Origin of the sequence: Burkholderia catarinensis (genome assembly GCF_001883705.2) — a bacterium.
Taxonomy (GTDB): domain Bacteria; phylum Pseudomonadota; class Gammaproteobacteria; order Burkholderiales; family Burkholderiaceae; genus Burkholderia; species Burkholderia catarinensis.
In genome coordinates, this window is sequence record NZ_MDEQ02000001.1 from 57,672 (window position 1) to 169,756 (window position 112,085).

At 68.2% G+C, this 112,085-nt stretch carries 105 protein-coding genes, 1 tRNA gene and 2 pseudogenes (2 of these 108 cut by a window edge); 48 read left to right on the top strand and 60 right to left on the bottom strand.

The features are described from left to right. Positions 1-632 carry the final stretch of an MFS transporter gene (locus tag BFF94_RS00250; RefSeq protein ID WP_219138810.1) on the top strand. It extends 643 nt beyond the left edge of the window, so 632 of the gene's 1,275 nt are visible here — the last part of the coding sequence; its start codon lies beyond the left edge, outside the window; the stop codon is at positions 630-632. A gap of 42 nt (positions 633-674) precedes the next feature. Here the strand turns inward: BFF94_RS00250 and BFF94_RS00255 are convergent, their stop codons facing one another. Beyond that, a complete protein-coding gene (locus BFF94_RS00255; protein ID WP_128848513.1) occupies positions 675-2,096 on the bottom strand; it encodes a sensor histidine kinase in 1,422 nt (473 codons plus the stop codon). Next, positions 2,083-2,748, bottom strand: a complete 666-nt coding sequence (locus BFF94_RS00260) for a response regulator transcription factor (protein WP_128848510.1) — start codon at positions 2,746-2,748, stop codon at positions 2,083-2,085. The genes BFF94_RS00255 and BFF94_RS00260 overlap by 14 nt, the downstream gene beginning before the upstream one ends. A gap of 238 nt (positions 2,749-2,986) precedes the next feature. On the opposite strand from BFF94_RS00260, the gene BFF94_RS00265 reads away from it, so the two are divergent. Both BFF94_RS00265 and BFF94_RS00270 read left to right on the top strand, forming a co-directional pair. After that, entirely contained in the window at positions 2,987-4,003 is a 1,017-nt protein-coding gene (locus BFF94_RS00265; RefSeq protein ID WP_219138811.1) for an ABC transporter substrate-binding protein, read from the top strand. Between the two features lie 102 nt (positions 4,004-4,105). Further along, a complete protein-coding gene (locus tag BFF94_RS00270) occupies positions 4,106-5,416 on the top strand; it encodes an MFS transporter (protein WP_128844460.1) in 1,311 nt (436 codons plus the stop codon). Positions 5,417-5,428: 12 nt separating this feature from the next. Here the strand turns inward: BFF94_RS00270 and BFF94_RS00275 are convergent, their stop codons facing one another. Then, the gene (locus tag BFF94_RS00275; protein WP_128844462.1) at positions 5,429-6,109 is read right to left on the bottom strand and encodes a hypothetical protein; all 681 of its coding nucleotides are present in this window, start codon (positions 6,107-6,109) and stop codon (positions 5,429-5,431) included. 229 nt (positions 6,110-6,338) lie between these two features. On the opposite strand from BFF94_RS00275, the gene BFF94_RS00280 reads away from it, so the two are divergent. Further along, on the top strand, positions 6,339-6,530 hold the full coding sequence (locus tag BFF94_RS00280) for a hypothetical protein (protein ID WP_281426080.1): 192 nt from the start codon (positions 6,339-6,341) through the stop codon (positions 6,528-6,530). 38 nt (positions 6,531-6,568) lie between these two features. Here BFF94_RS00280 and BFF94_RS00285 read toward each other — a convergent pair whose 3' ends face one another. Next, positions 6,569-8,356 carry a sensor histidine kinase gene (locus BFF94_RS00285; RefSeq protein ID WP_128844465.1) on the bottom strand — a complete coding sequence of 596 codons (1,788 nt, stop codon included), beginning with the start codon at positions 8,354-8,356 and terminating at the stop codon, positions 6,569-6,571. Next, entirely contained in the window at positions 8,353-9,009 is a 657-nt protein-coding gene (locus tag BFF94_RS00290) for a response regulator (RefSeq protein WP_128844467.1), read from the bottom strand. The genes BFF94_RS00285 and BFF94_RS00290 overlap by 4 nt, the downstream gene beginning before the upstream one ends. Positions 9,010-9,327: 318 nt before the next feature. Here BFF94_RS00290 and BFF94_RS00295 point away from each other — a divergent pair, with 318 nt between their 5' ends. Then, on the top strand, positions 9,328-9,780 hold the full coding sequence (locus BFF94_RS00295) for a hypothetical protein (RefSeq protein ID WP_219138812.1): 453 nt from the start codon (positions 9,328-9,330) through the stop codon (positions 9,778-9,780). Between the two features lie 102 nt (positions 9,781-9,882). Next, positions 9,883-11,901 carry a VTT domain-containing protein gene (locus tag BFF94_RS00300; protein ID WP_219138814.1) on the top strand — a complete coding sequence of 673 codons (2,019 nt, stop codon included), beginning with the start codon at positions 9,883-9,885 and terminating at the stop codon, positions 11,899-11,901. A 16-nt stretch (positions 11,902-11,917) separates the two neighbouring features. Here BFF94_RS00300 and BFF94_RS00305 read toward each other — a convergent pair whose 3' ends face one another. The 5 genes from BFF94_RS00305 to BFF94_RS00325 all read right to left on the bottom strand — a co-directional run bounded on the left by BFF94_RS00305 (position 11,918) and on the right by BFF94_RS00325 (position 17,751). Further along, complete coding sequence (locus BFF94_RS00305) at positions 11,918-12,247, bottom strand: helix-turn-helix domain-containing transcriptional regulator (protein WP_047901651.1); 330 nt, start codon at positions 12,245-12,247, stop codon at positions 11,918-11,920. After that, the gene (locus BFF94_RS00310) at positions 12,244-12,576 is read right to left on the bottom strand and encodes a type II toxin-antitoxin system RelE/ParE family toxin (protein WP_128841807.1); all 333 of its coding nucleotides are present in this window, start codon (positions 12,574-12,576) and stop codon (positions 12,244-12,246) included. Before BFF94_RS00310 ends, BFF94_RS00305 begins: the two co-directional genes overlap by 4 nt. Before the next feature lie 306 nt (positions 12,577-12,882). Beyond that, the gene (locus tag BFF94_RS00315; protein ID WP_128841808.1) at positions 12,883-13,437 is read right to left on the bottom strand and encodes an arsenate reductase/protein-tyrosine-phosphatase family protein; all 555 of its coding nucleotides are present in this window, start codon (positions 13,435-13,437) and stop codon (positions 12,883-12,885) included. A 161-nt stretch (positions 13,438-13,598) separates the two neighbouring features. Further along, complete coding sequence (locus BFF94_RS00320) at positions 13,599-16,049, bottom strand: flavin-containing monooxygenase (protein WP_219138815.1); 2,451 nt, start codon at positions 16,047-16,049, stop codon at positions 13,599-13,601. Further along, entirely contained in the window at positions 16,036-17,751 is a 1,716-nt protein-coding gene (locus tag BFF94_RS00325) for a GMC family oxidoreductase (RefSeq protein WP_128841809.1), read from the bottom strand. The genes BFF94_RS00320 and BFF94_RS00325 overlap by 14 nt, the downstream gene beginning before the upstream one ends. 268 nt (positions 17,752-18,019) lie before the next feature. Here BFF94_RS00325 and BFF94_RS00330 point away from each other — a divergent pair, with 268 nt between their 5' ends. After that, complete coding sequence (locus tag BFF94_RS00330) at positions 18,020-19,051, top strand: AraC family transcriptional regulator (protein WP_128841810.1); 1,032 nt, start codon at positions 18,020-18,022, stop codon at positions 19,049-19,051. 55 nt (positions 19,052-19,106) lie between these two features. Then, on the top strand, positions 19,107-19,616 hold the full coding sequence (locus BFF94_RS00335) for a GNAT family N-acetyltransferase (RefSeq protein WP_128841811.1): 510 nt from the start codon (positions 19,107-19,109) through the stop codon (positions 19,614-19,616). 16 nt (positions 19,617-19,632) lie between these two features. On the opposite strand, the gene BFF94_RS00340 is transcribed toward BFF94_RS00335, so the two are convergent. The 3 genes from BFF94_RS00340 to BFF94_RS00345 form a co-directional block, all read right to left on the bottom strand. Beyond that, positions 19,633-20,586: a M29 family metallopeptidase gene (locus BFF94_RS00340; RefSeq protein ID WP_128841812.1), complete on the bottom strand. Its 954-nt coding sequence runs from the start codon at positions 20,584-20,586 to the stop codon at positions 19,633-19,635. A 58-nt stretch (positions 20,587-20,644) separates the two neighbouring features. Further along, positions 20,645-20,767, bottom strand: a complete 123-nt coding sequence (locus BFF94_RS38160; RefSeq protein ID WP_258283087.1) for a hypothetical protein — start codon at positions 20,765-20,767, stop codon at positions 20,645-20,647. 363 nt (positions 20,768-21,130) lie between these two features. Beyond that, complete coding sequence (locus BFF94_RS00345) at positions 21,131-21,586, bottom strand: Lrp/AsnC family transcriptional regulator (protein ID WP_128841813.1); 456 nt, start codon at positions 21,584-21,586, stop codon at positions 21,131-21,133. Between the two features lie 118 nt (positions 21,587-21,704). On the opposite strand from BFF94_RS00345, the gene BFF94_RS00350 reads away from it, so the two are divergent. Then, positions 21,705-22,250 carry an RBBP9/YdeN family alpha/beta hydrolase gene (locus tag BFF94_RS00350; protein ID WP_128841814.1) on the top strand — a complete coding sequence of 182 codons (546 nt, stop codon included), beginning with the start codon at positions 21,705-21,707 and terminating at the stop codon, positions 22,248-22,250. A 237-nt stretch (positions 22,251-22,487) separates the two neighbouring features. Beyond that, entirely contained in the window at positions 22,488-23,744 is a 1,257-nt protein-coding gene (locus BFF94_RS00355; protein ID WP_219138816.1) for a YbfB/YjiJ family MFS transporter, read from the top strand. 11 nt (positions 23,745-23,755) lie between these two features. Here BFF94_RS00355 and hpaC read toward each other — a convergent pair whose 3' ends face one another. Next, positions 23,756-24,301 carry a 4-hydroxyphenylacetate 3-monooxygenase, reductase component gene (gene hpaC / locus BFF94_RS00360; RefSeq protein WP_128841830.1) on the bottom strand — a complete coding sequence of 182 codons (546 nt, stop codon included), beginning with the start codon at positions 24,299-24,301 and terminating at the stop codon, positions 23,756-23,758. 359 nt (positions 24,302-24,660) lie between these two features. Between hpaC and BFF94_RS00365 the strand changes: the two genes are divergently transcribed. Beyond that, on the top strand, positions 24,661-25,293 hold the full coding sequence (locus BFF94_RS00365; RefSeq protein ID WP_128841831.1) for a response regulator transcription factor: 633 nt from the start codon (positions 24,661-24,663) through the stop codon (positions 25,291-25,293). Between the two features lie 12 nt (positions 25,294-25,305). On the opposite strand, the gene BFF94_RS00370 is transcribed toward BFF94_RS00365, so the two are convergent. The 5 genes from BFF94_RS00370 to BFF94_RS00390 form a co-directional block, all read right to left on the bottom strand. Further along, entirely contained in the window at positions 25,306-26,049 is a 744-nt protein-coding gene (locus tag BFF94_RS00370; protein ID WP_128841832.1) for an SDR family NAD(P)-dependent oxidoreductase, read from the bottom strand. Positions 26,050-26,108: 59 nt separating this feature from the next. After that, the gene (locus BFF94_RS00375; RefSeq protein ID WP_219138818.1) at positions 26,109-27,233 is read right to left on the bottom strand and encodes an amidase; all 1,125 of its coding nucleotides are present in this window, start codon (positions 27,231-27,233) and stop codon (positions 26,109-26,111) included. A gap of 31 nt (positions 27,234-27,264) precedes the next feature. Next, positions 27,265-27,786, bottom strand: a complete 522-nt coding sequence (locus BFF94_RS00380) for a nuclear transport factor 2 family protein (protein WP_219138819.1) — start codon at positions 27,784-27,786, stop codon at positions 27,265-27,267. An 8-nt stretch (positions 27,787-27,794) separates the two neighbouring features. Continuing rightward, entirely contained in the window at positions 27,795-28,172 is a 378-nt protein-coding gene (locus BFF94_RS00385; protein ID WP_021161073.1) for a hypothetical protein, read from the bottom strand. 110 nt (positions 28,173-28,282) lie between these two features. Continuing rightward, a complete protein-coding gene (locus tag BFF94_RS00390; RefSeq protein WP_128841834.1) occupies positions 28,283-29,476 on the bottom strand; it encodes an acyl-CoA dehydrogenase family protein in 1,194 nt (397 codons plus the stop codon). Positions 29,477-29,620: 144 nt separating this feature from the next. On the opposite strand from BFF94_RS00390, the gene BFF94_RS00395 reads away from it, so the two are divergent. Then, positions 29,621-31,174, top strand: a complete 1,554-nt coding sequence (locus tag BFF94_RS00395) for a sensor histidine kinase (RefSeq protein WP_128841835.1) — start codon at positions 29,621-29,623, stop codon at positions 31,172-31,174. 32 nt (positions 31,175-31,206) lie between these two features. Here the strand turns inward: BFF94_RS00395 and BFF94_RS00400 are convergent, their stop codons facing one another. The 3 genes from BFF94_RS00400 to BFF94_RS00410 form a co-directional block, all read right to left on the bottom strand. Then, positions 31,207-31,593 (bottom strand): tautomerase family protein, encoded by a 387-nt coding sequence (locus BFF94_RS00400; protein ID WP_128841836.1) that lies wholly within the window; start codon positions 31,591-31,593, stop codon positions 31,207-31,209. 65 nt (positions 31,594-31,658) lie between these two features. Next, positions 31,659-32,162 carry an aromatic-ring-hydroxylating dioxygenase subunit beta gene (locus tag BFF94_RS00405; RefSeq protein ID WP_128841837.1) on the bottom strand — a complete coding sequence of 168 codons (504 nt, stop codon included), beginning with the start codon at positions 32,160-32,162 and terminating at the stop codon, positions 31,659-31,661. Continuing rightward, positions 32,159-33,442, bottom strand: coding sequence for an aromatic ring-hydroxylating oxygenase subunit alpha (locus BFF94_RS00410; RefSeq protein WP_128841838.1), 1,284 nt, complete (start codon positions 33,440-33,442; stop codon positions 32,159-32,161). The genes BFF94_RS00405 and BFF94_RS00410 overlap by 4 nt, the downstream gene beginning before the upstream one ends. Before the next feature lie 139 nt (positions 33,443-33,581). Between BFF94_RS00410 and BFF94_RS00415 the strand changes: the two genes are divergently transcribed. Next, positions 33,582-34,502: a LysR family transcriptional regulator gene (locus tag BFF94_RS00415; RefSeq protein ID WP_128841839.1), complete on the top strand. Its 921-nt coding sequence runs from the start codon at positions 33,582-33,584 to the stop codon at positions 34,500-34,502. 32 nt (positions 34,503-34,534) lie between these two features. Here BFF94_RS00415 and BFF94_RS00420 read toward each other — a convergent pair whose 3' ends face one another. Both BFF94_RS00420 and BFF94_RS00425 read right to left on the bottom strand, forming a co-directional pair. Further along, a complete protein-coding gene (locus tag BFF94_RS00420) occupies positions 34,535-35,521 on the bottom strand; it encodes a PDR/VanB family oxidoreductase (RefSeq protein ID WP_128841840.1) in 987 nt (328 codons plus the stop codon). Positions 35,522-35,670: 149 nt separating this feature from the next. Then, the gene (locus BFF94_RS00425; protein WP_128841841.1) at positions 35,671-37,068 is read right to left on the bottom strand and encodes a spinster family MFS transporter; all 1,398 of its coding nucleotides are present in this window, start codon (positions 37,066-37,068) and stop codon (positions 35,671-35,673) included. A 410-nt stretch (positions 37,069-37,478) separates the two neighbouring features. Between BFF94_RS00425 and BFF94_RS00430 the strand changes: the two genes are divergently transcribed. Beyond that, positions 37,479-38,609 (top strand): porin, encoded by a 1,131-nt coding sequence (locus tag BFF94_RS00430; protein ID WP_219138820.1) that lies wholly within the window; start codon positions 37,479-37,481, stop codon positions 38,607-38,609. Between the two features lie 28 nt (positions 38,610-38,637). On the opposite strand, the gene BFF94_RS00435 is transcribed toward BFF94_RS00430, so the two are convergent. Together BFF94_RS00435 and BFF94_RS00440 are read right to left on the bottom strand one after the other, a co-directional pair. Beyond that, entirely contained in the window at positions 38,638-39,675 is a 1,038-nt protein-coding gene (locus tag BFF94_RS00435; protein WP_128841842.1) for a LysR family transcriptional regulator, read from the bottom strand. Then, positions 39,672-40,652 (bottom strand): AraC family transcriptional regulator, encoded by a 981-nt coding sequence (locus BFF94_RS00440; protein ID WP_219138821.1) that lies wholly within the window; start codon positions 40,650-40,652, stop codon positions 39,672-39,674. The genes BFF94_RS00435 and BFF94_RS00440 overlap by 4 nt, the downstream gene beginning before the upstream one ends. A 149-nt stretch (positions 40,653-40,801) precedes the next feature. On the opposite strand from BFF94_RS00440, the gene BFF94_RS00445 reads away from it, so the two are divergent. Together BFF94_RS00445 and BFF94_RS00450 are read left to right on the top strand one after the other, a co-directional pair. Then, positions 40,802-41,908: an NAD/NADP-dependent octopine/nopaline dehydrogenase family protein gene (locus tag BFF94_RS00445; RefSeq protein WP_219138822.1), complete on the top strand. Its 1,107-nt coding sequence runs from the start codon at positions 40,802-40,804 to the stop codon at positions 41,906-41,908. After that, on the top strand, positions 41,905-42,915 hold the full coding sequence (locus tag BFF94_RS00450) for a 3-hydroxybutyryl-CoA dehydrogenase (protein WP_128845912.1): 1,011 nt from the start codon (positions 41,905-41,907) through the stop codon (positions 42,913-42,915). Before BFF94_RS00445 ends, BFF94_RS00450 begins: the two co-directional genes overlap by 4 nt. Positions 42,916-43,040: 125 nt before the next feature. Here the strand turns inward: BFF94_RS00450 and BFF94_RS00455 are convergent, their stop codons facing one another. The 8 genes from BFF94_RS00455 to BFF94_RS00490 all read right to left on the bottom strand — a co-directional run bounded on the left by BFF94_RS00455 (position 43,041) and on the right by BFF94_RS00490 (position 51,356). Beyond that, entirely contained in the window at positions 43,041-44,363 is a 1,323-nt protein-coding gene (locus tag BFF94_RS00455; protein WP_128845909.1) for an MFS transporter, read from the bottom strand. A gap of 165 nt (positions 44,364-44,528) precedes the next feature. Then, positions 44,529-45,575, bottom strand: a complete 1,047-nt coding sequence (locus BFF94_RS00460; RefSeq protein ID WP_128845906.1) for an ABC transporter substrate-binding protein — start codon at positions 45,573-45,575, stop codon at positions 44,529-44,531. Continuing rightward, entirely contained in the window at positions 45,572-46,723 is a 1,152-nt protein-coding gene (locus BFF94_RS00465) for an NAD(P)/FAD-dependent oxidoreductase (protein WP_219138823.1), read from the bottom strand. Before BFF94_RS00465 ends, BFF94_RS00460 begins: the two co-directional genes overlap by 4 nt. Then, entirely contained in the window at positions 46,716-48,155 is a 1,440-nt protein-coding gene (locus BFF94_RS00470; RefSeq protein WP_219138824.1) for an FAD/NAD(P)-dependent oxidoreductase, read from the bottom strand. The genes BFF94_RS00465 and BFF94_RS00470 overlap by 8 nt, the downstream gene beginning before the upstream one ends. Beyond that, positions 48,152-48,496, bottom strand: a complete 345-nt coding sequence (locus BFF94_RS00475; RefSeq protein ID WP_128847200.1) for a (2Fe-2S)-binding protein — start codon at positions 48,494-48,496, stop codon at positions 48,152-48,154. The genes BFF94_RS00470 and BFF94_RS00475 overlap by 4 nt, the downstream gene beginning before the upstream one ends. A gap of 2 nt (positions 48,497-48,498) precedes the next feature. Next, positions 48,499-49,293 (bottom strand): ABC transporter permease, encoded by a 795-nt coding sequence (locus tag BFF94_RS00480; protein ID WP_219138825.1) that lies wholly within the window; start codon positions 49,291-49,293, stop codon positions 48,499-48,501. Continuing rightward, a complete protein-coding gene (locus BFF94_RS00485) occupies positions 49,290-50,273 on the bottom strand; it encodes an ABC transporter permease (protein ID WP_128847198.1) in 984 nt (327 codons plus the stop codon). Before BFF94_RS00485 ends, BFF94_RS00480 begins: the two co-directional genes overlap by 4 nt. Beyond that, positions 50,274-51,356, bottom strand: a complete 1,083-nt coding sequence (locus BFF94_RS00490) for an ABC transporter ATP-binding protein (protein WP_219138826.1) — start codon at positions 51,354-51,356, stop codon at positions 50,274-50,276. It abuts the gene before it with no gap. Between the two features lie 294 nt (positions 51,357-51,650). Between BFF94_RS00490 and BFF94_RS00495 the strand changes: the two genes are divergently transcribed. The 4 genes from BFF94_RS00495 (at position 51,651) to BFF94_RS00510 (ending at position 55,483) form a co-directional block, all read left to right on the top strand. Beyond that, entirely contained in the window at positions 51,651-52,538 is an 888-nt protein-coding gene (locus BFF94_RS00495) for an IclR family transcriptional regulator (protein WP_219138827.1), read from the top strand. A 584-nt stretch (positions 52,539-53,122) separates the two neighbouring features. After that, positions 53,123-53,869 (top strand): SDR family oxidoreductase, encoded by a 747-nt coding sequence (locus BFF94_RS00500; protein WP_128845043.1) that lies wholly within the window; start codon positions 53,123-53,125, stop codon positions 53,867-53,869. Between the two features lie 152 nt (positions 53,870-54,021). Beyond that, complete coding sequence (locus BFF94_RS00505) at positions 54,022-54,876, top strand: DJ-1/PfpI family protein (protein WP_128845041.1); 855 nt, start codon at positions 54,022-54,024, stop codon at positions 54,874-54,876. A 124-nt stretch (positions 54,877-55,000) separates the two neighbouring features. After that, positions 55,001-55,483, top strand: coding sequence for a YybH family protein (locus BFF94_RS00510; RefSeq protein WP_128845039.1), 483 nt, complete (start codon positions 55,001-55,003; stop codon positions 55,481-55,483). Positions 55,484-55,575: 92 nt separating this feature from the next. Here BFF94_RS00510 and BFF94_RS00515 read toward each other — a convergent pair whose 3' ends face one another. Next, positions 55,576-56,523: a GlxA family transcriptional regulator gene (locus BFF94_RS00515; RefSeq protein ID WP_128845037.1), complete on the bottom strand. Its 948-nt coding sequence runs from the start codon at positions 56,521-56,523 to the stop codon at positions 55,576-55,578. Positions 56,524-57,187: 664 nt separating this feature from the next. Here BFF94_RS00515 and BFF94_RS00520 point away from each other — a divergent pair. Beyond that, a complete protein-coding gene (locus BFF94_RS00520; RefSeq protein WP_128845035.1) occupies positions 57,188-57,571 on the top strand; it encodes a hypothetical protein in 384 nt (127 codons plus the stop codon). Positions 57,572-57,618: 47 nt separating this feature from the next. Here BFF94_RS00520 and BFF94_RS00525 read toward each other — a convergent pair. Then, positions 57,619-57,985 (bottom strand): annotated as a pseudogene (locus tag BFF94_RS00525) (transporter substrate-binding domain-containing protein); the annotation flags it as partial. Between the two features lie 30 nt (positions 57,986-58,015). Next, entirely contained in the window at positions 58,016-58,873 is an 858-nt protein-coding gene (locus BFF94_RS00530; RefSeq protein ID WP_219138828.1) for a helix-turn-helix transcriptional regulator, read from the bottom strand. A 95-nt stretch (positions 58,874-58,968) separates the two neighbouring features. On the opposite strand from BFF94_RS00530, the gene BFF94_RS00535 reads away from it, so the two are divergent. Further along, a complete protein-coding gene (locus BFF94_RS00535; protein ID WP_219138829.1) occupies positions 58,969-59,862 on the top strand; it encodes an SDR family oxidoreductase in 894 nt (297 codons plus the stop codon). A gap of 31 nt (positions 59,863-59,893) precedes the next feature. Here the strand turns inward: BFF94_RS00535 and BFF94_RS00540 are convergent, their stop codons facing one another. The 3 genes from BFF94_RS00540 to BFF94_RS00550 all read right to left on the bottom strand — a co-directional run bounded on the left by BFF94_RS00540 (position 59,894) and on the right by BFF94_RS00550 (position 62,222). Continuing rightward, positions 59,894-61,273 (bottom strand): FAD-containing oxidoreductase, encoded by a 1,380-nt coding sequence (locus BFF94_RS00540; RefSeq protein WP_128846925.1) that lies wholly within the window; start codon positions 61,271-61,273, stop codon positions 59,894-59,896. 163 nt (positions 61,274-61,436) lie between these two features. Then, positions 61,437-62,015 (bottom strand): hypothetical protein, encoded by a 579-nt coding sequence (locus BFF94_RS00545; RefSeq protein WP_128846928.1) that lies wholly within the window; start codon positions 62,013-62,015, stop codon positions 61,437-61,439. 48 nt (positions 62,016-62,063) lie between these two features. Continuing rightward, positions 62,064-62,222, bottom strand: coding sequence for a hypothetical protein (locus BFF94_RS00550; protein ID WP_219138830.1), 159 nt, complete (start codon positions 62,220-62,222; stop codon positions 62,064-62,066). An 88-nt stretch (positions 62,223-62,310) separates the two neighbouring features. Here BFF94_RS00550 and BFF94_RS00555 point away from each other — a divergent pair, with 88 nt between their 5' ends. The 5 genes from BFF94_RS00555 (at position 62,311) to BFF94_RS00575 (ending at position 68,375) form a co-directional block, all read left to right on the top strand. After that, entirely contained in the window at positions 62,311-62,949 is a 639-nt protein-coding gene (locus tag BFF94_RS00555) for a LysE family translocator (protein ID WP_128846931.1), read from the top strand. Positions 62,950-63,293: 344 nt separating this feature from the next. Then, complete coding sequence (locus BFF94_RS00560; protein WP_219138831.1) at positions 63,294-64,055, top strand: DUF3348 domain-containing protein; 762 nt, start codon at positions 63,294-63,296, stop codon at positions 64,053-64,055. 10 nt (positions 64,056-64,065) lie between these two features. Further along, positions 64,066-67,113 (top strand): DUF802 domain-containing protein, encoded by a 3,048-nt coding sequence (locus BFF94_RS00565; RefSeq protein ID WP_219138832.1) that lies wholly within the window; start codon positions 64,066-64,068, stop codon positions 67,111-67,113. A gap of 3 nt (positions 67,114-67,116) precedes the next feature. Further along, positions 67,117-67,761 carry an OmpA family protein gene (locus BFF94_RS00570; RefSeq protein WP_128843763.1) on the top strand — a complete coding sequence of 215 codons (645 nt, stop codon included), beginning with the start codon at positions 67,117-67,119 and terminating at the stop codon, positions 67,759-67,761. Further along, positions 67,758-68,375 (top strand): DUF2894 domain-containing protein, encoded by a 618-nt coding sequence (locus BFF94_RS00575; protein ID WP_128843762.1) that lies wholly within the window; start codon positions 67,758-67,760, stop codon positions 68,373-68,375. Before BFF94_RS00570 ends, BFF94_RS00575 begins: the two co-directional genes overlap by 4 nt. Positions 68,376-68,408: 33 nt before the next feature. Here the strand turns inward: BFF94_RS00575 and BFF94_RS00580 are convergent, their stop codons facing one another. Further along, complete coding sequence (locus BFF94_RS00580; RefSeq protein WP_128843761.1) at positions 68,409-68,912, bottom strand: DM13 domain-containing protein; 504 nt, start codon at positions 68,910-68,912, stop codon at positions 68,409-68,411. Positions 68,913-69,152: 240 nt separating this feature from the next. On the opposite strand from BFF94_RS00580, the gene BFF94_RS00585 reads away from it, so the two are divergent. Then, positions 69,153-69,458 carry a DUF4148 domain-containing protein gene (locus tag BFF94_RS00585; RefSeq protein ID WP_158061981.1) on the top strand — a complete coding sequence of 102 codons (306 nt, stop codon included), beginning with the start codon at positions 69,153-69,155 and terminating at the stop codon, positions 69,456-69,458. 79 nt (positions 69,459-69,537) lie between these two features. On the opposite strand, the gene BFF94_RS00590 is transcribed toward BFF94_RS00585, so the two are convergent. The 4 genes from BFF94_RS00590 to BFF94_RS00605 all read right to left on the bottom strand — a co-directional run bounded on the left by BFF94_RS00590 (position 69,538) and on the right by BFF94_RS00605 (position 74,778). After that, positions 69,538-70,110: an NADPH-dependent FMN reductase gene (locus tag BFF94_RS00590; RefSeq protein WP_128843759.1), complete on the bottom strand. Its 573-nt coding sequence runs from the start codon at positions 70,108-70,110 to the stop codon at positions 69,538-69,540. 54 nt (positions 70,111-70,164) lie between these two features. Continuing rightward, positions 70,165-70,755 carry a histone acetyltransferase gene (locus BFF94_RS00595; protein ID WP_128843758.1) on the bottom strand — a complete coding sequence of 197 codons (591 nt, stop codon included), beginning with the start codon at positions 70,753-70,755 and terminating at the stop codon, positions 70,165-70,167. 579 nt (positions 70,756-71,334) lie between these two features. Then, positions 71,335-72,618, bottom strand: a complete 1,284-nt coding sequence (locus BFF94_RS00600; RefSeq protein ID WP_128843756.1) for an isoprenylcysteine carboxylmethyltransferase family protein — start codon at positions 72,616-72,618, stop codon at positions 71,335-71,337. Between the two features lie 120 nt (positions 72,619-72,738). Then, positions 72,739-74,778: a collagen-like triple helix repeat-containing protein gene (locus tag BFF94_RS00605; RefSeq protein WP_219138834.1), complete on the bottom strand. Its 2,040-nt coding sequence runs from the start codon at positions 74,776-74,778 to the stop codon at positions 72,739-72,741. 360 nt (positions 74,779-75,138) lie between these two features. Between BFF94_RS00605 and BFF94_RS00610 the strand changes: the two genes are divergently transcribed. Beyond that, positions 75,139-75,537, top strand: coding sequence for a carboxymuconolactone decarboxylase family protein (locus BFF94_RS00610; protein WP_128846411.1), 399 nt, complete (start codon positions 75,139-75,141; stop codon positions 75,535-75,537). A 57-nt stretch (positions 75,538-75,594) separates the two neighbouring features. Here BFF94_RS00610 and BFF94_RS00615 read toward each other — a convergent pair whose 3' ends face one another. From BFF94_RS00615 to BFF94_RS00625, 3 genes are read right to left on the bottom strand one after another with little or no spacing between them, the layout of a single operon-like run. Beyond that, positions 75,595-76,578, bottom strand: a complete 984-nt coding sequence (locus BFF94_RS00615; RefSeq protein ID WP_128846413.1) for an alpha/beta fold hydrolase — start codon at positions 76,576-76,578, stop codon at positions 75,595-75,597. Positions 76,579-76,585: 7 nt separating this feature from the next. Beyond that, a complete protein-coding gene (locus tag BFF94_RS00620) occupies positions 76,586-78,151 on the bottom strand; it encodes a flavin-containing monooxygenase (protein ID WP_128846416.1) in 1,566 nt (521 codons plus the stop codon). Further along, positions 78,148-79,050, bottom strand: a complete 903-nt coding sequence (locus tag BFF94_RS00625; protein ID WP_219138835.1) for an SDR family NAD(P)-dependent oxidoreductase — start codon at positions 79,048-79,050, stop codon at positions 78,148-78,150. Before BFF94_RS00625 ends, BFF94_RS00620 begins: the two co-directional genes overlap by 4 nt. Positions 79,051-79,153: 103 nt before the next feature. Between BFF94_RS00625 and BFF94_RS00630 the strand changes: the two genes are divergently transcribed. After that, positions 79,154-79,795 (top strand): TetR/AcrR family transcriptional regulator, encoded by a 642-nt coding sequence (locus tag BFF94_RS00630; RefSeq protein ID WP_246637195.1) that lies wholly within the window; start codon positions 79,154-79,156, stop codon positions 79,793-79,795. A 317-nt stretch (positions 79,796-80,112) separates the two neighbouring features. On the opposite strand, the gene BFF94_RS00635 is transcribed toward BFF94_RS00630, so the two are convergent. Together BFF94_RS00635 and BFF94_RS00640 are read right to left on the bottom strand one after the other, a co-directional pair. Continuing rightward, positions 80,113-80,376, bottom strand: a complete 264-nt coding sequence (locus BFF94_RS00635) for a fucose-binding lectin (protein WP_128847801.1) — start codon at positions 80,374-80,376, stop codon at positions 80,113-80,115. A 224-nt stretch (positions 80,377-80,600) separates the two neighbouring features. Then, positions 80,601-81,554 carry a LysR family transcriptional regulator gene (locus BFF94_RS00640; protein ID WP_128847799.1) on the bottom strand — a complete coding sequence of 318 codons (954 nt, stop codon included), beginning with the start codon at positions 81,552-81,554 and terminating at the stop codon, positions 80,601-80,603. A gap of 127 nt (positions 81,555-81,681) precedes the next feature. Here BFF94_RS00640 and BFF94_RS00645 point away from each other — a divergent pair, with 127 nt between their 5' ends. From BFF94_RS00645 to BFF94_RS00680, 8 genes are all read left to right on the top strand, one after another. Beyond that, the gene (locus tag BFF94_RS00645; protein WP_219138836.1) at positions 81,682-82,356 is read left to right on the top strand and encodes a glutathione S-transferase family protein; all 675 of its coding nucleotides are present in this window, start codon (positions 81,682-81,684) and stop codon (positions 82,354-82,356) included. 36 nt (positions 82,357-82,392) lie between these two features. Beyond that, positions 82,393-84,435 (top strand): pyridoxamine 5'-phosphate oxidase family protein, encoded by a 2,043-nt coding sequence (locus BFF94_RS00650; protein WP_219138837.1) that lies wholly within the window; start codon positions 82,393-82,395, stop codon positions 84,433-84,435. A gap of 121 nt (positions 84,436-84,556) precedes the next feature. Continuing rightward, the gene (locus BFF94_RS00655) at positions 84,557-84,760 is read left to right on the top strand and encodes a DUF2970 domain-containing protein (RefSeq protein ID WP_128847055.1); all 204 of its coding nucleotides are present in this window, start codon (positions 84,557-84,559) and stop codon (positions 84,758-84,760) included. A 721-nt stretch (positions 84,761-85,481) separates the two neighbouring features. Further along, entirely contained in the window at positions 85,482-87,713 is a 2,232-nt protein-coding gene (locus BFF94_RS00660; protein ID WP_219138838.1) for a TonB-dependent siderophore receptor, read from the top strand. Between the two features lie 59 nt (positions 87,714-87,772). Continuing rightward, entirely contained in the window at positions 87,773-88,405 is a 633-nt protein-coding gene (pnuC, locus tag BFF94_RS00665) for a nicotinamide riboside transporter PnuC (RefSeq protein WP_219138839.1), read from the top strand. A 36-nt stretch (positions 88,406-88,441) separates the two neighbouring features. Further along, complete coding sequence (locus BFF94_RS00670; RefSeq protein WP_128843471.1) at positions 88,442-89,632, top strand: phosphotransferase enzyme family protein; 1,191 nt, start codon at positions 88,442-88,444, stop codon at positions 89,630-89,632. A gap of 262 nt (positions 89,633-89,894) precedes the next feature. Beyond that, the gene (locus BFF94_RS00675; protein WP_128843470.1) at positions 89,895-90,284 is read left to right on the top strand and encodes a hypothetical protein; all 390 of its coding nucleotides are present in this window, start codon (positions 89,895-89,897) and stop codon (positions 90,282-90,284) included. A 66-nt stretch (positions 90,285-90,350) separates the two neighbouring features. Further along, the gene (locus BFF94_RS00680; RefSeq protein WP_128843469.1) at positions 90,351-91,256 is read left to right on the top strand and encodes a S66 peptidase family protein; all 906 of its coding nucleotides are present in this window, start codon (positions 90,351-90,353) and stop codon (positions 91,254-91,256) included. Here BFF94_RS00680 and BFF94_RS00685 read toward each other — a convergent pair. The 3 genes and pseudogenes from BFF94_RS00685 to BFF94_RS00695 form a co-directional block, all read right to left on the bottom strand. Further along, positions 91,257-91,526, bottom strand: a pseudogene (locus BFF94_RS00685) (integrase core domain-containing protein); the annotation flags it as partial. A gap of 5 nt (positions 91,527-91,531) precedes the next feature. Next, complete coding sequence (locus BFF94_RS00690; RefSeq protein ID WP_128843468.1) at positions 91,532-91,981, bottom strand: OmpA family protein; 450 nt, start codon at positions 91,979-91,981, stop codon at positions 91,532-91,534. Between the two features lie 15 nt (positions 91,982-91,996). After that, positions 91,997-92,713: a M35 family metalloendopeptidase gene (locus tag BFF94_RS00695; protein ID WP_128843467.1), complete on the bottom strand. Its 717-nt coding sequence runs from the start codon at positions 92,711-92,713 to the stop codon at positions 91,997-91,999. 583 nt (positions 92,714-93,296) lie between these two features. On the opposite strand from BFF94_RS00695, the gene BFF94_RS00700 reads away from it, so the two are divergent. From BFF94_RS00700 to BFF94_RS00720, 5 genes are all read left to right on the top strand, one after another. Further along, positions 93,297-94,610 (top strand): TolC family protein, encoded by a 1,314-nt coding sequence (locus tag BFF94_RS00700; protein ID WP_219138841.1) that lies wholly within the window; start codon positions 93,297-93,299, stop codon positions 94,608-94,610. Between the two features lie 26 nt (positions 94,611-94,636). Beyond that, on the top strand, positions 94,637-96,106 hold the full coding sequence (locus BFF94_RS00705) for an efflux RND transporter periplasmic adaptor subunit (RefSeq protein WP_219138842.1): 1,470 nt from the start codon (positions 94,637-94,639) through the stop codon (positions 96,104-96,106). Between the two features lie 137 nt (positions 96,107-96,243). After that, complete coding sequence (locus tag BFF94_RS00710) at positions 96,244-99,456, top strand: efflux RND transporter permease subunit (protein ID WP_219138843.1); 3,213 nt, start codon at positions 96,244-96,246, stop codon at positions 99,454-99,456. Then, the gene (gene irlR / locus BFF94_RS00715; protein WP_128843637.1) at positions 99,456-100,139 is read left to right on the top strand and encodes a heavy metal response regulator transcription factor IrlR; all 684 of its coding nucleotides are present in this window, start codon (positions 99,456-99,458) and stop codon (positions 100,137-100,139) included. Before BFF94_RS00710 ends, irlR begins: the two co-directional genes overlap by 1 nt. Then, a complete protein-coding gene (locus BFF94_RS00720; protein ID WP_128843636.1) occupies positions 100,136-101,560 on the top strand; it encodes a heavy metal sensor histidine kinase in 1,425 nt (474 codons plus the stop codon). Before irlR ends, BFF94_RS00720 begins: the two co-directional genes overlap by 4 nt. Before the next feature lie 82 nt (positions 101,561-101,642). Here the strand turns inward: BFF94_RS00720 and BFF94_RS00725 are convergent, their stop codons facing one another. Beyond that, positions 101,643-101,927 carry a DUF4148 domain-containing protein gene (locus BFF94_RS00725; RefSeq protein WP_128843635.1) on the bottom strand — a complete coding sequence of 95 codons (285 nt, stop codon included), beginning with the start codon at positions 101,925-101,927 and terminating at the stop codon, positions 101,643-101,645. Positions 101,928-102,220: 293 nt separating this feature from the next. Here BFF94_RS00725 and BFF94_RS00730 point away from each other — a divergent pair, with 293 nt between their 5' ends. Both BFF94_RS00730 and BFF94_RS00735 read left to right on the top strand, forming a co-directional pair. Next, positions 102,221-102,460, top strand: coding sequence for a hypothetical protein (locus tag BFF94_RS00730; RefSeq protein ID WP_246637196.1), 240 nt, complete (start codon positions 102,221-102,223; stop codon positions 102,458-102,460). 241 nt (positions 102,461-102,701) lie between these two features. Beyond that, on the top strand, positions 102,702-103,205 hold the full coding sequence (locus BFF94_RS00735) for a hypothetical protein (protein WP_128843633.1): 504 nt from the start codon (positions 102,702-102,704) through the stop codon (positions 103,203-103,205). Between the two features lie 20 nt (positions 103,206-103,225). Here the strand turns inward: BFF94_RS00735 and BFF94_RS00740 are convergent, their stop codons facing one another. Then, positions 103,226-104,521 carry an O-acetylhomoserine aminocarboxypropyltransferase/cysteine synthase family protein gene (locus tag BFF94_RS00740; RefSeq protein ID WP_128843632.1) on the bottom strand — a complete coding sequence of 432 codons (1,296 nt, stop codon included), beginning with the start codon at positions 104,519-104,521 and terminating at the stop codon, positions 103,226-103,228. 133 nt (positions 104,522-104,654) lie between these two features. Here BFF94_RS00740 and BFF94_RS00745 point away from each other — a divergent pair, with 133 nt between their 5' ends. Then, a complete protein-coding gene (locus BFF94_RS00745; protein ID WP_128843631.1) occupies positions 104,655-105,323 on the top strand; it encodes an O-methyltransferase in 669 nt (222 codons plus the stop codon). A 9-nt stretch (positions 105,324-105,332) separates the two neighbouring features. Here the strand turns inward: BFF94_RS00745 and BFF94_RS00750 are convergent, their stop codons facing one another. From BFF94_RS00750 to BFF94_RS00770, 5 genes are all read right to left on the bottom strand, one after another. Beyond that, entirely contained in the window at positions 105,333-106,484 is a 1,152-nt protein-coding gene (locus BFF94_RS00750) for a DUF1176 domain-containing protein (protein ID WP_219138845.1), read from the bottom strand. A gap of 216 nt (positions 106,485-106,700) precedes the next feature. Continuing rightward, the gene (locus BFF94_RS00755; protein ID WP_128843629.1) at positions 106,701-107,516 is read right to left on the bottom strand and encodes a nucleotidyltransferase domain-containing protein; all 816 of its coding nucleotides are present in this window, start codon (positions 107,514-107,516) and stop codon (positions 106,701-106,703) included. Between the two features lie 52 nt (positions 107,517-107,568). After that, positions 107,569-108,792, bottom strand: coding sequence for an RtcB family protein (locus tag BFF94_RS00760; RefSeq protein WP_281426081.1), 1,224 nt, complete (start codon positions 108,790-108,792; stop codon positions 107,569-107,571). A gap of 60 nt (positions 108,793-108,852) precedes the next feature. Continuing rightward, on the bottom strand, positions 108,853-109,992 hold the full coding sequence (locus BFF94_RS00765; RefSeq protein WP_128850065.1) for a slipin family protein: 1,140 nt from the start codon (positions 109,990-109,992) through the stop codon (positions 108,853-108,855). A 257-nt stretch (positions 109,993-110,249) separates the two neighbouring features. Then, positions 110,250-110,322 (bottom strand) — tRNA-Phe (locus BFF94_RS00770). A 33-nt stretch (positions 110,323-110,355) separates the two neighbouring features. Here BFF94_RS00770 and BFF94_RS00775 point away from each other — a divergent pair. Then, complete coding sequence (locus tag BFF94_RS00775; protein WP_128850063.1) at positions 110,356-110,616, top strand: hypothetical protein; 261 nt, start codon at positions 110,356-110,358, stop codon at positions 110,614-110,616. A 43-nt stretch (positions 110,617-110,659) separates the two neighbouring features. Further along, positions 110,660-112,085, top strand: the 5' portion of a protein-coding gene (gene rtcR, locus BFF94_RS00780) for an RNA repair transcriptional activator RtcR (RefSeq protein WP_128850060.1). It continues 194 nt past the right edge of the window; 1,426 of the gene's 1,620 nt are visible here — the first part of the coding sequence; it begins with the start codon at positions 110,660-110,662; its stop codon lies off the right edge, out of view.

Genomic DNA, 112,085 nt, shown 5'->3' on the forward strand with positions numbered 1-112,085 from the left:
CGAACCGGTCGCTGCCGGGGTGGCGCGATGCACTGCGCGACGCGCCGATGCGCGCGCGGCTGCTCGCGACGATCGCGCTGACCGTGATGCTGATGCTGCTGTTCAACTTCAACCGGTTGTTGCTGGTCGATCTCGGCATGCCGCTGCAACGGATCGGTGCGCTGCTCGGCACACTCGTACCAGCCGCGAACCTCGCGGCGGCGGTCGCGGCCGGCTGGGCCGCGCGCCGCTGGCGGCCGGCGGCGATCTGCGCGACTGGGGCCGCGGCGTGCACCGCGAGCGTCGCCGTGCTTGCGGTTGCCGCGGCGCGCGGCGATGCGGCGCTGGCCACGACGGGCGCGGTGCTGGTCGGCGCGGCCAGCGCATGGACCTCCATCAGCATGGGCGGCGCGATCCTCGGCTGGGCCGCCGGGCGCCAGCCTGCGACTGTGTATGCGCTGTTCTATAGCAGCGGGCGGCTCGTCGGCACGTTCGGTCTGCTCGGCATACCGAGGCTGATCGCGACAGTAGGCTGGCCCGCGTTTTATGCGGGCGCCGGTGTCGTGTTCGTGCTGGCAGCGGGGGTGTTTGTCGCGTTGCTGCCGCGCGGCAGTGCGGTGCCGGCGGAGCCGGGGCGGTGCGGCACGGTCTGAAGGCCGGCGCAGGCGGGTGCGGCGCGGCTTGCCGAACTGGCCTTATGTTTCGTCTGCGACGATCCCCGCCGCCCGCGGAAACGTCAGCACCACCGCAAACCCGCCCGCATCGGGAAACGCGAACCCGACGCGCCCGCCGTGCGCCTTCATCACTTCCTGCACGATCGCGAGCCCGAGGCCCGACCCGGTGCGCCGCTCGCTGCCGTCCGGCGCGATCCGCACGAACGGCTGCAGTGCCGCGTCCCAATGTTCGCGCGGAATGCCGCGGCCGTTGTCGGTGACGGTCAGCGTGACTGCGCCGTCGGCGGTGCCTGTGCTTGCGACCGAGACGACGATGTCGTCCGCATGGCCGTGCAGCAGCGCGTTGTGCAGCACGTTCGACAGCGCTTCCTGCAGGCTGATCGCATCGCCGTCGATCCAGGCGTGCGGCGCGTCGCTCGCGAACGCGACGGCGACATCGCGCTCGCCGGCGAGCGGAATCGTGCGGCCGAGCACGTTCTTCGCGAGCGCGACGAGTTCGACGGGTTGCAGCGGCACGGCCTCGGTGCGATGGATCACCATCGCGTGATTGAGCAGCTGGCCGGTCAGCCGGCCGACGTCCGAGCAGGTTGCGCGCAGCGCGTCGAGCCGCGCCGCGTGACGCGCGGGATCGGACTCGCCGTCGAGCAGCTCGATCTGCGCGTCGAGTCGCGCGAGCGGCGTGCGCATCTGGTGCGCGGCGTCGGCGATGAAGCGCTGCATTGCGTTGATCCGCTCGGCGAGGCGGTGTATCAGCCCGTTGATCGACCCGATGATCGCGTCGATCTCGCTCGGCGTGTCGACGGCCACCGGCCGCAGGTCGGCCGGGTCGCGCGCGGCGATGATCGTGCCGATCAGTGCGAGCGGACGCAGCCCGCGCCGGATCGCGAGGCCGCTCGCGCCGATCGCGAGCACGCTCATCAGCAGGATCAGCGTCCACACCTTGAGGCTCATGTCGTTCGTGAGCTGCTGGCGCGCGTTGGTGGTTTGCGCGACGGTCACGAGTGCCCAGCCCGGCGTGCTTTCCTCGGGCATGTAGCGCGCGATGGTCGCGGTGCGGATCCGGTGCCCCTGGTAGACGGCGTTCGCGAACGCGGGGCCCTGTTTCGCGGCGGCGAGCGTCGCGGGGCTCGCGAGATCGCTGTAGCCGGCCACCACGACGCCGCGCGAATCGACGACCTTGTAGTAGACGAGGTCGTAGCGCGACAGCGTCGACAGCGCGGCCACCGGCGGATTCAGCGCGAGCACGCCGCCCTGCACGTACAGGTTCTCCGCGACCTGGATCGATGCGCCGGCAAGCAACTGGTCGTATGCGCGTTCAGCCGCGACGCCCGCGTAGTAGCGCGCGATCGCCGCGAGCGCGAGCGCGCCGGTCGCGACGACGAGCGCGATGAAGAGGAGCGTGCGCCCGAACAGCGTCTTCGGGAACCAGTCAGTGCGCGGCAATCTGATACCCCATCCCGCGCGCGGTGCGGATCTCGACCGAGCTGCCCTGAAGCTTCTTGCGCACGCGCGTCACATACTGCTCGACCGCGTTCGCGGTCGGCTCGTTGCCGAAGCTGAACAACTGGTTCAGCAGTTCTTCCTTCGAGAAGATGCGCTGCGGGCGGCTTGCGAGAATCTCGAGCAGCGCGAATTCCTGGCGCGACAGCGACAGCGGCTGGCCGTCGAGTTCCGCGAGGCGGCTGCTGCGGTCGATCGCGAGGCCGCCGAGCGTCAGCACGTCGTTCGCGTGGCCGCTGTTGCGGCGCAGGAGCGCCTGCACGCGCGCATCGAGCTCGCGGTAGTCGAACGGCTTCACGAGATAGTCGTCGGCGCCGAGGCCGAGGCCGCTCACGCGGTCGTCGATCGCCGAGCGCGCGGTGACGAGCAGCACGGGCGTCGTGCTGCCCGACGCGCGCAGGTGGCGCAGCACCGTGAAGCCGTCCATGCCCGGCAGGTTCGCGTCGAGCACGACGAGGTCGAAGCGCTCGACGCGCAGCAGCCCGTTCGCGGTCGCGCCGTCGGTCTCGAGATCGACGGCATGGCCGAGCCGCGCCAGGCGGCTGCGGATCGCCGCGCCGATTTCGGCATCGTCCTCCACGACGAGAATACGCATGGTGCCGTTTTGCAGGTGGGTGGTTTAGGGGTTTTCCCGGGGCAGGGATGTCAGCATTTTCTCAGACTCGGTCGATAACCTGTGTCGAGCCGCAAGAAGGGTGCAAGGACGGCATTAATACCAGAAATATTCAAGGAGACGGCAACATGCAGCATGTCACGGGCACGACGAACGCGCGACGCGGCGCGACGCGGGCCTTCGCGTCGCCGTTTGCCGTCCGCCGCCCGGCGGCGCGCGCATGACGACGTCGCCGCGCCGCCGCGCGCTGATCGCTGCCGGCCTTGGCGTGCTCGCCGCGCCGTCGCTCGTGCGCGCGAAGCCGCGCACGGTCCGGATCTCGAAAGGCTATGGCGTGCTGTACCTGCCGCTGCTCGTGATGGAGAAGCAGCGGCTGTTCGAGCAGCACGCGGCGCGCCACGGCGTGCGCGACGTCGCGGTCGACTGGGTGCTGCTCGACGGCGGCAATTCCGTCAACGACGCGATGATGGCCGGCACGCTCGATTTCGCGGGCGCCGGCGCGCCGGGCTTCATCGAGCTGTGGGCGCGGGCGCGCGGTATTCCGAATGTCGAGGTGATCGGCATCAGCGGGCTGTCGACCACGTCGCTGTCGCTGAACGCGAACCGTCCGGGCCTCATGTCGCTGCGCGACTTCACGCCGTCCGACCGGATCGCGGTGCCCGGCATCCGCACGTCGCTGTCGGCGGTCGTGCTGCAGATGGTCGCAAGCCGCCAGCTCGGCCCCGCGCATTTCGCGCAGCTCGATTCGATCACCGTGAACCTGCCGCATCCGCAGGCGATGCAGGCGTTGATCCGCCGCGAGAACGGCGTCACCGCGCATTTCACGTCGCCGCCGTTCTCGACGCTCGAGTTGCGGCAGCCGGGCATCCATCGCGTCGTGAGTTCGGTCGACGTGCTCGGCCCGCTGACGCTCGACGTCGTGTTCGCGCCGAAGCGGCTCGTCGATGCGGAGCCCGCGCTGGCCGTGGCGTTTCTCGGCGCGCTCGACGAAGCGAACCGCCTGATCGCGCAGGACCCGCGCGCGGCGGCCACGCTCTATGCGGCCGGGTCGGGCATCGGCGTGTCGCACGACGACGTGATGCGGATGCTCGCCGCGCCCGACACGCGCTTCTCGGTGCTGCCGAACCAACTGATGGACTACGTCGAATTCCTGTACCTGGCCGGCACGATCAAGGCGAAGCCGCGCGCGTGGCACGAGATGTTCGCGCCGATGCTCGACGCTTACCGGTCGGGCTGAGCGCCGCCGGCCCCCGTTCATCGACCCACCCCGCGCCCGCGCCTTCGTTGCGCGCGGCGCCGATTCAACCGACACGCAACCGATTCACGCAAGGAGCCTGAAGTGAACGCTACCGAAACCCTGGACCCCGCGTCCGCCGAAGAACAGCGCATCATGTCGAAGATGGCGCGGCGCCTGCTGCCCATCCTCGTCGTGATGTTCCTGATCGCGTTCATTGACCGGCAGAACGTCGGCTTCGCGAAACTGCAGATGGTGCACAGCCTCGGGATGACGGAAGCCGCGTTCGGGCTCGCGTCGTCGCTGTTCTTCATCGGCTACCTGCTGTTCGAAGTGCCGAGCACGCTCGCGCTGCATCGCTACGGCGCGCGCGTGTGGCTCGCGCGGATCATGCTGACGTGGGGGCTCATCACGGTGCTGATGGGCTTCACGACGTCGATGCCTGCGTTCTGCTCGCTGCGCTTCCTGCTCGGCATCGCCGAGGCGGGCTTCTATCCCGGCGTGATCTATTACCTGACGCTGTGGTTTCCGCAGAGCTATCGCGCAAAGGTGCTCGGCATCTTCACGCTCGGCAGCGCGCTTGCGAACATGCTCGGCTCGCTGGTCGGCGGCGTGCTGCTGAGCCTGAACGGCGTGTGGGGCCTCGCGGGCTGGCAGTGGGTGTTCATTGCAACGGGCATTCCGGCGGTGATCGTCGCGATCGTCGTGTTTCGCGTGCTGCCCGCGTCGGTGCGCGACGCGCGTTTCCTCGACGAGCGCGAGAAGCAGATCGTCGAGGCCGCACTGGAACGCGAGAAGCCCGTGCAGGCCGAGCACGGGCAGCCGTGGAAGGCGCTGCTCGATCCGCGCGTGATGCTGTTCGCGGCGACCTACATGCTGATGTCGACGTCGCTGTACGGCGTCACGTACTGGCTGCCGACGCTCGTTAAATCGTTCGGCGTGTCGAGCAGCACGAACGGCTTCCTGAGCATGCTGCCGTGGGCGCTCGCGGTGCTGCTGCTGGTGTGGCTGCCGGGGAAGCTGCGCCGGGCGAAGAGCATCCTGCGCACGATCGCGATCGTCGCGGCGCTCGGTGCGTTCGGCTTCCTGCTGAGCCTTGTGTTGCCGTCGACGCCGCTGCGCTTCATCGCGCTCGTGCTCGGCGGCGCATGCATCCCGCTGCTGTATCCGTGCTTCTGGTCGATGCCGCCGCGCTACTTCACCGGCGCGCGGGCGGCGGCGAGCGTCGCGGCGATCAACTCGATCGGCAATCTCGGCGGCTTCTTCAGCCAGAACCTGATGCCGTTCGCGGGTAAGGTGACGGGCACCGCGTTCGGGCCGATGATCGTGCCGATCGTGTGTCTCGCGCTGCTCGGGATCGGCGCGCTGGTCGCGTGGACGCGGTCGGAGCGGGGGATGGTGGCGGCGCGGGCGTGACGGCGCGGGGCGTTACCGCATCATCACCTGGTTCCCGACGACCGTGAAGTTGGTCGATGCGTGCGCGTTCGACAGCAGGTACTTGAGCGCGCGGATGTCCGGCGCGGTCGTCGAAAAGCGGTTCCCGCCGTCGAACCTGAAGTCCCACGTGATGATGCCGCGGCGGTATTCGGGCATGTCCACGTGGATCTCCTTCAACGATGCGAGCGGATACGCGCGCTCGTGCCAGTCGAACAGGTGCCGTACGTAGAGGTGATCCTGCGTCACGATTTCGTAGCGCCGCAGGAACGGCGTCGCGACGACGAGGAGCACGGCGGTGAAGATCAGCAACGAGCGGGCCCCGCGCCACAGGACGGCCCGCGACGACGGGCGGCCGCGCACCGGGACGCGGTATCGCGCGTAGGCAGACTGCACGATGAGCGCCGTGCCGAACCACCAGAGCACCGCAACGAATCCGAGCGGCACGTTCATGAACGGCACCGAACAGGCGCCGACGAAGCTCGTCGGAAAATCCATGAGGCGCGCGGTCGACACGAACCCGAGCCCGATGTAGCTGCCGGCCGGATGCGGGATGAACACGGTCGTCGTCAGTGCCTGCAGCACGAGCAGGACGGGCCAGCACAGCAGCGATACCGCAACCCAGCCGGCCGCGACGGCACAGAAGCCGAGTACGTAAGTGAGGATGGTTTTCATCGTGTCGAAGGGGCGAGATCCGGTCGGCCGGCGCATTGGCGCGAGAGATACGCGGGGCGGTGACGAATTGTAACGGTGTACCGAGGCGGCCCGTGCGGTCAATGTCGCCGGGGGCGGCTGGCGGGTGTGCAGGGCCGGGCAGCAGATGCATCGCGGTCAGCAGGCCGACCCTTTGCGCATCGTGCCGATGCGCTACCATGCGTTGCATATGCGACGTATGGAGCGTGCAATGAAAATGACGACGATGAATCGGTTGTGCGATGGCATTTCGCGTCGACGCGTGCAGCGCGAGTTTGTTGCGCGTGGCCTGGCATCGCGCGACGACGCGCGGCGGACCGGCGAATACGTCGATGCTGCAAACGTCCAGGCAGAACTCCAGCGCATGCTGAAAGCGGCACGCGCGACGAAGGCGGCCGATTAAGTCTTCGACACCCGCCCGCACCACCGCAATCTCCCAAACTACCCCCGCGAAACCCCGTCCTCGCCATGCGCGACCGCGACAGGCGTGCGCGACAGCGGAATCTCGACCTCGACCGTCGTGCCCTCGCCGAGCGTCGTCGTGATCTGCAGCGTGCCGCCGACGAGATACGCGCGCTCGCGCAAACCGACCAGCCCGAACGATCCCGACTTGCGCGGCATGCCGGGATCGAATCCCGCGCCGTCGTCGCGAATCGTCAGCGCGATCGCATCGTCCCCGCACACGAGGTCCACGTCCGCATGCGACGCGGCCGCGTGCCGCGCGACGTTCGCGAGCGCTTCCTGAGCGATCCGGAACACGGCCGTCGCGTACGGCTCGTCGAGCTGCAGCTCGGTCGGGTCGACGTGCAGCTCGCACGCGATGCCGTGACGGTGCCGGAAATCCTCCACGAGCCATTGCATCGCCGCGGCGAAGCCGAGATCGTCGAGCATCAGCGGGCGCAGGTCCGACGCGATGCGGCGCGTCGCGGCCACCGCGCCGCGCGCCTGCATGTGCATCGCCGCGATCTTGCGCGCCAGCAGCGCGTCGTCCTGCGGCACGCGATCGATCAGCCATTCGAGATCGTTCTTCAGCGTCGCGAGCGTCTGCGCGAGTTCGTCGTGCAGCTCGCGCGCGATGCGGCGTTGCTCGGCTTCGCGTGCGCTTGCACTGATCGCGGCGATCTCGCGCAGGTCCTCGCGCGACGCCTGCAGCGCACGCTCCGCGCGCACGCGGTCCTCGACTTCGCGCCGCAGGTCGCGGTTCGACGCGCTCAGTTGCGCGGTGCGCGCGGCGACGCGCTGTTCGAGCCGTTCGTTCGCATCGTTCAACTGTGCGCTCTTTTGCGCGACGAGCAGGTGCTGGTAGCGCGTGCCGGCCAGCGCGCGCACCGTCTGCGCATGCAGCCGGCCATTCTCGAACAGCATCGCGAACAGCACGACGCCGGACGCGACGAGGCCGTACGCGCGCCCCGCATAGAAGCCGAGATCGAAGCGCCCGTGATTCAGCATCGACGACAGCGCAATATCGAACAGCCACGCGACGAGCACGGTCATCACCCACAGGTCGAGCACGGAGTGGCGGCGACGCTGCCGCCACATCAGCATCAGCGCGACGAGGTTCAGCCCCCAGACGACCGTGATCGCGTTCGTCATCGGCGCGGCCATCCGGTTGCCGTTCATGATGCGCGGCAGCAGGTCGTGGCCGGCGGTCGCGAGCAGCGCGAGCGCGACCGTCGCGCCGATCGCAGCCGTGATGCAGAGCACCACCGGAATCGCCGCACGGCGCTGCGGGGCCGGGATCGGGCGCGCGCGCGACGCCGCGCGCAGCAGCGCATAGGCGGCAACCGCCAGCGGAAAGCCGCCGTGCCAGAACAGGTAGAGCCACGCGGTGGTCTGTTCGCCGGCGCCGAGCAGGCCGGTCGGCGCGAACAGCCCCGGGAAGGTCAGCATGTGCGTGCCGGCCATGAAGCCCGTGAACAGGTAGCCGCCCGCGAGCACGAGCAGCGATTTCTCGCGCAGGATCGCGTACTGGCCGAGCAACAGGCCGGCCGTCACCATGTCGTTGACGACGATCGCCGACTGGTACACGGGGATGAACGCCCAGCCCGGCGCGAGCGGCATGCCCGCGAACGGCGCGAGCGCGGCGAAGATCACGGCCGACACGAGCACGGTCGCGAGCGCGAGCCGCCGCTCGCGCCGGCCCGGCGGCAGCGACGACATGAACAGGCGCGACGCGTCCGGAGCGTCGTCGTCCGGCGGCGCGGGCGGGAAGCGGGAGGCGGCCGTCATGCGTCGCCGCCGCCGTCGACGCCAGGGTCGAGATCGTGGCGCACCGCGTAGCGGACCAGCGCGGCTTCGTGCGGTAGCTCCATCTTCTCGAGGATCCGTGTCTTGTAGGTGCTGACCGTCTTCGCGCTCAGCGCGAGTTCGGATGCGATCTGCGTGACGATCTGGCCCGCGACGATGCGGCGCATCACGTCGAGTTCGCGCGTGGACAGCCGTTCGTGCGGCAGCGTTGCGGCCGGCGTGTGCAGCGTGCGCGCGAGGCTTTCGGCCGCCGACGAGCTCACGTAGATGCCGCCCGCCGCGACCTTGCCGACGGCCTCGACGAGCTCGGCGGTCGCGCTGTCCTTCGTCAGGTAGCCGGTTGCGCCGGCCTTGAACGCGCGCGCCGCGTACTGCGCCTCCGCGTGCATCGTCAGCACGAGCGTGCGCAGCGACGGCGCGTGGCTCTTGACCAGCCGGATCAGCTCGATGCCGGTCGGCGCGGGCATCGACAGGTCGAGCAGCAGCACGTCGGCGGCGCCGCGCTCGGCCAGCGCGAGCGTGGCCGAGCCGTCGCTCGCCTCGCCGACGATTTCGAAACCGCCGGCCATCTCCAGGATGTGACGCAGTCCGTCCCGCATGACGGCGTGATCGTCAGCCAGAATTACCCTGATCATCTAGCGATCCTCTTCGGGATGAGGCCGCGATGCTGTCCGGTTGTCGCCGCGGCGGTTCTTCTGATCAATATATTCCGTCGAATCCGAAAACGGTACACATTCGGGAAATTTTCGAGATAGCCGATCGCGGAATGTGTACTGAAATGAAATAATTCATGAAAAAGGGTGTGATGCGAAGCGCGGGTAAATCAGGGTATTCCCTGGTGATTGCCGAGCCCGGGGCGGGCCGGCATGGCGTGACGCGAGCCGCCCGCGAACCGTGCCGATTCGGGACTAAACTGGTGCCCGATGCCACTGCGTCACCCAAGGAGTCCTGCGATGATCGATCTTGCCGATATCCTGCCGTCCGCCCTGCCTGCCGCCGTCGCATGGGCCGAAGCGGAGGCGGCGCGCGGGATCGCGCAGGGCGCGCCGCTGACGCCGGCGCAAGCCGACGACGCGCGCGCGGTGGGCGTCGCGCAGCCGGAGCGGATTCGCGTGGCGATCGTCGACCGCATGCCGTTCCCCGACACGCCCTCGCTTGCCGCGATCGCCCGCGACACGGGGCTGCTGTCGCCGGGGACGATCGGGCTCACGCTCGGCCATGCGGTGTATGTGCTGCGCGGGCAAGACACGCGCCGTCTGCTGACCCATGAATTCCGTCACGTGCATCAGTACGAGGCCGCCGGATCGATCGGCGTGTTTCTCGCACGCTATCTGCGGGAGATCGCGACGGTCGGCTACCACGACGCGCCGCTCGAGGCCGATGCGCGGCAGCACGAGTTCGATTGACCACTTACGCCGGCGCGACCGCGCACACCTCGCGATGAACGTTCCCCACGCCCCTGCCGGCCCGGTGTTCGCACGTCGGGCTGATTCGCCGTGGAGCGCGCGATGAGCGACACGATCCACGCGTGGATCGGCGCGATCGGCGCGCATCCGCTGCTCGTGCTGGCGATCGTGTTCGTGACCGCCTGCGCCGAGGCGATCGCGCTGGTCGGCACGGTCATACCGGCCGGCGCCGTGATGTTCGCGGCCGGCGCGCTGATCGGCGCTGGCGCGCTCGACGGATGGACGACGATCGGCGTCGCCACTGTCGGCGCCGTGGTCGGCGACGGGATCAGCTACGAACTCGGGCGGCGCTACGGCGGGATGATCCGCAACGCGTGGACGCGCTTCGGCTATGCGGCCGCCTATGCGCGCGGCGAGGAGTTCGTACTGCGTCACGGCATGAAGAGCATCGTGCTCGCGCGCTTCCTTGCGCCGGTGCGTGCGGTCGTACCGGTCATCGTCGGCTGCGCGCGGCTGCCGCGCCGGTCGTTCTATCCGGTCAACGTCATCTCGGCACTCGTATGGGCGCCCGTGCACGTCGCGCCGGGCATCCTGTTCGGCGCGTCGGCCGCGCTGGCCGCGGCGATCAGCGTGCGGGTCGCCGTGATCCTGCTGGTCGTCGCCGCGCTGGTCGTGCTCGTGTGGATCGGCGTGCGTGTCGCGCTGCGGCGCGGCTGGCCGCTGCTGGGTCGCGCGATCGCCGAAGTCGTGCACGCATGCGCGCGCCGCTGGCCGCGGTTCGGTGCGCGACTGCATGACGCGATCGCATACGTGCGCCGCCTGCCGGGAGCGGTGCCCGTGCTTGCGCTGCTGTTCGTCGGCTGCGTGTGGCTGTTCGCGGGCCTCGTGCAGGATGTCGTCGCGAACGATCCGCTGATGCACGCGGACATCGCGCTGTATGCGTTCCTCCAGAACCTGCGCACGCCGCCGGTGGACGCCGCGATGGGCGCGCTCGCCGTGCTGCACGGGCACGATACGGGGCTGATCGTCGCGGCCGCGTTTCTCGTCTGGCTGATGATCCATCGCTGCTGGCTGACGGCCGCGTGGTGGCTCGTGACGGTGGGCGTCGCAGTTGTGCTCGTGCCGGTGTTCGGCGCGGGCGTGCCCGGCGCGACGCCCGCGAGCCTGCCGCCTGGCGCGCTGCACGCGCCGCTGCCCGATGCCGAAGCCGCGTTCGCGATCCTCGCGAGCAGCGGCCTCGGCTGGGTGCTGACGCGCGACCGGCCCGCGCTGTGGCGTATCCCGGTCGTGACGGCGGTCGTGCTGTGGATCGTACTCGGTGGCTTCGCGCGGCTGTATGTAGGCGACACGTGGCTGTCGGGGCTGCTCGGCGGCTGGAGCCTCGGGCTGGCCTGGTTCGCGCTGCTCGCCGGCGCCTATGCGTACTGGCGCGTGAGCGAGCACGTGCAGCCGAGGGGTGCGCTTGTCGCGGTACTCGTCGTGCTTGCGACGGCCGGCGTATGGACGGTTCCCGCGCAATGGCAGCTCGATCGCGCGTCGCGCCCGCATGTCGGCGACGTGGTCGCGATGACCGTCGACCAGTGGCTGCGCGGCGGGTGGCAGCGCGTGCCGACGCGGCGCACCGAGATCGGCGGCGATCGCGAGGAATACCTGCCGCTGCAATGGAGCGGGACATCGGACGCGCTCGATCGCCATCTCGCGCAGGCCGGCTGGCAGCGCGCGACGCCATGGTCGCCGGCCACCGCGCTGCGCTGGCTGTTGCCACAGGCGCCAGCCGACGCGCTGCCCGTGCTGCCGCGCTACACGCACGGCGAAAGCACGCGCCGCGTATTCGTCCGCGTCGATCCGGGCCGCCCGGACAGCCGCCTCGTGCTGCGGCTATGGCGTTATCCGTACGTGTTGCAGGACGCGCTCGGCACGCGGCCGCTGTGGTACGGCGCGCTGTATCGCGAGACGCTGCACCGGCCGGCGCGGCTGATGACGATCGTGCATACGACGCCGATCGACGATGCGGTGGCGATCGCGCAGGCGCTGGCGGTCGAGCCGACGATCGAGCGTCCGCCGGCGGGGATGGCTGCCGCGCCGGCCGAGATACTGCTCGTGTGGATGGTCAGGCCGTGAGCGGGCCGCGCGCCGTTTATGCGTGCGCCGGCTGCGCGGGGACGACGGACAGGCGCAGGCCAACGGTCTTGAGCACCGCGAGCAGGGTTTTCAGCGTCGGGTTGCCGTTCGGGGACAGCGTGCGATACAGCGATTCGCGGCTGATGCCGGCTTCGGCCGCGACGGCGCCGAGCCCGCCGTATGCTTCCGCGACCGTGCGCAGCGCGAGCAGGCCGGCCGCACGGTTGTCGGGATCGTCGAGCGATTCCATCGCGACGCGCAGATAGGCCACCGCAAGTTCGCGATCGGCGCCGAGTTCGGCGACTTCCGCGTCGTGGTGCGATACCGCGCCTTTGAGCTTGTTCATGTTTGCCTCCGTTTCCAGTTCGACCAATGTTCCTTTGCACGCGTGATGTCGTCGGGCTGGCTGCCTTTGTCGCCGCCGGACAGCAGCAACACCAGGGCACTGCCGTGCCGGCCGAAGTACACGCGATAGCCGGCGCCGATGTGGACGCGCAGTTCGATCACGCCTTCGCCGACAGGCGCGCAATCGCCGAAGTTGCCGGTCTGCACGCGGCGCAGGCGTTCGCGAATCCGTGCCTGGGCGAGCTTGTCGCGCACGGCGTTCAGCCATTCGGTGAAAGGCTCGCGACCGTCGTCGCGCTGATAGCGAAGCAGTTCGAACTTGGATAGCATTGTAACTTATAAGCTACAAAAAGGGGAGGTTGGAACGAGGCGGTCCGGATCGCAATGGCGCTGCGGCCGCAGCGCATGCGGTGTCGTCACGGTTCGGGGTGTCAGGCAGCGAAGCCGGCTTTCCGGACGAAGATCATTCTTTCATCCGGTACGTAGCGTGGCGATTCGGCCGAATGGCCGGTGTCGATGGCGCGATGACGGGCACGCGCGCTGGGAGGGGAATCGAGCGGGAATGACGGGATGGCAAACCTGTCGGCGCCGGCGCCGGCGCATGGCGCGTGCTACGGGCCGACAGGTCTCCCCGCGTTACTGCTTCGCGGGCGCGGCCGTCGCGACCTTGTCGAGCGCGGCCGGGATGTACGTGTCGAGCTGTGCGGTCACCGATTCGTAGAAGTCGATCGGCTTGCCCCATGCGTCGGGCACGTCGAGGTGCTTCCCGGTCGCATACTCGGCGAGCGTGAACACCTTGCCGGCGGCCGACGGGTAGAGCGCCAGCACCTTCTCCTTGTGCTTGTCGGTCATCGTCAGGAGCACGTCGGAATGCTTGACGTCGTTCGCGTTCAACTGCACCGAGCGATGCGCGGACGTGTCGATGCCGCGCCGCTTCATCAGGATCACGCCGTTTTCCTCGGGCTTTTCGTCATACGGATCCTCGTCGACCGCGCGCGAGATCACCGCGACATGCGCGTGGCGCTGCGCGATCAGCTGGCCGGCGATCGCTTCGGCCATCACGCTGCGCCCGGTGTTGCCCGTGTCGACGAACGCGACCTTCTTCGGTTCGTCGGCGAACGCCGACGTCGCGCACTGGATGCCGACGCAACAGAGCAGCGCAAGCGCGTTGAGGGTGTGCCTTCTTTTCATGGTGTCTCCGCGAGGTTGGGGGGATCGCCCCGGCGGCGTGCCGGGGCTTGCGGGAGATCATGACGGCCGTGTGCGCCGGAAAAAAATAAACGACCGGTTTTCGCAAGACGGTGTCGCTCCGTTGCAAGCGGGCGGGGCGCTCGCGCGTCGCCGGTTCATCGTCACGCCGTCGCGGCGACGCGTTCCGACGCAAACCCCGCCAGCGTCCGCAGCGCATCCCGCGCCGACCGCAGGTAAAACGCCTGCAGATGAAACACATGCCAGCGTGCCGCATGAATCTCCAGCCGGCACGGCACGCCGCACGCCTGCGCATGACTGGCCAGCCGCTGCGCATCCGACAGCAGCACCTCCTGGTCGCCGGCCTGGACCAGCATCGGCGGCAGGCCGCGCAGGTCGGTGTCGAGCGGGCCGCGCGCGGCGGCCGAACCGGCGCCGTGATACCAGCGCAACCCCTGTTCGAGCCAGCCGCGCCGGATCATCGGATCGTCGCGGCGGCGCGATGCCAGCGTCGCGCCGCCGAGCGCCGGGTCGGTCACGGGAGAGATCAGCAGCAGCGCGGCGGCGGCCGGCTCGCCGCGCTGGCGCAGCGCGATGGCGAGCGCGAGTGCCAGCGCGCCGCCGGCCGAATCGCCCGCGATGACGATCCGGTGCGGCGCATGACCTTGCGCGCGGATCGCGTCGTACACGACCAGCGCATCGTCGAGTGCGGCCGGGCCCGGATGCTCGGGGGCCAGCCGGTAATCGGGCACCCACACCGGCAGGCCGGCATCGTTCGCGAGCCGCGTCGTCACGCCGCGATGCGTATGCGGGCCGCCGAGACAGAATGCGCCGCCGTGCAGATACAGGATCGCGCCGCCCGTGTCGCCGCGTTTCGGCGCGACCACTTCGACCGGCACGCGATGCGCGGACGTGCCGTAGCGCAGCGTGCCGCCCGCGCCCGGCATCAGCGGCGACAGCAGCGCGACGACGCGGCGCTGCATGCGCGCGCCGAACGGCGGCCCGATCAGCGGCCGGAACGCCACGCGCAGGAAGCCGCGCAGCGACGCGGCGGCGAGCGCCTCGAGCCCGCCGGCGGGCGGCGCGACCACCACGCCGTGCGTCGGTGCGGCGCACTCGGGCAGCGGATGCGTGAAGCGGTACGCGGACAGCCCGGTGAAGCGCGTGATCCACCGGTAGGTCAGCGTGAAGCCCGGCCAGTTCGTGCTGTTGTGCCCCGATGCATCGACGTACCAGCTCTTGCAACTGCTCCATACCGACCCTTCGAGCCGCTGCTGCACATGTGCGTTGAAGCGCCGGTAGCGGCGCGCGTCGACGTCGATCTCGCGTGCGCCGTCGCGACGCATCGTCTGCACGCAGCGCATCACGTGCGCGATCTGGCTTTCGAGCATGTAGACGATCGAGTTGTGGCCGAGGTTGGTGTTCGGGCCGTACAGCATGAAGAAGTTCGGGAAGCCGGGCACGGTGAGCCCGAGATACGCCTGCGCGCCGCGTCGCCATGCGTCGTTCAGGTCGAGCCCGTCGCGGCCCGTGATGCGCATCGGCGACAGGAACTCGGTCGCCGCGAACCCGGTGCCGTAGACGATCGCGTCGACCGGATGATGCACGCCGTCGACGGTCTCGATGCCGTCCTCGGTCACGCGCCGGATCCGCTGCGTGACGAGTTCGACATTGTCGCGGCTCATCGCGGCGAGGTAGTCGCTCGACAGCAGGATGCGCTTGCAGCCGATCGGGTAGTCGGGCGTGAGCCGGGCTCGTAGCGCGGCGTCCGGCACGTCGCGCGCGAGCAGCTTGCGGAACGGCCGGCCGACCGCGACGTTCATCAACCCGTGCAGGCGCGTGAACGCGATCGCACGCGCTTCGTAGCGCAGGTAGATCGATGCTCGGTGCAGCTTCATCGCCCACGGCAACCGGCGGAACAACGCCTTCTCCCACGGGCGGTACGCGCGGTCGGGGCGCGGCATCACGTAGGCGGGCGACCGCTGGAACACGGCGAGATGCCGCACGTCGCCGGCGATTGCCGGGACGAACTGGATCGCCGACGCGCCGGTGCCGACCACGGCCACGCGCTTGCCGGCGAGCGGATAGTCGTGATCCCAGTGCGCGGAGTGGAACGCGCGGCCGCGAAACGCGTCGATGCCGGGCAGGTCGGGCATCGCCGGGCGGCTCAACTGGCCGGTGCCGCTGACGAGCACGGCGGCGTTGAGCGTCGTGCCGTCGGCGAGCGTGACGCGCCACAGCGCAGCGGCTTCGTCGTAGCGGGCGAGCTCGACTTCGGCGCCGAAGCGCAGATGGCGCGCGAGGCTGTACTTGCGCGCGCAATGCTGCAGGTACGCATGGATTTCGGGCTGCGGCGCGAAGACGCGCGACCATGCCGGATTGGGTTCGAACGAGAACGAGTACAGGTGCGAGGGCACGTCGCACGCGGCGCCCGGGTAGCGGTTGTCGCGCCACACGCCGCCGACGTCATGCGAGCGTTCGACGATCACGAAATCGTGAATGCCGGCACGTTGCAGCGCGACCGCCATCCCGATGCCGGCAAAGCCCGCACCGATGATGATCGCTGCAAGCGGTGCGGCGGAGCCGGCGGGACGGGAAGTGTCAGGCGACGACATGGCGGGTTTCCTCCGGCTGGACGGCATCGTGCGCGGCGCACGACGCAAGAGCGGTGTCGCGATCCATCGGCGTACTGACGGTCTCGGCATGCGGCCGCGCGGGCGCGCGGCGTACGCCGCGGATCAGGTCGACGGCCTTCTCGGCGATCATGATCGTCGGCGCGTTGGTGTTGCCGCCGATGAGCGTCGGCATCACGGACGCATCGACGATGCGCAGCCCCTGCAGGCCGTGCACGCGCAGTTGCGGGTCGACGACGGCGAGCGCGTCGTGGCCCATCCGGCACGTGCCGACCGGGTGATACACGGTGTCGGCGCGGCGCCGCAGCACGTCGCGGATCTCGTCGTCGGTCGTGACGTTCGCGGTGAACAGGTCGCGCGTGATCCAGCCGGCGAGCGCCGGTGCCTCCATCAGCCGGCGCGTGAGCCGGAAGCCCGCGACCATGTCGTCGAGGTCGCGCGGATCGTCGAAGAACGCGGGGTCGATGCGCGGCGCCGCGAGCGGATCGGTGCTGTTCAGCGTGACCGAGCCGCGGCTGCGCGGCCGCAGCAGGCACACATGGCACGACAGCCCGTGGCCGGCATGCAGCTTGCGCGCATGATCGTCGACAAGCGCGACGACGAAGTGCAGCTGGATGTCCGGCGCGTCGAGGCCGGCGCGCGTCTTCAGGAAGCCGCCGCCTTCCGCGAAGTTCGACGTCAGCATCCCGCGCCGTTCGCGGCGAAAGCGCGCGAGCTCGCGCAGCATTCGCAGGCCGCCGCGTGCGGACACGCCCATCGTGTCGACGCTGCGCGAGCGGTAGCCGAGAATGAAATCCGGATGATCCTGCAGGTTGCGGCCGACGCCGGGCAGGTCGGCATGCACGGCGATGCCGCGCTGCTGGAGCTCGCGGCCCGGGCCGACGCCCGACAGCATCAGCAACTGCGGCGTCTGCAGCGCGCCGGCCGCGAGCACGATTTCGCGCCGCGCGCGCAGCGTGCGGACTTCGCCGTGCTGCCGCACTTCGACGCCGACGGCGCGCGTGCCGTCGAACAGGATGCGCAGCACCTGTGCGTGCGTCTCGACCGTCAGGTTGTCGCGGCGGCCGACGTGCGGCAGCAGGTACGCGCGCGCCGCGCTCCATCGTTCGCCGTGCTTCTGCGTGACCTGGTAGAGGCCGATACCTTCCTGCTGCGCGCCGTTGAAATCGTCGGTGAGCGGCAGGCCGGCCTGTTGCGCGGCTTCCAGATAGCGTGCATGGAACGGGTTGCCGGTGCGCAGGTCGCTGACCCACAGCGGGCCGTCGCGACCGTGCCACGCATCGTCGAAGCGCTCGTTGTGTTCGCTCAGGCGGAAGTACGGCAGCACGTCGTCGAAGGCCCAGCCTTCGTTGCCGAGCGCGGCCCAGCCGTCGTAGTCGACGCGATGGCCGCGGATATAGACCATCGCGTTGATGGCCGACGACCCGCCGAGCGCCTTGCCGCGCGGCTGGTAGCCGATGCGCCCGCCGAGCCCCGGCTGCGGCACCGTGTCGAAGGCCCAGTTGTTCACGCGGGTCGGCAGCATCGCGACCACGCCGGTCGGCACGTTGACGAGCGTGCCGTCGCCGCGGCCGCCGGCCTCGAGCACGCACACGGTCACGGCCGGGTCCTCGGTCAGCCGCCCCGCGACGACGCAGCCGCCCGAACCGCCGCCGACGACGATGTAATCGAAAGTCTTGCTCATGGACTCGTCTCCTTCTTCGATAGTCGATGGATCAGGCGATACGCGTCGGCGCGCGGTCGCGGGCGAAGGCCGCGCGCCGGCATGCGAAGCGGGCGGCGGGATCGGTCGGGCGACTCGGTCGCATGGTGTCTCCTCCTGGGGCGATGGCGTCGTTCGGGCGACGACCGGATGACGCCGATGGTGCTGGCCGCATGGGAAAACACCAATGCTGCTTCGGGACAATTGTTTTAGTATTTGGGCCAAATCGGCGCTTCGAGGGTTTCTCCGCATGAGCTTCTGGGACTTCACCCGGAGTCCGGCCAGCGCCCGGCTGCTGGTCGATTTCGGCGACGAACGCGGCGTGCCGCACACGACGCTGCTGGCCGGCACGGGGCTCGCGGATGCGCAGCTCGACGATCCGAAAGTCGAGGTGACGGCCGCGCAGGAACTGCGGTTGACCGGCAACCTGCTGCGCGCGCTCGGGCGTGCGCCGGGCCTCGGGTTCGAGGTCGGCCTGCGCTATCACTTCTCCGCGTATGGCGTGTGGGGTTACGGACTGATCGCCAGCGCGACCGCGCGCGACGCGCTCGCGCTGGCGATGCGCTTCCTGCCGCTCACGTATGCGTTCACCGTCATCACGTACCGCGAGGAAGCCGGGACGGGCGTGCTCAATTTCGGCGCGCCGGAGCTCGATGGCGCATTGAGCCGGTTCCTCGTCGAACGCGACATGACGGCCGCGGCCGTGCTGCTGCAGGAAATCGGCGGCGACGCTTTCGCGTTGTCGCGCTTCACGGTGCAGGCTGCGCGTGCGCCGTCGCTGTCCGTGCCGCACATTGCGGGCATCGAGCCGTCGTTCTCGGCGCGTGCGAACAGCCTTGCATTCGATCGCGCGTATCTCGACCGGCCGCTGCCGCACGCGAATCCGCTGACGGTGTCGATGTGCGAGCAGATGTGCGGCCAACTGGTCGACGCGCGCCGCGCGCGCGTGGGCACGTCCGGGATGGTGCGCCAGTACCTGAGCGCGACGCCCGGCGCCGCGCCGTTCTCACTCGAGGACATGGCGCGGCTGATGAACACGAGCCCGCGCACGCTCAAGCGCCGGCTGCAGGAGGAGGGCACGACGTTTCGCGCGCTGCTCGCGCAGGCCCGCGGCGCGATGGCCGAGACCCTGCTCGGCGATGCGCGCCTGTCGCTCGCGGAAGTGGCCGAGCGGCTCGGCTTCAGCGACCTGTCGAGTTTCTCGCAGGCGTTCAAGCGCTGGTACGGCGTGCCGCCGGGCGCGTATCGCAGCGCGGCGCAACGGGACGGCGACCAGCCGTGAATCACGGTACGATCGCTTGCTTGCCCGCCGACATTCCACTCACGAGAGAACCCGCATGATCACGATTCGCCCGATGACCGGGGACGATTTTCCGCGCTTCTGGCCGACCTACCGCGCCATCGTCGCTGCTCAGGAAACCTATGCATTCGATCCGGCGCCGACACCCGAAGCGGCGCGCGCGCTGTGGCTCGACGCGCCGCTCAGCACGTGGATCGCCGAAGACGACGGCGTGGTGCTGGGCTCGTACTACCTGAAGGCGAACGCGGCGGGCCCCGGCAATCACGTGTGCAACTGCGGTTACATGGTGAGCGAGGCCGCGCGCGGCCGCGGCGTCGCGCGCCTGATGTGCGAGCACTCGCAGCAGGTTGCGCGCGAGCGCGGTTTCCTCGCGATGCAGTTCAATTCGGTGGTCGCGACGAACGAGGTCGCGGTCGCGCTGTGGCAGAAGCTGGGATTTGAAATCGTCGGCCGGCTGCCGCGCGCATACCGTCACGCGCGGCTCGGGTTCGTCGACTGCCTCGTGATGTTCAAGTGGCTCGGCGACGCGGCGGCCGCCGAAGCCTGAGCACGCAGCCGCTGCGTCAGACGGCGAACGCGCCGTCGAACACGATCCGCTCGTCGAGCGCGAGCGTGCCGCGCGCGAAGATCAGGTCGAGATGGTGGCTGCCGTTTTCGCCGCCGCCGAGCCCGAGGTGCAGGCCCGGATGGCGTTCCTCGAACCCTGCGTTGCGGCCATACAGGCCGCGGATCCCGAGGTTCGTGCCGATGCCGAATTCCTCGATCCGCCGGTGATTCGCGTGCCGGTCGAGATAGGTCGAGAAATCGCGCCGGAAGCCGGCGTCGTCGCTGTCGAAATCGACGATCGTGCTGTTCTCGACCTGCAGCGTCGCGAGCCGCTCGGCCACCTTGTACTTGATCGCGAACGGCACGGTGCCGAGAAACGTGCCGCTGAACACGACCGAACCGTTGAGGTCGGTGACGTGCGTCGCGATCTCGCCGGGCACGACGTCGAGATTGCCCATCCCGTCCACGCTCGTCCATTTCTGGTCGGGCGCGAGCGAGCCTGTCAGCGTGTTGCCGGCTTCGTCGATGAAGCGGATCTGCGACGCGCGCGCGGCCGCGTCGATCAGCCGGCCGTTGCGTGCCGCGATGTCGTCGAGCGATTCGGCGAATGCCTCGTCGAGGTGCGGGCCGTAATCCTTGAATAAAACCGACTTGCTCCAGTGCTCGACGATCGCGGGGCGGATCGCGGCGAGAAACGGCGGCCCGCTCGGCGACGGCGTCGGCAGGCACGACGAGTCGTACAGCAGCACGAACAGGTCGGCGCGATCGAGCGCGGCGGCGATGTCGGCGGGCGCGGTGCTTTCGAGGCAGAGGGTCGTGGCGTCGAACGAATCGGGCAGGGCGGAAAACGCGCGCAACGCGATGTCGCGGTTGCGGGTGTCATAGCCAACCAGCAGTTTTCCCGTGTCGCCGCGCGCAAGCTTGTCGCGCAGCGCGGGGTGAAAGCCGAGCGCGCGGTGCAGGTTCAGCATGCGTATCTCCGGAAACGGCGGAAGGGCCGAGGCCCTTCCGCGAGAACGGGCTGGCCGCTCAGACCGGCCAGAGCGCGGTGCCGAACGGCACCACGGCATCCTCGACCATCATGCCGACGGCCTCGGGGTGCGTGTCTTCCTGCATCCAGTCAAGCAATTCGATCTGCTGGGTTTCCTGCATGTCAATTCTCCTGTGGTGAACATGAGTGATTCAACATGAAAGCGCGGCAAAAAATATTGCCGGTCCTTGTTCAACATTTTGTGAATGCCGGACAAGTGGCGTCGATATTAGTCTGACGAATTTTTAAATGCAATGCGTTGCAAGGTTTTTAGCCGGAACGTGCTAAACACTGGGGATTTTTTAGATTCACGCATCGAAGGGGACGGATAAAACGAATAGCGAATTCGATGGCATTTTTCAACGGACGGGATCGGGATCGATGAAATGCACTCGGCAATTTTTAATTGTGAATCCGATTGTGTCGATCACTGCAATTTGCTTCGTTCACGGAAAACCGCATGCGCCATCGGGTTACAGCCTGCGTCAACCCAGCAGCGCTTTCCCGAGCGGCTTGACCGGCTCGGACCGAAGCACCAGCGAAGTCGTGACCGCACCGAAGCGGGCGATCGCGTCGATGATGGTTTCCAGTTGCCCGGGTGTCGGGACCAGTACCTTCAGCAGGAAGCAATCCTCTCCGGTCATACGGTGGACCTCGATGACATGCGGCATCTCGGCGAACGCGAGCAGGGCAGGCTTGATGTGTTCGTGAGTCGTTTTCAGCCGGATGATGGCCATCATTCCCAACCCCAGTGCTGCGGGGTCAATCCGTGCGGCGTAGCCCGCGATGATGCCGCGTTCTTCCAGGCGCTTGACTCGCTCCGAGGTGGCAGGCTGGGACAGCCCGATGCGCCGCCCCACTTCGGACAGCGGCATCCGCGCGTTTTCCTGCAGGGCTTCGAGGATTGAAAGATCCAGGCGATCGAGCGCTCCGTCCGACATGTCAGCCTTCCAGCTCCGTTAATTCATCGGCATTCTGTCTCAATATCCGATGATTTGCCATTCCGAGACATCGTCCGGCAGGACAGACTGCGGGCTTCGACATGTTCAGGAGGTGGGGATGGAGCAAACGATCGTAATCGTGCCGGGTATCGGCGATTCGGGAGCGGATCATTGGCAGAGCCACTGGGAGGCTGCGCTTCCCGGCGCCACGCGCATTACGCCGGCTTCGTGGGATACGCCCGACTTGCTCGACTGGGTTGCGGCGCTGGATGAAGTCGTCGCGCAAGCCGCGGTGCCTCCGGTGGTGATCTGTCATTCGCTGGGTTGCCTGCTGTTCGCTCACTGGCATGCTGCGTCGACGCGCGTCGTGCGCGGCGCATTTCTCGTTGCGGTGCCCGATCCGGGCGGCCCGCGTTTTCCGGTCGCCGCAAAGGCGTTCGCGAATGTGCCGGGCGGCGATTTCGGTGATTTGCCGGTGCTTGCGATCGCCAGTTCGGATGACGGGTATGACCCGTCGGGGCAGGGAATTGCATGGGCGAGCGCGCGTGGCGCGACGCCACTACGGCTCGGCGCGCGCGGGCATCTGAATGCGGAGGCCGGGTTGGCGGGATGGAGCGAGGGGCGCGCGTTGCTCACGGCTTTTACCGCCGGACTGGGCGGTTAGCGTAGGCGAGCAGCTGCCGTTTTTCGGGGGGGTACCGCGGTCACCGCCGTTGCGTGAAGGAACGGGAAGGGGGCGGCAGCCGTCGGGTTCCTGTCGCCTGAGCACGCCGGCCTGTCATGGCTCAAGTATGATCGGTCGACGGTTTCGGCAGCCTCGACAGTCGAGGTTGACGCATGCCGGCGATCGATTCCGCCTCGACGACGCGTCCTGGCTTTAAACAACGACGGAGACACCCCGATGCGCGCAGCGCCGCAACCGGAACCGGAACCTGCCGCCCCGTCGCGGCCGGACGCCGGCGCAACCGAACCCGATCGCATGGCCGCGTGGCGGCTCGCGATCTGCCTGTCGCTTGGCAGCGCGATCGCGCTGGGCCTCGCGCGCTTTTCGTATGCGCTGCTGCTGCCGCCAATGAAGGCCGATCTCGGCTGGACGTTCGCGCAGGCCGGCGCGCTGAACACGGCGAACGCGGCCGGCTACCTGATCGGCGCGCTCGCGTTTCCGTTCCTGTCGCGACGCTGGCATACGGGCACGTTGCTGGCGGCCGGCTGCGCGCTGACCGCGGTGCTGATGGCCGCGTGCGGGCTCACGTCCGGCATGCACGCGCTGCTCGTCCAGCGGCTCGCGACGGGCGTCGGCAGCGCACTGATCTTCATCAGCGGCGGCGTGCTGGCCGCACGGCTCGCGTCGGCGTCGCCGCGCGATGCGGGGCTGCTGCTCGGGCTCTATTACGGCGGCACGGGGTGGGGCATCGTCGCGTCGTCGCTGCTCGTGCCGACCACGCTCGCGCAGGGCCCGCACGGCTGGCAACCCGCGTGGTTCGCGCTTGCGCTCGCGTGCGTGCTGTTCTCGGCGGTGGCCGTGTCGGCCGCGCATCGTATCGAGCGCGCGCATGCGGCGCCGGCCGGACCGCGCGACGGCGCGGCATCGGCCGCTACCGCGAGCCCGGCCCGCTTCGCGCTCGCGCTGGCCGGTTACGGCCTGTTCGGCGTCGGCTATATCGGCTACATGACGTTCATCGTCGCGCTGCTGCGCGGCGCGAGGATGAGCGGCACGGTGGTCGCCGCGTTCTACGTGATGCTCGGCGTCGCGACCGTCGTGTCGGCGCGGCTGTGGTCGGGGCTGCTCGACCGGATGCGCGGCGGCCAGGCGCTCGCCGTGCTCAACGCGCTGCTCGGTATCGCGACGCTGATGCCCGCGATGTTCGTGCATCCGGCCGCCGCGTTCGCGTCGGGCGTGCTGTTCGGCGCGACGTTCCTGTCGGCGGTCGCGTCGACCACCGCCTTCGTGCGGCACAATTTGCCGCCCGACGGCTGGGCGAAGGGGATCAGCGCGTTCACGACGGTCTTCGCATTCGGGCAGATCGCCGGGCCGGTCGCGATCGGCTGGGTGTCGGACAGTTCAGGGCTCGCGCGCGGGCTCGTGTATTCGGCGCTGACGCTGTTCGCGGGCGCCGCATTGGCGGCCGGGCAGCGCGCGCTGCGAGCCGCCGTGTAGTCGGGCGAAGGTCACCGCAAGCATGCCGTGCGCGACACGCGATGAAACGCGCGGCTGAAATAGATCAGGCTGTCGCCGTCGTCGCGCACGCGGATCGACGTCGCCTCGATGAACATCACCGAATGCGAGCCGACTTCCTTCATCTCGGCGATCGTGCCCTGCAGGCTCGCGAGCGCGTCGCGCAGCACGGGCACGTCCTGCTCGCCGCGATCCCACACGGGCAGGTCGAAGCGCCGCTCCATCGGCAGGTCGGTGAGCCCCGCGAAATGCCGCGCGAGCAGTTCGTGCTCGGCCGGCAGCACGTTGATGCAGACGTGGCGGTTGCGCTCGAACGTCGCATGCATCGCGCTCGACCGGTTCAGGCAAACGAGCAGTGTCGGCGGCGCGTCGGTGACGGAGCAGACGGCGCTCGCGGTGATTCCGCAGCGGCCGTGCGGCCCGGCGGTGGTGATCACGTTGACGGCCGCGCCGAGGTGGGCCATCGCTTGCCGGAAGGCCTTCTGCGCGTCGGTCGGTTCGACGCGCGCCGGTCGCTGGATATCGGTCGTGGAAGACATGGGCGCTCCTGGGTGAACGAAGGCGGCGATCGTGCAGCGCTGCCGGTGCGGCGCGGGATCGTCGACGATGACCCAAGCGTACGTCGCGAAAATGCGGCCGACCATTCGCACGATTGGCGATGGAGATGGCGTTCTCGCCAACGCGTCTAAAGGTTCTACCTAGATGCGCGGCGCACCGCGCGAAAAAACCCGGGATTGCGCGTTCGAGTGGTACATGAAGGGGTTTCCAGCGGGTTTTCGGCTCGTTATGATGTGCCGCACACCCCCAGCGAACGACGCTCGCGACGAGCCGGCAACCGGCCCCGTGCGCGGCGCGTGCGATACCGATACCGATACCGATATTCAGCGAGACACCCGCGATGACGTCACCCGCACCGATCGTATACATCGTCGACGACGACAGCGGCATGCGCACGTCGCTCGCATGGTTGCTCGAATCGGTCGGCATCGCGTCCGAAGGATTCGCGAACGCCGCCGATTTTCTCGCGCGCTTCGACGTGAACCTGCCCGCGTGCCTGGTGCTCGACGTGCGGATGCCGGAGAAGAGCGGCTTCGACGTGCAGGCGGAACTGAATGCGCGCGGCGCGACGCTGCCGGTGATCTTCGTCAGCGGGCACGGCGACATCCCGATGTCGGTGCGCGCGCTGCAGAACGGCGCGATCGATTTCGTCGAGAAGCCGTACAACTCGCAGCAGATGCTCGAACGCGTGCAGCGCGCGCTGCGGCTCGCGCAGCAGCGGCATGCGGTAAGCCAGCGCCACCGCGAGCTGCGCCGGCGGCTCGATGCGCTGACCGCGCGCGAGAAGGAAGTGCTGCGCGGCGTGGTGGACGGCAAGGGCAGCAAGCAGATCGCGTCGGACCTGTCGATCAGCGTGAAGACCGTCGACGTGCATCGCGCGAGCATCAAGGAAAAACTCGGCGCGACGTCGATCGCCGCGCTCGTGCGCGACGTGATGGTCGTATGGGGCGACGACGGGGAAGCGTCGCGCTAGAGCCCGGCGCGTTCAGCGCATGTACAGCCCGCCGTTGATGTCCCAGCATGCGCCGTTCGCGAAATGCGCGTCGCCCGATGCGAGCAGCACGGCCGCGTCCGCGACGAAACCGGCCGAGCCGAGCTTGCCGCCCGGCAGGCTCGCGAGCACCTGACGCAGCTTTTCCGGCGCGACGCTTTCATGCACGATCGGCAAATCGAGCGGCCCCGGCGAGATCGCGTTGACGGTCACGCCTTGCGCCGCGAGATCGCGCGCGAACACCTTGGTCAGCGTCAACGTGCCGCCTTTCGCGGCCGCGTAGTGCGCGCCCGTCGCCGAGCCGCCGTTCTGCCCGGCGAGCGATGCGATGTTGACGATGCGGCCCGCGCCGCGCGCCGCGAAGTACTGGCCGAACACCTGGCAGCCGAACAGCACGCTGCGCAGGTTCACGTCGATCACCCGGTCGAACTGCTCGGCCGTGATCTCCATCGCGGGCACGACCTTCGACGCGCCCGCGTTGTTGACGAGCACGTCGATCGTGCCCCAGCGTTCGACGAGCGCATCGCGCGCGGCTTCGAAATCGCGTTTCGACGTGACGTCGAGCGGCAGCGCGATCGCGCGTGCGCCGCTCGGGTCGAGTTCGCGCGCATGCGCGTGAATGGCGTCGACGGCGATATCGGCCAGCGCGACGCGGTAGCCGGCCGCATGAAAACGCGCGGCGATGACGGCGCCGAGCCCGCGTGCGGCGCCGGTAACGAGGACGACTCGATCTGACATGGTGCGTGATTCCGTGGTTCGCGAGCACGCGCGTGGTGAAGCGGCGCCCGCATCGTGGTTCATGCGGCGAGCGCCGCTTCGAAGTGTGCCGCGATCGCGCAGACCTGTTCGTCCGCACCCTTGCGCCCGACGATCTGCAAGCCGGCCTTCAGCGGCGAACCGGCCAGCGGCAGCGGCAGGCTGAGCGCCGGATGGCCGCTCAGGTTGAACGGCCGGATCAGCGACGACATCGCGATCACCGATACGCCGTTGCGTGCCTGCTCCAGCGTGATCGGCAGCGCGGGCAGCGTCGGCAGCACGAGCACGTCCGCCTGTTCGAGCGCGGCGTCGACCTGCGCGGTGAAGCGCGCGCGGGCGGCTTCGGCTTCGGCGAGTGCGGCCGGCGTCGTCGTCGCGGCCGTGCGCAATCGCGCATCGAGATCGGCGCCGAGCCGGCCGGTCGCGACCAGATGACCGAACGCGCGCGACGTTTCAGCGTTGATCACGGCGAGCCCTGCGGCGAACGCGGCCGGCATCTCGTCGAGCACGACCGCGTGCGAGCGCAGGCCCGACGCGCGTACGGCCGCATCGAGCGCGACGGCGATCGCCGGATCGGCGTCGACGGTGAGTTGCGCGACCGTGCAGCTTGCCGCAGAGGCCGCCGCTTGCGCGCGATCGAAGCCCGGCGCGATCGCGGCCATTACTGCGACCAGCGTACGGATATCGCGCGCGAACGGCCCGACGCAATCGAGCGTGGTGTCGACGGGCGCGACGCCGCGCCGCGATACGCGGCCGAACGTCGGCTTCAGCCCGGCCACGCCGCAGCACGCGGCCGGCCCGCGAATCGAGCCGCCGGTATCGGTGCCGAGTGCCGCGTCGACGGAGCCGAGCCCGACGAGCGACGCGGAGCCGCTCGACGAGCCGCCCGGAATGCGCGTGGCGTCCTGCGGATTGACGGGCGTGCCCGTGTAGTCGTTGATGCCGGTCATGCCGAACGCGAGTTCGTGCATGTTCGCCTTGCCGGCGATCTGCCAGCCCGCGTCGAGCAGCAGGCGGACCACGTCCGCATGTTGTGCGGCCGGCGGCGCATCGGCAAGCGCGCGGCTCGCCGCGCGGGTCGGATGCCCCGCGATGTCGATCGTGTCCTTGATCGCGATCGTGGGGCCGGGGCCGCCGAGCGTGAAGGTGTCGATGAAGCCTGTCATGGTCGGTATCGTGCGAAAGCGGTGGAGGGCATCAGGACCGTTGTGCGGCGTCGAGCGGCCACGGGCCGTCGAGCACGCGCTCGGTGCGGAAATGGCGGATCAGCCAGGCCGGGCCGTCGCTGGCCGGCGCGAAATCGACGGTCAGCCGCGCGGCGATCAGCTCGGCCGAGCCGTCCGCGTAGCGCGACGCCTGCAGCATGATCCAGCGGCCGCGCGCGCTCGCGTGGCCGGCGCCGATCTCGATCGACTCCGACGTCAGGAAATGCAGGTTCGCCGAGAAATGCGGATCGGGCGGCAGATAGCGGCCCAGCATCGCGACGATCGCGGCCGTGCCTTCGAGGCGGCCGAACTTGCGCGCATACTGCGGGCCGATGCCTTCCCACACGGCGTCGGCCGTGAACAGCTCGGCGAGCGACGAGCCGTCGCCGGCATCCTCGGGCACGTCGCACAGCGCCATGTAGCGCGTGATCGTCGCGCGCACCGCGCGCTCGGCGTCGAGCGTCGCCACGCGCTGCGCGAGCGCGGCGATCGGATCCGGTGACAGGTCGGACATCGCGCGCCTCACGACGCGGGCTTCGCGGCCGGCGGCACGGTCAGCGCGCGGCCGACCCGCGCTTCGATCTTGCCGTAACGCCACAGGTTGTATTCGCCGACGGGCGTCGTGCGATACAGGTTGCACACGGCGACCGTCGTGTCGAAATCGGCGACGTCGGCCATGATGTAGAAGGTCCACGGCGCGCCGTCGGCCTGGCCGACCACGAGGCGGTCGTCGTCCATCACGCCGAGCACGCGTACGCCGGGCATCGCTTCGACGGCGGCGAGCATCGCGCCGTACGCCTGCCACACTTCGCCGATCTTCTCGCGCGGCAGGTCGAAGAAGTTTTGCGACACGCCGCAGCAGAACAGGACGCGCAGCGGCAGCGGATTCGAATCGGACATGTTAGGTTCTCCAGAGGAATCGGTTGAGTCGAGCGCATGAGCCGGCCGGCGACGACGCTTCGGCATCGGCTCCATGCAGGGTCAAACAAGCAGCGCCGATCGCGCGCAGGTTACAGATAGCCGGGAAACGGCGTGACGCCGGTGAACACCGCACCGGCGCCGTCGAAGTTGCCTTCGGCGAGAAACGCGTGCTGCGTGACGACCATCGCATCGCGCAGCAGCCGCTGCAGCGGATGCGACCGGTAGATCGCCGCCGTGCCGCCGAGGCGATACGCGCGTTCGACGACGCTCGCGCCTTCGCGTGCGATCTGCGTGGCCGCGAGCCGCAGCAGGCTGACCTGGTCGGGCGTCACCGGGTTGCCCGCGAGGATCGATTGCCACACGGTGTCGGTCGCATCGTAGAAGAACGCGCGCGCCGAGCGCAGTTGCGCCTCGGCCTTCGCGAGCTCGATGCGGAAATATGCGCGATCGGCGAGACGCGGCGCACCGGTCGTCGTCTGGCGGCCGCCCGACATCCGGTTCGCGACGTCGAGCGCCGCGCGCGCAAGGCCGAGGTTGACGACGGCCAGCACCTGCGCCGCATACGCGACGGTCGGATAGCGGTACAGCGGCTCGTCGACGGTCGGCTCGCCGCCGCGCACGAAGGTCCATGCTTCGGGCACGAAGCGGTCGTCGACGCGCAGGTCGTGGCTGCCGGTGCCCTGCATGCCGACCACGCTCCAGTTCTCGACGATCTCGACGTCGGCCGCGCGGAACACGGCCGTGCGCGGCTTGTTCGGCGCGGCGTCCTGCGCGCCCGGCACGGCGATGCCGACGCCGAGCCAGTCGGCGCCCTTGCAGCCGCTCGCGAACTTCCACGTGCCGTTCACGCGCCAGCCGCCCGGCGCGGGCTGCGCCGGCTGCACCGGGAACAGGCCGCCCGCGAACACCTGGTCGGGGCCGCCTGCATACAGCTCGGCCTGCGTAGCGAGCGGCAGCGCGGCGAGATAGACGTTCGCGGAGCCGAAGCTTGCGACCCACGCGGCCGAGCCGTCGGCGGTCGCGATGCGTTCGATCATGTCGAGGAACGCGGTGGGCGCGAGCGCATCGCCGCCGAAGCGGCGCGGCGTGCCCGCGCGATAGATGCCGGCCTGCTTGAACAGCGCGATCACGTCGCGCGGCACGTGCGACAGGCGGTCGAATTCTTCGCGGCGCGCGGCGACGGTCTCGATCACGGCGTCGAGCGGCGACAGCCGGGCGGCCGGTTCGCCGGCCGCGTGGGGTGCGCTCGGCGCGGTGTCGAGGGCGAGGGCGGCGTTGGGCATGGCTGTCTCCTGGGGCGGATTGGGGTTCGAGTGCGGGGTGTGCAAGACGATGCAATCAGTCTAGAAACGCCGAAAACACGCAGCAATTGGTGCGTAGGGCCGCGCGACTGGTGATGTTCCGTGCCGGCCTAAAGAAATCTTCAGATGCGATCGGCGCGCGCCGGTGCTATGTTGGGTTTCCGGCCGCGCGACGCCGCGCGCCCTCATCCGAAGCCGATCATGAGTTTCCCCGACGAAGACGATTTCCACCGGCTGCTCGATGCGCTGACGACCTGCGTGCTGCTGCACGACGCGCACACCAGGGCGATCGTGTGGGCGAACCGCGCCGCGTGCATCGCGCTCGGCTTCTCCGTCGAGGAGCTGCTGCCGCTGAAAGCGCCGGACATGACGCGCCCCGAACCGAAATACCGGCGCGAGATCGCCGTGAATGCGTGGGATCGCGCGCTCGTCGACGGGCCGCAGGTGTACGAGTGGTGCTACCGGTCGCGCACGGGCGTCGACATGCTGTCCGAGGCGACCGCCACTTACGTGCCGCTGCGCGGGCGCGACGTCGTGATGGTGCAGTTCCGCGACATCAGCGCGGAAGAGGCGGTCCGCCAGCAACTGCGCCGCTACGAGGCGCGGCTGCGCGAATTCATGCAGGATCTCGACGAAGGGATCGCGGTCGTGACGCCGCACGGCGGCGTGCAGTTCATCAGCGAGTCGGGCCGCCGCGTGCTCGGGCTCGCGCCCGACGAAGCGCCCGGCGAGGTGCTCGACTATTGCAGCGCGGCCGATCGCGACCGGCTTGTCGCGCAGTTGCGCGATGCGCCGTCCGCGTGCCCGTCCGAGCCGCAGCGTTACCGGATCGCGCGGCGCGACGGTTCGACATGCTGGCTGCGCATCCTGTGCCGGCAGGTCGAGATCGAAGGCGATCTCGACGGGCTGCTCGTGCAGTTTCGCGACGTGAGCGACGAAGTCGCGATCGAGGACGCACGGCGCGCGGAAGCGCGGATGCTCGAACACGCGGGCCGCTACAACGCGATGGGCGAGATGGCGACGGTCATCGCGCACGAACTGAGCCAGCCGCTCGCGGCCGTGCGCAATTTCATCGAAGGCGCGGTGCGGCGGCTGAACGGGCGCGGCGCCGTCGACGATGCGATCTGGGGGCTGCGCAGCGCGGACCGGCAGGCCGAGCATGCGGCGCTGATCATCAAGAGCGTGCGTGAGTTCATCGTGAAGCGCGAGCCGGTCGTCGCGCTCGCCGACCTGCGCGACATCCTCGCCGACGTCGCGTATTTCATCGAGCTGCGCGCGAAGGAGGCCGGCGTGACGGTCGCGATCGTGCAGGCCGATGCGCCGCTGCCGATCCGCTGCGAGCGCGTGCTGATCGGGCAGGTGATCCTGAATCTCGCGTTCAATGCGATCGAGGCGTTCGCCGGTTGCGAGCGCGTGCCGCGCACGCTGACGCTCGGCACCGCGAACGTGGCCGGGCATGCCGAGCTGCGCGCGATCGACAACGGTCCGGGCATCGCGGCAGGCGAGCACGACCGGCTGTTCGACGGCTTCTCGTCGTCGAAGGCCGGCGGCAACGGGATCGGGCTGTCGCTGTGCAAGAGCATCGTGACGCGCCACGGTGGCGGGATCGTCGCGAGCCCGGCCGCGGGCGGCGGGCTCGACTGCCGCGTGACGCTGCCGCTCGCCGGCGCGCACGCATAGCGACGCACGACGTAGCGACGCCCGGCACATCATCAGCGCCCCAGCGCCCGCGCGGTCTGGCCGCCGATGCCGAAGTCGGTGTTCGGAATGTCCTTGAGGATCACGCGCGTCGCCTGCAGCGGCGCGTCGAGCACGTTCGCGCCGGCATCGGACAGCGCAGCGATCAGCGCGCGTTTCTGTTCGTCGGTGCGGCCGGCGATCAGGATCGCGACGATCACGGGCAGCGACGGCGGCGCGCCGTCCGCGGCACTGCGGCCGCCGAGGCCGATATGCGTCGCGGGCAATTCGGTGAGCAGCACGCGCACCGATTCGACTGGCGCGCCGATCGCGTCGACGGTCGCGCCGGTCAGCCGCGAGATCAGTTCGGCCTTGCGGGCATCGTCGTGGCCGGCCGGCAGGAAAACTTCGAGTGTGGGCATGGTCGTCCGGAAAGGTGAAGGTTGCCGGTTCACCGTCGCGCAGGCGGCAGCGAACCGGCCGCGGCCTACAGCAAAAAGCCGATCGCGCTGAGCGCTTCGGTCGAGTCGATCAGGCGCACGACCTTTTCAGCGATGCGCATCTCGCCTTCGGCATCGACGTGCAGCTTGTGCGTGACGTCGGCCGCGAACAGCGTCGCGACGCCGCGCTTGTACGCGACGACGACCTGCGCCGATTTCAGCTCGACGATGTCGGCGCTGCCGCTCTCCAGCGTGAAGCGCGACACGGTGCGCACCGTGCGCGCCGCATCGGTCGCCGACGCCGAATAGCCGGACACCATCCGCTGCACGCGCTTCTCGCGCATGTCCTGGTCGTCGAACACGTAATTCAGCGTCGCGGCAAAGTCGGTCGCGTCGGGATCGATCGGCACCACGTAGTGGCCTGCCGGATCCCACAGGTCGAGCCACGCGCGATAGTCGCGACGGTCGAGCATCTCGGCTTCGCGCCATACGAATTCGACCGCGCGGGCGAAAGTCTGCTGCGAGAAAAGGGCGTTGCGGTCGTCCATCATTGTTGCTCCATCATCGTGCGCCATTGCTGGTAGGCCTCGCGCATGCCGGTCTCGTCGGTCGCATGCGCGGTCTTTTCGCCGTTCGCGGCGGTCGTCTCGCGGTTCAGCCCGCGATTCACGAGGATCGGCACGTCGGGGCCCGCGTGCGCGCCGCGCTGCACGCGCTCCCAGGCTTCCGCATCGTCGGGGCTGCCGAAGCCGAACGGGCCCTGGAAGTGCTCGTGGATGCGAAGCCGCTCGCGGTTCGCTTCGTCGGGGCCGCCGTCCATCGCGAGCGCGACGTGGCGGATCTCGGTTTCGTTCGCGGAGATCGGCCGCAGCACGCGGAAGAACGCCATCGACAGCGCGAGGTTCGGGAACAGGTTCAGGTTGAAGCCGACGCCCATCAGCGAGCGCACGATACGGCGCACTTCGTCCGGCGCGTGGCGCTCAGAGAGCTTCGCCGCGAGCGGCGCGAAACGCTCGGGCAGCGGCGCGCCGTCGTCCTGGTCGAGATCGATCAGTTCGGGCATCAGCACCGCGAGGCTGTGACCGTTGCCGAGCCCGCGGCAGAACGCGTCCTCGCTCGTCATGAAGCTCGTGATCGCGGCGGCCGTCTCGTCGTCGATCGACTTCATCCACGACTTGTGCACGACCGGGAAGTGATAGAGGTCGGTCGTGTTCTCGAGCTGGATCTTCCAGTTGCCCTTGAACTTGAACTTGTGCTCGCCGTTCGCCTTGATCGGGTAGCCGGCGCCCTGTTTCATGAACAGGTCGATCCACGGCTTCGCGCCGCCGAGGAAATCCTCGAGCGGTTCGATGTCGTCGTTGAAGCTCGCGAAGATCAGCCCCTGGTACACGCCGACGCGCAGCTTCACGAGCGGCAGGTCGCCTTTCTCGCACACGCCTTCGTAGCCGTCGCCGTACGGCAGCGCGCGCAGCGTGCCGTCGAGCGCGTACGACCAGCTGTGATACGGGCACGTGAAGCCCTTCGCGTTGCCCTTGTGCGATTCGCACACGGTCGCGCCGCGATGGCGGCAGCGGTTCTGCAGCACGTTGATCTCGCCGGTCTTGTCGCGCACGACGATCACCGGCTGGCGGCCGATCGTCGTCGTGATGAAGTCGCCCGGGTTCGGCAGCTCGCTTTCGTGCGCGACCCAGATCCAGGTGCGGTAGAAAATGCGGTCGAGCTCGGCTTCGAACAGCGCGGGATCGTGATACATCGCGGGCGCGATGCGGTCGGGCTGCGCGAGACCATGCAGCGCGCGGGTATCGATCGTCTGGTAGGGAATGTCGCTCATCGTCGTCGTGGGGAAAGAGTCGCGAAAACGGGCTGCGCTGTGCGCAGCGTCCGGGGACCAGTCTCGGCTTCTACTGCATATCCGTCAAATTGATCTAAAATTGATCATCAAATAAATACGGCAAATGAAGGAGGCGGTCATGACGTCGGTCGATCATCTCGATCTGAACCTGTTGCGCGTATTCCAGGCGATCGTCGAGGAACGCAGCCTGACGAAGGCCGGCGAGCGGCTCGCGCTGTCGCAGCCGGCCGTCAGCTATTCGCTCGGCCGGCTGCGCACGCTGTTCGACGATCCGCTGTTCGTGCGCACGCGTTCGGGCATGCAGCCGACGCCGGTCGCGCTCGAACTCGCGGGCATCGTCGGCAAGGCGCTCGACATGGTGCGCGCGGCGCTGCGCTACGCGGAGCGCTTCGATCCGGCGACCAGCACGCGCACGTTCCGCCTGTCGCTGTCGGACGCGGGTGAGATGGCGTACCTGCCGGCGATCTGCCAGGCGCTGCGCGAGCGCGCGCCGCGCGTGACGCTGAGCGTGCAGCCGCTGCCGGTGGAGGAGATCGAGGAAGCGCTGCGCGCGAGCCGGCTGGATTTCGCGATCGGCAACCTGCCGGAACTGATGCCGCGCACGCGCCACCAGGTGCTGTTCGAGGAAACCTATGTGTGCATGACGGGCCGCCGGCGCGGGTTGCCGAGCGGCGCCGCGCTGAGTCTCGAGCAATTCGTGCGCGCCGCGCACGTCAACGTGAAATCGGTCGAGCACAGCCACCACGCGCTCGACGACGCGTTGCGCGCGCAGGGCGTGGGTCGCAACATCGCGCTCGAGGTGCCGCATTTCGTCGCGCTGCCGAGCGTGCTGTCGGTGACCGATCTCTATGCGACGCTGCCGAAGCGGCTCGCGCAGATCCTGAACCGCGACAACGCGTTCCGCCTGTATGACCTGCCCGTCACGCTGCCGCCCGCGCCGGTGACGATGCACTGGCACGAGCACTTCCACGAGGATGAAGGCAACGCGTGGATGCGCGCGTTGCTGGTCGAGATCGTCGAGCGTTTCGACGACGCGTGACGAGCGGGCGCGCGCTGCTTGCGCCGTGCGCGTCAGAGATCGAGGACGAGCACCGCCGAGCGCGCGCGCGACACGCAGCAGCAGATCACCGTGTTGCTCGCGCGTTCGGCCTTGCTGAGGCAGTGATCGCGATGATCGGGCTCGCCGTCGATGACGGGCACCATGCAGGTGCCGCACACGCCTTCGCCGCACGACGTATCGACTTCGATGCCGATCCGCGCGAGCGCGTCGACGATCGACGTGTCGGGCGCGACGCGCACCGATTGCCCGCTGCGCTGCAGCCGCACTTCGAAGCCGTCGGCCGGGCCGGTGCCGGCCTCGGCGTTCGCGTCGGCGGCGGCCGGTTCCGCCGCGAAGCGCTCGAGATGGATCGAATCGTCGGGAATGCGCGTCGCGGCCGCCGCGACGACCGCGTCCATGAACGGCCCCGGGCCGCACGTATAGACGTGTGCGTGCGCATCGATCGATTCGACGCAGCGGCCCAGCTCGGCCGCGAGCGTGTCGGGCTCGACGCCGTAGTGGAACGTCACGTGCGACGCGAACGGTTCGGCCGACAGTTCGTCGACGAAGGCCGCGTGCTCGCGGCTGCGCGCGAAGTAGTGCAGCCGGTAGCGCGCGCCGCGCTGGTGCAGTGCATACGCCATCGACAGCAGCGGCGTGATGCCGATGCCGGCCGCGATCAGCACGTGCTCGCGCGCGTCATCCGTCAGACGAAACAGGTTGCGCGGCGCGCCGATCGACAATTCGGCGCCGACGCACACGTCGTCGTGCAGCGAACGCGAGCCGCCGCGCGACTGCGCTTCCTTCTTCACCGCGAACAGGTAGCTGCCGCGCTCGTCGGGGTTGCCGCACAGCGAGTATTGCCGCGTGATGCCGGATGGCGCGGTGACATCGATATGGGCGCCCGGTTCGTACGCGTCGAACGGCAGGCCGTCGACGCGCGAAACCCGGAAACAGCGGATGTCCTGCGCCGCGTCGATCAGCGCGTCGATCCGGACTTGGTGGCGGTTCGCTTGCATGGGTCAATCCGTGGGGTAGGAAGAACACGGCGCGGCAGAGTCCGCGCCGTCATGCGATCGAGAATAGGGATGGGCATCGCATAAATCAAATCGATTAAAAAGCGATGCCGGAATCAGTGGGATGGATGATGGTCGTCGGCCGGCGGCGCTCAGCGCGTGGCGATCGCGTTGCCCGCATCTGCCGCTTGCGGCGCCGCTGCCGGTACATGGCCGCGTTCGCGATCGAGGCTGCGTCGATAGTGGCGGCATCCGGCGGCGAGCAGCAGCGCGGCGAGCATGCCCGACGCGACGTTGACGATCGACATCGAATGGCCGACCGCCGCCGGCGCGCCGAACACGCGATCGGTGAACAGCGCGACGACGGTCGTGCCGATCCCGAGCGCGATCAGGTTCGACACGAGCAGGAACAGCGCGGAGATCTGCGCGCGCATCTGGTTCGGCGCGAGCGTCTGCATCGCGGCGGTCGACGTCGGCATCGGGAACGACGCGAAGAACATCGCGACGACGAGCGTCGCGAGCGATGCGGGCAGGGAGTCGAGCTGCGTAAACAGCGTTGCGGGGATCACCATGCATGCGGCGCCGATCGCGCCGGCGCGCATCGGCGCATCGCCGCGGCCGCGCCGCAGCAGCCAGTCGTTGAGCCAGCCGCCGCAGAACACGCCGGCCGTATTCGCGACCAGCAGCACGATGCCGAGCGTGTAGCCGGCTTCGACGGCGGTCATCCCGAAGCGGCGGATATAGAACGCGGGCGTCCAGCTCAGCAGGCAGTACAGCGTCATCGCGTAGAACGAGAAGCCGAGGTAGTGGCACGTGAAGGTCGCGCGATGCGTGCCGACGAAGCGCAGCGAATCGCGCATCGACACGCGCCGCACGGCGCCCGAGCGGTCCTGCGCGAGCCCCTTGCGCTGCGGGTCGCGCACGGTCGCGGCGAACAGCAGCGCGACCAGCAGCCCCGGCAGCCCGACGATCAGGAACGTGACCTGCCACGCATGCACCTGCCCGACCACCGGCAGCGTGAACGCGCTCGCATGCTTGAGCAGCGCGATCACGTAGCCGCCGATCAGGAACGCGACACCGCCGCCGATGAACGAGCCGAGCGAGTACACGGCGATCGCGCGCCCGAGCTTCTCCTTCGGGAAGTAGTCGGCGAGCATCGAATACGCACCGGGCGACAGCGCGGCCTCGCCGACGCCGACGCCCATGCGCGCGATGAACATCTGCACGAAATGCTGGCTGAGCCCGCACGCGGCGGTCGCGACGCTCCACAGCGCGATGCCGATCGAGATGATCCGCGGGCGCGCGTAGCGGTCGGCGAGGTACGCGACGGGCAGCCCCATCACCGCGTAGAACAGCGAGAACGCGAAGCCGTTCAGCAGGCTGAACTGCGTATCGGACAGGTGCAGGTCGCGCTTGATCGGTTCGATCATCAGCACGAGGACCTGGCGGTCGACGAACGAAAAGACGTACGCGAGCATGCAGATGACGACGACATACCATTCGTACGTATAGCGCTTGCCGTCGGCAGCGCGGGCCGTGGGTGCGGACATGCGGGTTCTCCAGGAGCGGGCGGTGGGGAAGCGCGGCGCGGGCCTTGCGGGCCGGGCGCCGTCGCGGCGCGAAAGCGTGCGGGTGACACGATCGGAAACGCAGCGTAGTCGGCCAAATTCGGCCGCCATAGCCGGAGTGACAGCCGCGCCACACGGGCCTTTACCGACCCGGATAAAGAAAACACCGAGGCCGTGTGCGCGGGCCGCCGCGCAGCGCGCGTGCGGCGGGGCACGCGCGCATCATGCGGCGCATCTATAAGCGTTATAGAGCCCATTGCGTCGACGTCCGAAATTGTCGTTCCTAGACTCGGCCCGTTTTTGATCGGCAGCGTTCGCCCGCGAAGGCGAACGCGCTTCACATCAAGCGGCGCGATGCCGACAGGCGCCGGCACTTCCACGGGACGACGAACATGAACCATCCGAACAGGCGGGCCGACCGGCTTGCCGTACCGCTTGCCACACTGCTTGCCGCGCTCCTCGCCTGCGCGGCGCTGCCGGCCGCCGCGCAATCGAGCGTGACGCTCTACGGCCGCGTCGATACCGCGATCGAATACACGAACGCCGGGCCGAACCACGTGACGCGCATGGGCAGCGGCAACCTGTTCGCATCGCAGTGGGGGCTGAAGGGCGCCGAGGATCTCGGCGGCGGCTACGCGACGATCTTCAAGCTCGAGGACGGCTTCAACGCGGGGAGCGGTGCGCTGTCGAACGGCACCGCGCTGTTCGGCCGCGAAGCGTGGGTCGGCATCACGGGGCCGTTCGGCGGCGTGCAGTTCGGCGAGCTCTACACGATCCTGCATACGACGCTCGTCACGTACAGCCTGCCGGGCCTCGGCGCGGGGCTCGCATGGGGCAACGCGACGAACAACTTCGTCGGGCCCGCGTTCCTGCGCGTGCGCAACTCGATGCGCTACACGTCGCCGCGCTACGCGGGCTTGATGCTGCGCGCGATGGCCGCGCGCGGCACCAACGGCGCGGCTGGGCAGCCGGCGACGCTGGGCGATACGTATGGCGCGGGCCTCAACTACGCGCGCGGTGGCCTGTCGGTCGACGTCGACTATATGCAACAGAAGTTCAGCCCGGTTGCCGCGTCCGCACTCGGCGACACGAGCCCGGCCGCGAACGGCAACTACACGCTCGGCGCGATTTCGTACGATTTCAACGTCGTAAAGGTGGCCGCGCTGTATATGCGGCATCGCGGCGGCCCCGACGTCGCGACCGCGATCGACAGCCAGAGCGCGTATCCGCACAGCGACATCATGGAGCTCAGCGCGACGGTGCCGATCGGGCGCGCGTCGCTGCTGCTGAGCGTCGGCCATTACCGGAAGGTGGCCGACAGCGAAGGCAACGCCGATTCGTACGGCATCCGCTTCGACTATCCGCTGTCGAAGCGCACGGTGCTGTACACGGGCGCCGCGATGGTGCGCAACGGCGCGCATGCGCGCTTCGTCGTCAACGGCGCGGCGGGCGGCGGTGTCGCGGTCGCGAAGCCGGGCGCGACCGCCAGCTCGATCGTCGCGGGCATCCTCACGTCGTTCTGATCGTGCCGCGCCCGTGGCTGCTTGCACGCTATGCGCACGCCGGCGGCTGCGGCGCGAGCCATGCGTCGAACGGCGCCTGCTGGCCGATATTGAACAATTCGAGCAGCAGCGCACGCAGCCAGCGATGGCCGGGGTCCGCGTCGAAGCGCCGGTGCCAGTACGCGTTGACGGCCCATTCGCCGGCGCCTGCGATCTCGTACAGCACGCAAGGCTGCCGCGCCGCGAACGTGATCGCGACCGTCTCCGGCAGGATCAGCGCGTAGTCGCCGTCCTGCAGCAGCGCGGGCACCACCATGAAATCGGGCAGCGCCGCGCGCACGCGCGGCATCAGCCCGTGCCGTTCGAGCAATTGCATCGACTGCGGATGCGACGTGACCGCGACGAAGCGCAGCGCATCGGGCGCGGTTCCGTCGAGCACGAAATCGTCGGGCAATGCGACGCGCTGCGCGGTGCGGCGCGGCATCAGCAGCACGCAGCGCTCGTGCAGGAGCGCTGCGCGCTGGAAGTGGCTCGACGCGTCGGCGAAATGCCCGAGTGCGAAGTCGATGCGCCCCGATTCGAGCGCGACGTTGAGCTGGCATTCGTCCACGTGCAGCGTCTCGATCACGGCGCCCGGCGCGCGTCGGTCGAATGCCGCGAGCAGCGTCGGCAGGAACGCGCTCGCCGCGAAATCGCTCATGTGCAGGCGGAACACGCGCTGCGTGCTGTCGGGCGTGAAGCGCGAACCTTCGTCGAGCACGTCCTGCAGGATCGCGAGCGCCTTGTCGACCGATAGCGCGAGCCGTTGCGCGCGCGGCGTCGGCTCGACACCCGTGCCGGTGCGCACGAACAGCGCGTCGCGGAACATCAGCCGCAGCCGGCCGAGCGCGTAGCTGACGGACGGCTGCGTGACGCCGAGCCGCAGCGCCGCCCGGCCGACGTGCCGCTCCTCGTAGACCGCGCGAAACGTCTTCAGCAAGTTGAGATCGAGATCCTGCACGCGCAGGCCGTCGGGCGAGTCGCCGTCGTGCGGTGCAGGTTCGGCGCGGGCCGGGGCCGCCGGGCGGCCGGTTGCGGAGTGCGTCATCGGGGTTGCCTCGCGGTGACGGAAGGCGCGTGGCCGTAACGCCGCGCATAGGCCTTCGCGAAATGGCCGAAGCCGTGGATGCCGTGCGCGATCAGCACGTCGGTCACGCTGCGCACGTCGCCGCGTTGCAGCGCCGCGTGTACGGCGGCGAGCCGGCGTTCGCGCACGTAGGCGGCCGGCGTGGTGTGCAGGAACGCCCGGAACGCGTGTTGCAGCGTGCGCGGCGCGACACCCGCGACGGCCGCCAGCGCGGCGAGCGCGAGCGGTTCGCCGAGGTGCGCGTCGACGTGATCGCACGCGCGGCGCACGTGCGCCGGCAGCGGCGGCGTGCCGCGCGCCAGCGCGTCGCTGTACGAATGCGGCAGGTGCGTGAGCAGCAGCGACATCAGCCACGCGGTGAGGTCGGCGCCGAACGCCGTTGCCGTCGCGGCCGAGCCGATGCCCGGCTGCGCGCCGAGCCGGCACAGGTATTCGAAGGTCGGCAGCACGAGCGCGGCGCCCGTGCCGGTGCCGCCGGCCGCGAGTTCGAACTGCAGCGGCCGCGTGAGCGTCGCCTGCAGCATGTCCTGCAGCTTGCGTTCGAGCGCGCCGCGTTCCAGCCGCAACACGAGGTTGCGGCAATCGGGGCTGGTGCTCAGGCGGCTGGCGAGCGCGGGCGACGACACGGTCAGCTCGCCGGGGCCGGCGCGTGCGACGACGGCCCCGGCCTGCAGCTCGCATGCACCGGCGAGCGTCAGCCTGAACAGGAAGTGACCGGCGTCGCCGCCGAAGTCGATGCGCGTTTCGCGGCCGTAGCAGAGTTCGAGTAGCGCGCCGTGATGCAGCGGCACTTCGTACAGCTCCGCGCGAAACGGATCGCGGCCGTGCGCGGCCATCCGGTGCGGGCCTAGCCGGTGCGCGACCGCGCGTTCGACCTCGTCGGGCGCGTGCAGCGTGCCGAGCCGGTTCGGCGCGTGGCGGGAAAGGGCGATATCCATTCGTGAGCCTCGTATCGGATGCGTTGGCGCGGGTTCATGCGCGTCGCCGCGATTGCGTTGCGCGAACGGGCGCGCCGTTGCGCGTTTTGAAGCGACGCGGCGGGGGCGGCCGCGTAGTCTCGGAAACACTCAATCACCGGGAGAAAACGATGAAGGCATGTGTTCTGGGCGGCGGCCACGGCTGCCATGCGGCGGCGATCGACCTGCTCGAGAAAGGGCATGACGTAACGTGGTGGCGGCGCGATCGCGAGCCGCACGCGCGGCTGCGCGAGCTCGGCGTGCTGAACGTGACCGACTATCGCGGCAAGCGGACGGTGCCGCTCGGCGACGCACCTGGCGCGATCCGCCTGACCGACGACCTCGCGGCCGCGCTGCGCGGCGCGCGGCTCGTCGTGGTGCCGCTGCCGGCCACCTCGCACGACGCGCTCGCCGCGCAGGTCGCGCCGCTGCTCGAGGACGGCCAGGTCGTGTTCCTGCCGCCCGGCACGTTCGGCAGTTTCGTGTTCGCGCGCGCGGCGGCCGACGCCGGCAACGGTTCGCGCGTCGCGTTCGCCGAAACGGGCACGCTGCCGTACCTGGTGCGCAAGCATGGCGACAACGAGGTCGTGATCAGCGCATACGCGACGCGTTTGCCGACCGGCGTGTTTCCTGCGAACGCAGCCGGCTGGGCGTTCGATGTGCTGCGCGCGGGCTATCCGTCGATCGAGCCGGTCGAGGACGCGTTGTCCGGCGCATTGATGAACGCGGGGCCCGTGATCCATCCGCCGCTGATCCTGATGAACGCCGGGCCGCTCGAACACTTCGATGCGTGGGACATCCACAACGAAGGCACGCAGCCGGCGATCCGCCGCGTGACGAACGCGCTCGACGCCGAGCGCATCGCGGTGCGCGAAGCGCTCGGCTATCGCGCGCCGCATTTCCCGCTCGCGGATCACTACGTTGCCGAAGGCGACGAATGGATGTACGGGCGCGGCGCGCACGGCAAGCTGACCGATAGCGGCGACTGGCGCGAGAAGATCGATCTGCGCACGCATCGCTACATGCTCGAGGACACCCGGCTCGGGCTGTCGCTCATCGTGTCGTGCGGGCGCTGGGCCGGCGTGCCGACTCCGGTTGCGCAGGGGCTGCTGAGCATCGCGAGTGCGGTCTCAGAGCGCGATCTATACGCGCAAGGGCGCACGCTGGAGCGGCTCGGGCTGGCGGCGCTGTCACGCGACGCGATGCGCGTGCTGCTCGACGCAGGGGGTGCAGCATGAGCGCGGCCGCCGATGTGACGCGCGTGCATGTGCTCGGCGCGGGACGCATGGGGCAGGGCATCGCGCTCGTGTTCGCGTTCGCGGGGCTCGACGTGACGCTGATCGACTTCAAGCCGCGCGATGCGGCCGGCTGGCGCGCCTTCGACGAGCGCACGCGCGACGAGATCGCGTGGCCGCTGCACGCACAGGTCGCGCTCGGTCGTATCGATGCCGCGCAGGCCGACGCTGTCGTCGCGCGCATCGCGCTGGTCGCGCGGGACGGCGCGGCGGATGCGGTGCGGCGTGCCGGCATCGTGTTCGAGGCGCTGCCCGAAGTGCTCGATGCGAAGGCCGACGCGTTGCGCTGGCTCGGCGAGCATGTCGATGCGCGCGCAACGATCGCGTCGACGACGTCGACGTTCGTCGTCACCGAATTGCAGTGCCATGTCGCGCACCCGGAGCGGATGCTGAACGCACACTGGCTGAATCCCGCGCTGCTGATGCCGCTCGTCGAGATCAGCCGCAGCGACGCGACGGATCAGCCGGTGGTCGATGCGCTCGCCGCGTTGCTCGCGCGCGTCGGCAAGAAGCCGGTGATCTGCGGGCCGGCGCCCGGCTATATCGTGCCGCGCATCCAGGCGCTCGCGATGAACGAGGCCGCGCGGATGGTCGAGGAAGGTGTCGCGAGTGCCGAGGATATCGACACGGCGATCCGCACCGGCTTCGGCCCGCGCTTCGCGGTGCTCGGGCTGCTCGAATTCATCGACTGGGGCGGCTGCGACATCCTGTACTACGCGTCGAAGTACCTGGCCGGCGAGATCGGCCCGCGCTTCGCACCGGCCGCGAGTGTCGTGCGCAACATGGAGACCGGGCGTGACGGCGTGCGTACGGGCGCCGGCTTCCACGACTATGCGGAGGTCGACGTGCCTGCATACATGCGGCAGCGGCTCGGCGAATTCGCGCGCTTGCTCGAGCACCTCGGGCTTGCGCCGGTGTTCGACGGCGCGCGGCGGACGGCCGGCGGGTAGAGGTTGCGTCGAGGCATCGTGCGCACGCGTTGCTGTGAACGCGAACGCGAACGGGCCGCGCGGCGCGCCGCACCTCGAGTCGCCGGCCGTTCCGGGCCGCGCGGGAGCATGCCGCGGGGGCACTGTCATGTCGCGTCGCCGTGCGCAACACGCGTCTCGCGCATCACGCACAGCGTCGCGACGGTGACGAGGCCGAGCGCGACGAGGAACAGCGACACGGGCCACGACGCGTGATAGTGCGCGAGCAGCGCGGTCGCGATCAGCGGCGACATCCCGCCCGCGAAGATCGACGCGACCTCATGGCCGAGCGCGACGCCCGAATAGCGCACCTCGGTGCTGAACAGTTCGCCGACCAGCGCGGGCAGCGTGCCGATCATCGCACCGTGGCTCACCGCCGTGCCGACCGTGAGCGCGAGCCACACGAGCGGCGTCGCGCGCGTGTCGAGCAGCCAGAAGAACGGGAACGCGCAGGCGACGAGGCTCAGCGCGCCGATCAGGTACACGGGCTTGCGGCCGATCCGGTCGGACAGCCGGCCCCACGCGAGCATCGCGCCCATCTCGACGATCATCGCGATCATCACGCCGGTCAGCATCACGCCGTTCGGGATGCCGACATACTTGCCGTAGACGAGCGAGAACGCGAGGAAGATGTACGCACCGCCGTTCTCGGCCACGCGCAGCCCCATCGCGAGCAGGATTTCCTTCGGGTGGCGGCGGATGCATTCGACGATCGGCAAATGCGTGTGTGCGCCGCGATTGCCGGCCTGCTGGAAGTCGCGGCTTTCCGGCAGATGGCGGCGGATATAGATGCCGATCGCGAAGATGGCGATGCTCGCGAGGAACGGCAGCCGCCAGCCCCACGTGCGGAATGCGTCGTCCGGCAGCGCCTGCACGGCGAGAAACGCGGCCGACGACAGCACGAAGCCGCCGCCCACGCCGAGCTGGCTCCACGCCGCGTAATAGCCGCGCTGTTCCGGCGGCGCGTTCTCGCTGATCATCAGCACGCCGCCGCCCCACTCGCCGCCGGACGCGACTCCTTGCAGCAGGCGCAGCACGACGAGCGCGGCCGGCGCCCACAGGCCGACCTGCGCATAGGTCGGCAGCAGGCCGATCGCGAAGGTCGACGCGCCCATGATCAGCAGCGTCCACACGAGCGACGCCTTGCGCCCGTAACGATCGCCGACATGGCCGAACACGATCCCGCCGAGCGGGCGCGCGACGAAGCCGAGCGCGAACGCCGCGAACGCCGCGAGGCTGCCCGCGAGCGGCGATGCGCCGGGCGGGAAGAACACGTGGCCGAACACGAGCGCAGCGGCCGTGCCGTACACGAAAAAGTCATACCATTCCATCGCATTGCCGGCGACGGAGGCGATGACGATCCGGCGCAGCTGCCGGTCGGCGAGCGGCCGGGCGGCGCTCGGGGATTGCACGGTGTCGGTCGGGTACATGGCGGACTCTGAAGGGGAGGCGGGCGCGTGCCGTCTTTGCAGCACTGCGGGTCAGTGTTGTCGGCACCGTGCCCCCGGTCAAATCCGCAGAAAAAGGGGAGTGTCATCACTCCCGCTGATGATGGTCGTGCAGCGCGCGGCCGTGCCCGCGCGCCCCGCGCGCCGTTACCGCTCGATCTGCCGGTTCCAGCGCGTATCCCACTGCGCGCGGCGCGCGTTGATCGCGGTCCAGTCGACCACGGTCACCTTGTGCACCAGATCATCGATATTGCCGAGGCTCTGCTGCATCGCGGCAGGCATTTTCGCGAGACGGTTGGTCGGAATCTGCTTGCCGGCCTCGGCCGCCTTCGTTTGCGCCGGCGCGGACAGCAGGAATTGCGCGAGCTTCTGCGCCAGCTGTGGGTCGGGATTGTTCGCGACCACGCACAGGTCGACGAGCAGCAGCACCGGGCCTTCCTTCGGGTTCGCATACGCGACCGGAATGCCCTTGTCCTGCAGGTCGCCGACGCCGGTCGGCGTGAGCGGGAACAGGCCGGCCTCGCCGGTCTGTACCATCTCGGAGATCTTCGCCGAGTTCGGAATGTACTCGACGACGTTCGGCCCGACCGTGCTCGCCCACTTGCTGAAGCCGGGCTCGACGTTCTGCTCGCTGCCGCCGAGCAGCCGGTTGATCGCGAGGAAGCCGTGCAGCCCGAACGTGCTGCTCGACGCGGACTGGAACACGACCTTGCCCTTGTATTTCGGATCGGCGAAATCCATCCACGACGTCGGCGGCGCCCAGCCCTTCTCGGTGAACAGCTTCTTGTTGTACGCGATGCCGGTCATCCCGAGCTGCACGCCCGCGCCGGCGTCGTCCTTCATCCGCGCGAACGGGTACAGCTCTTTCAGCACCGGCGAATCGTCGAGCTTCTGGCACACGCCGAGGCTGACCGCACGCGCCATCACGCCGTCGTCGAGGAACGCGACGTGGATCTGCGGCTTGTTACGGTTCGCGAGCAGCTTCGCGAGCACGTCCGACGACGTGCCGGGCACGACGACCACCTTCACGTTGTTCGCTTTCTCGAAGTCGGGCAGCACTTGGCTCGTATAGGCCTTTTCCATCGGCCCGCCGTTCATGCCGACGTAGATCGTCTTCGTTTGCGCGAACGCGGGCAGGCCGGCGCCTGCGATGCTGAGGGCGGCGGCTGCCGCGATCGTTCCGAGCAGTTTCACTTGTGGGTCTCCTCTTGACGGAAAGGGGCGGTCGGCGCGATTTGCGGTGCGAATCGGCCGATCGAGAATGCATCGAGTGGCGTGGCGGTTTCGCCGGTCGTGACGAGATCGGCGAGCACGTCGCCGACGCCCGGCGCGAGCAGGAAGCCGCCGCCGGAAAAACCGAACGCATGCAGCAGGTTCGGCGTCGTGCGGCTCGCGCCGATGATCGGGTTGTGGTCGGGCGTGCAGCCTTCGACGCCGCTCCACGTGCGGATCAGCAGCGCGTCGCGCAATGCGGGCAGTAGCGCGCACGCGTCGCGCATCACCGCGCGTGTCGTATCGACCGACGGCTGGCCGAATTCGCCGTCGCCACGGCCACGCCCGCCGCCGATCACGCAGTTGCCGCGCGCGACCTGCCGCGCATAGACGCCGCCGCCGTACACGCCGAGGTTGTGCGTAATGAATGGCGGCAGCGGTTCGGTCACCCACATGTTCGGGTAGATCGGCTCCATCGGCACGGCTTCGCCGAAGCGTTCGGCGATCGTATTGGCCCATGCGCCGGCCGAATTGATCAGCCACGTCGCGGTGTGCGCATGGCCGCCCGCCTGGAAGTGGAAGCGCGCGCCGTCGTGGCGAACGTCGTCGACGGGCGTGTGCTCGAACACGTCCGCGCCCGCCGTGCGGGCCGCGCGCGCGAACGCGGGCGACACGACGCGCGGGTTCGCATGGCCGTCGGTCTCGCACAGCGAGCCGCCGAGCGCCGCGCGGCCGAGCCACGGATAGCGGCGGCGGAACGCATCGCCGCGCATCACCCGCAGCGGCAGGCCGTGCTCGCCGGCGAGCGCGGCGTACGCGTCGAGCGCGTCGAGATCGGCGTCGCTGCGCGCGAGCCGCAAGTGGCCCGACATGACGAATTCGCCGTCGATGCCGATCAGCTCGGGCAAGCGATCCCAGATGCGCCGCGCGCGCAGCGCGAGCGGCAATTGCTCGGCCGGGCGGCCCTGGCAGCGCACGCCGCCGTAGTTCACACCGCTCGCCTGCGCGCCGCAGTCGCGCCGCTCGAACAGCCCGACGCGCAGGCCGCGACGCGTCAGCGCGAGCGCGGCCGAAGAGCCGACGAGCCCGCCGCCGACGATCGCGACGTCGTAGTGCCGGATTTCACTCATCGCGCGCCTCGTCGGGAATGGCCGCGACGTCGTCGCCCGCGAGCGCGGCCGAGATCGGGAACGGCTTCACCGGCGGTTGCGCGCGCAACCGGCCGACATCGGCGAGCGGGCGGCCGGTTTCGGCGGCCAGCACGAGCGCGGCCGCGTCGCCGCACATGCGGCCCTGGCAGCGGCCCATCCCGACGCGCGTCAACGCCTTCAGCCGGTTCAGTTCGGTCGCCGCGCCGCCGCGGATGCAGCGCCGCAGCGTGCCCGCGTCGATCTCTTCGCAGCGGCATACGACCGTGTCGTCGGGGCAGCGCGCGGCCTGCTCGACCGGCGGCGCGAACGCCGCTTCGAGGCCCGCGCGGAATGCGCCGATGCGCGCGAGCGTGCGTTCCAGCGCGGCCGCATCGGGTTTGCCGGCCGGCGACGGGGAGGGCGACACGACCCCCGCGTCGTCGAGCAACGCGAGCGCCGCGCGCCGGCCCGCCGCTTCGGCCGCGTCCGCGCCCGCGATGCCCGCGCCGTCGCCCGCGACGTAAAGGCCGCGCACCGACGTGCGGCCGGCCGCGTCGCGCTCGGGCAGCCACGCGCGATTGACCGGATCGAACCCGAACCGGCAGCCGGCGAGATCGGCGAGCTGCGTTTCCGAACGCAGGCCGAAGCCGAGGCCGAGCGCATCGCAGTCGAGCAGGCGCGGCGGCGTATCGCCGCCGGCCGCGCGCCAGGCGAGCCCCGTCACATGCCGGTCGCCGAGCACGCGTTCGAGCGTGACGCCCGTTTCGATCGTCACGCCATGCGCGCGCAGCCAGCCGATGTAATAGAGCCCTTTCGCGAAGGTCGACGGCATGTGCAGCAGCGCGGGCGCGGCGGCGGCCTGGCGGCGCAGCGGGCTCGTGTCGAGCACGGCCGCGACCTGCGCGCCGGCCTTTGCGTACTGGTACGCGACGAGATAAAGCAGCGGGCCCGTGCCCGCGAACACGATGCGCCGGCCGATCGCGCAGCCCTGCGCCTTCAGCGCGACCTGCGCGCCGCCGAGCGTATAGACGCCCGCGAGCGTCCAGCCCGGTACCGGCAGCATGCGGTCGGTCGCGCCGCTCGCGACGATCAGGTGCGAGTACGGCACGGTGATTTCGCGGCCGTCCTGCAGCGTATCGACGCGGCCCGCGCCGCACGCCCATGCGAGCGTGTCCGGGCGGTAGTCGACGTGCGGCAGCAGCGCGGCCATGGTCCGGTGCACGGCGTCGGCTTTCGCGGCGTCGAAGCCGTACAGCGTGCGCTTGCCGCGCGCGAACGTGCCGCCGGCCGGTGGTTGCCGGTAGATCTGCCCGCCCCAGCGCGCGTTCTCGTCGATCACGACGGGGCGCAGCCCCGCGTCGACCAGCGCCTCGGCCGCCCGCACGCCGGCCGGCCCCGCGCCGACGATCACCGGTTGCAGTGCGGCGTTCACGATGCGTCTCCGGTCGCGGCCGGCCGGGCGGCCGTGAGAATCCGCATGCCTTCGGAGATCGGCGTCGAACATGCGCGCACGCGCGCGCCGGCTTCGGTGCGCACCCAGCAGTCCTGGCACGCGCCGATCAGGCAAAAGCCCGCGCGCGGCTGGCCGCTGAATTCGCTGACGCGCACGCGGCGCTGCGCGACGAGGATCGCGGTGAGCACGGTGTCGCCGGCGAGCGCATGCGCGGGGCGGCCGTCGAGCGTGAACGCGACGGCGGCGCGCTCGCATTCGGCGATACGCACGAATTGTGCGCCGTCGTCGGCGATGTCGGTGGAACGGGAAACGGAAGTCATCGTCAGTGTTGGCCGATCAGGATGCGGTTCAGGCCGTACACGCGATCGAGCAGCAGCATCGCGCCGGCGGTGATGAAGATGACGAGTGCCGACACCGACGCCATCATTGGGTCGATCGATTCGGTCGCGTACATGTACATGCGCACGGGCAGCGTGACCGTCTGCGGCGACGTGACGAAGATCGACATCGTCAGCTCGTCGAAGCTGTTGATGAACGCGAGCAGCCAGCCGCCGGTGATGCCGGGCACGATCATCGGCAGCGTGATGCGGCGGAAGGTCGTCCACGGGTCCGCGCCGAGCGAGCACGCGGCCTGCTCGATGCTGCGATCGAGACCCGTGACGGACGCGAGCACGAGCCGCATCACGAACGGCGTGATGACGATCATGTGCGCGAGCACGAGCCACGCGAACGAGCCGGTCGCGCCGATCAGCGCGAAGAAACGCAGCAGCGCGATGCCGAGCACGAGGCCGGGGATCACGAGCGGCGACAGCAGCAGGCCGTTCAGGAACGCGCGGCCGGGAAACGCCGCGCGGCCGATGGCCAGGCCCGCCGGCAGCGCGATCGCGAGCGACAGTGTCGCCGACGCGAACGCGAGCTTCACGCTGTTGAAGAACGCGGTGACGAAGTCGGGATAGTCGAGGATTGCGCGGAACCAGCGCAGCGACAGCCCGTGGGCCGGCAGCGTCAGCGTTTCGTCGGGCGTGAACGCGACGAGCACGACGATCGCGAGCGGTGCGAGCACGAACAGGATCACGAGCGTATGGAACGCGAGGGCGAAGGGGCCGTTCTTTCTCATCGGGATGCGCCTCCGAGGCTGCGCGCGTAGCGGCGTTCGAGCACGCGGTAGTAGGTGAGCATCACGACGAGGTTCGCGACCAGCAGCAGCACCGCGATCGTCGCGCCGAGCGGCCAGTTCAGCGACCCGAGGAATTCGTCGTAGACGGCCGTGGCCGCGACCTTCAGCCGGCGTCCGCCGAGCAGGCCGGGAATCGCGAACGCGCTCGCCGACAACCCGAACACCATCAGGCTGCCCGACAGCACGCCCGGCATCAGTTGCGGCAGCACGATGCGGCGCAGCGTCGTGAACGGCGACGCGCCGAGCGACAGTGCCGCGTATTCGGTCTGGGGATCGAGCCGTTGCAGCGCGGTCCACACGGGAATCACCATGAACGGCAGCATCACGTGCACCAGCGCGATCACGATCGCGAAGGTCGTGTATTCGAGCTTGTACGGCCCGAGGCCGACGAGCCCGAGCGCCTGGTTCACGAGCCCGCTCGTGTTCAGCAGCATGCTCCAGCCGAACGCGCGCACGACGACCGACACGAGCAGCGGCGCGAGGATCGCGAGCAGGAACAGCGAGCGCCACGGGTCGCGCATTTTCGACAGCACGTATGCTTCCGGCGTGCCGATCGCGACGCAGATCGCGGTCGTCAGCGCGGCGATCCCGAACGTGCGGATGAAGATCGTGTGAAAGTACGACGACCCGAGCACTTCCGCGTAGTTGCCGAACTGGAACGCGGCGATCGGGCCGGTGGCCGGGTCGAAGCGGTAGAACGTCAGCATCAGCGTCATCGCGAGCGGCACGAGCACGAGCGCGGCGAACAACGCGAACGCGGGTGCGCACATCAGCCACAGCGGTGCATGGGCGCGCCATGACGCGCGCGTCGTGTGCCCGGCGGCGGCGCGGGGTGGTATGGCATCGGCGGGGGGTGCGGCCGCTTGCGTGAGCCCGGCCGGCACGCCGTCGGTCGAGAGCGGACGGGTAGGCTGTCCCATTCAAGCCTCCCGGCGCATCACGCGCACCGCGTCGCTGTGCCAGTCGACGCCGACCGGCGCGCCTTCCTCGAGCGGCTCCGTGCCTTCGTTCTGGCAGCACACGAGCACGTCGCCGAGCGCGCTGTCGACGCGGTACAGCCACTGGCTGCCGAGAAAGAAGCGGCTCGTGACGGTTGCGGCGAAGCGGCCCGCATCGGGCGCGCACAGCCGCAGCTTCTCGGGACGGATGCAGACCGACACCGCATCGCCGACGCGCACGTCGCGCTCGCGCGGCGGCAGGTGCGCGGTGCGGCCCGTCTCGGCGAGGTCGTGCCCGAGGTCGATGCGGATCGCGTCGCCGTCGTGCGCGACGATCGTGCCGGGCAGCAGGTTCGCCTTGCCGATGAATTGCGACACGAAGCGGTTCTCCGGGCGCTCGTATGCGCGGTACGGGGTATCGGTCTGCGTGATGCGGCCGGCTTCCATCACGACCACGCGGTCGCTGATCGACAGCGCTTCCGATTGATCGTGCGTGACCATGATCGTCGTCGTGCCGATCTTGCGCTGGATCGCGCGCAACTCGAACTGCATGTCCTCGCGCAGCTTCGCGTCGAGATTCGACATCGGTTCGTCGAGCAGCAGCACCGGCGGCTCGATCACGACCGCACGCGCGATCGCGACGCGCTGCCGCTGGCCGCCCGACAGCTCGCGCGGGAAGCGGTGCGCGAGCGCATCGAGGCGCACGAGCGCGAGCGCCGCGCGGATCCGCTCGGCGCGCTCGGCCTTGTCGACGCCGCGCATGTCGAGGCCGAAGCCGACGTTCTCCGCGACGCTCATGTGCGGAAACAGCGCATAGCTCTGGAACACGATGCCGAGCCCGCGGCGGTTCGGCTTCAGGTGCGTGATGTCCTGCCCGTCGAGCGCGATGCGGCCGCGCGTGACGTCGACGAAGCCGGCGATCATCTGCAGCGTCGTGGTCTTGCCGCAGCCCGACGGCCCGAGCAGCGACACGAATTCGCCTTGTTCGACCGACAGGTTGACGTCGGCGACGGCGGTGAGCTCGCCGAAGGTTTTCGTCAGATCCGTAAGCGTGAGAAACGACATGGGGAGCTCCGGGTTCGCACACCGCGTAGCCGGTGCACCAATGACGCGGACTCTAGCCAGCCATATTTCGGAGCGTCAATTTCGAATTCTGCTGAACGGGATGAATTTCGGAAAAATTCCGGTGACCGGAATGGATCGTCGAATCACATGGGAATCGTTCCGGTGGATGAACGGCGGCCGGGCCGCGAAACGCGCGCGTCAATCCCGTGTACACCCGGATGCCCGAGGAATTTCGGCCGGACGACAATGGCGGCTCTCGTATTCCGTTCAATGAAATCATCGAGGAGAGCCGGCATGCAGGAACCCCATTCGACCGGAACGTCGCCGGCCGCACGCGCGCCTGGCCCGACCGAGGACGCCGCCGATCCGGCCGGCGCGCCGGGCGCCGGCATGCTGCAGCGCGCGTTCGCGATCCTGCGCGCGCTGGCCGGCATGCAGCAGGACGGCGTGCGCGTCACGCATCTCGCGAAGGCCGTGGGCCTCACGCAGGGCACCGCGCACCGGATCCTGCAATCGCTGATCGCCGAAGGGATGGTCGAACAGGACGAGCAGTCGAAGCTGTACCGGCTGAGCGTCGACTTCTTCGCGCTCGCCGCGCAGGCCGGCAACCCGAGCAGCATGCGCACGCTGTGCCGCCCCGCGCTGCTGCGGCTGTGCGCAAGCCTCGGCGAGACCATCTTCCTGCTCGTGAAGAGCGGCTTCGATGCGGTGTGTCTCGATCTGTGCGAAGGGCCGTTTCCGATCCGCTCGTTTACCGGCGACATCGGCGGGCGCATCGCGCTCGGCGTCGGGCAGGGCAGCCTCGCGATCCTCGCGTTCCTGCCCGAAGCCGAACGCGAGGAAGTGATCCGCTTCAACGTGCCGCGCATTCGCGGCTACGGCGTGCTCGACGAGGTGTACCTGCGCACCGAGATCGAGCGCGTGCGGCAGCTCGGCTACGCGGGCCGCAACAGCGGCGTGCTCGACGGGATGGCCGGCGTCGCGGTGCCGATCCTCGATCGCACCGGTTATCCGGTCGGCGCGCTGAGTGTCGGTACGCTCGCGTCGCGGCTCGGCGACGACCGGATGCCGATGGTCGTCGAGCTGCTGCGGCGCCAGGCCGACGCGATCGGGCCGCGCACCAACCCGTTCGACGCCGCGCTGCGGCGGCCGATGCACGGGCTGTCAGGGAAAACCGCATAGGCGTATCGCGCGTCGCCGTTTCGTCAGCTTGGCTTGCGCGAGCCATTCACATCGGATCAAAGCGCGCGTTGTCCAGCGGACCTGCGCGATTTCGTCTTGCTTGCAGGGGCACACCGGCTCCGCTCATTTCCCCGCCATTCGATTTGCAACTGGCGGGGCTCGTCATTCGCCGACGCTCGATGTCGGAACAACGATCTCATGGCAACGCCTGTCATCGAAGGTGACCGTTGCTTTACTTCCTTCGCGACCGATAGAGCGTGGGCCAGTCACCCGGTTCAACACCCGGATCCGCGATCGCGAAAAGAGTATTGAGCACGGCGCTCGCCTTGATGGCACGAGTTCTCATGGCCTTCTACGGAGTTGAGGATGAAGTGCATCGTAACGCAAGTGGCATACCGGAAATGAAGGTATCCCGGTGCGGCGCCCGTTTGGATCGAGTGGCGTTTTTTGAGGGTTATAAGACCTTTGCGCCATCCACCTCGCGTTCCATACTTCCGTGGACGATCAAGCCGGACAAAGCGCACCAACGCGATTGCGTTTTGAACTCTCGGCCTGATCCCTCACGACATGAAAAGGAACGGAAGATGAGGCTCAAGAACAAGTCAGCGTTGATCACGGGCGGAACCAGCGGCATCGGTCTTGCAACCGCGAAGCTGTTCATTGCAGAAGGCGCCCGGGTAGCGGTTACCGGCCGCGATGATGCCGTGTTTGAGCGGGTGAAGGCCGAGCTTGGCGAGAATGCCGTCGTTCTCAAGGGCGACGTACGTTCGATCAAGGATATGCGAGCGATTGCCGCCGAGGTAAAGGAGAAGTTCGGCGGCCTGGATGTCGTGTTCGCCAACGCTGGCTGGGCTTTCCCGTCCGCAGTCAACGACATCGACGACGAACTCTATAACGAGATCATGGACGTCAACGTCAAGGGCGTGGTGTTCACGCTTCAAGCGGTGCTGCCGGACTTGCGAGAGGGTTCGTCAGTCATTCTCAATACTTCGTTCGTCGCGCAGACCGGCAAGCATGGCATCTCGTTGACTGCAGCGGCGAAGGCCGCCGTGCGATCGCTTTCCCGCAGTTGGTCCTACGAGTTTCTCGACCGGAAAATCCGCTTTAACGCGATCGCTCCCGGTGCGATGAACACGCCACTGATCACCAAGTGGGGCATGCCCGACGAATGGGTTCGAGACCGCAAGGCCGAGTTCGCCGAAGCGATTCCGGTGGGCTACATGGGCAGGGCCGAGGACGTTGCCTACGCGGCACTCTATCTCGCCAGCGACGAATCTTCCTACGTCGTCGGCACCGAACTGGTCGTCGATGGCGGCGCCTCGCAGCTTTAAGCCTGCGGCTCGCGATTCCGGAGCCCGGCCCGTCGTCCCGGCTTATCCACATCCTGATCTCACGTCCGCCACGCTCTTCGTCATGGCGGTTATTCAACCCGGCCCAACGTGGTTGCGCTCGCATAGGGGCCGAAGTGCGAGGATAAATCATCTTGAAAGACAGTAATGCTAACAATGCTTCCGCGAAGCAACTCAGCGGAGCAGGTCGTTCGCGCCGCGATATTCTCAAGCTTGGAAGCGCCGCCACCCTCGGCGCCGTCCTGGGTGGTGGCGCATTGCTTGGGCATGCCGCTCCTGTCCTTGCACAGGCGGGCAGCGAGGGTATTCTTGCCCCGAATGACCCCCTCGATATTTTGATCGTCAATTACGATGGCGGTACGCTTCTCGACTTCGCAGGCCCCAGCGAGATTTTCCACCGGCTACCCAATACGAACGTTCGCTACGCGAGCCTCAATGGAGGCAACGTGACGCTCGAATTTGGCGTCGTGTATGGCAAGACCGAGCGACTGGCCGATATCGAGAAGACGGACGTGATCCTTGTTCCCGGCGGGTCCGATTTGACCGCGCCGATGCGACCGGCGTATCAGGCGCAGATCCGGCGTCTGGCAGAAAGCGCCAAACACGTGACGTCGGTTTGCAACGGATCGCTCGTGCTTGCCGCAACGGGCATTCTCAAGGGCAAGCGCAGCGCCTGTCATTGGGCCTTCATCAACAAGCTGTCCGAATACGGCGCCATTCCCGTTCCCGATCGCTTCGTCGAAGACGACAACAGCCGCTTCATGAGCGGCGGCGGCGTGACGGCGGGCATCGACTTCGCACTTCGCGTGGCAGCGAAACTGCGCGGTCGACAGGCCGCCGAATTCACGCAACTCGCGATCGAATATGATCCCGCTCCGCCGTTCCGCTCCGGTCATCCCAGGGACGCACGGCCGGAAGTGATCGCGATGGTCGACAAGGAACTACCCGGCGCATCCAGGGGGCTCGCACGAATCCCTGGCGTTCGCTGAAACGCCTGCCGGCAATGTGTGCATGGCCGCCGATTGGCTCGATGATGGCCGCGGCCGACATTGCCTGCTCCGCCCGCCCATTTGGCGCCGCCCTTTCAATTCAATCCCGTTCGGAAATTACTTGATGCAACAGATCCGTCTTTGTACTGCTGCTCTCGCAGCCTGCGTGTCCTTTTTCGCATTCACGGCACCGGCTACTGCCGGTGGTTCGCAACGTCCGCCCGAAGCGGCCATCAAGGCCGAAAACGCGCGATGGGCGGATGCTTTTGCGCGAGGGGACTATGAGGCGATAGGTCGCCTCTATACCGACGACGGCGCACTCTTGCCGCCCGGAGGCGACAAAGTCACGGGGAGCCGTGCGATCGCCGAGTACTTCACCAAAGGGTATGCCGGATCGAAACCTGGCACCGTATCATTCAGCAATGACGAGTTTTACGGTAATGACCGGATCGTGACGGAGGTTTCGGATGCGGAGGTCCGTGACCACGACGGAAAGCTCCAAATCCGCGCCAAGCAGATTCTCGTCTTTCTGAAGCAGGCCGGCACCTGGAAGCTGCATCGCGACATGTGGAGCGATTACGCTCCCGTCAAGACTGACGGCCATTGAGCGTCCGGCGAAATGGCGCGTCACGTACCGACGCGCCAATAGCGCGCAAGAGGGACGTTGATCACGCAGCGCGCTGATCGGCCGGCGGCCAATCAGCGCGCTCCGTTCGATCTGCTCTCGCGCCGAATCGCTTGCGGTGGGTGCCCATGCAGTTTGATGAAGGCCCTTCGCATCCGTTCCGGATCGGTGAATCCCACCGCCAGGGCAATCTGTTCGATCGGTTCGCTACCACCCTGCAGGCGCAGCCTCGCGGCTTCGACTCGCAAGCGCTCGACCGCCTTGGCAGGCGTTTCGCCGGTTTCCCGGCGAAATGCTCGTCCGAACTGTCGCAAACTCAATCTTGCGGCATCGGCGAGCCGTTCGACAGGTAATTCTTCAGCCAAATGTTCCCTGGCAAAATTCAGGGCGATGCGGATGCGATCCGATTCCGGCTCCATCTGCGACATGGCGGAGAATTGGGACTGGCCGCCTGGTCGACGATACGGAACAACCAAAAGCCTGGAGACAGCGCGCGCAATCTCCGCGCCCATATCTCGTTCAATCATGCCGAGCGCCAGGTCGATTCCGGAGGCAATGCCCGCCGACGTCCAGATGCGGCCATCCACGATATAGATACTGTCGCCGTCGACCCGGATGCGAGGGAAGCGCGACTGCAATAGAGCAGCGTATCGCCAGTGCGTCGCTGCTCTCAAACCGTCCAGCGAGCCGGTTTCCGCAAGCAGAAACGCTCCCGTACACACGCTTGCCACCCGCGAAGCCCTGGCGGCCAATTTTCTGGCGGCGGCGACATTTTCTGATGTCTGCATCGGATCTATATCGCCGCCCACGAAAACGATGGTGTCAAACTTGCGCTTTCCGATTGGCTTTGTCTCGATCGAAAGGCCCGTATTGCCGGGAATCGGGCCTCCGGATTGCGAGATCACATGAAGATCATAGGGCGTATGGCCGGCAGCCGTGGCCACCTGATTAAAAGCCGATAGTGGCCCGCCGAGATCAAGCGCATCGAAGCCACGGCAAACGAAGAATCCAATTCTATGCATGACGAAGCAGTTAATTGAAAGCGCCAGAAAGGCGCATTTTACCGGAAACCCTCGAATAATGTCATTTCGCCTGAAATGAGGGAAATACGTCGTTTACGCCCTCAGCGATTACGCGTACGGCAGATAGTCGGAACAGCGCCGGCAAGTCACCCGCAATGAAGCGGTGGACGTCCATTCCGACCGTCATCGTAGCTACCACGCGCATATTTGCGGCAAACATCTGCAAACTGCCATGCGACAACTGTATCTAAGTGTCGTTTTATGGCAGAACGCGGACAAATGTATTGCGCCCCCCGTCGTCGCTTGCCATGCGAAGGTGTTATCCGGCCGAAACCCTGGCGATTCGTCATCGGCAGTGCGGCTGCGATGCCATACAGCACGCCTTTGATGTTTGACATCGACCATGCGATCCCACTCGTCGACTTTCAGCGACGCCGTCGGCGAGAGCGGCATGACGTTCGGTGCAGCGCGCGCCGAGCATGAGACGGGCGCCGCGGGCAGCAAGGCGGGCCGCGATCGGGCGCGACGGTGCAAAGCGAAAGGCGTTGGCGTTCGCGTTCGCCTGACGATCGCGGCGAGCCGTAGCGCCGGCGCGGCAACAATGCCGATGGTTGAGCGCCGGCGGACATGCTAGGATTTCCGTCAAACAACTTCGGAGACTGCCATGCCGTTCATCTGCGAAAACGTTGAATGTCGTGCCGTGCTGGCTCGCGGGCAAGTCAGGCCCAGTCAGGAGGATGCGGGGTGGTGCTTCTACTGCCCGGACTGCAAAGCTAGAAACGAGTTGATGGATATCGGCATGGCCGGCGGCCCTGCCGAACTGGTTCAGCCGGAGCGAGCCAGCCCGCCGCACAAGGTCGTCGCGACGGCTCGACCATTGGAGGACGGCAGATATGCGGCGCAGTTGTGCGTTCAGCGCGCGCTCGCGGTGAGGGGAACGTACGCGGCCGAAGAGCACTGGGATCAGCTCGGCGTATTCGGCGATGCGCAAGAAGCCGTCGCGCATGCGAAGTCTTTCGCAACGGACCTGCTGCAACGAGCAGCATAGTCGGCACTTTTCAATAAACGAAGAAGGGACGTCGCGCATTCATGCGCGACGCCGACGCTCTTGCCCTGCAGCGTTCGGGCGTCGGCTGCAGGTTCGAGCCGCGCCGCGCGACGAGACGCGGCGGCACGTTGTTGACTTGTCCGTGAACGCGATCTGCGCGGGGCGCTTCTCGGTCACGCTCATCGACGACAGCACGCCGTCGAACTTGCGCGCCTTCAGCGCGGGGATCGTCCCGTCGAACGCGTTCTCGACCCACACGGAGCACACCTTCATCCGTTCGCCGATCGCATTGCCGAGATCGATGTCGAAGCCGACGAGCGTGCCGTCGGGCGTGAGCGATTCGAACGGCGCGTAGCCGGGATTGACGCCGGGGCGCAGGACCGCCGGGTCTTTCGCGGCCGGCAGGGCGCCCAGGGCGGGCGGCTCTGCGGATGCCGCCCGCTGTTACGCAGCCGGCGCCTGTTGCGCGCCGGCCTGTTCGCGGGCCGCGACGAGCGCCCGGATCCGCGCACGGTCGGCCGCCGTCGCGGGCGTGAAGATCACGAGGCTCAGGTCGGCGCGGCCGGTCACCGAGAACGCCGAATATTCGAGCGCGATCCGGCCTGCTTGCGGATGGCGGATCTCCTTCGAGCCTTCGTCATGCACATGGATATCGTGGTCGCGCCACATCGCGTCGAATTCGGCGCTCGTCGCGCGCATCTCGTCGACGAATGCCTGCACGGCCTGCGTCGCGCCGCCGCGTGCGACGTCCGCGCGAAACGCACCCACCGCGAAACGCGCGACGCGTTCCCAGTTCGGCTGCGCGTCGCGCACGCCCGCGTCGACGAAGATCAGTCGCAGGATGTTGCGCGCGGCCGGCGGCAGCGTCGCATAGTCGGTCAGCGTCGCGGCCGCCGCGTCGTTCCACGCGACGACGTCCCACGTCGCCGTGCGCACGATCGCGGGGCTCGCGTCGAGCGAATCGAGCACATGCTGCAGGCGCGGCGTCACGTTGGCCGGTGCGTGATAGCGCACCTCGGGTGGATGGCCGACGCCGATCAGGAACAGGTGCTCGCGTTCGGCTTCGTTCAGCATCAGCGCACGCGCGAGCCGGTCGAGCACGTCGGCCGACGGTGCGCCGCCGCGCCCCTGTTCGAGCCACGTGTACCACGCGGCGCTCACGTGCGCGCGCTGCGCGACTTCCTCGCGCCGCAGGCCCGGCGTGCGGCGGCGCGTGGCCGGCAGCCCGAGCGCGGCCGGATCGAGTTTCTCGCGGCGGTCCCGCAGGTACGCGCCGAGCAGGTTGTCGGGGGCGTCAGCCATATCCTGTTGGTTCGTTTACCGGTAAACCGTCACGACTTCACCGCGAGCGGCCATCGGCAGATAGTAAGCCTCCATTCCATCCGGAGGTGCTGAACATGCGTGTCTTTGTTACGGGAGCGTCGGGATTCGTCGGCTCGGCCGTGGTTGCCGAACTCGTTAATGCCGGGCACTCGGTGCTAGGTCTTGCGCGTTCCGATGCAGCCGCCGCATCGGTTGCCGCTGCAGGCGCCGATGTCCATCGCGGGTCGCTGGAGGATCTCGACAGCCTGACGCGCGGCGCCGAAGCCGCCGATGCGGTGATCCATACGGGATTCAATCACGACTTCTCGCGCTTCGCGCAGAACTGCGAGCTCGACCGTCGCGCGATCGAGACGATCGGCGCGGTGCTCGCGGGCTCGGCGCGGCCGCTGGTCGTCACGTCGGGCCTCGCGCTCGTCGCGCCCGGCCGCGCGGCGACGGAAGACGATCCGCACGTGCCGGTGTCGCCGGCCTATCCGCGTGCGTCCGAAGCGACTGCGGTCGCGCTGGAAGCCCGCGGCGTGCATGCGTCGGTCGTGCGCCTGCCGCCGTCCGTGCACGGCGACGGCGATCACGGTTTCGTGCCGCGCCTGATTGCGTTCGCGAGGGAGAAGGGCGCATCGGCGTTTGTCGGCGATGGCGCCAACCGCTGGCCGGCCGTGCACCGGCTCGATGCGGCGCGCGTGTACCGGCTCGCGATCGAACGCGGCGCGGCCGGCGCGTGCTATCACGCGGTCGACGATACGGGCGTGCCGTTCCGCGAGATCGCGGAGGTGATCGGCCGCCGGCTGAACGTGCCGGTCGTCGCGAAATCGGTGGCGGAAGCCGGCGAGCACTTCGGCTGGTTCGCGATGTTTGCCGGGATGGATGCGCCGGCAACCAGCGAGCGCACGCGTGCATCGCTCGACTGGGCGCCGACGCAGCCGCGGCTGCTGGCCGATATCGACCGGCCGCGGTATTTCGAAATCTGACGAGCGGGCGCGGCGCGCCGAGCGCCGCGCATCATTCGACCGGATGCAGATCCTGCAGCAGCGTCGGCACGAGCTCCGACACCGTCGGGTGGATGTGCATCGCGCGGCTGATCGTCGTGTACGGCGCACCGGCGGCCATCACGTCGAGCATCTCGTGCACGACCTCGTCGCCGGTCACGCCAAGGATTGACGCGCCGAGGATCGCGTGGCTGTCCGCGTCGACGATCACCTTCATGAAACCCTGGCTCTCGCCTTTTTCCACCGCGCGGCCGACGCGTGTCATCGGGCGCGTGCCGACGAGCAGCCGGCGGCACGTCTGCTTCGCTTCCGCGAGCGTCATGCCGACGCGGCCGAGCGGCGGGTCGATATACATCGCGTACGCGGTGATGCGGTCGGACACCTTGCGCGGATCGTCGTCGAGCAGGTTGGCCGCGACGATCTCGTAGTCGTTGTACGCGGTGTGCGTGAACGCGCCGCGCCCGTTGCAGTCGCCGAGCGCCCAGATGCCGGGCACGTTGGTGCGCAACTGCTCGTCGACGCCGATATAGCCGCGCGCGTCGGTTTCGACGCCCGCGCGGTCGAGCCCGAGATCGTCGGTGTTCGGCACGCGCCCGACCGCGAGCAGCAGGTGCGAGCCCGCGACTTCGCGGCCGCCGCCCGCGCAGTCGAGACCGACCACGACGCCGTCGCCGTCACGCCGCGCGTTCAGGCAGTTCGCGTCGAGCTGCACGTCGATCCCTTCGTTTTCGAGGATGTCGCGCACGGCTTGCGACACGTCGTCGTCCTCGCGGCGGATCAGGCGCGAGCCCTTCTCGACGATCGTGACCTTCGACCCGAAGCGGCGATACATCTGGCCGAATTCGAGCCCGACATAGCTGCCGCCGACGATCACGAGATGGTCGGGCAGGAAGTCGACGTCCATCATCGTCGAGTTGGTCAGGTACGGCACCGAGTCGAGGCCCGGCATCGGCGGCACCTGCGCGCGTCCGCCGACGTTGATGAAGATGCGTTCGGCTTCGAGCAGTTCATCGCCCACGCGCACCGCGCCGGCGCGCTCGAATCGGGCGTGACCCTGAAACACGGTCGTGTTCGCGAGCCCGCGCACCCATTGCTCGACGCCGTGGTTCGAGCGGCCGGAGATCTGGTCCTTGCGCGCCTTCACCGCTTTCATGTCGACGGTGACGGGGCCGCCGACCGACACGCCGTATTCGCCGGCGCGCCGCGCGAGTTGCGCGGCGTACGCGCTGGCGATCAGCGTCTTGGTCGGGATGCAGCCGGTGTTCACGCAGGTGCCGCCGAAGCGGCCGCGCTCGATGATCGCGACTTTCATGCCGGCGGCGGACAGCCGCGCGGCGAGTGGCGGCCCGGCTTGGCCCGTGCCGATGACGATCGCGTCGAAGTGTTGCGTCATGACGTCCTCCTGTGCGGGTGCAACGAGGGAAGGCGTGCGGGCGAGCCGCGTGCGATGCCGGCGCACGGTCGCGCGACGGCGAGCGCCTATGGTAGTCCTGTTGGCGTGCGCTCGCGAGCGCCGGAAAGGCGCGGCGGGCTCATGCCGGTGCGTGCCGGCCGCGTCAGTCCTTGCGCTTCCATTGATCGAACGACACCGGCCGGTGCGCATCGGCGCGCGTGACGGTGACGTGGTCGGGTTGGTCGTCGAGCGGAAACGATTCGGTGACGATCCGGTTCGAAAAGACCCAGCCGTGTGCACGCGGGTCGTAGCGGAACGTCACGTAGTCGCTCCAGTGCTGCCCGCACGCGACGAAGTTCTGCACGGTGAAATAGCGGCCTTTCACCGAGAGGCCGCTGTCGGCGGCGTCTTCGGGATCGAACGGATCGCACTGGCCGCCTTCGTTCGCGCGCAGGACGACCTGGTCGTTGCGCGCGGCGAGCCGGAACGTGTGGTCGGGCTGTTCCTCGTAGATGAGGAGCGGGCGCGGCGACGGCTGCTCGCGCGTATCGGCCTCGCGATGCACGACGACGAGAAAGCTGTGCCGCCCGTTGCCGAGGTCCGGCCCCTCCTGCGCGACGAACGGCTGGTAGCCGGCCGGCAGTTGCGCGGCGATCGACTTCGGCAGGCGGTCGGCGCGGGCGTTGAACGAGAGCGCGGCGAGCAGCGGGAGCAGCAGGATGGGCAGGTGGAAAACGCGCATGGCGGGGTGTCTGGTCGAAAGCAGGAAAGGTGTACCGATCGCGCGAGATTACAGGTCGCGCCCGAGAAATTCGGTGCCCGGCACGGGATTGAACGCGACGACGCGGGCGTCGTCGGGATAACGGGCGGCGCGGATCTCGATCATGGGCGGCGGCGCGGGTGACGGCAAAGAGGGCCAGCATAGCAGCGCAATGCTGCTTTCGGCCATGCGCGAAGCGTGCCAGAATCAGCCGCTCGACCGTCGGAAACGACACGCCGGCGCCGGCGAATCGGCGTCGCTCGACAAGGAGACTTCGATGACTGCATCGGCTGCCGTACTCGCCATCCTGGCCGCACTGTTTCTCGGCGCGATGATTCCGGGCCCGAGCTTCGTGCTGGTTGCCCGCAATTCGATCGGGCTGTCGCGCCGCGACGGGCTGGCCACCGCGCTCGGCATGGGCATCGGCGGCATCGTGTTCGGCGGCGTCGCGCTGGCGGGGCTCTATACGCTGCTGCAGGCGGTCGAATGGCTGTATGTGGGCCTGAAGGTGGCGGGCGGCGCGTACCTGATCTACATGGCGTCGAAGATCTGGCGCGGCGCCGACCGGCCGATCGCGATGGACGATCCGCAGGCGATGGCCGCCGGCAGCGCGCGCAAGTCGTTCTGGACGGGCCTCACGACCCAGCTCAGCAACCCGAAGACGGCGATCTGGTACGGCAGCATCTTCGCGGCGTTGCTCCCGCAGCATCCGCCGCTGTGGTGCTATCTGGCGCTGCCGCCGCTCGTGTTCGCCGTCGAGTTCGGCTGGTACACGATCGTCGCGCTGTGCTTTTCCACGCGCCGGCCGCGAGAACTCTACCTGCGCGCGAAGAAGTGGGTCGACCGGATTGCCGCCGGCGCGATCACGCTACTCGGGCTGCGGTTGATCCTGAACGCGCCGAAAGCGGGGATCTGACCGTTTTCATTCCTGATCGGCATCGCACGGCGGCCGGCCATTCCCGTGGTCGGTCGCCGAAGCAAACCGCCCGAGCCGCGCAACACGCTTCCGGAAACCGCAGGTCGTCCGGAAACGCGTTCACTTCCCCCGGACCCACCGGGCGAGGCTGCTGGCGCGTCGATCCCGGCAGTTCGCCGCGCCGCCGCCTGCCGTGTTCCCGGCCACCCGCCACCGCCCGCCGAGCCTTGCACGGCGGGCGTTCGCGTGTGTCAGGCCGCGGGCCGAACGGCGCCGCTTCCCCGATTCTGGCGGTCGACCTCCCGGCGACGTGTAAACTGCTGCCTTTTTTAACGGTTTGCAGCATGGTGCAAGCTCCTCCGCGCCCGGCATTGAGCGGCCCGACGCTCGTCCGGCTGCTCGCGCGCCTGGCCGATGCCGACGTCGCGGAATCCCGGCAGACGCTGTCCGACCGGCTGAGCCAGTGGCTCGGCTGGACCGACGCGATCACGCTGTCGTCCGCGCTGAACGCGAGCCCGCCCGGCGTCGCGGCCGGCGTGCGCGGCTACGACGCGGAGCGCGACTGCGCGCGCGTGCGCCACGACCTCGCGCAGGCGATCACGGCCACCAACCGGCCGCGTGCGCGGCGCCGGCCCGGCGACCTGCCGCCGCCGGCCGCCGACACGGCCGATTTCGCGGACTTCCGCCAGCGCTATCTGTCCCTGCAGCAGGACATGGAAACGGCGATCGGCCAGTTGCGCGGCCGCCTGCGGGTCGCGCTCGCCGCGCGCTCGTCCGGCATGGCGCGGCTCGCGACGCTCGACACGATCATGGAGCGCGTGCTCGGCGCGCGCGAGCGCAGCCTGCTGTCGGCCGTGCCCGCGCTGCTCGGCACCCGTTTCGGGCGGCTGCGCGACGCGGAACGGCAGGCGCTGGCCGCTGCCGCTGGCGATCCGGCCGGCATGGCTGACGACGGCGCGGTGGCCGACGTCACGGCCGTCGCGGCGATCGTGCCCGGCACATGGCTCGACACGTTTCGCGACGAGATGCAAAGCATCCTGCTTGCCGAACTCGAAGTCCGGTTTCAAACGGTAGACGGGCTGCTCGCGGCCCTTCGCACCTGCTAATCAACACGCTATGTCCAGAATTCGCATTGATCTCGTTGTCTTCGTCGCCGGTCTGCTCGCAGTGGGCTGGATCGGTGTCGGCTATATCGCGTCGAACCCGCTCGCGTCGGCCGTCACGCTGCTGATCGGCGCGTGCTACGTCGCCGGCGCATGGGAGCTGCTGCGCTACCGGCAGGCGACCGCCACGCTGTCGCGCGCGGTTGCCGGCCTGGCCGAGCCGCCCGCGAAGCTCGACACGTGGCTCGACACGCTGCACCCGGGCCTGCGCGGCGCGGTGCGTGCGCGGGTCGAAGGCGCGCGCGTCGCGCTGCCGGGCCCGGCGCTCACGCCTTACCTCGTCGGCCTGCTGGTGCTGCTCGGCATGCTCGGCACGCTGCTCGGGATGGTCGTCACGCTGAAGGGTACGGGCGCCGCGCTCGAAAGCGCGACCGATCTCGATGCGATCCGCGCATCGCTGATCGCGCCGGTGAAGGGCCTCGGGTTCGCGTTCGGCACGTCGATCGCCGGTGTCGCGACGTCCGCGATGCTCGGGTTGCTGTCCGCGCTCGTGCGCCGCGAGCGGATCGACGCAGCCCAGCAGCTCGACGCGAAGATCGCGACGACGTTGCGCGTGCATTCGTCCGCGCACCAGCGCGACGAGTCGTTCCGGCTGCTGCAGTGCCAGGCCGACGTGATGCCGGCGCTGGTCGACCGGCTGCAGACGATGATGACGACGCTCGAGGCGCGCAGCGTCGCGCTGCACGATCGCCAGATTGAAAGCCAGCAGGCGTTTTTCGACCGGACCGAGCGCGCGTATGCGGGCCTCGCGTCGAACGTCGGCGATGCGCTGAAGGAAAGCGCCGCCGAAAGCGCGCAGGTGGCCGGCGCCGCATTGCAGCCGGTCGTCGCGGCGACGATGACGGGGCTTGCGCAGGAAATGGCCGCGCTGCGCGACACCGTGACGGGCGCGGTGCAGCGTCAGCTCGACGGGTTGACGGACGGCTTCGAGAAGACCACCGGCAACGTGACGGCGGTCTGGAACCGCGCGCTCGACGAACAGCGCCGCGCGGGCGACGCCGTCGCGCAGCAGCTGCAGACGACGCTCGGCCAGTTCACCGACACGTTCGCGCAGCGTTCGACGGATCTGCTCGACGGCGTCGCGACGCGCCTCGAATCGACCGAAGGCCGCTTGTCCGACGCGTGGCACGCTGCGCTGTCGCGCCAGGAGCAGGTCGGCGAGGCGCTCGCGGGCCAGCATGCGCGCGCGCTGGGCGAAGCCGCCGCGACGTTCGAACGTCATTCGGGCGCGACGCTCGCCGCGATGCGCGAGTCGCACGCGGGGCTGCAGACCGAACTGGCCGCGCGCGACGAAGAACGCCTGTCGGCGTGGAACGATTCTCTCGCCGCGATGGCCGCGAAGCTCGGCGACGAATGGCAGCGTGCGGGCGCGCACAGCGCGGGACGTCAGCAGGAAATCTGCGATGCGCTCGCGCAAACGACGCGCGATCTGGCCGCACAGGCCTCGACGTTCGAGCAACGTTCGAACGACCTGCTGACGACGATCCGCGATTCGCATACGGGCTTGCAGACGCAACTCGCCGCACGTGATGAAGAACGCCTGTCGGCGTGGAACGATTCGCTGGCCGCGATGGCCACGAAGCTCGGCGACGAATGGCAACGCGCGGGCGTGCACAGCGCGGGCCGTCAGCAGGAAATCTGCGACGCGCTCGCCCAAACGACGCGCGACCTCACCACGCAGGCCGCGACCTTCGAACAACGCTCGAACAACCTGCTGACGACGATCCGCGATTCACACACGGGCCTGCAGACGCAACTCGCCGCGCGTGATGAAGAACGCCTGTCGGCGTGGAACGATTCGCTGGCCGCGATGGCCACGAAGCTCGGCGACGAATGGCAACGCGCGGGCGTGCAAAGCGCGGGCCGTCAGCAGGAAATCTGCGACGCGCTCGCGCAAACGACGCGCGACCTCACCACGCAGGCGTCGACGTTCGAACAACGTTCGAACGACCTGCTGACGACGATCCGCGATTCGCATACGGGCTTGCAGACGCAACTGGCCGCGCGCGACGAAGAACGCCTGTCGGCGTGGAACGATTCGCTGGCCGCGATGGCCACGAAGCTCGGCGACGAATGGCAGCGCGCGGGCGTGCACAGCGCGGGCCGTCAGCAAGAAATCTGCGACGCACTCGCCCAAACGACGCGCGATCTGGCCACGCAGGCGTCGACCTTCGAACAACGCTCGAACGACCTGCTGACGACGATCCGCGATTCGCACGCTGGCCTGCAGACGCAACTGGCCGCACGCGACGAACAGCGCCTGTCCGCGTGGAACGATTCGCTGGCCGCGATGGCCGCCGCGCTGCGCGACGAATGGGCGCAGACGAGCGCGCAGGCCGCGACGCGCCAGCAGGATATCTGCGACACGCTGGCCCGCACCGCGAACGACATCACCGCGCAGGCGCAGGTTCACGCGAGCGACACGATCAACGAGATCGCGCGCCTCGTGCAGGCCGCGTCGGAGGCGCCGAAGGCCGCGGCCGACGTCGTCGCCGAACTGCGCCAGCGCCTGTCCGACAGCATGGTGCGTGATACCGCGACGCTCGAGGAACGCAGCCGCCTGCTCGCGACGCTCGAAACGCTGCTCGGCGCGGTCAACCACGCGTCGACCGAACAGCGCACGGCAATCGACGCGCTCGTCAGCACGTCGGCCGACCTGCTCGACCGCGTCGGCGCGCGCTTCAACGACACCGTCGATGCCGAAACGCGCAAGCTCGATTCGGTGGCCGCGCAGGTCACCGCGGGCGCCGTCGAGGTCGCGAGTCTCGGCGATGCATTCGGGATGGCCGTGCAGGTGTTCGGCGAATCGAACGACAAGCTGCTGACCCATCTGCAGCGCATCGAGGCCGCGCTCGAGAAATCGCTCGCGCGCAGCGACGAGCAACTCGAGTACTACGTCGCGCAGGCGCGCGAGGTGATCGACCTGAGCATGATGTCGCAGAAGCAGATCGTCGAAGATCTCCAGCAGCTCGCCGGCCGGCGCGCGCCCGTCGGAGCGTAACGCATGCACGACGAAATCGACGGCGGCGCGTCGTCCGCGCCGGTGTGGCCCGCGTTCGCCGACCTGATGTCGGTGCTGCTCGGCGCGTTCGTGCTGATCCTCGTCGGCGTGATCGGCATGCAGCTTCAGCTCACGTCGAAGCTCGAGGAAGCCGTGCGCGCGCGCCAGCAGGAAGCGCAGCAGCGCAAGTCGCTCGAACAGGCGCTCGCCGGGCCGCTCGCGGCCGGCCGCGTGACGCTCGTGAACGGCCGCATCGGCATCAGCGGCAACGTGCTGTTCGCATTGAACTCCGACCAGTTGCAGCCCGCGGGCCGCGATCTGCTGAAGACGCTGGCCGGCCCGCTGGCCGCGTACCTGAAGACGCGCGACGAGATCCTGATGATCAGCGGCTTCGCCGACGATCAGCAGGTGCATGCCGGCAACCGCCAGTTCGCGGACAACTGGGAGCTGTCGGCCAAGCGCGCGTTGACGGTCACGCGTGCGCTGATCGACGCCGGCGTGCCGGCGCCGTCGGTGTTCGCGGCCGCGTTCGGCTCCGAACAGCCGGTCAGCTCGAATGCGGACGATGAAGGCCGCGCGAAGAACCGCCGCGTGGAGATCGCGCCGGTGCCGCGCAAGTCGGCATCGAACGGAGGGAAGGCGAAGTGACGGGCGACGCGACGCACGCCCGCGCGACGCTCGACGCATGGCGCGAGCAGGGCGCCGACCGGCTCGATCCCGTACGCTTTCACCGGATCGACGCGCTCGAACGGCGCGCGGCCATGCTCGATGGCGACGCGCGCGCGTTGCTCGACGCGCGGCTGGCGACGCTGATCGAAGGCTTCGCGGAGGTGGTTGCGCGGGCCGGTGAAGCGGTGGCCGCGAGCGTGGCGGTCGATTCCACGGCAGGTGCGCCCCGGAGTGGCGCGCTTGCGGTACTCGTCGAGCGGCTCGCGCGCGATGCGCAGGCCGACCGGCGCGGGCTCGATCCCGAGCTGGTCGACTACTTCCGCACGATGTGGTCGAAAGTCCGCACGGAACAGCAGTACCGCCAGTCGCTCGACCAGGTGCCGCGCAATGCGGGGCCGCTCAATTCGAACAGTCTCGTGCACCGGTCGCTCGCGACGATGCGCGAGCTGTCGCCGGAATACCTGCAGCAGTTCCTGTCTTACGTCGACGCGCTCGCATGGCTCGAGGATCTCGCCGGCGGCGGCGCGCAGCCCGAGAAGGAAGCGCCGCGCGCGAAGGCGGTGAAGCGGGGCGCGCGGAGCAAGAGCCGCTAGCGCGCGACCCCATGCCGTTGCTGCCGGGGCCGGTTACATCGACATCCGGCCCGACATCGCGGCGTTCCGATACCGTGCCGCGCTGATGAATTTCGAAAAGCGCTCGCACCAGATCACGACCGACGTGTATTGCGCGGGATTCACGTCGGCGGGCAGCGACACGACGAAATTGCCGAATGTCTTCAGGTCGCCCACGCGCGCGGCACGCGCCTTGATCGCGAGGAACGATGCTTGGGTGTCGACGAATTCGGGAACGAGATAGATCTTGTAGTCGGGCCCCGGCGCGATGTTGCCCTCGAAGGCGATCGACGAATCGGTGATCGTCAGCTTGCCGTCCGCCCAGTGCAGCAGATCGCTCCCCGGCAGATCGCGTTCGAAGCGACCGGTATGCCGTGTGTTTTCGGCGGCCACTTGCAGTTCGATGGCGCTGGCGCCTTCCGATGCCGTCAGGATCGGAAGCACGTAGATGCCTGCGGCGAAGGCCACGAACGCTGTTGCGAGATGCGACGCGATCGGTATCCAGATTGCGGTTTTCATGTCGGACCCCATGAGCGAGAACAGAGGGCGGCGCGTGGCCGCCACCCTGTAGTCGCGCGAGCCGGCGAAATATGACAGTCGGTCGACATCGACATGCGCATGCTGTTCACATCGGGCGCGACGCCCGGCAGCCGCACGGCGGCACGACATCGAATATTTTCCGTCGGCGTGTGTCATCTTTGCGCTCGCGGATCGACTCACTCTCCGTCGACAACGTCGTCGATGCTCAGGAGAGATCAGATGAACAAGCTTGCCCTGTATGTTCTCGCGACGGTTGCCGCGACCGCTTCCGTTTCCGCATGGGCCGCGCCTCAGTCCGCCGTGACGCGCGCGGATGTCACGGCCGAACTGGCTGCAGTGCGCGCGGCCGGCTACCGCCAGACTGGCGAAGACCCGCACTATCCGGCGCGCCTGGCGGAAGCGCTGACGAAGATCGGCTCGACCGGCCCGTCGACGGCCGATACGAGCGGATACGGGACGATGTCGCCGGCCGCGAGCGAATCGGGTCCGATTGCCCGCGACGTGCCGATCTATCGCGGACGATGATCCGGGCCGGACATGGCGCCCGTCGATGGGCGTCATGTCCGATTCTTCCGGACTGCGACGTATTTTTGGATGCGCAGTGTCAGCGCGGCGGCGCGTCTTCCGCAATCGCCGCGCCGAGCGCCCGCAATGCACCGGCCAGCGCCGACGCGAACGGAGGATGCGCGGCGATGCCCGCCGCGTCGAGCTGGCTCCCGAGGATCGGCAGCGCGATCGACGCGTGCTCGACGATGCGTGCCGACATCACCGACAGCGTTTCCCGCAGCGCCGCGTCCGCATGCGTCGCGCGCGGCGACGCATTCAGCACCGCGACCGGCTTGTACACGACAGCCTCGCACCCCACGACCCAGTCCAGCGCGTTCTTCATCACGCCGGTCACGCCGTGCGCGTATTCCGGGCTCGCGATCAGCACGCCGTCGGCTGTGTTCAGGCGATCGATCAGGTCGCGCACGGCGGCGGGCGACGGATATTCGGCATCGGGATTGAACAGCGGGAATTCGCCGAGACGATCGAAGCGCGCGATGCGCATGCCGTGCGGCGCGACGAGCGCGGCCGCATCGAGCAGCGCGGCGTTGTACGACTGCGACCGGAGGCTGCCGCACAGCGCGACGATGTTGACGATGCGGTCGGAGTCGGGTCGGGGATCGGTGGTCATCGATGTGTGTTTCGGTTGGCGCGTTGCGCAGCCGCGTCGCGCGGATCGAACGGATTATCGCATCGCCGTTCGGGCCGCGTCGGCCATCCCGGCCACGCGTGCGAATTCGCCGATGTCCCATCCATTGCCGAGCAACAGCCGCCGCGTATGCAGCGCGCCGTGCACGTCGTCGGCAACGGTATCGCCGAGATAGCGCAGCGCGCGGCCTTCGATATCGACGAAGCCATGCCGGTAATCCTGCGCGAGCGCCGTCCACAACTGCGCTGCGCCGACCGATTGGCGCGCGCCGCTGATCAGGCACAGGCCCGCGTCGAGCCCCCAGCAGTACAGCGTCGTCGCGAGGCCCTGGCGTTGCGCCGAACCGCGCAGCCGCGTATGCGGCGCGCGCAGGTAGCGGTCGGCACGGCGCGGGATTTCGGGAAGGCGGTTGAACACCGTATAGCCGGCGAGCCGGCGCGCGGCCGGATCCTCGACATACAGGAAGAATTCGCCGTCCGCCTCGCGGTGGCGGACGATCAGGCCGGAGCGGCCGAGCGCGACGGCCGGCAGGCCGTGCAGGCGATGGCCGGGCTGGTGGAGGCGCTCATAGAGGGTGTCGAGTTCGTCGTCGATGTCGTGCTGGGAATGCTGTACGTCGATACGCATGGCAAGGGTCGCCCGTCCCGGGCGTATTGGGAAAGAGGTTCATCGCAAATGGGGAAAGGAATGGGTGCGGCCCCCGGGCTCGGCGAAGCGAGCCGGGGCCGCGAATCAGCTGGGGATGTGCTGGAAACCGGCGGCGATCGCGGCGAGGCCCGCGATGCAGAGTGCAAACAGGATCAGGACTTTGTGGATCACGCCTCTTTCCTCATGAATGCGCGGCGCCGGCGGGCGGCATCGCGGAGACGGTGAGCGGCGGGCACGGCCCGCACGGCCGTCGTGCGGGACGACGGTCGGGTGTCCGGCGACGGATCGTGCGCGGACGGCCAGCACCATACGCGAGGGGCCGGGGGCGGGCAATCGGGCTGGCGGAGAAAAGCGACGAAACGCGGTGAATCGTGGTGTTTCGCGACAATTGGTCGCAAGGGGGCGTGTCGCGGTGCCGAATGATGTGTGCGGGCACGCAGCGTTCGGCAGCTGGAAGTGCGCGGCGAGCGCCTTTGTATGCCCGGAGCCGGCGAAACGTCGACGTCCATGCGTGGGCCGGAACGGCATGCCTCGCCGCCCCGGCCTTCGGGGGCTCCGTCACGCCGCCTGCCGCACCCCGAACGCCTGCCTGATCCTCGCGAGCAACCCGTGCTGCGCGATCCATTCGGCATACGCGCGATAGTCGGGATCGCGCATCAGGTGGCGCTCTTCCGTTTTCGCGCGCAGGTAATAGATCAGGTTGACCGCGACGAGCGCGGCGCAGTGCGTGAGCCCGACCTGCCAGCCGAGTGGTTCGACGAACGGCACCGACACCATCCAGTACGACAGGTTCTTCGTGATGTACGCCGGATGCTTCGTGAAGCGGTACGGGCCCGACGTGATGATCCCGCGGTTGGTGAGGTTCGAGAAGCGCAGCCCGAACGAGATCGTCGACAGCGCGTAGGTCAGCAGCAGCAGGATGATCGCCGCGCCCCAGATCGCGCGCAGCGTCGGCGCGGACAGCAGCCAGTTGTCCCAGAACAGCGAGCCTTCGTAGCGGATGTAGTGGCCCGAGATCAGCGACCAGAACGGCTGGTAGCAGATCAGCGCGGCGCCCCAGCCGAGCGCCGTCGGCTCGACCGTGCGCACGTGGCTGTCGAGGATGCGGAACGTGCACAGATAGCCGACGGTGCCGAACATCAGGTCCATCGTGAACGACAGGTCGTACATGAACGTGAACGTCGCGAGCGACATCGGCGCGCTCATCGCGTGCGCGAGCGAGGCGGTCAGATGGTCGGCATCCTTCGACAGGTAGACGGTCATCAGCGGCAGGAAGAACGTCTTCACGCCCCAGCCGGCGAGCATCTCGCGCACCGGCTGCCAGTTCGCGGGCTTCTCGCGGCGGAACAGGAAGCGGCCCCACAGCAGGTACGCGTCATCGGTTTCGCGCTGATGGCGGTCCATCCACATGAAATAGAACGGCGCGGCGACGATCACGTACGGGGCGAGCGCGCGCAGCAGCGACCAGAAAGGCAGGTAGAAATCGCCGTGGTATTCGGGCAGCAGCCAGTACAGCACCCCGATGCCCGCGTAGATCGACGTGAGCGCGCCGAGCCGCGTCGCGACGCGGGCCAGGCCGAGCGGTCGCACGGCCTGGCGCGACAAGCCCGCGCTCGGGCGCAGGTAGACGCGCGAGATGAGGATTTCGTGCAGCGCGATGGTGCCGATGATCGCGAGGCTCGCGATGATCGCGCGCGTCGCGGCGTCGAGGGCCGGCTGGTCGCGCGTGAACCACAGCGCGAGGAGCCCGGCCGTGATGCCGAGCAGGCCGGCGCGAAAGGGCGTGGCGGAACGGGGCGGGCGGTCCTGGACCGCGGCGATGCCGTCGAGCGTGGAATTCATGATCGGATCCTCGTCGGGATGACGGCCGGCGCCCCCGCTTGGCGGGTGACGCCGGCCGTCGGCCGGGCTTTGTATTGACGCGCGCCCGGCCATTGGCCTGTGGTTCTGATAGGTAAAGCGTTACTTCTTGGTGCCGCCGCCCAGCAGACCGCCGAGGAGGTTGGTCACCGGTGACAGCAGGTTGCCTGCACCGCCCGCGGCGGCGCCGTTCGAGCTGCCGGTCAGGCCGGTCACCACGGTGCCGCTGCCGGCCGGCGTCGTCGCCGTGCCGGCTGCACCGCTCGGGCTGCCCGTCGCGATGGCGCCCGCGGCGCCGGCCGGCGTCGTCAGCGCACCCGTCAGCGTGCCGACCGGGCCGCTCGTCAGCAGGCCGCCGAGGTTGCCCGTCACGTTGCCTCCCGGCGTCGTGACCGTGCCGGTGAGGCTCGCGCCGAGCGGCGTCAGCGAGTTGACGAGATTGGTGACCGGCGCCAACAGGCCGCCGACGCCCGCGCCACCGGTACCGCTGGTGCCGCCGGTACCGCTCGTCCCGCCCGTGCCGAGGCCGCCGAGCGCACCCGTCACCGTGCCGAGCAGGCCCGTGACCGGTCCGAGCGGGCCGCCGCTGGTGCCGCTGGTCCCACTCGTACCGCCCGAACCGCTCGAGCTGCCGCCGCCGAGTCCGCCTGTCAGCGTGCCGAGCAGGCCGGTGATCGGGGCGAGCGGGTTGGTGCCGCTCGTGCCGCTGCTGGAACTGCCGCCTTGCACGAGGCCGCCGGCAGATGTCACCGTGTTGCCGAGTTGGGTCACGCTGCCGCCGAGACTCTGACCGGCCGGATTGCCGGTCGCGCCGCCGACCTGCGAGCCGGTGAGGCCGAGACCGCTGCCGAGCGTGCTCAGCACGGTATTGAGCGGCCCGCCGAGCAGGGTTGCACCGCCGAGCGTCTGCGTGACGCCCGGCGTCGTGACACCGCCCGTCAGCGTGTTCGTGATCGGATTGATCACACTGCCGAGCTGTGTTTCGAGCTGCTGGACCGGCGCGCTGTTCAGTGTGGTGTTCAAGCCCGACGCGGTCGCGTTGACGGCGCCGCCGACGGTGTTGACGAGTCCGCCGACGAGGGTCGTCACCGGTGCGAGCGGCGACAGCGAGCCCGAGCCGAGGCTCGTTACCGCGTTGCCGAGGTTGTTGACTGCGCCGCCGGCACCCGTGAGCAGGCCGGTGGTCGACGTCAGCGTCGGGCCAAGCGGGTTCGGCGACACGCCGATCGAGCCGAGGCCGGCTGCGACGCCGTTGCCGAGCGACTGCACGCCGTTGCCGAGGCTCGTGACCGCGTTGCCGACGCTGGTGGCCGTCGTCGGGTTCGTGCCGGGGAGCTGCACGCCGCCGATCTGCGCGCCGCCGTTCGCGACCGTCGTGCCGAGTGCCGTGACGAGCGTGCCGGTTTGCTGGAGGACGTTGCCAAGCGGGGTGACGCTGGTGCCGGAAGTGCCTGAGGTGCCGGAAGTACCCGACGTGCCGGAAGTACCCGACGTGCCGGAAGTACCCGACGTGCCGGAGGTGCCCGACGTGCCGGAAGTACCCGACGTGCCGGAAGTGCCCGACGTACCGGAGGTGCCCGACGTACCGGAGGTGCCCGACGTACCGGAGGTACCCGACGTGCCGGAAGTACCTGAGGTACCGGAAGTACCCGAGGTACCGGAAGTGCCGGAGGTGCCGGAGGTGCCGGAGGTGCCCGAAGTGCCGGAAGTACCCGACGTGCCGGAAGTGCCCGAGGTGCCGGAGGTACCCGACGTGCCGGAAGTGCCCGACGTACCAGAGGTGCCCGAAGTGCCGGAAGTGCCCGACGTGCCGGAAGTGCCGGAAGTGCCCGACGTACCGGAGGTACCCGACGTACCGGAAGTGCCCGACGTGCCGGAAGTACCCGACGTGCCGGAAGTACCCGAGGTGCCGGAGGTACCCGAGGTACCGGAAGTCCCCGAACTACCGCCGCCCGAAGTCCCCGACGAACCGCCGCCCGACGTCCCGGATGTCCCGGAAGTCCCCGAACTGCCGCCCGTCCCTGACGTGCTCGGCTTGATCGTCGGCGGGGTCGTCGGTCCATCGACCGATCCGCAACCATACAGGGCGAGCAGTGACGAGACGGCCATCGTTACCGTCGTCTTCTTGAAGAATTTGTGCATGTTGGCCTCGACATTGGAAGTGTGTCCAAGCCTCAACTGCAAATTCCGCGCCATGGCAGGTTGTACAAAACGATATCGCGTTTTGTTGCGGAAATCGGGAATATCAACGCGATTTAAACGGAGGAATAGCGGTTTCGCGCGACGAGCACGCACGGTGCGCCGGTGCGGCGGGTGCGATGTTCCCGTGAGCCGCCGTAACGTGCGGCGCGATGTTACGTAGCGTTCGGCATCGCGTGACGCGGGCGGCCTCGAACCGAGGGCCGCGTCTTTGACGAAACGCGCAGGCCGCTTGAACATGGCGCTACATCTCCCGGCCGCAGATGACGCCGAAGCGGCCACGACTCCAACCAGGACACGGACATGAGCGAACAGGACAGGGAATACGGCAAGGCGCGGCGGATCGAGGTGATGGGCGATGCGTTCGTCGAGCGCGCGATGAGCGATCTCGACGGTTTTTCGCGCCCGTTGCAGAACTGGCTGAACGAACATGCGTGGGGCAGCACGTGGCAGCGCGGCGGGATCGACCTGAAGACGCGCAGCCTGTGCACGTGCGCGATGCTGGCGGCGCTTGGCCGCAGCACGGAACTGAAGGGGCACATTCGCGGCGCGCTCAACAACGGCGCGAGCCTCGTCGAGATCCGCGAAGTGCTGCTGCACAGCGCGCTGTACGCGGGCGCGCCGGCCGCGGTCGAGGCATTCCGCAGCGCGCGCGAGGTCATCTCGGAGCTCGGTCTGCCGGTGCCCGACGACAAAGCCTGATCGCACCGCAGCGTCGGCTGCCCGGCACGGAATCAGGCTCCGCTTCGCTGCGGCGGCTTACGCGATGCGTGTTGCCGGCGCGGCAACCTCGGCCGGCGCGGCGGCGACTTCGAGCAGCCAGTCGGCGGTTGCATCCGGGATCGTGACCGGCAGCATGTGCCCGCCCTCGACGACCTTCAGCCGCACGCGCGACGATTTCTTCGCGAGCGCGTCGCCGTGCTCGCGCCAGTTCAGGATCGGATCGGCGTGGCCGTACAGCACGTCGACCGGCAGCGCGAGGTCCGCATAGCGGCGCTCCATCGCCGGCAGGTCGACGGGCGCCGACAGCAGGTCGGTCGCGGTCGCATAGAACGTGCGCGGCCGCAGCCCGAGCAGGCCGCCGCCCTTGACCGGAAAGTCGCGCGGCACGTCTTCCGGCGCGAACACCTGGCGCACGGCCTTGCGGCCGGTCAGGATCGTCAACGGAATCGCGAAGGTCCACGACACGAAACGGCGCACGAGCGGCGACGGCAGCATCAGCGGCCGGAACGGCGCGGGCGGCTCGGGCTGCTGGTGCGACAGCGGCGCGATCAGCGCAAGCCGGCTCACGCGGTCCGCGTGGTTCAGGCCGACCGCGAGCGCGATCGCGCCGCCGAGCGAGTGGCCGACCAGCACGGGCTTGTCGAGCCGCAGCGCGTCGATGAACGCGGCGACCGTGCGGGCCTGCGCGAACACGTTCGCCTGCGAGCCCGCGCCGCGGATCGAGCGGCCTGCGCCCGGCCGATCGATCAGGATCACGCGATGCTGCTGCGCGAGCCGCGCGAGCGGCAGGTAGGCGAAATTGCGCAACTGCCCCGCGAGCCCGTGGACGAACACGATCGGCGGGCCGCTGCCGTATTCGACGTAGTGGATGCGGTCGCCGCCGATATCGACGAAGCGGCCTTCGGGCGGAAATGCGCGCGTCACGCGGCTGGCGACGTAGCCGGAAAACAGCGCGAGCGCGGCGAGCACCGCGACGACGCCGAGCAGCACGTTCTGGATCAGATGGAGCGTAGGGGTCATGTCGGCCTCAGCGGGTTTCGAGTGCGGGTTCGGCAACCGGCGCCGTGGCGGCCGGGCCGGCTGTCGCGCGGCGTTCGAAATGCATCGCCGAATCGGCGAGCGCGCCGAACTTCAGCGATGCGAGATCGAGCACGTAGTTCTGGTGGAATTTCCACGGCTTGCGGTGGCCCTGCTTCGGCAGGATGCCGGCCGCGCGCTGGATGTAGCCCGAGCTCAGGTTGACCGCCGGCACGTCGCCGAGATCGCCGGCACCGAGCCGCGGCACGCACGTGTCGTAGCCGTTCGCGCGCATGTGGTTGAGCAGCCGGCACACGTAGCGCGCGATCAGTTCGGCCTTCAGCGTCCACGACGCATTCGTGTAGCCGAACGACGACGCGAGGTTCGGCACGTCGCTGTACATCATCCCCTTGTACGACACGGTTTCCGGCAGGTCGACCGCGCGGCCGTCGACCGTGACGCGCGCGCCGCCGAGCATCTTCACCTTCAGCCCGGTCGCGGTGACGATCACGTCCGCGTCGAGCTGCTGGCCGCTCTTCAGCTTCAGGCCGGTCGGCGTGAAGCGCTCGATCTCGTCGGTGACGATCGACGCGCGGCCCGCGCGGATCGACTTGAACAGGTCGCCGTTCGGCACGAGGCACACGCGCTGGTCCCACGGCATGTAGCGCGGCGTCAGGTGCTTCGCGACGTCGAAGCCGGGACCGACCTGCTTGCCGGCGGCGCGGATGATGAACTGCTTCGTCCGGTCGGGCTTGCGGCGCGACACGTTGTACAGGTACATCGTCAGCAGGACGTTCTTCACGCGCACGAGCCGGTGCGCGAGCCGCGACGGCAGCACGCGGCGCAACGCGTTCGCGATCCTGTCGCGCGCGGGCAGCGACACGATGTAGGTCGGCGAGCGCTGCAGCATCGTCACGTGCCGCGCGTCGGCCGCCATCGACGGCACGAGCGTGACGGCCGTCGCGCCGCTGCCGATCACGACGACGTGCCGGTTCGCGTAGGACAGATCCTTCGGCCAGTGCTGCGGATGCACGAGCGTGCCCTCGAACGTGTCCATGCCGGGCCAGTCCGGCAGGTAGCCGGCGTCGTAGTCGTAGTAGCCGCTGCACATGAACAGGAAGCGGCAGGTGTACGCGAGCGTGTCGGTCGCGCCGTCGCGCGTGCGCTCGATGCGTACCGTCCAGCGCGCGCGGTGCGAGTCCCAGTCGGCCGCGACGACCTTCTGGCCGTAGCGGATCGTCTTGTCGATGCCGCAGGTGCGCGCGGTGTCGCGGATGTAGTCGAGGATCGTCTGGCCGTCCGAGATCGCCTTGTCGCTGTGCCACGGGCGGAAGCTGTAGCCGAGCGTGAACATGTCGGAATCCGAACGGACACCCGGATAGCGGAACAGGTCCCAGGTGCCGCCGATCGCGTCGCGCGCCTCGACGATCGCGACGCTCGCATGCGGGCAGCGCTGCTTCAGGTGATACGCGGCGCCGATGCCGGACAGGCCGGCGCCGACGATCAGCACGTCGAGGTCGCGGCTGTCGCCGGGGGCGGGCGGCGCGTCGCGCCGGTCGGTCGTCGTCGAGGTCATGCGGGGTCCTTGGTCGGCGTGGTCGGGAGCGCGGCCGGGGCGTGGGCGCGGTCAAGGTTGCGTGCACGAGCACGGCGCACATGGCGCAGCATCAGCCACTGGTAGCCGGCGCCGAGCAGGCGCGCGATCCGGTCGAGACGGCGCGCGTCGGCGCCGACGAGCACGCGGCGCGCATTGCGCTCGACGCCCGCGAGGATCTGCCGCGCGGCTTCGTCGGCCGTCGTCGCGTTGATCAGGCGGTTCGCCTGCCGGCGATGGGTCGCTTCGTCCTGGCCCGTGAGCGCGTGGATGCTGGTATCGACGCGGCCCGCGTCGACGATGTTCGTCGCGACGCCGCCCGGATGCACGCAGGTCGCGCTCACCGGCGCGCCGTCGAGTTCGAGTTCCATCCGCAGCGCCTCGGTGAAGCCGCGCACCGCGAATTTGGTCGCGTTGTACGCGCTTTGCGTCGGCATCGCGACGAGGCCGAACAGGCTCGACGTGTTGACGACGTGGCCATCGCCCGACGCGCGCAGGTGCGGCAGGAACGCCTGCGTGCCGTGCACGACGCCCCAGAAGTTGATGCCGACGATCCATTCGAGATCGGCGATGCGCGCGGTTTCGGCGCTGGCGGCCAGCGACACGCCCGCGTTGTTGAAGATCAGGTTGACCTTGCCGTGTTCGGCATGGACGAAGTCGGCCCACGCGAACACCGCGTCGCGGTCGGCGACGTCGAGCCGCCGCGTGCTCACGCGCAGGCCATGCTGCGTGCAGGCGGCCGCCGTGCCGGCGAGCCCGGTCTCGTTGACGTCGGCGAGCGCGACCTCGCAGCCGCGCCGCGCGAGCTCGACCGCGAGGCTGCGGCCCATGCCCGAACCGGCGCCCGTGATCGCGGCGACCTTGCCGGAAAAAACGTTCATCCGTTGCTCCTCCCGTTCCGCTTGCGCTGCGCCTGCGGCGTGTTTAATGTGGTGTTGTTCGTCACCACTTTAGTTTTCGGGTGTCCTGATGTCAAATAGCGGAATGGAGAAAGCACTCGAAACGGAAAAGCGGGGCCGGTCGTATGGCGGCGTGGCGCCCGAGGTACGGGCCGCCGAACGGCGCGACGCATTGATCCGTGCGGCGACGCGCGTGTTCGGCACGGTCGGGTTCCGCAAGGCGACCGTCCGGTCGATCTGCCGGGAAGCGAAGCTGAACGATCGCTATTTCTATGCGGCATTCGACAGCACCGAGGATCTGCTGCGCGGCACCTACCTGCATCACGCGCAGCAACTGCATGACGCTGTCGCGCACGCGGTCGCCGAGCGCGGCGGCGATCTGCGCGAAAGCGTCGACGCGGGGCTCGTCGCGTTCTTCGCGTTTCTGCGCGACCCGTGCGCGGCACGCGTGCTGCTGCTCGAGGTGATGGGCGTGAGCGCGGATACCGACATGACGTACCAGCGCATGCTGATCGACTTCGGCAAGCTGATCATGGCGATCGGCGCGCCGCGCGAGGCCGTGACGCCCGCCGAGCGTACCGAGCAGCGGCTGATCGGGCTCGCGCTCGTCGGCGCGATGACGAACGTCGGCGCGGCGTGGCTGCTCACCGACTATCGCGATCCGGAGGCGCAGATGATCGCCAGTTGCAGGCGGGTGCTGCTGGGGACGTTGCGGGAGATCGGGTAATCGCAAGGCATCGCGCGTTCGCGTCACCACCCGGCATTGCCGATTGAAAATGACAAGAAAGCGGCAACCGCACGGCGCGCCGGGCGTCGTGTCGTTTGCTTGCTCGATTTAATCGCCTTTTACATAAATTTAAAGCGGACGATTGGGTGGGTGAAAAATCAATTTTAGTAAATCGCCATTGTTTTTAATTCCGATTCCGTGCTGTGAAGAATTGATGAAAACAATATGGAGCTAATTAAAAAGCGGCGCAACGCAAAAATTCAGTCCGCATTGCGCCGATCGTGGCGCGAAAACCTATGCGCCCCAGGCACGATCAATCACAAACCCGTATAGCCGCCCCGGGTCCAGCCGTCGCCGTCCCAGCACCACTCGGTCGTCGAGCCCCCGCTGGTCGCATACACGCGGATATGGATGGCGCTCCCGACCAGCCAGCACGTCGCGGACACGTTGTCGCCCGCCTGGCTGAACGCGCCCGTGTACCAGTTCTGGCCGTCGTAGCAGCGCTCGGTGATCTTGTTGCCGTTGGCCGTGTAGACGCGGATCGACGGGGTGCTTCCCCATGAAATTGCGGCGGTTTGCATTTCCAGACTCCTTGATTGAACAAAGCGGAGAATTGAAGCGTTTCGGTAAACGCAAATCAGCGTATTACCGGGAATAAGGTTAGTGGAGAAAATGGAAAAGAAATGCCCGATTTTTATGGATAATAAAAGGGCGTATTCGTTCCAGGCGAGAAAGCCCGGCGAAAGGAGTTTGGAGGCAGGGTAAAACGTGCGGATTGCCGGAGGCCATGTCCGGCGATCCGGATTCAGCCGCTCGTGCGCTTCGCTCGCGTCGTGCGCACCGGTGCTGGCGGCGGCGTGTCCTCGATCCTCCCCTTCATCGCATCGATAAACGCCCGCACCTTCGTCGACGGCAGCCGCGTCGACGGATACACCGCATGAATCCCCGCCGGCGCCGAGCGCCATCCGGGCAGCAGCCGCACGAGGCGGCCGGCCGCGACGTCGTCGGCGGTCGAGAAATCCGTCAGCAGCCCGAAGCCGCCGCCCGCGAGCACGATCGCGCGGCATGCCGTTGCCGTGTTCGACACGACCGGCGCGACGCAGCGCACCGACGCAGTGCCGCCGCGCGCGTCTTCGAGTTCGAGCGTATGCGGGCGCGGCAGTGACGACAGCATCACGAACGGCAGCGCGGCGAGCGCATCCGTATCGCGCGGCAGCCCGTGTCGCGCGACGAATGCGGGGCTCGCGACCAGCCATTTCTCGTACGTGCCGAGCTGCACCGCGCGGTAGTTCGAATCGGCGAGGCGGCCGATGCGGATCGCGACGTCGAGGTTGTCCGCGACGAGATCGACCACGCGGTCGTTCGCGACGAGTTCGACGTCGAGCCCCGGATGCAAGTCGCGCAATGCGACGACGGCAGGCGCGACGACCAGCGCGCCGTAGTCGATCGGCACGCTCACGCGCAGCGTGCCGCGCAGCGGCCCCGCGTCGGACGACACCGCGTCGAGCGCGGTTTCGGCGGCGCGCACGATGTCGCGGCACGCGTCGTAGAACGCGCGCCCCGCGTCGGTCACGCTCAGCCGCCGCGTCGTGCGTACCAGCAGGTTCGCGCCGACCTCGGATTCGAGGCGCTGCATGTGCGTGCTGACAACCGTCTTCGCGAGGCCGAGCCGCTCGGCCGCGGCCGTCAGCGATCCGGCGTCGACCACCGCGACGAAGATCGCCAGCCGGTTCAGGTTCACGTCGCGCAGGTCGGCCATCGTTGATTGTCCTATGAAAGAGGATAATGTTTCCGCGATTATCCGTCTTCTGGCCGCGAACGGCGAGCGTTACGCTGGAGCCGTTCGTCGCCGATTCCCGGCGGCGCGAGATTCCGGAGTGTTTTCCATGTCCGCCGCCAGCCAGCCCGTCGCCGGTAAGCCCGTCGCCGGTAAGCCCGTTGCCCCGATCCGCGTCTATTCGTTCCTGCTGTCCGGGCACGCGCATCGCGTCCGGTTGTTCCTGTCGCTGCTCGGCCTGCCGTCCGAGACCGTCGAAGTCGATCTCGCGGCCGGCGCGCAGCGCGAACCGGCGTTTCTCGCGCTCAATCCGCTCGGGCAGGTGCCGGTGATCGACGACGGCGGCACCGTGATCACCGATTCGAACGCGATCCTCGTCTACCTCGCGAAGCGCTACGGCGACGCGCACTGGCTGCCCGACGACCCGGCCGGCGCGGCGCTCGTGCAGCGCTGGTTGTCGTACGCGGCCGGCCCGATCGCATCGGGGCCGGCCGCCGCGCGGCTCGTGACCGTGTTCGGCGCGCCGCTCGATCAGGACGCGGCCAAGCGCACGGCCGCCAAGCTGCTCGACGTGATCAATCGCGAACTGGCCGGCAAGCCGTTCGCGGCCGGCGCGCAGCCGACGATCGCGGACATCGCCGCGTACACGTACATCGCGCACGCGCCGGAAGGCGGCGTGTCGCTCGAACCGTATCCGCACGTGCGCGCATGGCTGGCGCGTGTCGAGGCGCTGCCGGGCTTCGTCGGCATGCCGACGACGCGCGCGGGCCTGCTCGCCGCTTAACGTCCACCGAAACCGCGCCTGTTCAGGGAGAACGCGATGAACGCCCCGACCGCCGTCGTACCGGGCTGGGAACTCGATGCCGCGCCGTTTCACGCGGGCGAGCTTGCCGTGCAGCAGCGCGCGGGCGTGACGGAGGCCGCCGGGTCGGCCGGCCGGCGCGGGATCCGGCGCTTCATGCCGGACCAGCACCGGACGTTTTTCGCGCAACTGCCGTTCTTCGTGCTCGGCGGCGTCGATACGCACGGCCAGCCGTGGGCGACGCTGCGGGCCGGCGCGCCCGGCTTCGTGACGTCGCCGGATGCGCGCACGCTGCGCATCGAGGCGCGCGCGCTGCCGGGCGATCCGCTGGCCGGCGCATGGCGGCCGGGCGCGCCGCTCGGCGGGCTCGGGATCGAATTCGATACGCGGCGGCGCAATCGCGTCAACGGCGTCGTGCGCGCGGTCGACGGCGATGCGCTGACGATCGCGGTCGAGCAGAGCTTCGGCAATTGCGCGAAGTACATCCAGGGCCGCAAGCCGAGCTTCGTGGCACGCGAGGTCGATGCATCCGTCGAGCCCGACGTGTCGGACGCGTTGAACGATGCGGATCGCGCGCTGCTCGCGCAGGCCGATACGTTCTTCGTCGCGAGCGCGAACACGTCGGCGGATGCGGGCGCCGCGCGCGGCGCGGACGTGTCGCATCGCGGCGGGATGCCGGGCTTCGTGCGCGTCGACGATGCACGCACGCTGACGACGCCGGATTTCAGCGGCAACCGCTTTTTCAACACGCTCGGCAACCTGCAGCAGGATCCGCGCGCCGGGCTGCTGTTCGTCGATTTCGACAGCGGCGACCTGCTTTATCTCGCCGCGCGTGCGGAGATCGTGTGGGATGGACCACTCGTCGCGTCGTTCGACGGCGCGCAGCGCGTCGTGCGGTTCCATGTGCGGGAAGTGCGGCGCATGCGCGCGGTGCTGCCGTTCCGGTGGTCGGCGGTCGAGCGCGCGCCGCAGTTCGCGGCGATGGCGGCGAGCGGCGCGGCGGCGGCCGCGCCGGTGCCGTCCGCATCGGCAAGCGCATGGCGGCCGCTGCGCATCGCGAGGATCGTCGACGAAGCGCGCGCGATCCGCTCATTCCATTTCGAACCGGCGGACGGCGGCGTGTTGCCCGCCTACGAAGCCGGGCAGCATCTGACGCTGCGCGTCGCGCTGCCGGGCGGCGACGCGCCGTCGGTGCGCAGCTACACGCTGTCCGATGCGCCGGGCGACGCGCATTACCGGATCACCGTGAAGCGCGAAGGGCGCGTATCGGCGTGGCTGCACGATCACGCGCAGGCGGGCATGACGCTCGACGCGCAGATGCCGCGCGGCCGTTTCACGCTCGATCTCGCGAGCCCGCGCCCGGCCGTGCTCGTGTCGGCCGGTATCGGCATCACGCCGATGGTCGCGATGCTGCGCCGCGCGCTGGCCGACGATCGACCGTCGCGCCGCGTGGTGTTCGTGCACGGTGCGCGTGAAGCGGCCGACCGGCCGTTCGCGGCGGAGCTGGCGCGCATCGCGGCCGCCGATGCGCGGTTGTCGCTCCACCGGTTCGACAGTCATCCTCACGAAGGCGCGGCGGCGCCGGCCGGCCGGATCGACATCGCGCAACTGAAGCGGATCCTGCCGTTCGACGACTACGACTTCTACCTGTGCGGGCCGTCGGCGTTCATGCGCGACCTGTATGACGGGCTGCGCGCGCTGAACGTGCCGGACGAACGCATCCGTTTCGAGGCGTTCGGGCCGTCGAGCGTCGCGCGTACCGCGACCCGCGCAGCCGGAACGCCGGCGGCGGCGAGCGTGCCCGTCGTGTTCCGGCGCACGGCCCGCGAAGCCGCATGGACGCCCGCCGACGGCACGTTGCTCGAATTCGCGGAAGGGCAGCGCGTGGCCGTGCCGTCCGAATGCCGCTCCGGTTCGTGCGGCACGTGCGCGACGCGCGTGCTGTCCGGCGCGGTCGACTACGAGCAGGCGCCCGATGCGCCGGTCGAACCCGGCTGCGCGCTGCTGTGCGTCGCGCGGCCGGCGCAAGGGGCGACGGAGCCGCTCGTGCTCGACCGCTGACGCGCCTGCGACATGCCGCCGCAGATGGCGTGCTGCGCGAAAATCGTGCGCAACTGCTTCTTTTTTCGGATGCCGGTCGGATCGACGATAGCGTCAACCGATAGATGAAAGGAGCGCAATCATGAAACTGCTCGGCATGATCCGACTGGTCCTGTGGAGTTTCTTCGGCGTACGCAACAGCAAGGCGCACGCAGCCGATCTCGCGAACGTCAACTTCACGCTGCTGCCGTTCGTGGCGATCATCCTCGCGGTGCTCGTCGGTGCGGTCATTTACGGCGTCGTGCACCTGGTCGTGGATCCGACCGTGACGATGCAGGGGTTCTGAACGTCGCGCGTGCCGGCATACCCTCCGCGGTTTCCGGCCGCGTGACATCGGGCGGCGAAGCGGGGCGCAAGAGGGCGCGCCGCTTCTGCCGCGACGCGTCCGTACCGACCGGCGCGTGGCGCCGCCGCCCTCGTAGCTTGCGGATTGCGGCGGCGATGGCCGACACCGGTTGCCGCTTCTCCGCTGTCGCGGTGTCGCCCGAACAGCATCCCCCATTCCCGCTTCCCTTCGCCCCCACCGACCGTTCCACCCGATTCCACGGCCTTCGGCCCCGCCCGGGGTAAAATGCGCGCCACGCCGCGATGTCGCGCGCGACGGGCATGCCGCCGTTCCGACGAACGGCCGGCGCAGGTGCCCGGCGCCCGCACCGCGGCGCTCGAAGCGTCCCCCGCATGACAAGACCGCGCGATGCGGCCGGCCGCCCGACAGGCACCCGGCGAACCCGTCGGCGGCTGCGTCGGTCCCCGGTGCGTCACCTGAATCCGATGTCCCATCCTGCGTCTTCCCGACCGAGCGGCCCGCATGTGCGCCGCATCGTCCGGTTCGTCTGACGAATGTCGTGCCGATGCACGCGTCCGGCGATCGGCCGGACGGATGCGGCGGCCGGTAGCGGATGCGTTCGCGGGCGCGCGCTTCGCAGCTTCGTAATGTGTGTCGACAGCGTGTGGGTCGACAGCGTGTGTTTCGACAGGGTCGAGTGGCGAGTTTTCCATCCAGAACAATGACGGTGAATAGAACAACAGCGTCGCCCGCACGGCGGCGGCGCGCGAAGGTCGGGCTTGGCGTCGGCATCGGCATCACGCTTTTCGCGGCGCAGGCCGCCGCGGCACAGGGCGACACGCCCGCGCCGGACGCCGATGCGGCCGGCAGCGCGACGCTGCCCGCGATCACCGTGAGCGGCGAGCGCGGCAACGCGCTGCGTGTGCGCGAAGCGTCGGTCGCGGGGCTCGACGACGCGCCGCTGCGCGACACGCCGGCGTCGGTGAGCGTCGTGACGCGCGCGCAGCTCGACGACCAGCAGGCGAAGCGGCTGAGCGACGTCGTGCGCAACGACGCATCGGTCGTCAACGACTATGCGCCGGTCGGTTATTACGAAGGCTTTGCGATCCGCGGCTTTCCGGTCGATCTCGCGAGCGCGATCCGGATCGACGGGCTGACCGTGTCCGGCGAGCAGAACGTGCCGCTCGAGAACAAGGAGCGCGTCGAGATCCTGAAGGGGCTCGCCGGCATCGACGGCGGCGTCGTCGCGCCGGGCGGCGTGATCAACTTCGTGACCAAGCGCTCCGCGAACGTCGCGAGCGTGACGGGCGGCGTCGACAGCCGCGGCTCGACGTCGGCGGCCGTCGATCTCGGCCGCCGCTTCGGCCCCGACCATCAGTTCGGCTTCCGGATCAATGCCGCGAAGGAGAACATGCACTCGACCATCGACGGCACGAACGGGCGGCGCACGTTCGGCTCGATCGCCGCCGACTGGGACATCAGCCCGCGTGCGAGCCTGCAGCTCAACGCCGAGTTCCAGCAGTGGATCCAGCGTTCCGCGCCTGGTTACCAGTTGCTCGGCGGCACCGTCGTGCCGTCCGTGAAGACGACGTCGAAGGCGCTCGGCACGCAGCCGTGGGCGAAACCGGTGACGACCGACGCGCTGAACCTGAACGCGCGCTTCGACTACCAGTTCAACGACGACTGGAAGGCAACTATCGCCGCGGGCCGCAGCCGCACGATGATCGACGACAACAGCGCGTTCGCGTACGGCTGCTCGTACGCGGCGAGCTGCGCGGCCGGCGCGACGTCGCCGTTCTTCTTCGGCGCGAACGGCGACTACGACGTGTACGACTTCCGCAGCCCCGGCGAATACCGGCGCAACGACGACCTGCGCGCGGTGACGACGGGCAAGTTCGCGACCGGGCCGCTGCGGCACGAGCTGACGCTCGGCGTGAGCGTGCAGCGCCGCGTCGTGCACGTGGCCGATGCCGTATACGACTACGTGGGCAGCGAGAACATCTACGGGCCTGACGTGGCCTTCCCGCCGTCGCCGAATTCGCCCGGGCCGTCGTACCCGCGCCTCGACGCGTGGCAGTACGGCGTGTTCGGACTCGACCGCATCAGCATCGGCGAACACTGGCAGGTGCTCGCGGGCGGCAAGGAAGTGCTGCTGCGCCAGCGCAGCTGGAGCAGCCTCGACGGCGACGCGACGCACACCGACCGCTCGGTGTTCCTGCCGCAGGTCGCGCTCGTCTACAAGCCGGTGAACGTGCTGTCGCTGTACGCGTCGTACAGCAAGGCGCTGTCGCTCGGCGACCAGGCGCCCGTGCGCGCGACCAACGCGTATGCGTTCCTGCCGCCGGTCGAATCGCACCAGATCGAGGTCGGCGCGAAATACGACTGGCTCGACCGGCTGAGCCTCACGGCCGCGGTGTTCTCGATCAGCAAGCCGTTCCAGTTCGCCGATCCGGACGCGTCGGGCACGAGCTACACGTTCGTGCAGCGCGGCACGCAGCGGCACCAGGGCATCGAGCTCGGCGCGGCCGGGCGCGTGACCGAGCGGCTCGCGCTGACGGCCAGCGTCGCGGCGATTCGCGCCCGTGCGGTCGATTCGGGCTCGCCGGCGTACGAAGGGCACCAGATCATCAACGTACCCGCGCTGCGCGCGTCGCTGTATGCGGACTATGCGGTGCCGGGCGTCGCGGGCCTGAACGTGCTCGGCGGCGTCGAGTACAGCGCAGCCCGCAACGCGAACGAGGAAGGCACCGCGCGCGTGCCGTCGTGGTTCGTGTTCAATCTCGGCGCACGCTATACGACGAAGATCGGCGGCCATCGCACGGTGCTGCGCGTGTCGGTGGACAATCTGTTCAACAAGTTCTACTGGCGCGACGCGGGCGAGCAGCAGGGCGACGCGTACCTGTTCCCGGGTGCGCCGCGCACCGCGCGCGTGTCGTTGACCTACGATTTCTGACCGTCCGGAACCGGCCGCGTGACGCGCGGCCCCGGCTGCTATCCTGGAGAGCACAGACGATGTCCCCACTCGAAATCGCCGGCGTGATCGTCAGTGCGCTCGCGATCTGGCTGACCGCGAAGCGGCGCATGCTGTGCTGGCCGGTCGGGCTCGCGTCGGTCGTGCTGTACGGCTGGATCTTCTTCGACGCGAAGCTGTATTCGGACATGCTGCTGCAGGGTGCGTTCGCGGTGCTGCAGGTGTACGGCTGGCAGCGCTGGCTCGCACAGCGTGCGAGCGACGCCGGCGGCGGCGCGGCGCCGGCGGGCGACGTCGCGCCCGTCACCGGCGTGCGGCCGCGGCAGATGCTGCCCGACCTGATCGCGGCCGTGGTCGGCAGCGCGCTGCTCGGCGGCATGATGGCGCGCTGGACCGATGCGGCGCTGCCGTTCGTCGATGCGTCGCTGACCGCGTTCAGCCTCGTTGCGCAATACTGGACCGCGCGGCGCTACATCGCGTCGTGGGGGCTGTGGATCGTCGTGAACGTCGTGTACGTCGGGATGTTCGTGTTCAAGGAGCTGTATCTGACGGCCGGACTCTATGCGCTGTTCATCGGGCTGGCCGTCATCGGCTGGCGCGACTGGAGCCGGACGGCCGCGGCGTTGCGCGCGGCGGCCGGCGGCGCGCTCGCATCGGGCGGCGGCGCGCGCTGATTCACGCGCCGATTCAACTACGGAGCAACGTCGTTCATGTCATTCCCACTCGAGCCGGACGGGCCGCTATCGCGTGACGTCGCGCCGCCGCAATTCGGCGTCGACGGCGAGCAGGCCGAACGCGACTGGCCGTTGATGACGCACGACGAGGTGGCGGCGGTGCTCGCGCGGATCGACGGCGCCGGCGAGCCGGTGCGGCTGACCTGGCACAGCCCGCGGCAGTTCGCGGCGGCCGTGCTCGTGCGGATGGCGGACGGACGCGGGCTGTTCGTCAAGCGTCATCACGTGAGCCTGCGCGACGTCGCGGGGCTCGAGGAAGAGCATCGCTTCATTGCGCATCTGCGCGAACGCGGAATGCCCGTGGTGGATGTTCTCGCGGATCGCGACGGTGCGACCGCGTTCGCATCCGGCGACTGGACCTACGAGGTGCATGTGCTTGCGCCCGGCGTCGACCCGTATCGCGGCGTGATGTCGTGGCAGCCGTTCACGCATCCCTCGCACGCTTACGCGGCCGGCCGCGCGCTGGCCGAGCTGCATCGCGCGTCGGCCGGCTACGATGCGCCGGCGCGGCCCGTGCGCACGCTGCTGTCGAGCTTTCGCGTGCTGTCGTCCGACGATCTCGCGGGCGCGCTCGAACGCTGGGTCGATGCGCAGCCGCTGCTGGTGCGCGCGCTCGGTTCGCGCGACTGGCGCGGCGACGTGGCTGACGCGATCGGCCCGTATCACGCGCGCCTCGTGCCGCTGCTGCCCGCGTTGCCGCCGCTGTGGACGCACGGCGACTGGCATGCGTCGAACCTGTTGTGGACCGATGCGGGGCCCGGCGCGCAGGTGCGGACCGTGCTCGATTTCGGATTGTCGGATCGCACCTGCGCGGTGATGGATCTCGCGCTCGCGATCGAGCGCAATACGGTCGACTGGATGGCCCCGGCCGATGCGAGGCGCATCGAATACGCGCAGATCGACGCGCTGCTCGACGGCTACGAATCGCTCGAACCGCTGGGCGACGACGCGTATGCGGCGCTGGTCGCGCTGCTGCCGATCGTGCATACGGAGTTCGCGCTGTCGGAAGTCGCGTATTTCGGCTGCATCATCGACGCACCGGCGATCGTCGACATCGCGTACGACGGCTACCTGATCGGGCACGCGCGCTGGTTCGGCGAGCGCGACGGGCGGCAATTGCTCGACTGGCTCGTGCAGCGGCGGCGCGCGAAGCAAGGGATCGTTTGATTCTTGAGAACGCCCTGATAGCTTCACCAGTTAGGCGATTGATCTATCGCTCGAATCATTATCGAATCGACCATCGAAATCTCGCTCGGATAGATTCGATGGACCGTTGCACGCGGGCACTGGATGTGCGGAGCTCAACACAAGCGCGGCGGCGATAAATTAGCCAACTTGAAAGGACGGTGATCGATTTGAACAATTGCGAACGAATGGATTTTGCCTAAGTGGCCGCGATTTCGCATTGGATTGGAGTCCCGCTGCGATCGTGACCGCTTTGCAAAGTTGTATATTGTGTCCTGGGTTATTCCCGGTATTTGTTTCACTTGCCTTCCTGAATCAGTTCCAATGCCTCGGCAGCTTTAACCAGATCCAGTACCTCGATCAAATGAAACAGGCATTGACTGCGTTGCGGGGAGTCGACGGTGATTTGTTTGCTACTGTGCCAACCGACGGATTGACGCTCGGGCGTGTGCGCCAAGTTGACGGAACGGAGGTCTATCCGATCGATGTGTTGCTTGGTGAACCGATCGAATGGGACCGAGATCGTTCAGTAGGTGATTTTGCCTCGACAGTGATCCTAAAACGACGCTGGCTTCGCAGCGCGTTCGTCGACGCAGGTTTGCAATATTCTCATGCAGGGCCGACGCCTGTTTGATGGTGATGCGTAGGTGCATTTTGTCGGGTATAGTTATTGCACTCTTCTCGTCGGAATATCACTTCGATGGAAATACGAAAAAAAATAATTCGGATAGTGGCACCTGCTGGTGTCCCTGATCCGGATGGTATCGAGCGCGGCGTGGCACTCCTTGAGAGCTGGGGATTCAACGTCACAAAAAGCGAGTATCTCGGGGGGCGCTATCGCTATTTTTCAGGCACGACCGCCGAGCGAACGCACGACCTGCGACTTGCTTTGTTGGATCCGACCGTTGACATCATCTGGCTCGCCCGCGGAGGGTTTGGTTGTGCACATCTGCTCGAGTACTTACCTGAGGAGATAGCGACGCCGAAGGTACTGATTGGATTTTCTGATGCAACATCGTTGTTCTGTGCTCTGTCAGATCGATCCGGCATACGCTTAATTCACGGACCGACTTTTCATAGTCTCGCGATGAAGGTGGATGATGCAACACGCGATGATATGCGTGCCGTGCTAACCGGAGCTGAACGCGAGCCGTTAGAGCTGCGCCATCTGCTTGGAGATCCTGTCACAGTGACTGGACGCCTCTGCGGGGGCAACCTTACGGTGCTCGCGAGTATGGCTGGTACGCCGTGGTCATTGCGCGCACGAGATGCCATCGTTCTGCTCGAGGACGTGACGGAATTCGGGTACCGCTTGGATCGCAGTTTGACCCAGTTGCGCTTAAGCGGCGCCTTTGATGGTGCTCGGGCTTTCGTGCTTGGACAATTTACGCGATGCCCTGTCCCGGAGAGTGCGGATTTTACACTCGAGGAGATGCTGGTCGACCTACTCAGCGCGTGGGGCCGACCGATTTATGCTGGCCTGCCGATTGGACATGAGCACCAGAACGTTTCTTGGGAGTATGGCAGCTACGCGGTAATCGACCGCAGTGTGATCCATTTTGCTTCTGGAGTTGACCCTGTAATCCCGGACACAGCGTCGCACTAAGGTTGCTGAATCCATTGAGCGCCGGAACTCGCGAGGCGAGCGGTATTTCAGCGCGCTATGGGGATGCTTCTCGTTGTAATGCTCGAACGCGATGGCCAAGTTGCGTGCAGCAGTCGCTGCGTCCGGCTTCGGCATGAAGGCGACGTAGTCGCGCTTCATCGTCTTCACGAAGCTCTCGGCCATCCCGTTATTTTGCGGGCTACACACCGGCGTGGTCAATGGTTTCAGGCCGATGGCCGCTGCGAACCGGCGCGTTTCGTCGGCCGTGTATCATGTCAATGGCCCGTACAGCAGTTGTCGGGGCAGCCGGGGCTCACTTGAACGGTGACCTCACGGGTTTCTGGTGTTGATTCGGTTGTGCTATTGGTTGGATAAATTTGTGTTTTTATCTGAAGTGGCGCATTTATCAGACCGTCGTCTATGACGACTTTCGCCGTCGCGGAAGCGCGTTTCGTTGCAATTTGAGCGGGGTCGGTTTCATTTTTGGACGCGCTGCCAATTATATCGATCCAGTTTTGAATTGGATACTTGGAATTCATTGCTGAGACCCATCGTCCAATTCGAATTCGTTCGGATTTGGAGATTTCGTGGCTATTGGGTGAAAAAATCACGAAAAATTGCTGTGACGGCAGATTTTGTGATCCCTGGCATTCTGCTGCAGCATTTGTGGAGAAAAGGAACGATGTTGCGATAGGCGTGATTAATGCTGTGATAAAAATTCTCATGCTGATTTCGGCTCCTTACTCTGCAAATAAATCTTCGCCGTAGATCACGAATCCGGTGAGTGTATCCGCATTTCTCAATGCCAGGTCAGGATTGGCTCTTGCCCATGCGGCCGCCGTGGGGTCAAGCCCGTAACGAGGGTCGCTGCTGCCGAACGTGTCAACGAAATGTGTTACTTCGTGAATGAGCGTAGATAGGCGGGAATCTCCGAACATATTCTGGTCGCGCAAGCCGGTGCAAAATTTCACGGCAATACTTATAAGTCTACGCTCCGTGTTAGGCCCGCAAACATGAGCGGCCTCGTTATCGATGTCGCGCATATTCGGGACGCAACCTAACATTCTATCGAGGTTCGGATCGGCTCGAACGAAATTGTGTGGCGTTAGTGTTTTAAGAACGGAGAGCTGTCGTGAGAAACCGTTGACAAGATATTGTCGCGTATTCTCATCGTATCGATTGAACCAATAGATCATTCTATCTTTGGTTTTTTCATCATATCGCTTCAGATCGGAGATCCTTCGCTCGACTAGGATTGCGGACCATTTAAGCAGTCTCATTACCATAATTCTAAATTCTCTGTTGGTCATGTTCGGGCAGATTGGCGTTGTGTTAATGTAAACATTAACCATCGATCCCGGATTCGTGTTGGTGACGGCCCCGGAGTGAACGAGAAACCATTCTTTGTCTTCGTCAGTATCAAAGTTGTACTCGTTGTGATCTGAAAAATTATTCATTGATTTAAAGTCAAACCGTTTGGATTATCAAGGATGCTGGGTCGCCCTCTAGATCAACGCATCGTTCGTGCTGGGTCGCGCGCTTTGCGAATCCTTCGCTATCAGGAACGCCCCTTGGCACTTTCCGCATGCCGCCCGTTGTTGTCGGGTCGCCGTTCCTGAGTGCTCGTCGACTCATTGTCGGTTCCTTAATTGAAGTTGGTAAAAATCCATTTTGTATGGTCTTGGGGGCATGGAACGCATGGTTACGTTCGTGTTCCTGGAACCTTGAACAGTCATCTTTTCAAGTGAAGATGTCTATAGAACTCGTTCGAAATTTTGGAATGCAAAGAAAGTTTTTGTGATTTTGACGTGACCGAATTGCATAATCGGAAGCGATGCGACGAGTCCGATGAACTTTGACGGCATCGTCGGACCGCACGCGAGCGCTTAGGCGTCGAGTACAGTTGGCTATCAGCGTAGATGTCCACGCTGGTTGGGCGAGTACAGCCCGCCCAACATGACGGAAATATCATCTTCGCCTCATGTTCGCACTGCGGCCGGACCGTAGCATCGGTCGCAAACCGTTACCGCAGAACCGAACATGCTCAAGCTCAACCTCGCCGCGGCCGTCGCTTTCGCGATGGCCGCGACGGCTCATGCGCAGCCGTCGCTGTCGCCGGGGCCGGCCCCGGCTGCCTCCGGCAGCGCGACGCCGGCAGGCGCACCGCCCTCCGACGCACGCCCCTTCACCTCATTGACGCTTCCCGACGCGCTTGCGGTCGCGGCCCGCAACAATCCGGCGCTGCGCGGTGCGCGCGCGGATGTCGATGCATCGGCCGGCGCGCTGATGCAGGCAGGCGCGCGCCCGAATCCCGAAGTGTCGTTCCTGCAGGAAGGCTTCAGCCGCGCCGAGCGCACGTCGACCGCGCTGATCAACCAGACCATCGAGCTGGGCGGCAAGCGCCGCGCGCGGCTCGACGTCGCGTCGTACGGCCGCGAGGCGGCCAACGCGTCGCTCGACGAGCAGGGCGCCGCCGTGCGTGCCGACGTGATCGCCGCGTTCTACGGGCTGCTCGCCGCGCAGCGCCAGCTCCAGGTCACCGAGGAATCGGCCGCGATCGCCATGCGCTCCGCGGATCTCGCGGGGCGTCGCGCACAGGCCGGCAAGGTGTCGCCGGTCGAGGCGACCAAGGCGCAGGTGGCGGCGGCCGGCGTGCAGATCGAAGTCGTGACCGCGCGCGGCCGTGTCGAGGTCGCGCGCGAGAAGCTGAACGCAGTGATGGGCGAAGCGCGCGGTGACCGGCTCGCGGCGCTCGGCGACCTGGAAGCCGTGCCGCCGGTCGAGCTGCTGCCTGCGCTGACCGCGCAGCTCGACGACGCGCCGCTCGCGCGGATCGCGCGCGCCGAGATGCTGCGCTCGAACGCGGCCGTGTCGCTCGAACGTGCGCGGCGCATTCCGGACGTGACGGTCAGCGCGGGCGTGAAGAGGGTGACCACGGGCGGCGTGCCGGACAACCAGGCCGTGGTCGGCGTGTCGATTCCGATTCCCCTGTTCAACACGAACAAGGGCGCGCTGCTCGAGGCCGCGCACAAGGCCGAGCGCGCGAACGCCGATCTCGATCGCGAACGCACGCGCCTGCGGCTGGAGCTCACGCAGGCGTATGCGAATTTCGAGGCCGCCGAGCAGGAAGCGCAGCGGCTGAAGGCCGACATCCTGCCGGCCGCGCGCCTCGCGCTCGATGCGATGTCGCGCGGCTACGAACTCGGGAAGTTCAGCTTCCTCGACGTGCTCGACGCGCAGCGCACGCTGTTCCAGGGGCAGTCGCAATACGTGCGCGCGCTTGCCGGCGCGCATGCGGCCCGCGCCGATATCGGCCGGCTCGTCGGCACGCCGCTCGCGGCCGTCGCGCAATAAGCGCCCCTCTTACCTGAAGGATCATCATGTCACGCAGCAGAATCTTCGTTATTGCGGCGGCCGTGCTCGGCGGCGCCGGGATCGTGATCGGCGCGCTCGCCGTCACGCGCGGCGGGAACAGCGCATCGGCGCCCGTGGCCGCCGATGCCGCGCAGCCGGCCGATGGCGCCGGCGCGCGCGGCGGTGTCGTGCTGAAGCGCGGCAGGCTGTCCGTCGAGATCGTGATGACGGAAAAGCCCGGCGACGCGCGGCTCGTCGTCTATCCGTTCGTCGACGGCAAGCCGGCCGACAAGGGCGTCACCGTGTCCGGCACGCTGGTGCGGTACGACCGCACGCACGAACCGCTGCGTTTCGACGCGGCCGGCTGGAAGTTCGTGTCCGCGCAGTCGATCGCGAAGCCGCATGTGTTCGACGCGACGATCGACGTGAAAGCGGGCAACGACGCCGCGTCGTTCCCGTTCGCGCGCGCCGACGGCGCGATCGCGCTGACCGACGCGCAGCTGGCGAGCTCGAAGATCGCGCTCGCGAAGGCTGGCCCCGCGCAGATCGCGACGCCGTTCCAGCTTCCCGGCGAAATCAAGTTCAACGAGGACCGCACCGCGCACGTGGTGCCGCGCGTGGCCGGCATCGTCGAACAGGTGCCAGTGTCGCTCGGGCAGAACATCGCGAAGGGGCAGGTGCTGGCCGTGATCGCGAGCACCGATCTCGCCGACCGGCGCAGCGAACTGCTGACGGCCGAGCGCCGGCTGGCGGGCGCACGCGCGACCTACGAACGCGAACGCACGCTGTGGCAGGAGCGCATCTCGGCCGAGCAGGACTACCAGCAGGCGCAGGTGCAGTTGCGCGAGGCCGAGATCGCCGTGCAGAACGCGCGGCAGAAGCTCGCCGCGCTGAACGCGCCGGCCGGCGTGGGCGCGCTGAACCGCTACGAGCTGCGCGCGCCGTTCGCGGGCACGATCGTCGAGAAGCATGCGACGCCCGGCGAGGCGATCGCCGCCGATGCGAGCCTGTTCGTGCTCTCCGACCTGTCGACGGTATGGGCCGAGATGGCCGTGCCGGCACAGCGGCTGAACGACGTGCGCGTCGGCCGCGACGCAACCGTCATCGCGACCGCGTTCGAATCGCGTTCGAGCGGCCCGATCGCGTACGTGGGTTCGCTGCTCGGCGAACAGACGCGCACCGCGCCGGCGCGCGTCGTGCTGCCGAACCCGGACGGCGTGTGGCGGCCCGGGATGTTCGTAAACGTGTCGGTCGACGCGGGCAGGCAGGGCGTGCCGCTCGCGGTCGCGAGCGACGCGCTGCAGGACGTCGACGGCGCGCCGTCGGTGTTCGTGCGCTCGCCGAAGGGCTTCGTCGCGCAGGCCGTCGAAACCGGGCGGCGCGACGAACGCGCGACCGAAGTGCTGAAGGGGCTCGCACCGGGTCAGGAATACGCGGCGTCGAACAGCTTCGTGCTGAAGGCCGAGCTTGGAAAGGGGAGCGCGGAACATGAATGAGCGCCACGCGTGCGCCGTTGCGCGATTGGAGGCCCGGTGTGCAGCCCGGTATGCGGCCCGATTTGCGACCCGCCGGTTGACCGGCCGGGCCGCCCGTCCGGTGAGGGTAACCGTGCCCCGTTTCAAGGAATCCCGACATGTTTGAGCGCCTGATCCGCTTTGCGATTGCGCACCGCTGGCTCGTGATGCTGGCGATCGCGGCCGTGGCCGCGCTGGGCGTGTTCAGCTACCAGAGGTTGCCGATCGACGCGGTGCCCGACATCACGAACGTGCAGGTCCAGATCAACACGGCCGCGCCCGGTTACTCGCCGCTCGAGGCCGAGCAGCGCATCACCTATCCGGTCGAGACCGTGATGGCCGGGCTGCCGGGCCTCGAGCAGACGCGCTCGATCTCGCGCTACGGGCTGTCGCAGGTCACCGTGATCTTCAAGGACGGCACCGACATCTACTTCGCGCGGCAGCTCGTCAACGAGCGCATCCAGGAAGCGAAGGACAAGCTGCCGGCCGGCATCGCGCCCGCGATGGGCCCGACGTCGACGGGCCTCGGCGAGATTTACTTGTGGACCGTCGAGGCCGATGCGGCCGCGCGCAAGCCGGACGGCACGCGCTATACGGCGGCCGACCTGCGCGAGTTGCAGGACTGGGTCGTCAGGCCGCAGCTCAGGAACGTGCGCGGCGTGACCGAGGTCAACTCGATCGGCGGCTACGTGAAGGAGTACCGCGTCGCGCCGAACCCGGCGAAGCTGATGTCGTACGGGCTGACGCTCGCGGATGTCGTGCGCGCGCTGGAACGCAACAACGACAACGTCGGCGCCGGTTACATCGAAAAGCGCGGCGAGCAGTATCTGGTGCGCGTGCCGGGCCAGGCGCGCACCGTCGACGACATCGCGAACATCGTGCTGACCAACGTCGGCGGCGTGCCGGTGCGCGTGAAGGACGTCGGGCTCGTCGACATCGGCCGCGAGCTGCGCACCGGCGCGGCGACGTCGAACGGCGAGGAGGTCGTGCTCGGCACGGTCTTCATGCTGATGGGCGAGAACAGCCGGACGGTCGCGAAGGCCGTCGCCGCGAAGATGGAGGACGTGAACCGCACGCTGCCGGCCGGCGTGAAGGCGATTCCCGTGTACGACCGCACCGTGCTCGTCGAGAAGGCAGTCGCGACGGTGAAGAAGAACCTGCTCGAAGGCGCGATCCTCGTGATCGCGGTGCTGTTCCTGTTTCTCGGCAACATCCGCGCGGCGCTGATCACCGCGCTCGTGATTCCGCTGTCGATGCTGATGACCTTCACCGGCATGGTCAACGCGAAGGTGAGCGCGAACCTGATGAGCCTCGGCGCGCTCGACTTCGGGATCATCGTCGACGGCGCGGTGGTGATCGTCGAGAACTGCGTGAGGCGGCTCGCGCATGCGCAGGCCGCCGCCGGCCGGCCGCTCACGCGCGACGAGCGCTTCGCGGAAGTGTTCGGCGCGTCGCAGGAGGCACGCCGCGCGCTGATCTTCGGGCAACTGATCATCATGGTCGTGTACCTGCCGATCTTTGCGCTGACCGGCGTCGAAGGCAAGATGTTCCACCCGATGGCCATTACCGTCGTGATGGCGCTCGCGGCCGCGATGGTGCTGACCGTCACGTTCATTCCGGCGGCCGTCGCGCTGTTCATCGGCGAGCGCGTCGAGGAGAAGGAGAACCGGCTGATGAGCTGGGCGCGGCGCGCGTACGAACCGGCGCTCGCCGCGTTCATGACGCGCCCGGCGCGCGTGATGCTCGGCGCGGCCGCGATCGTGCTCGTCACGCTCGGGCTTGCCACGCGGCTCGGCAGCGAATTCATCCCGAGCCTGAACGAAGGCGATCTCGCGGTCGCCGCGCTGCGGATTCCCGGCACGAGCCTGTCGCAGTCGGTCGAGATGCAGAAGTCGATCGAGAAGACGCTGAAGGCGCGCTTTCCCGAGATCGAGCGCGTGTTCGCGCGCACCGGCACGGCCGAGATCGCGGCCGACCCGATGCCGCCGAACCTGTCGGACGGCTACATCATGCTGAAGCCGGCCGACCGGTGGCCCGACCCGAAGAAGCCGCGCGACCAGCTCGTGCGCGAGATCGAGGAAGCGCTGGCCGAGCTGCCGGGCAACGCGTACGAGTTCTCGCAGCCGATCCAGCTGCGCTTCAACGAGCTGATCTCGGGCGTGCGCAGCGACGTCGCGGTGAAGATCTTCGGCGACGACATGGCCGTGCTGAACCAGACCGGCGAGCAGATCGCGGCCGCGCTGCAGAAGGTGCCGGGCGCATCCGAGGTGAAGGTCGAGCAGACCACGGGCCTGCCCGTGCTGACCGTCAGCCTCGATCGCGACAAGCTCGCGCGCTACGGCGTGAGCGTCGCCGACCTGCAGGACACGGTGGCCGCGGCGGTCGGCGGACAGAAGGCCGGCACGCTGTTCCAGGGCGACCGCCGCTTCGACATCGTCGTGCGGCTGCCCGACGAGCTGCGCTCGGACATCGAGGCGATCAAGCGGCTGCCGATCGCGTTGCCCGCGGCGGCGGCCGGCGCCAGCGCGCCGCTTGCGGCGGCGCCGTACGTGCCGCTCGCGGAGCTCGCGACGATCGACGTCGCGCCGGGGCCGAACCAGATCAGCCGTGAGGACGGCAAGCGGCGGGTGGTCGTCAGCGCGAACGTGCGCGGCCGCGACGTCGGCTCGTTCGTCGCCGATGCGCGCGAGCAGTTGCAGCAGGACGTGCGCGTGCCGGCCGGCTACTGGGTGTCGTGGGGCGGCCAGTTCGAGCAGTTGCAAAGCGCGAGCGAGCGCCTGAAGCTCGTCGTGCCGCTCGCGCTGTTCATGGTGTTCGTGCTGCTGTTCGTGATGTTCAACAACGTGAAGGACGGGCTGCTCGTGTTCACCGGCATTCCGTTCGCGCTGAGCGGCGGCGTCGCGTCGCTGTGGCTGCGCGGGATTCCGCTGTCGATCACGGCGGCGGTCGGCTTCATCGCACTGTCCGGCGTGGCCGTGCTCAACGGTCTCGTGATGATCTCGTTCATCCGCAACCTGCGCGACGAAGGGAGGCCGCTCGAGGCCGCCGTGCGCGAAGGCGCGCTCACGCGGCTGCGGCCCGTGCTGATGACCGCGCTCGTCGCGTCGCTCGGCTTCCTGCCGATGGCGTTCGCGACCGGCACCGGCGCCGAGGTGCAGCGCCCGCTCGCGACGGTCGTGATCGGCGGTATCCTGTCGTCCACCGCGCTGACGCTGCTGGTGCTGCCCGTGCTGTACCGCGTCAGCCATGCGGTGTCGTGGCGCGCCGTATTGCGCGGCGGCTTCGGCACGGGCGTGCTGCGCCGGCTGGGTTTCTTCAAGGGTAATGCGTGATGCGAATTCTGATTGTCGAGGATGAACCGAAGACGGGCGTCTATTTGCGCAAGGGCTTGACCGAGGCCGGCTACGTCGTCGATTGGGTCGAGGACGGCATCACGGGCCAGCACCAGGCCGAGACCGAGGAGTACGACCTGCTCGTGCTCGACGTGATGCTGCCTGGGCAGGACGGCTGGACGCTGCTGCAGAACCTCCGGCGCAGCAAGTCGACGCCCGTGCTGTTCCTCACCGCGCGCGATGATGTCGGCGATCGCGTGAAGGGGCTCGAGCTCGGCGCCGACGACTATCTCGCGAAGCCGTTCGACTTCGTCGAGCTGACCGCGCGCATCAAGTCGATCCTGCGGCGCGGCCAGCCGCGCGATTCGAACACGCTGCGCGTGGCCGATCTCGAACTCGACCTGACGCGCCGCAAGGCCACGCGGCAGGGCGACACGATCCTGCTGACCGCGAAGGAATTCGCGCTGCTGTGGCTGCTGATGCGCCGCGAGGGCGAGATCCTGCCGCGCGCGACGATCGCATCGCAGGTGTGGGACATGAACTTCAACAGCGACACGAACGTCGTCGATTCGGCGATCCGCCGGCTGCGCTCGAAGATCGACGACGCGTACGAACCGAAGCTGGTCCATACCGTGCGCGGGATGGGCTACGTGCTCGAGGCGCGTGACGGCGCGGCGAAATGATTGCGCGCCTGCTGCCGCGCACGCTGCGCGGACGCCTGACCGCGCTGATCATCCTGTCGACGTCGGTGATCCTCGCATCGAGCGGCGTCGCGCTCTACAAGGCGCTGAGCAATCGCGTCGAAGCGACGGCGGCCGAGCAGATGGCCGGCATTTCCGCCGCGTTGGGTGCGCACCTGGCCGAAGCGCGCACGACGGCCGACGTCGCGCGCAACACCGACATCTGGATCGACCAGCTGCACGGCCATCCGAACATGGATCTCGCGATCTACGATGCCGCGGGCGCGCGCCTCGTCGGCACGCCCGGATTCCGCCCGTATGCGCCGCTGCTGTCGCTCGACGCGGGGCGCGTGCCGGTCGACGTCGCGCCGCCGGGCGCGCGGCACCAGTATCTCGTGACGACCGTGCCGCTCGCTGGCGCGGGCGCGCCCGTGGTGCGCGTCGCGGTGCAGTACGACCGCAGCGCCGACGTGCTGTTGCTGCGCACGCATGCTTATACGATCGTCGTGATCGAGGTGTTCGGCGTGGTGCTCGCGGCCGCGATCGCGTATGGCATCGCGGCGCTCGGGCTGAGCCCGCTGCGGCGCTTCGCGGCGCGCGCCGAGCAGATGTCGACGAGCCGGCTCGCGCATCCGCTGCCGGAGCTCGATACGTCCGGCGAACTGAAGGAGCTCGAGCATGCGTTCAACGGGATGCTCGCGCGGCTGAACGAGTCGTTCACGCGGCTGAGCCAGTTCTCGTCGAATCTCGCGCACGACATGCGCACGCCGCTCACGAACCTGCAGGCGGCCGCGCAGGTCGTGCTGTCGCAGCCGCGCAGCGCGGATGAATACCGGAGCGTGATCGAGTCGAGCATCGACGAATACCAGCGGCTGTCGCGGATGATCGAGGACATGCTGTTTCTCGCGCGCTCGGAACAGGCCGGCACGTCGATCGACGTGCGGCGGTTGAATGCGGCGGAGGAGGCCGGGCGCGTCGCCGGTTACTACGAGCCGCTCGCGGAGGACGCGGGCGTGTCGGTGAAGGTCGACGGCCACGCGTGGGTCGATGCGGATCTGACGCTGTACCAGCGAGCGCTGAGCAACCTGCTGTCCAATGCGCTGGCCTACGCGCCGCGCGGCAGCGTCGTGACGGTCGACTGTGTCGAGCAGGGCGGCGCGACGACGATCGCCGTGTCGGATACGGGGCCCGGCATCGACGCGCAGCATGTCGGGCGGATCTTCGAGCGGTTCTATCGGGTTGACCCGTCGCGGCACAATTCGGCGTCGGGTACGGGGCTCGGCCTCGCGATCGTCCGGTCGATCATGGACAATCACGGCGGCGAATGCGGCGTCGACAGTGACCCCGGCCTGCGCACGACGTTCTGGCTGCGCTTCCCGCGGCGGCCGGTCGAGCCGACACGGCCGGCCGCCATCAGCACCTGACATCGCGGGCGGGCACGCCCGTGCGTTCGCCGCGACGCGCTTGCGCACGGCACGTTGCCCGTGATCGCTTGCCCGCGCGGCATCAGCGCTTGGCCAGGTCGTCGTGGTTGTCGGTCTGCGGCTTCTTCTCGCCGCCATGCACCGAAATCCCGTGAAGCTCCTTGTTGCGCGCGACGATCTCGCTGGTCGGCGGGTACTGCGTCTTGCTCGTCGGCACGACGCCGTCGTGCTGCGCCTGCTTCAGTTCGTTGACGACCTGCGTGCGGGTCTTGCCCTGCGTTTGCGTCTGCGCGAATGCGGCTTGCGTGGCCATGCCGAGCGACAGCGTGGCGGTGACGAACAGTGCTGCGAGTTTTGCGGTTTTCATGGAGTTCTCCTTGATCGGGGTCGCCGGGTGGCGAACCATGGACCCAGTATGCGAACGCAGCCGTGCGCCACCGTGATCGGGAGATGAAAAATGCGTCAGATTGCGGAGCGCGTCGGCGCGCCCCGCGTTTGATCGACGTGACGCAATCGTCATGTTCGCGTCATGGGCGCGATGAGCGGAAAGCGGAACATGAAGCCTGCTGATGGCCGACGTGGCCGACGGCATTCGCGCCGTTCGCGACAGCAGCATGGAAAGCGGGCGGCCCTGTTCAGCGTTTCCTCCCGGACTGAAAATTGCCTCGTCCCGCCATACGCCCAGTCTTGATCGCAGTCCTGATCGTTCCGTTGTTCGCGGGTTGTGCATCGACACGCCCCGGCAACACCGCGACCACGCCCGCCGCCGCGCGCAAGCCGGTGCCGGCCGACCTCATGCCCGGCGAACAGATCGACTATGCCGGGCATCGCTGCGGCAATCCGAACCTGTATGTGAAAACGCATACGTGCCTGTTCCCGCAACGCAATCCAACGCCCTGATCATCGGGCACGCAAAAAAACGGCCCGGCACTCGACGTGTCCGGGCCTAACGCGTGACGTGCCGTGCGGCAGCGACCCGCTTGCGTGGTTCGGAACGGGCATTGCCCGTCACGGTTTCGATCGTAGCGACGCGACACTTCGCGAACCTGATCGGAACATGAAATTTTTGTCATGCGGCGCGCACGTATGCTCGCCGCGCTCAGAACCGGTGATGCAACTCACATACGGAGAGGAGGGTGCCATGCTCAATTTCACGAAAGGAATCGTGCTCGCGGCGTGCCTGATGTCGACGGCCGCGATGGCGGCAGGATGGCCGGAGCGTGCACTGTCGCACGCGTCGGCGCACGACACCGGCCGCCGCGCGAGCGAGCGGATGCGCTGCGAGTTCGCAGCCGTGCCGGCAGGCGAGTGGAGCGCGACGTTCACGCGCGGGCAATGCGAGGTCGACAACGGCCGGCTGACGTTCGTGCCGGCCGATGCAGGCGGAGACGCGAATGTCGCGGAGCAAAGGATTCTGCTGGGCGACGTGCGTACCGCGTCGCATCAGTCACGCAAGCTGAAGGAACAACTGCAGTTGACGACACGCGATGAAACGATCGCGCTGAACGTGTTGACCGACGACGGCAGCCGCAAGTCGCGCGAACATGCGATCGACCTGTGGACCGCGCTGCGCAACGAGAGCGTGACGCCCGTCAACGGCACGCGCATCGTCGACACGTATCCGGCGGGCGCGACGACGTGGTAGCCGGCGCGCCCGTAGTACGGTCAAAGCTGCGCGAGCGCCTGGTCGAGATCGGCGAGCAGATCGTCGATATGCTCGATGCCGATCGACAGCCGCACCGTTTCCTCCTTCACGCCGGCCTTCGCGAGTTCGGCCGGCGACAGTTGCCGGTGCGTCGTCGATGCCGGGTGCGTCGCGAGCGACTTCGTATCGCCGATGTTGACGAGCCGCGTGAACAGCTTCAGCGCATCCTGGAACTTCGCACCGCCGTCGCGGCCGCCCTTCACGCCGAACGTCAGGATGCCCGGCGCGCGGCCCGACAGGTAGCGTGCGACGAGCGGATGATCGGGGTGATCGGGCAGGCCCGCGTAGTTCACCCATTCGACGTGCTCGTGGCGCGCGAGATGCTGCGCGATCTTCAGCGCGTTGTCGCTGATCCGCTCGACACGCAGCGCCAGCGTTTCGATGCCCTGCAGGATCTGGAATGCGTTGAACGGCGAGATCGCCGCGCCCATGTTGCGCAGCGGCACCACGCGCGCGCGGCCGATATAGGCGGCCGGCCCGAACGCTTCCGTATAGACGACGCCGTGATAGCTGACGTCGGGCTCGTTCAGCCGCTTGAAGCGGTCCGCGTGCTCGGCCCACGGAAACTTGCCCGAATCGACGATCGCGCCGCCGAGGCTCGTGCCGTGCCCGCCGAGATACTTCGTCAGCGAGTGCACGACGATGTCCGCGCCGTGCTCGAACGGGCGCAGCAGGTACGGCGACGGCACCGTGTTGTCGACGATCAGCGGGATCCCGTGGCGATGCGCGACTTCCGCGAGCGCGGCGATGTCGGTGATGTTACCGAGCGGGTTGCCGACCGATTCCGCGAAGATCGCCTTCGTGCGCGCGTCGATCAGCGGCTCGAACGACGCGGGGTCGCGCGGATCGGCGAAGCGCGTCGTGATCCCGTATTGCGGCAGCGTATGCGCGAACAGGTTGTACGTGCCGCCGTACAGCGAACTCGCGGACACGATGTTGTCGCCGGCTTCGGCGATCGTCTGGATCGCGTACGTGACGGCGGATTGCCCCGACGCGAGCGCGAGTGCGCCGATGCCGCCCTCGAGCGCGGCGATCCGCTGCTCGAGCACGTCCGTCGTCGGGTTCATGATTCGCGTGTAGATGTTGCCCTGGACCTTCAGGTCGAACAGGTCGGCGCCGTGCTGCGTGTCGTCGAATGCGTACGCAACGGTCTGGTAGATCGGGACGGCGACCGCGCGCGTGGTCGGGTCGGGACGATAACCGCCGTGCACGGCGATGGTTTCGAGACGCCAGTTCGAAGAGGCCTGATCGGTCATGGGTGCTCCGTCTGTTGTTGTGATGGTCCGGCGATTATAGGAGCACGTGCGCGGCTGTCCTTAGAACGAATGGTGTGTTGCTTATGGAGGTGGGGCGCATAGAATGCCTTTTTCCGCAGACCGGAGGTGCACGATGGATCAGGACCAGTGGAACCAGGTGGATGCGTATTTCTCCGCGACGCTCGTGCCGTCCGACGACGCGCTCGACGCCGCGCTGGCGGCGAGCAACGCGGCCGGGCTGCCCGCGATCAACGTCGCGCCGAACCAGGGCAAGCTGCTGCAGCTGCTCGCGACGATCCGCGGCGCGCGGCGGATCCTCGAGGTCGGCACGCTCGGCGGCTACAGCACGATCTGGCTCGCGCGCGCGTTGCCGCCGGGCGGCACGCTCGTGACGCTCGAACTGAACCCCGGGCATGCGAAGGTCGCGACGCAGAACATCGCGCGTGCCGGGTTCGCGGAGGTCGTGTCGGTCGTCGTGGGCAGTGCGAAGGACAGCCTCGCGCGGCTCGTCGCCGCGGGCGAGGCGCCGTTCGATTTCATCTTCATCGATGCCGACAAGGACAACAATCTGGTCTATCTCGACGCGGCGCTGAAGCTGTCGCGGCCCGGCACGGTGATCGTCGTCGACAACGTCGTGCGCGGCGGCCGCGTGGCCGATCCGGACAATCGCGAGCCCGACGTGGCCGGCGTGCGCGACGGGTTCGCGCGCCTCGCGGCCGAGCCGAACCTCACGACGACGGCCGTGCAGACGGTCGGGCAGAAGGGCTGGGACGGGTTCTCGATCTCGATCGTCGGTGCGTGACGTGACGCGTCAGCGGTTTCCTGCCGCGTCGGCCCGGCGATACAGGCGCGGCCATTGGTCCTGGAACAGGCCGTTGCAGGTGCCGTGCGTGGCGATGTCGTCGAGCACGAAGCGCCGGCCGTCGAAGATCCACGACGCGGTCGAGCCGCAATCGCCGGCACTGCGCAGCCGGACCTTGCTCGACAGCGTTGCGCTGGCGGAATCGTAGCCGGCCTCGGTCAGCTCGTTCGCGAACGACGCCGAATCGAGGCCCGCGTTCGCGTTCTCGCCGAAGTTCATCGCCGTCGGCGCATACGGTGCGGTGCGGCGCACGCGATACCACAGGTCGGTGTGGTTATACATGCTGCTGGTCTGGCACGGGATCGCGACAAGCGCTTCGTCGGCCGAGATCGCGACGGCTCTCGATGTTTTCCGTCGATCGCTCGCCGACATTTCGTCTTCGACGTCGGCCACGCATTGCTTCACGTCGGTACCGAATTTCGCGAGCACCGCGTCGACGAGCGGGCGCTGTTCGGCGGCCGACAGGTTTGCGGCGGGCGGCGGTGCCGGCGTGACGGCAGGCGGCAGTGCCGGCGCGGCCGGCACTGACGACGCGGGCCTGTTGCCGGGGCGCAGCAGCGCCGTGACCGTGCCGACGCGGCCCTGCGTGTCGTCGATCAGCAGCAGCGCGGCAGTCAATCCCGACAGCGGCGTGCGAGCGGTTTGTGCCGCCGCCGGATCGCCGAAGCTCAGCAGTTGCGCGTTGCGCGACGCGGCGAGCCATGCGGCAACCGTTGCCGGGTCGTTCGTCCGGATCCGGAACGGGTGTGCTTCGTCGTCGTTCGTCTTGTCGCCGAATGCATGCCATTGAGCCGGCATCGCATCGAACGGGCGGCCGTCCGCGCGTGCGCTGCGCAGGTCCAGCGGTGCGGATGCGAAGAGGTCGAGCGACGCTTGCGCGTCCGGGCCGGCATCGCGCGTCACGCGCAGGATGAGACTGGTGCGTGCATCGTCGATATCGTCGGCGTGGCTTTCGGCAACGCAGCGGTTGCCGTTGTCGCAGACGACCGACCAGTTCTTGAAGTCGCGCTCGACCGGCGGCCGCGCGAGCGGGCGAGCCTGCGCAACGATGGGGGAAGCGGCGAGGAGGACGGCGAGGGCGAGCGAGAGGCGGTGCGACATGATGGTTCGTATCGACTGTGGATGGGCGGGCGGAAGATGCCGGACTGCAAGCGCATCGTCAGCAAGCGGTGCAGGTCGACTGCAGCGGGCGAACGGCATCAAGTATACCGTCGCATCGGGAGGCGATCGATGTGACGACGCGTAGCGGGCGGGCACGCAGATTGCTGGCCGACGCATAAACGGCGCGATGCCTGCGGGCACCGCGCCGTTCGTCGTTCATCGAGCGTCGACCACATCGCGCAGGAACGCGTCGAGCGTCACCACGTCGCCCCACGGCCGCTTGTATTCGCGATCGTGTTCGGCATCCGCGAGCATCGTCTCGACGAGCGCGTGGATCGCCGGCCGGCGCGGCCCGTATTCGCTTTCGTTCGCGCTCATCTTCAACGCGAGCAACGCATCGAGTTCCGCGCGCACCGCCGGCTCGTGCACGGTGCCATCGACGAGATCCGCGAAGCGCATCGGCGGCATGCCGAGCCCCGCGTCGATCCAGCGCACCGCGAGCAGCGGCCGCAGCACGTACAGGTACTTCTTGTAACGCACCGTGTCGCCTTGCAGATAGCCGCGAAAGTTCTTCTTCGCCATCGCGAGGTAGTGGTGGCGCCCGCGCACCGGCGAGAAGAACGCCGACGCCAGCGACCTGAGCCGCGGCGCCCAGCGTGCGTCTTCGCGATACACGATGGGCGAGTCGAGCCATTCAAGCAGCGTCGGGTTCGAGCGGCGCAGCAGTTGCAGCGCCTTGCGCAGCTCCCAGCCGCTCACGTCGAGCTCGTCGTCGAGCGGCCGCTCGATCACGTCGCGTTGCGGTTCGACGCGCAGGTACCAGTCGCGCCGGTGCACGTACACGAAGCGTACGTCGTAATCGCTGTCCGGCGACGCGAACCCCCAGCCGCGGCTGCCCGATTCGCACGCGAACAGCACGCTGACATCATGGCTGCGCTCGACTTCCGCGAGTTCCGCCATCACGCGCTCACGCACGGTCGGATCGACCGGATGCGCGCTGCGCACGCTTGTCATTGTCTTTTCCGTTTTCATTGTCGTTTCCCTTTCGTTGCGCGCGGCCGCCGGCCCTCAGCCGCGCGCCGCGCTATCCTTTCACGCACACCACCTGGCGCAGCGTATGCACCACTTCGACCAGGCTGCGCTGGGCCGCCATCACCGCGTCGATGTCCTTGTAGGCCATCGGGATTTCGTCGACGACGCCCGCGTCCTTCCGGCATTCGACGCCCTGCGTGGCCTTCACCTGGTCGTCGACCGTGAAGCGGCGCTTCGCTTCGGTGCGGCTCATCGTCCGGCCCGCGCCGTGGCTGCACGAGCAGAAGCTCTCCGGGTTGCCGAGCCCGCGCACGATGAAGCTCTTCGCGCCCATCGAGCCCGGAATGATCCCGAGCTGCCCCTTCTGCGCGGACACCGCACCCTTGCGCGTGACGAGCACGTCTTCGCCGAAGTGGCGTTCGCGCTGCACGTAGTTGTGGTGGCAGTTCACCGCGTGTTCGTCGACCGCGAACGGCTTGGCGATCACGCCGCGCGCCGCGCCGATCACCGCATCCATCATCGCCTGCCGGTTGCGCCGCGCGTAGTCCTGCGCCCAGCCGACCGCTTCGACGTAATCGTCGAAGTGCCGGCTGCCCTCGGTGAAATACGCGAGGTTGCGGTCCGGCAGGTTCGCGATGTGCTGCCGCATGTCGGCCTGCGCGAGCTCGATGAACAGGCTGCCGATCGCATTGCCGACGCCGCGCGAGCCGCTGTGCAGCATGAACCACACGTGGTCCGCTTCGTCGACGCACACTTCGATGAAGTGGTTGCCGGTGCCGAGCGTGCCGAGATGCGCGTAGTGGTTCGTCTTCTCCAGCTTCGGATACTTGTCGACGATCCGCTGGAAGCCCGGCTGCAGCGACTTCCACGATTCGGTCACGGCAGCCGGCGTGCGGTTGCCCCACGCGCCCGGATCGCGGCGGCCCGGCGCGCGGCCGTGCGGCACCGCGCGTTCGATCGCGCCGCGCAGCCCTGCGAGCGAATCCGGCAGGTCGGACGCCGTCAGCGTCGTGCGCGCGGCCATCATCCCGCAGCCGATGTCGACGCCGACCGCGGCCGGAATGATCGCGCCCTTCGTCGGAATCACGCTGCCGATCGTCGAGCCCTTGCCGAGGTGGACGTCCGGCATTACCGCGACGTGGCTGAAGATGAACGGCAGCTGCGCGGTGTTGCGCAGTTGCGCGCGCGCTTCGTCCTCGACGGCGACGCCTTGCGTCCACATCTTCACCGGCTTGCCGTTCGCCAGTTCCATCACCTGGTAATCGATGTCACTCATTTGCTTCACCATTCATTCCGTTGTCCGGCGCGGCACACGTGCGCCGCGCCGTTTCATGCATCAAGCGCCCTTGATGCTGACGAGTCCGTTCAGCACCTGGTCGAGACCGCCGAACACCGAGATGCGGTCGATCCGTTCCGCGACGCGCTCGAGCGTTTCCAGCTCCTTCAGCCGCAGCGCGACCGGGTTCTCTTCCATCACCTTCGCGGTGTTCAGCAGCGAACGCGTGGCCGCCGTTTCCTCGCGACGGCGAATTACGTTCGCCTGCGCAGCCTTTTCCGCTTCGACCACCTGCGCGAGGATCGTCTTCATGTCGCCCGGCAGCACGATATCCTTCACGCCGACGCTGCGCACGTCCACGCCCGAATTGCCGACGCGGGCACGCACCTGCGCGATCACGACGTCGTCGATCGACTGCTTGTCCTCCAGCAGCTCGTCGAGCGAGCGCGTGCCGACCGCCGAGCGCAGAGCGAACTGCAGCTCGCGATACAGGTGTTCGACCGGCTTCTGCAACTGGCCGAACGCATGCAGCACGTCCGCATAGCACCACGTCGCCGACAGGTTCAGCCGCAGCGCGACCTTGTCGCGCGTCAGGATTTCCTGCCCGCCGACTTCGATCGCCTGCAGGCGCAGGTCGACGAGTTCGACCGCGACGTCGCGGTTGAAGCGCCAGAACGCCGACGTGCCCGCGTCCAGCAACCGCTCGACCTTGCCGTCGATCTTCAGCACGCCGACGTGGTACGCCGGCACCTGCGCCAGCAGCACGCCCGTCAGGCCCGCCACGCCGCGCGCCCGCAGCGCCGGTTGCACGATGCGCTTCACGAGCGCGGCCGGCAGCATGCTGTCCTGCGCGAGATCGACGCGCTCCAGCCGGTGCGCGGCCAGGCCGCGCCAGTACAGCCGGCGCGTGCCCGGCGCCAGGATCTCGACGAGCACGTCGTCTTCGTAGCGCAGGCCGGCTTCATCGTCGGCGAGATCCATCGCGACGAAGTATTGCGCGAGCACGTCCGGCGCGTCGTGACGCAGGTAGTCGGCCAGCGCCTCGTCGGCGAGCGGCGCGTCGAGACGCGCGGTCTGCACCGACAGGCGTTTGAACGGATCGAAGGCCTTGAACACGCCTGGTTCGAGCACCTTCACGAAATCGCCTTCGCTCATCAGCAGCGCGCGTTCGTTCTTTTTCACTACATGACGCTTCCACATATTTTTATCCTTTTCTTCAATGGCCGCCGGGTGACGCGCATCGTGCGGATCGTGGTGCGACGCAATCGGGCAGGCGGCGCGCTGGCCGGCGTCGAAGCGCGCGGCGACGCATCCTGCATCGCGTCGTCGTGCGCCTTCGCGCGGGCCGTGCGGCCGCCCGGCCGATCGCGCGGAACCGCAACCGGTCCGACGCGCGGCGGGCCTTTCGGCCCGCACCGGCGGGTACTGCTTCCAACAAGAGACTGTCCTTGCGGACAGTGTTCGGACGGGATTTGAACCCGCCACCGGCCGGCTTTCGCCGGCTGCTCGACCTGAATGAGCTTCCGAACAGTGGGCGCCCCGGGATTCGAACCCGGACGTGGCATGCCTGAGCGCGCCCCTTTGCCTTCATCTGTCCATGGCGGCATGCGCTGCCGCGACGAACGAGGTTCGGCGGCGGCGCACCAGCAGGGCTTTGTGAACCCTGGCTCGCGGGCCAGCGGGACATCCGGCGCTTTCTATTTAGCGAGGAGCGTGCCAATGACTGCCTCGCTGCTCGAAGAAATCTTCAATTCATTGAAAACAAAGGGAATTGTTTGCGCTTTGTCGTTTGGCGACGATGCTTCTCGCACGGTGCCATTATAAAAATCCGATATAATCGGATCGCCTTTTATCCCATGAGATAAACATGCGAAAGACAGTCGCCATCGGCTTTCTCGGCACCGTGCTCGACCAGGGCGGCCGCGCGCCGCGTCGCTACCGCAAATGGCGGCCGACGATTTCGCTATGCGAGCAGCCCGGCCTGACGATCGACCGGCTCGAGCTGCTGCATCCGCCGAGCTACACGCGCCTCGCCAATCAGGTGCGGGACGATCTCGCGCGCGTGTCGCCGCATACCGATGTGCGGCTCACGCCGGTCACGATCCACGACCCGTGGGATTTCGAGGAGGTCTATGCGACGCTGCACGATTACGCGCGCGCCTATCCGTTCGACCTCGAACGCGAGGATTACCTGATCCACATCACGACCGGCACGCACGTGGCGCAGATCTGCTGGTTCCTGCTCGCGGAAGCGCGCTACCTGCCCGCGCGTCTCGTGCAGACGGGGCCACCGCAGCAGACCGACGAAGGGCCGAGCGGGCCGGGTACGGTATCGGTGATCGATCTCGACCTGTCGCGCTACAACCGGATCGCGCAGCGTTTCACGCGCGAGCGCGACGAAACGGTGTCGTTCCTGAAGGCCGGCATCGCGACGCGCAACGTGCGTTTCAATGCGCTGATCGAGCAACTGGAGCGCGTGGCCGTGCGCTCACGCGCGCCGATGCTGCTGGTCGGGCCGACGGGCGCCGGCAAGTCGTTTCTCGCGAAGCGCGTGTACGAGCTGAAGCGCGGCCGCCATCGGCTCGCAGGGCCGTTCATCGAGATCAACTGCGCGACGTTGCGCGGCGACGCCGCGATGTCGACGCTGTTCGGTCACGTGAAGGGTGCGTTCACGGGCGCGCAGTCGGCACGCGCCGGGCTGTTGCGCGCGGCGCACGGCGGGCTGCTGTTTCTCGACGAGATCGGCGAACTCGGGCTCGACGAGCAGGCGATGCTGCTGAAGGCGATCGAGGAGAAGCGCTTCCTGCCGGTCGGCGCGGACGTCGAGGCGACCAGCGACTTCGAGCTGATCGCGGGCACGCACCGCGACCTGCGGCAGATGGTGGCGGCCGGCACGTTCCGCGAGGATCTCTATGCGCGGATCAACCTGTGGACCTACGAATTGCCGGGGCTGGCCGAGCGCCGCGAGGACATCGAGCCGAACCTCGAATTCGAACTCGACCGTTTCGGCCGCGAGCAGGGCGAGCAGGTGCGATTCAACGTGGAGGCGAAGCGGCGCTATCTCGCGTTCGCGGCGTCGCCGCGGGCGGCATGGGCCGGCAACTTCCGCGAACTGTCGGCCTCGGTCACGCGGATGGCGACGCTGGCCGATGCGGGACGGATTACCGAGGACCTGGCCGAGCAGGAAGTGGAACGGCTGACGCGCACGTGGTCGCCGCCGGGCGGTGCGGGGGCGTCCGATGCGTGCGTCGACGCGGTGTTCGGTGCGCGCGCGGCGGAACTCGACCTGTTCG

Coding starts and splice junctions, on each gene's coding strand:
- BFF94_RS00260 (WP_128848510.1), bottom strand. CDS start 2,748: ATGCGTATTCTCGTCGTGGAGGACGATGCCGAAATCGGCGCGGCGATC.
- BFF94_RS00265 (WP_219138811.1), top strand. CDS start 2,987: ATGACGACGTCGCCGCGCCGCCGCGCGCTGATCGCTGCCGGCCTTGGC.
- BFF94_RS00275 (WP_128844462.1), bottom strand. CDS start 6,109: ATGAAAACCATCCTCACTTACGTACTCGGCTTCTGTGCCGTCGCGGCC.
- BFF94_RS00280 (WP_281426080.1), top strand. CDS start 6,339: ATGAAAATGACGACGATGAATCGGTTGTGCGATGGCATTTCGCGTCGA.
- BFF94_RS00285 (WP_128844465.1), bottom strand. CDS start 8,356: ATGACGGCCGCCTCCCGCTTCCCGCCCGCGCCGCCGGACGACGACGCT.
- BFF94_RS00290 (WP_128844467.1), bottom strand. CDS start 9,009: ATGATCAGGGTAATTCTGGCTGACGATCACGCCGTCATGCGGGACGGA.
- BFF94_RS00295 (WP_219138812.1), top strand. CDS start 9,328: ATGATCGATCTTGCCGATATCCTGCCGTCCGCCCTGCCTGCCGCCGTC.
- BFF94_RS00300 (WP_219138814.1), top strand. CDS start 9,883: ATGAGCGACACGATCCACGCGTGGATCGGCGCGATCGGCGCGCATCCG.
- BFF94_RS00305 (WP_047901651.1), bottom strand. CDS start 12,247: ATGAACAAGCTCAAAGGCGCGGTATCGCACCACGACGCGGAAGTCGCC.
- BFF94_RS00310 (WP_128841807.1), bottom strand. CDS start 12,576: ATGCTATCCAAGTTCGAACTGCTTCGCTATCAGCGCGACGACGGTCGC.
- BFF94_RS00315 (WP_128841808.1), bottom strand. CDS start 13,437: ATGAAAAGAAGGCACACCCTCAACGCGCTTGCGCTGCTCTGTTGCGTC.
- BFF94_RS00320 (WP_219138815.1), bottom strand. CDS start 16,049: ATGTCGTCGCCTGACACTTCCCGTCCCGCCGGCTCCGCCGCACCGCTT.
- BFF94_RS00325 (WP_128841809.1), bottom strand. CDS start 17,751: ATGAGCAAGACTTTCGATTACATCGTCGTCGGCGGCGGTTCGGGCGGC.
- BFF94_RS00330 (WP_128841810.1), top strand. CDS start 18,020: ATGAGCTTCTGGGACTTCACCCGGAGTCCGGCCAGCGCCCGGCTGCTG.
- BFF94_RS00335 (WP_128841811.1), top strand. CDS start 19,107: ATGATCACGATTCGCCCGATGACCGGGGACGATTTTCCGCGCTTCTGG.
- BFF94_RS00340 (WP_128841812.1), bottom strand. CDS start 20,586: ATGCTGAACCTGCACCGCGCGCTCGGCTTTCACCCCGCGCTGCGCGAC.
- BFF94_RS38160 (WP_258283087.1), bottom strand. CDS start 20,767: ATGCAGGAAACCCAGCAGATCGAATTGCTTGACTGGATGCAGGAAGAC.
- BFF94_RS00345 (WP_128841813.1), bottom strand. CDS start 21,586: ATGTCGGACGGAGCGCTCGATCGCCTGGATCTTTCAATCCTCGAAGCC.
- BFF94_RS00350 (WP_128841814.1), top strand. CDS start 21,705: ATGGAGCAAACGATCGTAATCGTGCCGGGTATCGGCGATTCGGGAGCG.
- BFF94_RS00355 (WP_219138816.1), top strand. CDS start 22,488: ATGCGCGCAGCGCCGCAACCGGAACCGGAACCTGCCGCCCCGTCGCGG.
- hpaC (WP_128841830.1), bottom strand. CDS start 24,301: ATGTCTTCCACGACCGATATCCAGCGACCGGCGCGCGTCGAACCGACC.
- BFF94_RS00365 (WP_128841831.1), top strand. CDS start 24,661: ATGACGTCACCCGCACCGATCGTATACATCGTCGACGACGACAGCGGC.
- BFF94_RS00370 (WP_128841832.1), bottom strand. CDS start 26,049: ATGTCAGATCGAGTCGTCCTCGTTACCGGCGCCGCACGCGGGCTCGGC.
- BFF94_RS00375 (WP_219138818.1), bottom strand. CDS start 27,233: ATGACAGGCTTCATCGACACCTTCACGCTCGGCGGCCCCGGCCCCACG.
- BFF94_RS00380 (WP_219138819.1), bottom strand. CDS start 27,786: ATGTCCGACCTGTCACCGGATCCGATCGCCGCGCTCGCGCAGCGCGTG.
- BFF94_RS00385 (WP_021161073.1), bottom strand. CDS start 28,172: ATGTCCGATTCGAATCCGCTGCCGCTGCGCGTCCTGTTCTGCTGCGGC.
- BFF94_RS00390 (WP_128841834.1), bottom strand. CDS start 29,476: ATGCCCAACGCCGCCCTCGCCCTCGACACCGCGCCGAGCGCACCCCAC.
- BFF94_RS00395 (WP_128841835.1), top strand. CDS start 29,621: ATGCGATCGGCGCGCGCCGGTGCTATGTTGGGTTTCCGGCCGCGCGAC.
- BFF94_RS00400 (WP_128841836.1), bottom strand. CDS start 31,593: ATGCCCACACTCGAAGTTTTCCTGCCGGCCGGCCACGACGATGCCCGC.
- BFF94_RS00405 (WP_128841837.1), bottom strand. CDS start 32,162: ATGATGGACGACCGCAACGCCCTTTTCTCGCAGCAGACTTTCGCCCGC.
- BFF94_RS00410 (WP_128841838.1), bottom strand. CDS start 33,442: ATGAGCGACATTCCCTACCAGACGATCGATACCCGCGCGCTGCATGGT.
- BFF94_RS00415 (WP_128841839.1), top strand. CDS start 33,582: ATGACGTCGGTCGATCATCTCGATCTGAACCTGTTGCGCGTATTCCAG.
- BFF94_RS00420 (WP_128841840.1), bottom strand. CDS start 35,521: ATGCAAGCGAACCGCCACCAAGTCCGGATCGACGCGCTGATCGACGCG.
- BFF94_RS00425 (WP_128841841.1), bottom strand. CDS start 37,068: ATGTCCGCACCCACGGCCCGCGCTGCCGACGGCAAGCGCTATACGTAC.
- BFF94_RS00430 (WP_219138820.1), top strand. CDS start 37,479: ATGAACCATCCGAACAGGCGGGCCGACCGGCTTGCCGTACCGCTTGCC.
- BFF94_RS00435 (WP_128841842.1), bottom strand. CDS start 39,675: ATGACGCACTCCGCAACCGGCCGCCCGGCGGCCCCGGCCCGCGCCGAA.
- BFF94_RS00440 (WP_219138821.1), bottom strand. CDS start 40,652: ATGGATATCGCCCTTTCCCGCCACGCGCCGAACCGGCTCGGCACGCTG.
- BFF94_RS00445 (WP_219138822.1), top strand. CDS start 40,802: ATGAAGGCATGTGTTCTGGGCGGCGGCCACGGCTGCCATGCGGCGGCG.
- BFF94_RS00450 (WP_128845912.1), top strand. CDS start 41,905: ATGAGCGCGGCCGCCGATGTGACGCGCGTGCATGTGCTCGGCGCGGGA.
- BFF94_RS00455 (WP_128845909.1), bottom strand. CDS start 44,363: ATGTACCCGACCGACACCGTGCAATCCCCGAGCGCCGCCCGGCCGCTC.
- BFF94_RS00465 (WP_219138823.1), bottom strand. CDS start 46,723: ATGAGTGAAATCCGGCACTACGACGTCGCGATCGTCGGCGGCGGGCTC.
- BFF94_RS00475 (WP_128847200.1), bottom strand. CDS start 48,496: ATGACTTCCGTTTCCCGTTCCACCGACATCGCCGACGACGGCGCACAA.
- BFF94_RS00480 (WP_219138825.1), bottom strand. CDS start 49,293: ATGAGAAAGAACGGCCCCTTCGCCCTCGCGTTCCATACGCTCGTGATC.
- BFF94_RS00485 (WP_128847198.1), bottom strand. CDS start 50,273: ATGGGACAGCCTACCCGTCCGCTCTCGACCGACGGCGTGCCGGCCGGG.
- BFF94_RS00490 (WP_219138826.1), bottom strand. CDS start 51,356: ATGTCGTTTCTCACGCTTACGGATCTGACGAAAACCTTCGGCGAGCTC.
- BFF94_RS00495 (WP_219138827.1), top strand. CDS start 51,651: ATGCAGGAACCCCATTCGACCGGAACGTCGCCGGCCGCACGCGCGCCT.
- BFF94_RS00500 (WP_128845043.1), top strand. CDS start 53,123: ATGAGGCTCAAGAACAAGTCAGCGTTGATCACGGGCGGAACCAGCGGC.
- BFF94_RS00510 (WP_128845039.1), top strand. CDS start 55,001: ATGCAACAGATCCGTCTTTGTACTGCTGCTCTCGCAGCCTGCGTGTCC.
- BFF94_RS00515 (WP_128845037.1), bottom strand. CDS start 56,523: ATGCATAGAATTGGATTCTTCGTTTGCCGTGGCTTCGATGCGCTTGAT.
- BFF94_RS00520 (WP_128845035.1), top strand. CDS start 57,188: ATGCCGTTCATCTGCGAAAACGTTGAATGTCGTGCCGTGCTGGCTCGC.
- BFF94_RS00530 (WP_219138828.1), bottom strand. CDS start 58,873: ATGGCTGACGCCCCCGACAACCTGCTCGGCGCGTACCTGCGGGACCGC.
- BFF94_RS00535 (WP_219138829.1), top strand. CDS start 58,969: ATGCGTGTCTTTGTTACGGGAGCGTCGGGATTCGTCGGCTCGGCCGTG.
- BFF94_RS00540 (WP_128846925.1), bottom strand. CDS start 61,273: ATGACGCAACACTTCGACGCGATCGTCATCGGCACGGGCCAAGCCGGG.
- BFF94_RS00545 (WP_128846928.1), bottom strand. CDS start 62,015: ATGCGCGTTTTCCACCTGCCCATCCTGCTGCTCCCGCTGCTCGCCGCG.
- BFF94_RS00550 (WP_219138830.1), bottom strand. CDS start 62,222: ATGGCCGAAAGCAGCATTGCGCTGCTATGCTGGCCCTCTTTGCCGTCA.
- BFF94_RS00555 (WP_128846931.1), top strand. CDS start 62,311: ATGACTGCATCGGCTGCCGTACTCGCCATCCTGGCCGCACTGTTTCTC.
- BFF94_RS00560 (WP_219138831.1), top strand. CDS start 63,294: ATGGTGCAAGCTCCTCCGCGCCCGGCATTGAGCGGCCCGACGCTCGTC.
- BFF94_RS00565 (WP_219138832.1), top strand. CDS start 64,066: ATGTCCAGAATTCGCATTGATCTCGTTGTCTTCGTCGCCGGTCTGCTC.
- BFF94_RS00570 (WP_128843763.1), top strand. CDS start 67,117: ATGCACGACGAAATCGACGGCGGCGCGTCGTCCGCGCCGGTGTGGCCC.
- BFF94_RS00580 (WP_128843761.1), bottom strand. CDS start 68,912: ATGAAAACCGCAATCTGGATACCGATCGCGTCGCATCTCGCAACAGCG.
- BFF94_RS00585 (WP_158061981.1), top strand. CDS start 69,153: ATGAACAAGCTTGCCCTGTATGTTCTCGCGACGGTTGCCGCGACCGCT.
- BFF94_RS00590 (WP_128843759.1), bottom strand. CDS start 70,110: ATGACCACCGATCCCCGACCCGACTCCGACCGCATCGTCAACATCGTC.
- BFF94_RS00595 (WP_128843758.1), bottom strand. CDS start 70,755: ATGCGTATCGACGTACAGCATTCCCAGCACGACATCGACGACGAACTC.
- BFF94_RS00600 (WP_128843756.1), bottom strand. CDS start 72,618: ATGAATTCCACGCTCGACGGCATCGCCGCGGTCCAGGACCGCCCGCCC.
- BFF94_RS00605 (WP_219138834.1), bottom strand. CDS start 74,778: ATGCACAAATTCTTCAAGAAGACGACGGTAACGATGGCCGTCTCGTCA.
- BFF94_RS00610 (WP_128846411.1), top strand. CDS start 75,139: ATGAGCGAACAGGACAGGGAATACGGCAAGGCGCGGCGGATCGAGGTG.
- BFF94_RS00615 (WP_128846413.1), bottom strand. CDS start 76,578: ATGACCCCTACGCTCCATCTGATCCAGAACGTGCTGCTCGGCGTCGTC.
- BFF94_RS00620 (WP_128846416.1), bottom strand. CDS start 78,151: ATGACCTCGACGACGACCGACCGGCGCGACGCGCCGCCCGCCCCCGGC.
- BFF94_RS00625 (WP_219138835.1), bottom strand. CDS start 79,050: ATGAACGTTTTTTCCGGCAAGGTCGCCGCGATCACGGGCGCCGGTTCG.
- BFF94_RS00630 (WP_246637195.1), top strand. CDS start 79,154: ATGGAGAAAGCACTCGAAACGGAAAAGCGGGGCCGGTCGTATGGCGGC.
- BFF94_RS00635 (WP_128847801.1), bottom strand. CDS start 80,376: ATGCAAACCGCCGCAATTTCATGGGGAAGCACCCCGTCGATCCGCGTC.
- BFF94_RS00640 (WP_128847799.1), bottom strand. CDS start 81,554: ATGGCCGACCTGCGCGACGTGAACCTGAACCGGCTGGCGATCTTCGTC.
- BFF94_RS00645 (WP_219138836.1), top strand. CDS start 81,682: ATGTCCGCCGCCAGCCAGCCCGTCGCCGGTAAGCCCGTCGCCGGTAAG.
- BFF94_RS00650 (WP_219138837.1), top strand. CDS start 82,393: ATGAACGCCCCGACCGCCGTCGTACCGGGCTGGGAACTCGATGCCGCG.
- BFF94_RS00655 (WP_128847055.1), top strand. CDS start 84,557: ATGAAACTGCTCGGCATGATCCGACTGGTCCTGTGGAGTTTCTTCGGC.
- BFF94_RS00660 (WP_219138838.1), top strand. CDS start 85,482: ATGACGGTGAATAGAACAACAGCGTCGCCCGCACGGCGGCGGCGCGCG.
- pnuC (WP_219138839.1), top strand. CDS start 87,773: ATGTCCCCACTCGAAATCGCCGGCGTGATCGTCAGTGCGCTCGCGATC.
- BFF94_RS00670 (WP_128843471.1), top strand. CDS start 88,442: ATGTCATTCCCACTCGAGCCGGACGGGCCGCTATCGCGTGACGTCGCG.
- BFF94_RS00680 (WP_128843469.1), top strand. CDS start 90,351: ATGGAAATACGAAAAAAAATAATTCGGATAGTGGCACCTGCTGGTGTC.
- BFF94_RS00690 (WP_128843468.1), bottom strand. CDS start 91,981: ATGAGAATTTTTATCACAGCATTAATCACGCCTATCGCAACATCGTTC.
- BFF94_RS00695 (WP_128843467.1), bottom strand. CDS start 92,713: ATGAATAATTTTTCAGATCACAACGAGTACAACTTTGATACTGACGAA.
- BFF94_RS00700 (WP_219138841.1), top strand. CDS start 93,297: ATGCTCAAGCTCAACCTCGCCGCGGCCGTCGCTTTCGCGATGGCCGCG.
- BFF94_RS00705 (WP_219138842.1), top strand. CDS start 94,637: ATGTCACGCAGCAGAATCTTCGTTATTGCGGCGGCCGTGCTCGGCGGC.
- BFF94_RS00710 (WP_219138843.1), top strand. CDS start 96,244: ATGTTTGAGCGCCTGATCCGCTTTGCGATTGCGCACCGCTGGCTCGTG.
- irlR (WP_128843637.1), top strand. CDS start 99,456: ATGCGAATTCTGATTGTCGAGGATGAACCGAAGACGGGCGTCTATTTG.
- BFF94_RS00720 (WP_128843636.1), top strand. CDS start 100,136: ATGATTGCGCGCCTGCTGCCGCGCACGCTGCGCGGACGCCTGACCGCG.
- BFF94_RS00725 (WP_128843635.1), bottom strand. CDS start 101,927: ATGAAAACCGCAAAACTCGCAGCACTGTTCGTCACCGCCACGCTGTCG.
- BFF94_RS00735 (WP_128843633.1), top strand. CDS start 102,702: ATGCTCAATTTCACGAAAGGAATCGTGCTCGCGGCGTGCCTGATGTCG.
- BFF94_RS00740 (WP_128843632.1), bottom strand. CDS start 104,521: ATGACCGATCAGGCCTCTTCGAACTGGCGTCTCGAAACCATCGCCGTG.
- BFF94_RS00745 (WP_128843631.1), top strand. CDS start 104,655: ATGGATCAGGACCAGTGGAACCAGGTGGATGCGTATTTCTCCGCGACG.
- BFF94_RS00750 (WP_219138845.1), bottom strand. CDS start 106,484: ATGTCGCACCGCCTCTCGCTCGCCCTCGCCGTCCTCCTCGCCGCTTCC.
- BFF94_RS00755 (WP_128843629.1), bottom strand. CDS start 107,516: ATGAAAACGGAAAAGACAATGACAAGCGTGCGCAGCGCGCATCCGGTC.
- BFF94_RS00760 (WP_281426081.1), bottom strand. CDS start 108,792: ATGAGTGACATCGATTACCAGGTGATGGAACTGGCGAACGGCAAGCCG.
- BFF94_RS00765 (WP_128850065.1), bottom strand. CDS start 109,992: ATGTGGAAGCGTCATGTAGTGAAAAAGAACGAACGCGCGCTGCTGATG.
- BFF94_RS00775 (WP_128850063.1), top strand. CDS start 110,356: ATGCCTGAGCGCGCCCCTTTGCCTTCATCTGTCCATGGCGGCATGCGC.